The 115,343-nt window shown below is 64.5% G+C and carries 99 protein-coding genes, 3 tRNA genes and 2 pseudogenes; 65 read left to right on the top strand and 39 right to left on the bottom strand.

Annotated features, from left to right (window positions below; translation table 11 throughout):
• The first annotated feature begins 9 nt into the window (after positions 1–9).
• From trxB to ZAL01S_RS04115, 4 genes are all read left to right on the top strand, one after another.
• Positions 10–972, top strand: coding sequence for a thioredoxin-disulfide reductase (gene trxB / locus ZAL01S_RS04130; RefSeq protein ID WP_066080133.1), 963 nt, complete (start codon positions 10–12; stop codon positions 970–972).
• A 44-nt stretch (positions 973–1,016) separates the two neighbouring features.
• Positions 1,017–1,337 (top strand): thioredoxin, encoded by a 321-nt coding sequence (gene trxA, locus ZAL01S_RS04125; protein WP_066080130.1) that lies wholly within the window; start codon positions 1,017–1,019, stop codon positions 1,335–1,337.
• A 206-nt stretch (positions 1,338–1,543) separates the two neighbouring features.
• Positions 1,544–2,872, top strand: a complete 1,329-nt coding sequence (locus ZAL01S_RS04120; RefSeq protein WP_066080127.1) for an aminotransferase-like domain-containing protein — start codon at positions 1,544–1,546, stop codon at positions 2,870–2,872.
• Between the two features lie 36 nt (positions 2,873–2,908).
• Positions 2,909–4,000 carry a D-alanine--D-alanine ligase family protein gene (locus ZAL01S_RS04115; RefSeq protein WP_083523052.1) on the top strand — a complete coding sequence of 364 codons (1,092 nt, stop codon included), beginning with the start codon at positions 2,909–2,911 and terminating at the stop codon, positions 3,998–4,000.
• Positions 4,001–4,150: 150 nt separating this feature from the next.
• Here the strand turns inward: ZAL01S_RS04115 and ZAL01S_RS04110 are convergent, their stop codons facing one another.
• The 8 genes from ZAL01S_RS04110 to rpmH form a co-directional block, all read right to left on the bottom strand.
• Positions 4,151–5,095: a ParB/RepB/Spo0J family partition protein gene (locus ZAL01S_RS04110; RefSeq protein ID WP_244875332.1), complete on the bottom strand. Its 945-nt coding sequence runs from the start codon at positions 5,093–5,095 to the stop codon at positions 4,151–4,153.
• Positions 5,096–5,545: 450 nt separating this feature from the next.
• Positions 5,546–6,481, bottom strand: a complete 936-nt coding sequence (locus tag ZAL01S_RS04105) for a ParA family protein (RefSeq protein ID WP_066080245.1) — start codon at positions 6,479–6,481, stop codon at positions 5,546–5,548.
• 2,459 nt (positions 6,482–8,940) lie between these two features.
• Positions 8,941–9,567 (bottom strand): 16S rRNA (guanine(527)-N(7))-methyltransferase RsmG, encoded by a 627-nt coding sequence (rsmG, locus tag ZAL01S_RS04100; RefSeq protein WP_066080242.1) that lies wholly within the window; start codon positions 9,565–9,567, stop codon positions 8,941–8,943.
• Positions 9,568–10,170: 603 nt separating this feature from the next.
• The gene (locus ZAL01S_RS04095; protein WP_083523050.1) at positions 10,171–10,773 is read right to left on the bottom strand and encodes a Jag family protein; all 603 of its coding nucleotides are present in this window, start codon (positions 10,771–10,773) and stop codon (positions 10,171–10,173) included.
• Positions 10,774–10,905: 132 nt separating this feature from the next.
• A complete protein-coding gene (yidC, locus tag ZAL01S_RS04090) occupies positions 10,906–11,853 on the bottom strand; it encodes a membrane protein insertase YidC (protein WP_066080124.1) in 948 nt (315 codons plus the stop codon).
• Between the two features lie 19 nt (positions 11,854–11,872).
• A complete protein-coding gene (gene yidD / locus ZAL01S_RS09735; protein WP_083523049.1) occupies positions 11,873–12,187 on the bottom strand; it encodes a membrane protein insertion efficiency factor YidD in 315 nt (104 codons plus the stop codon).
• Positions 12,180–12,611: a ribonuclease P protein component gene (rnpA, locus tag ZAL01S_RS09730; RefSeq protein ID WP_083523048.1), complete on the bottom strand. Its 432-nt coding sequence runs from the start codon at positions 12,609–12,611 to the stop codon at positions 12,180–12,182. The genes yidD and rnpA overlap by 8 nt, the downstream gene beginning before the upstream one ends.
• Before the next feature lie 5 nt (positions 12,612–12,616).
• Positions 12,617–12,754 (bottom strand): 50S ribosomal protein L34, encoded by a 138-nt coding sequence (gene rpmH / locus ZAL01S_RS04080; protein WP_066080121.1) that lies wholly within the window; start codon positions 12,752–12,754, stop codon positions 12,617–12,619.
• 407 nt (positions 12,755–13,161) lie between these two features.
• Between rpmH and dnaA the strand changes: the two genes are divergently transcribed.
• From dnaA to ZAL01S_RS04020, 12 genes are all read left to right on the top strand, one after another.
• A complete protein-coding gene (gene dnaA, locus ZAL01S_RS04075; RefSeq protein WP_066080119.1) occupies positions 13,162–14,670 on the top strand; it encodes a chromosomal replication initiator protein DnaA in 1,509 nt (502 codons plus the stop codon).
• Between the two features lie 496 nt (positions 14,671–15,166).
• Positions 15,167–16,306 carry a DNA polymerase III subunit beta gene (dnaN, locus tag ZAL01S_RS04070; RefSeq protein ID WP_066080116.1) on the top strand — a complete coding sequence of 380 codons (1,140 nt, stop codon included), beginning with the start codon at positions 15,167–15,169 and terminating at the stop codon, positions 16,304–16,306.
• The gene (recF, locus tag ZAL01S_RS04065; protein WP_066080113.1) at positions 16,306–17,532 is read left to right on the top strand and encodes a DNA replication/repair protein RecF; all 1,227 of its coding nucleotides are present in this window, start codon (positions 16,306–16,308) and stop codon (positions 17,530–17,532) included. Before dnaN ends, recF begins: the two co-directional genes overlap by 1 nt.
• Positions 17,529–18,023 carry a DUF721 domain-containing protein gene (locus ZAL01S_RS04060; RefSeq protein ID WP_066080110.1) on the top strand — a complete coding sequence of 165 codons (495 nt, stop codon included), beginning with the start codon at positions 17,529–17,531 and terminating at the stop codon, positions 18,021–18,023. The genes recF and ZAL01S_RS04060 overlap by 4 nt, the downstream gene beginning before the upstream one ends.
• A 285-nt stretch (positions 18,024–18,308) precedes the next feature.
• Positions 18,309–20,465, top strand: coding sequence for a DNA topoisomerase (ATP-hydrolyzing) subunit B (gene gyrB, locus ZAL01S_RS04055; protein WP_083523047.1), 2,157 nt, complete (start codon positions 18,309–18,311; stop codon positions 20,463–20,465).
• A gap of 51 nt (positions 20,466–20,516) precedes the next feature.
• Positions 20,517–23,225 carry a DNA gyrase subunit A gene (gene gyrA, locus ZAL01S_RS04050; protein WP_083523046.1) on the top strand — a complete coding sequence of 903 codons (2,709 nt, stop codon included), beginning with the start codon at positions 20,517–20,519 and terminating at the stop codon, positions 23,223–23,225.
• Positions 23,226–23,236: 11 nt separating this feature from the next.
• Entirely contained in the window at positions 23,237–23,656 is a 420-nt protein-coding gene (locus ZAL01S_RS04045; RefSeq protein WP_066080106.1) for a DUF3566 domain-containing protein, read from the top strand.
• A gap of 337 nt (positions 23,657–23,993) precedes the next feature.
• Positions 23,994–24,067 (top strand) — tRNA-Ile (locus ZAL01S_RS04040).
• Between the two features lie 32 nt (positions 24,068–24,099).
• Positions 24,100–24,172, top strand: a tRNA-Ala gene (locus ZAL01S_RS04035).
• 95 nt (positions 24,173–24,267) lie between these two features.
• Positions 24,268–24,729, top strand: a complete 462-nt coding sequence (locus ZAL01S_RS04030; protein ID WP_066080101.1) for a hypothetical protein — start codon at positions 24,268–24,270, stop codon at positions 24,727–24,729.
• Complete coding sequence (locus tag ZAL01S_RS04025) at positions 24,726–24,977, top strand: LPXTG cell wall anchor domain-containing protein (RefSeq protein WP_066080098.1); 252 nt, start codon at positions 24,726–24,728, stop codon at positions 24,975–24,977. The genes ZAL01S_RS04030 and ZAL01S_RS04025 overlap by 4 nt, the downstream gene beginning before the upstream one ends.
• Positions 24,978–25,089: 112 nt before the next feature.
• The gene (locus tag ZAL01S_RS04020; protein ID WP_066080096.1) at positions 25,090–25,602 is read left to right on the top strand and encodes a hypothetical protein; all 513 of its coding nucleotides are present in this window, start codon (positions 25,090–25,092) and stop codon (positions 25,600–25,602) included.
• Positions 25,603–25,697: 95 nt separating this feature from the next.
• Here ZAL01S_RS04020 and ZAL01S_RS10475 read toward each other — a convergent pair whose 3' ends face one another.
• Positions 25,698–26,108, bottom strand: a complete 411-nt coding sequence (locus ZAL01S_RS10475) for a DUF937 domain-containing protein (protein WP_244875330.1) — start codon at positions 26,106–26,108, stop codon at positions 25,698–25,700.
• 476 nt (positions 26,109–26,584) lie between these two features.
• Here ZAL01S_RS10475 and ZAL01S_RS04010 point away from each other — a divergent pair, with 476 nt between their 5' ends.
• From ZAL01S_RS04010 to ZAL01S_RS04000, 3 genes are read left to right on the top strand one after another with little or no spacing between them, the layout of a single operon-like run.
• Positions 26,585–27,481 carry a MetQ/NlpA family ABC transporter substrate-binding protein gene (locus ZAL01S_RS04010; protein ID WP_066080091.1) on the top strand — a complete coding sequence of 299 codons (897 nt, stop codon included), beginning with the start codon at positions 26,585–26,587 and terminating at the stop codon, positions 27,479–27,481.
• A gap of 4 nt (positions 27,482–27,485) precedes the next feature.
• Positions 27,486–28,556, top strand: coding sequence for a methionine ABC transporter ATP-binding protein (locus tag ZAL01S_RS04005; RefSeq protein WP_066080088.1), 1,071 nt, complete (start codon positions 27,486–27,488; stop codon positions 28,554–28,556).
• Complete coding sequence (locus tag ZAL01S_RS04000; RefSeq protein WP_066080085.1) at positions 28,556–29,212, top strand: methionine ABC transporter permease; 657 nt, start codon at positions 28,556–28,558, stop codon at positions 29,210–29,212. Before ZAL01S_RS04005 ends, ZAL01S_RS04000 begins: the two co-directional genes overlap by 1 nt.
• Positions 29,213–29,496: 284 nt before the next feature.
• Here the strand turns inward: ZAL01S_RS04000 and ZAL01S_RS03995 are convergent, their stop codons facing one another.
• The 9 genes from ZAL01S_RS03995 to ZAL01S_RS03955 all read right to left on the bottom strand — a co-directional run bounded on the left by ZAL01S_RS03995 (position 29,497) and on the right by ZAL01S_RS03955 (position 37,391).
• Positions 29,497–30,024: a GNAT family N-acetyltransferase gene (locus ZAL01S_RS03995; RefSeq protein ID WP_083523057.1), complete on the bottom strand. Its 528-nt coding sequence runs from the start codon at positions 30,022–30,024 to the stop codon at positions 29,497–29,499.
• A gap of 107 nt (positions 30,025–30,131) precedes the next feature.
• Positions 30,132–30,470: a hypothetical protein gene (locus ZAL01S_RS10590; protein WP_244875326.1), complete on the bottom strand. Its 339-nt coding sequence runs from the start codon at positions 30,468–30,470 to the stop codon at positions 30,132–30,134.
• Positions 30,471–30,548: 78 nt separating this feature from the next.
• On the bottom strand, positions 30,549–30,872 hold the full coding sequence (locus ZAL01S_RS10585; protein ID WP_304956498.1) for an alpha/beta fold hydrolase: 324 nt from the start codon (positions 30,870–30,872) through the stop codon (positions 30,549–30,551).
• Positions 30,862–31,659, bottom strand: a complete 798-nt coding sequence (locus ZAL01S_RS09720; RefSeq protein WP_280464605.1) for a TetR/AcrR family transcriptional regulator — start codon at positions 31,657–31,659, stop codon at positions 30,862–30,864. The genes ZAL01S_RS10585 and ZAL01S_RS09720 overlap by 11 nt, the downstream gene beginning before the upstream one ends.
• A gap of 114 nt (positions 31,660–31,773) precedes the next feature.
• Positions 31,774–32,313: a NifU family protein gene (locus ZAL01S_RS03975; protein ID WP_066080078.1), complete on the bottom strand. Its 540-nt coding sequence runs from the start codon at positions 32,311–32,313 to the stop codon at positions 31,774–31,776.
• Positions 32,313–34,307 carry a ferrous iron transporter B gene (feoB, locus tag ZAL01S_RS03970; protein WP_244875324.1) on the bottom strand — a complete coding sequence of 665 codons (1,995 nt, stop codon included), beginning with the start codon at positions 34,305–34,307 and terminating at the stop codon, positions 32,313–32,315. Before feoB ends, ZAL01S_RS03975 begins: the two co-directional genes overlap by 1 nt.
• A 9-nt stretch (positions 34,308–34,316) precedes the next feature.
• Complete coding sequence (locus ZAL01S_RS03965) at positions 34,317–34,613, bottom strand: FeoA family protein (protein ID WP_066080076.1); 297 nt, start codon at positions 34,611–34,613, stop codon at positions 34,317–34,319.
• Between the two features lie 195 nt (positions 34,614–34,808).
• Positions 34,809–36,182 (bottom strand): APC family permease, encoded by a 1,374-nt coding sequence (locus ZAL01S_RS03960; RefSeq protein WP_244875323.1) that lies wholly within the window; start codon positions 36,180–36,182, stop codon positions 34,809–34,811.
• A gap of 117 nt (positions 36,183–36,299) precedes the next feature.
• The gene (locus ZAL01S_RS03955) at positions 36,300–37,391 is read right to left on the bottom strand and encodes a LacI family DNA-binding transcriptional regulator (RefSeq protein ID WP_066080074.1); all 1,092 of its coding nucleotides are present in this window, start codon (positions 37,389–37,391) and stop codon (positions 36,300–36,302) included.
• Positions 37,392–37,561: 170 nt separating this feature from the next.
• Here ZAL01S_RS03955 and ZAL01S_RS03950 point away from each other — a divergent pair, with 170 nt between their 5' ends.
• Complete coding sequence (locus tag ZAL01S_RS03950; RefSeq protein ID WP_066080071.1) at positions 37,562–39,196, top strand: amidohydrolase; 1,635 nt, start codon at positions 37,562–37,564, stop codon at positions 39,194–39,196.
• Positions 39,197–39,397: 201 nt separating this feature from the next.
• The gene (locus tag ZAL01S_RS03945) at positions 39,398–39,832 is read left to right on the top strand and encodes an NUDIX hydrolase (protein ID WP_066080068.1); all 435 of its coding nucleotides are present in this window, start codon (positions 39,398–39,400) and stop codon (positions 39,830–39,832) included.
• A gap of 163 nt (positions 39,833–39,995) precedes the next feature.
• Here ZAL01S_RS03945 and ZAL01S_RS03940 read toward each other — a convergent pair whose 3' ends face one another.
• Entirely contained in the window at positions 39,996–40,745 is a 750-nt protein-coding gene (locus tag ZAL01S_RS03940; protein WP_066080065.1) for a hypothetical protein, read from the bottom strand.
• A 214-nt stretch (positions 40,746–40,959) separates the two neighbouring features.
• Here ZAL01S_RS03940 and ZAL01S_RS03935 point away from each other — a divergent pair, with 214 nt between their 5' ends.
• Together ZAL01S_RS03935 and ZAL01S_RS03930 are read left to right on the top strand one after the other, a co-directional pair.
• The gene (locus ZAL01S_RS03935) at positions 40,960–41,499 is read left to right on the top strand and encodes a peptidylprolyl isomerase (RefSeq protein WP_066080062.1); all 540 of its coding nucleotides are present in this window, start codon (positions 40,960–40,962) and stop codon (positions 41,497–41,499) included.
• A 204-nt stretch (positions 41,500–41,703) separates the two neighbouring features.
• Complete coding sequence (locus ZAL01S_RS03930; protein ID WP_306301590.1) at positions 41,704–42,636, top strand: rhomboid family intramembrane serine protease; 933 nt, start codon at positions 41,704–41,706, stop codon at positions 42,634–42,636.
• A 350-nt stretch (positions 42,637–42,986) separates the two neighbouring features.
• On the opposite strand, the gene ZAL01S_RS10765 is transcribed toward ZAL01S_RS03930, so the two are convergent.
• Entirely contained in the window at positions 42,987–43,523 is a 537-nt protein-coding gene (locus ZAL01S_RS10765) for a cell division protein CrgA (protein ID WP_370664268.1), read from the bottom strand.
• Positions 43,524–43,551: 28 nt separating this feature from the next.
• On the opposite strand from ZAL01S_RS10765, the gene ZAL01S_RS03920 reads away from it, so the two are divergent.
• Both ZAL01S_RS03920 and ZAL01S_RS03915 read left to right on the top strand, forming a co-directional pair.
• Positions 43,552–44,436, top strand: coding sequence for a class E sortase (locus ZAL01S_RS03920; RefSeq protein WP_066080056.1), 885 nt, complete (start codon positions 43,552–43,554; stop codon positions 44,434–44,436).
• The gene (locus ZAL01S_RS03915; protein ID WP_066080052.1) at positions 44,436–44,624 is read left to right on the top strand and encodes a hypothetical protein; all 189 of its coding nucleotides are present in this window, start codon (positions 44,436–44,438) and stop codon (positions 44,622–44,624) included. The genes ZAL01S_RS03920 and ZAL01S_RS03915 overlap by 1 nt, the downstream gene beginning before the upstream one ends.
• 184 nt (positions 44,625–44,808) lie before the next feature.
• Here ZAL01S_RS03915 and pknB read toward each other — a convergent pair whose 3' ends face one another.
• The 8 genes from pknB to ZAL01S_RS03875 form a co-directional block, all read right to left on the bottom strand.
• The gene (pknB, locus tag ZAL01S_RS03910) at positions 44,809–46,584 is read right to left on the bottom strand and encodes a Stk1 family PASTA domain-containing Ser/Thr kinase (protein WP_110467118.1); all 1,776 of its coding nucleotides are present in this window, start codon (positions 46,582–46,584) and stop codon (positions 44,809–44,811) included.
• A 140-nt stretch (positions 46,585–46,724) separates the two neighbouring features.
• The gene (locus ZAL01S_RS03905) at positions 46,725–48,506 is read right to left on the bottom strand and encodes a serine/threonine-protein kinase (protein WP_066080050.1); all 1,782 of its coding nucleotides are present in this window, start codon (positions 48,504–48,506) and stop codon (positions 46,725–46,727) included.
• On the bottom strand, positions 48,503–49,960 hold the full coding sequence (locus ZAL01S_RS03900) for a peptidoglycan D,D-transpeptidase FtsI family protein (RefSeq protein ID WP_066080046.1): 1,458 nt from the start codon (positions 49,958–49,960) through the stop codon (positions 48,503–48,505). Before ZAL01S_RS03900 ends, ZAL01S_RS03905 begins: the two co-directional genes overlap by 4 nt.
• Complete coding sequence (locus ZAL01S_RS03895; RefSeq protein ID WP_083523056.1) at positions 49,957–51,264, bottom strand: FtsW/RodA/SpoVE family cell cycle protein; 1,308 nt, start codon at positions 51,262–51,264, stop codon at positions 49,957–49,959. The genes ZAL01S_RS03900 and ZAL01S_RS03895 overlap by 4 nt, the downstream gene beginning before the upstream one ends.
• A 77-nt stretch (positions 51,265–51,341) precedes the next feature.
• Entirely contained in the window at positions 51,342–52,598 is a 1,257-nt protein-coding gene (locus ZAL01S_RS03890) for a PP2C family protein-serine/threonine phosphatase (protein ID WP_066080040.1), read from the bottom strand.
• A complete protein-coding gene (locus tag ZAL01S_RS10680; protein WP_066080037.1) occupies positions 52,595–53,284 on the bottom strand; it encodes an FHA domain-containing protein FhaB/FipA in 690 nt (229 codons plus the stop codon). Before ZAL01S_RS10680 ends, ZAL01S_RS03890 begins: the two co-directional genes overlap by 4 nt.
• Entirely contained in the window at positions 53,281–53,994 is a 714-nt protein-coding gene (locus ZAL01S_RS03880; RefSeq protein ID WP_066080034.1) for an FhaA domain-containing protein, read from the bottom strand. The genes ZAL01S_RS10680 and ZAL01S_RS03880 overlap by 4 nt, the downstream gene beginning before the upstream one ends.
• 639 nt (positions 53,995–54,633) lie before the next feature.
• Positions 54,634–56,016, bottom strand: coding sequence for an NAD-dependent succinate-semialdehyde dehydrogenase (locus ZAL01S_RS03875; protein WP_066080031.1), 1,383 nt, complete (start codon positions 56,014–56,016; stop codon positions 54,634–54,636).
• 679 nt (positions 56,017–56,695) lie between these two features.
• Between ZAL01S_RS03875 and ZAL01S_RS03870 the strand changes: the two genes are divergently transcribed.
• Positions 56,696–56,777 (top strand) — tRNA-Leu (locus ZAL01S_RS03870).
• A 132-nt stretch (positions 56,778–56,909) separates the two neighbouring features.
• On the opposite strand, the gene ZAL01S_RS03865 is transcribed toward ZAL01S_RS03870, so the two are convergent.
• Positions 56,910–58,520: a DUF6119 family protein gene (locus tag ZAL01S_RS03865; protein ID WP_066080028.1), complete on the bottom strand. Its 1,611-nt coding sequence runs from the start codon at positions 58,518–58,520 to the stop codon at positions 56,910–56,912.
• 236 nt (positions 58,521–58,756) lie between these two features.
• Here ZAL01S_RS03865 and ZAL01S_RS03860 point away from each other — a divergent pair, with 236 nt between their 5' ends.
• The 3 genes from ZAL01S_RS03860 to ZAL01S_RS03850 are packed head-to-tail and all read left to right on the top strand — an operon-like array spanning position 58,757 to position 66,554.
• Entirely contained in the window at positions 58,757–61,657 is a 2,901-nt protein-coding gene (locus ZAL01S_RS03860) for an SNF2-related protein (protein WP_066080024.1), read from the top strand.
• Positions 61,658–61,692: 35 nt separating this feature from the next.
• Positions 61,693–63,570, top strand: a complete 1,878-nt coding sequence (locus ZAL01S_RS03855; RefSeq protein ID WP_244875321.1) for a site-specific DNA-methyltransferase — start codon at positions 61,693–61,695, stop codon at positions 63,568–63,570.
• Positions 63,567–66,554 (top strand): restriction endonuclease, encoded by a 2,988-nt coding sequence (locus ZAL01S_RS03850; protein ID WP_066080021.1) that lies wholly within the window; start codon positions 63,567–63,569, stop codon positions 66,552–66,554. Before ZAL01S_RS03855 ends, ZAL01S_RS03850 begins: the two co-directional genes overlap by 4 nt.
• A gap of 200 nt (positions 66,555–66,754) precedes the next feature.
• Here the strand turns inward: ZAL01S_RS03850 and ZAL01S_RS03845 are convergent, their stop codons facing one another.
• Both ZAL01S_RS03845 and ZAL01S_RS03840 read right to left on the bottom strand, forming a co-directional pair.
• The gene (locus ZAL01S_RS03845; RefSeq protein ID WP_217995463.1) at positions 66,755–67,696 is read right to left on the bottom strand and encodes a hypothetical protein; all 942 of its coding nucleotides are present in this window, start codon (positions 67,694–67,696) and stop codon (positions 66,755–66,757) included.
• A 196-nt stretch (positions 67,697–67,892) separates the two neighbouring features.
• Entirely contained in the window at positions 67,893–68,384 is a 492-nt protein-coding gene (locus tag ZAL01S_RS03840; RefSeq protein WP_066080015.1) for a hypothetical protein, read from the bottom strand.
• A 331-nt stretch (positions 68,385–68,715) separates the two neighbouring features.
• Here ZAL01S_RS03840 and ZAL01S_RS03835 point away from each other — a divergent pair, with 331 nt between their 5' ends.
• From ZAL01S_RS03835 to ZAL01S_RS03810, 6 genes are all read left to right on the top strand, one after another.
• Positions 68,716–69,786 (top strand): GIY-YIG nuclease family protein, encoded by a 1,071-nt coding sequence (locus ZAL01S_RS03835; RefSeq protein ID WP_159421575.1) that lies wholly within the window; start codon positions 68,716–68,718, stop codon positions 69,784–69,786.
• Between the two features lie 37 nt (positions 69,787–69,823).
• Complete coding sequence (locus ZAL01S_RS03830) at positions 69,824–70,531, top strand: alpha/beta fold hydrolase (protein ID WP_066080009.1); 708 nt, start codon at positions 69,824–69,826, stop codon at positions 70,529–70,531.
• A gap of 104 nt (positions 70,532–70,635) precedes the next feature.
• The gene (locus ZAL01S_RS03825; protein WP_159421574.1) at positions 70,636–71,250 is read left to right on the top strand and encodes a hypothetical protein; all 615 of its coding nucleotides are present in this window, start codon (positions 70,636–70,638) and stop codon (positions 71,248–71,250) included.
• Between the two features lie 167 nt (positions 71,251–71,417).
• Positions 71,418–71,957, top strand: coding sequence for a hypothetical protein (locus ZAL01S_RS03820; RefSeq protein WP_159421573.1), 540 nt, complete (start codon positions 71,418–71,420; stop codon positions 71,955–71,957).
• Positions 71,958–72,031: 74 nt separating this feature from the next.
• The gene (locus ZAL01S_RS03815) at positions 72,032–72,787 is read left to right on the top strand and encodes a hypothetical protein (RefSeq protein ID WP_066080000.1); all 756 of its coding nucleotides are present in this window, start codon (positions 72,032–72,034) and stop codon (positions 72,785–72,787) included.
• Between the two features lie 59 nt (positions 72,788–72,846).
• A complete protein-coding gene (locus ZAL01S_RS03810) occupies positions 72,847–73,458 on the top strand; it encodes a hypothetical protein (protein WP_066079998.1) in 612 nt (203 codons plus the stop codon).
• A 374-nt stretch (positions 73,459–73,832) separates the two neighbouring features.
• Here ZAL01S_RS03810 and ZAL01S_RS03805 read toward each other — a convergent pair whose 3' ends face one another.
• The gene (locus tag ZAL01S_RS03805) at positions 73,833–74,333 is read right to left on the bottom strand and encodes an ankyrin repeat domain-containing protein (protein WP_083523042.1); all 501 of its coding nucleotides are present in this window, start codon (positions 74,331–74,333) and stop codon (positions 73,833–73,835) included.
• Between the two features lie 181 nt (positions 74,334–74,514).
• Here ZAL01S_RS03805 and ZAL01S_RS03800 point away from each other — a divergent pair, with 181 nt between their 5' ends.
• Both ZAL01S_RS03800 and serA read left to right on the top strand, forming a co-directional pair.
• Positions 74,515–75,963: a M23 family metallopeptidase gene (locus ZAL01S_RS03800; protein WP_066079996.1), complete on the top strand. Its 1,449-nt coding sequence runs from the start codon at positions 74,515–74,517 to the stop codon at positions 75,961–75,963.
• A gap of 175 nt (positions 75,964–76,138) precedes the next feature.
• Positions 76,139–77,401: a phosphoglycerate dehydrogenase gene (gene serA / locus ZAL01S_RS03795; RefSeq protein WP_066079993.1), complete on the top strand. Its 1,263-nt coding sequence runs from the start codon at positions 76,139–76,141 to the stop codon at positions 77,399–77,401.
• A gap of 153 nt (positions 77,402–77,554) precedes the next feature.
• Here the strand turns inward: serA and ZAL01S_RS03790 are convergent, their stop codons facing one another.
• Positions 77,555–78,184, bottom strand: a complete 630-nt coding sequence (locus ZAL01S_RS03790; protein WP_066079990.1) for a hypothetical protein — start codon at positions 78,182–78,184, stop codon at positions 77,555–77,557.
• A gap of 193 nt (positions 78,185–78,377) precedes the next feature.
• On the opposite strand from ZAL01S_RS03790, the gene ZAL01S_RS03785 reads away from it, so the two are divergent.
• The 3 genes from ZAL01S_RS03785 to ZAL01S_RS03775 all read left to right on the top strand — a co-directional run bounded on the left by ZAL01S_RS03785 (position 78,378) and on the right by ZAL01S_RS03775 (position 81,274).
• Complete coding sequence (locus ZAL01S_RS03785; protein ID WP_159421572.1) at positions 78,378–79,115, top strand: hypothetical protein; 738 nt, start codon at positions 78,378–78,380, stop codon at positions 79,113–79,115.
• Positions 79,116–79,303: 188 nt separating this feature from the next.
• Entirely contained in the window at positions 79,304–80,182 is an 879-nt protein-coding gene (locus ZAL01S_RS03780; protein WP_083523041.1) for an HpcH/HpaI aldolase/citrate lyase family protein, read from the top strand.
• Positions 80,183–81,274, top strand: coding sequence for an FUSC family protein (locus ZAL01S_RS03775; RefSeq protein WP_159421571.1), 1,092 nt, complete (start codon positions 80,183–80,185; stop codon positions 81,272–81,274).
• A gap of 67 nt (positions 81,275–81,341) precedes the next feature.
• Here ZAL01S_RS03775 and ZAL01S_RS03770 read toward each other — a convergent pair whose 3' ends face one another.
• From ZAL01S_RS03770 to ZAL01S_RS03760, 3 genes are all read right to left on the bottom strand, one after another.
• The gene (locus tag ZAL01S_RS03770) at positions 81,342–82,121 is read right to left on the bottom strand and encodes an HAD hydrolase-like protein (protein ID WP_083523040.1); all 780 of its coding nucleotides are present in this window, start codon (positions 82,119–82,121) and stop codon (positions 81,342–81,344) included.
• 130 nt (positions 82,122–82,251) lie between these two features.
• A complete protein-coding gene (gene nucS, locus ZAL01S_RS03765) occupies positions 82,252–82,947 on the bottom strand; it encodes an endonuclease NucS (protein ID WP_066079982.1) in 696 nt (231 codons plus the stop codon).
• A gap of 52 nt (positions 82,948–82,999) precedes the next feature.
• Positions 83,000–84,346 carry an MATE family efflux transporter gene (locus tag ZAL01S_RS03760; RefSeq protein WP_066079979.1) on the bottom strand — a complete coding sequence of 449 codons (1,347 nt, stop codon included), beginning with the start codon at positions 84,344–84,346 and terminating at the stop codon, positions 83,000–83,002.
• A gap of 154 nt (positions 84,347–84,500) precedes the next feature.
• Between ZAL01S_RS03760 and ZAL01S_RS03755 the strand changes: the two genes are divergently transcribed.
• Positions 84,501–86,462 (top strand): M13 family metallopeptidase, encoded by a 1,962-nt coding sequence (locus tag ZAL01S_RS03755; RefSeq protein WP_066079976.1) that lies wholly within the window; start codon positions 84,501–84,503, stop codon positions 86,460–86,462.
• A 105-nt stretch (positions 86,463–86,567) separates the two neighbouring features.
• On the opposite strand, the gene ZAL01S_RS03750 is transcribed toward ZAL01S_RS03755, so the two are convergent.
• On the bottom strand, positions 86,568–87,872 hold the full coding sequence (locus ZAL01S_RS03750; protein WP_066079973.1) for a glutamyl-tRNA reductase: 1,305 nt from the start codon (positions 87,870–87,872) through the stop codon (positions 86,568–86,570).
• 114 nt (positions 87,873–87,986) lie between these two features.
• On the opposite strand from ZAL01S_RS03750, the gene hemE reads away from it, so the two are divergent.
• The 16 genes from hemE (at position 87,987) to ZAL01S_RS03670 (ending at position 107,678) form a co-directional block, all read left to right on the top strand.
• Positions 87,987–89,201, top strand: a complete 1,215-nt coding sequence (gene hemE / locus ZAL01S_RS03745) for a uroporphyrinogen decarboxylase (protein ID WP_083523039.1) — start codon at positions 87,987–87,989, stop codon at positions 89,199–89,201.
• Positions 89,198–90,592, top strand: a complete 1,395-nt coding sequence (locus ZAL01S_RS03740) for a protoporphyrinogen/coproporphyrinogen oxidase (protein ID WP_066079970.1) — start codon at positions 89,198–89,200, stop codon at positions 90,590–90,592. The genes hemE and ZAL01S_RS03740 overlap by 4 nt, the downstream gene beginning before the upstream one ends.
• Before the next feature lie 194 nt (positions 90,593–90,786).
• Positions 90,787–91,071, top strand: a complete 285-nt coding sequence (locus tag ZAL01S_RS03735) for a hypothetical protein (RefSeq protein WP_066079967.1) — start codon at positions 90,787–90,789, stop codon at positions 91,069–91,071.
• A 41-nt stretch (positions 91,072–91,112) separates the two neighbouring features.
• A complete protein-coding gene (locus ZAL01S_RS03730; protein ID WP_083523038.1) occupies positions 91,113–91,592 on the top strand; it encodes a phage holin family protein in 480 nt (159 codons plus the stop codon).
• Entirely contained in the window at positions 91,585–91,941 is a 357-nt protein-coding gene (locus ZAL01S_RS03725) for a DUF3618 domain-containing protein (protein ID WP_066079964.1), read from the top strand. Before ZAL01S_RS03730 ends, ZAL01S_RS03725 begins: the two co-directional genes overlap by 8 nt.
• Positions 91,942–92,126: 185 nt before the next feature.
• Positions 92,127–92,876, top strand: coding sequence for a hydrogen peroxide-dependent heme synthase (gene hemQ / locus ZAL01S_RS03720; RefSeq protein WP_066079961.1), 750 nt, complete (start codon positions 92,127–92,129; stop codon positions 92,874–92,876).
• On the top strand, positions 92,876–94,177 hold the full coding sequence (locus ZAL01S_RS03715; protein ID WP_066079958.1) for a ferrochelatase: 1,302 nt from the start codon (positions 92,876–92,878) through the stop codon (positions 94,175–94,177). Before hemQ ends, ZAL01S_RS03715 begins: the two co-directional genes overlap by 1 nt.
• Complete coding sequence (gene hemC, locus ZAL01S_RS03710) at positions 94,177–95,157, top strand: hydroxymethylbilane synthase (RefSeq protein WP_066079955.1); 981 nt, start codon at positions 94,177–94,179, stop codon at positions 95,155–95,157. The genes ZAL01S_RS03715 and hemC overlap by 1 nt, the downstream gene beginning before the upstream one ends.
• A 67-nt stretch (positions 95,158–95,224) precedes the next feature.
• Positions 95,225–96,298, top strand: a complete 1,074-nt coding sequence (locus ZAL01S_RS03705) for a uroporphyrinogen-III synthase (RefSeq protein WP_083523037.1) — start codon at positions 95,225–95,227, stop codon at positions 96,296–96,298.
• Entirely contained in the window at positions 96,295–97,362 is a 1,068-nt protein-coding gene (hemB, locus tag ZAL01S_RS03700; RefSeq protein ID WP_083523036.1) for a porphobilinogen synthase, read from the top strand. Before ZAL01S_RS03705 ends, hemB begins: the two co-directional genes overlap by 4 nt.
• Complete coding sequence (hemL, locus tag ZAL01S_RS03695; protein ID WP_066079952.1) at positions 97,359–98,732, top strand: glutamate-1-semialdehyde 2,1-aminomutase; 1,374 nt, start codon at positions 97,359–97,361, stop codon at positions 98,730–98,732. Before hemB ends, hemL begins: the two co-directional genes overlap by 4 nt.
• A gap of 144 nt (positions 98,733–98,876) precedes the next feature.
• Complete coding sequence (locus tag ZAL01S_RS03690; protein ID WP_066079949.1) at positions 98,877–99,443, top strand: acyl-CoA thioesterase; 567 nt, start codon at positions 98,877–98,879, stop codon at positions 99,441–99,443.
• A gap of 79 nt (positions 99,444–99,522) precedes the next feature.
• Complete coding sequence (locus tag ZAL01S_RS03685; RefSeq protein WP_244875320.1) at positions 99,523–100,578, top strand: DNA-3-methyladenine glycosylase family protein; 1,056 nt, start codon at positions 99,523–99,525, stop codon at positions 100,576–100,578.
• A gap of 63 nt (positions 100,579–100,641) precedes the next feature.
• Positions 100,642–101,601 (top strand): carbohydrate kinase family protein, encoded by a 960-nt coding sequence (locus ZAL01S_RS03680; protein WP_066079944.1) that lies wholly within the window; start codon positions 100,642–100,644, stop codon positions 101,599–101,601.
• A 67-nt stretch (positions 101,602–101,668) separates the two neighbouring features.
• The gene (locus ZAL01S_RS03675) at positions 101,669–106,147 is read left to right on the top strand and encodes an aldehyde dehydrogenase family protein (protein ID WP_066079941.1); all 4,479 of its coding nucleotides are present in this window, start codon (positions 101,669–101,671) and stop codon (positions 106,145–106,147) included.
• A gap of 151 nt (positions 106,148–106,298) precedes the next feature.
• Positions 106,299–107,678, top strand: coding sequence for an FAD-binding oxidoreductase (locus ZAL01S_RS03670; RefSeq protein ID WP_066079938.1), 1,380 nt, complete (start codon positions 106,299–106,301; stop codon positions 107,676–107,678).
• Between the two features lie 42 nt (positions 107,679–107,720).
• Here ZAL01S_RS03670 and ZAL01S_RS03665 read toward each other — a convergent pair whose 3' ends face one another.
• The gene (locus tag ZAL01S_RS03665) at positions 107,721–108,167 is read right to left on the bottom strand and encodes a hypothetical protein (RefSeq protein ID WP_066079936.1); all 447 of its coding nucleotides are present in this window, start codon (positions 108,165–108,167) and stop codon (positions 107,721–107,723) included.
• A gap of 230 nt (positions 108,168–108,397) precedes the next feature.
• Between ZAL01S_RS03665 and ZAL01S_RS03660 the strand changes: the two genes are divergently transcribed.
• The 5 genes from ZAL01S_RS03660 to ZAL01S_RS03640 all read left to right on the top strand — a co-directional run bounded on the left by ZAL01S_RS03660 (position 108,398) and on the right by ZAL01S_RS03640 (position 113,235).
• Positions 108,398–109,486, top strand: coding sequence for an ABC transporter ATP-binding protein (locus ZAL01S_RS03660; protein ID WP_066079933.1), 1,089 nt, complete (start codon positions 108,398–108,400; stop codon positions 109,484–109,486).
• A complete protein-coding gene (locus ZAL01S_RS03655) occupies positions 109,483–109,914 on the top strand; it encodes a hypothetical protein (RefSeq protein ID WP_066079930.1) in 432 nt (143 codons plus the stop codon). Before ZAL01S_RS03660 ends, ZAL01S_RS03655 begins: the two co-directional genes overlap by 4 nt.
• Before the next feature lie 58 nt (positions 109,915–109,972).
• Positions 109,973–110,875, top strand: coding sequence for an alpha/beta hydrolase (locus tag ZAL01S_RS03650; RefSeq protein WP_066079926.1), 903 nt, complete (start codon positions 109,973–109,975; stop codon positions 110,873–110,875).
• Positions 110,876–110,921: 46 nt separating this feature from the next.
• Positions 110,922–111,971: a lipoate--protein ligase family protein gene (locus ZAL01S_RS03645; RefSeq protein WP_066079923.1), complete on the top strand. Its 1,050-nt coding sequence runs from the start codon at positions 110,922–110,924 to the stop codon at positions 111,969–111,971.
• Positions 111,972–112,032: 61 nt separating this feature from the next.
• Entirely contained in the window at positions 112,033–113,235 is a 1,203-nt protein-coding gene (locus tag ZAL01S_RS03640) for a M15 family metallopeptidase (RefSeq protein WP_066079920.1), read from the top strand.
• Between the two features lie 19 nt (positions 113,236–113,254).
• Here ZAL01S_RS03640 and ZAL01S_RS03635 read toward each other — a convergent pair whose 3' ends face one another.
• Complete coding sequence (locus ZAL01S_RS03635; protein ID WP_083523034.1) at positions 113,255–113,551, bottom strand: GNAT family N-acetyltransferase; 297 nt, start codon at positions 113,549–113,551, stop codon at positions 113,255–113,257.
• 72 nt (positions 113,552–113,623) lie between these two features.
• Here ZAL01S_RS03635 and ZAL01S_RS03630 point away from each other — a divergent pair, with 72 nt between their 5' ends.
• The 3 genes and pseudogenes from ZAL01S_RS03630 to ZAL01S_RS03625 all read left to right on the top strand — a co-directional run.
• Positions 113,624–114,442 (top strand): M15 family metallopeptidase, encoded by an 819-nt coding sequence (locus ZAL01S_RS03630; protein ID WP_159421570.1) that lies wholly within the window; start codon positions 113,624–113,626, stop codon positions 114,440–114,442.
• A gap of 166 nt (positions 114,443–114,608) precedes the next feature.
• Positions 114,609–114,677, top strand: a pseudogene (locus ZAL01S_RS10760) (zinc ribbon domain-containing protein); the annotation flags it as partial.
• A 6-nt stretch (positions 114,678–114,683) separates the two neighbouring features.
• Positions 114,684–115,343 (top strand): annotated as a pseudogene (locus ZAL01S_RS03625) (hypothetical protein); the annotation flags it as partial.

The following is a 115,343-nucleotide window of genomic DNA, read 5'->3' as shown; positions in this document are numbered from 1 at the left end:
GGAGGAAGCATGCGCAACGTCGTCATCATCGGTTCGGGTCCGGCAGGGTTCACTGCCGCTGTGTACGCGGCTCGAGCCGGGCTGAAGCCCGTCGTGATCGCCTCGAGCGTCGCGATCGGTGGCGAGCTCATGAACACCACGGACGTCGAGAACTTCCCCGGTTTCCCGGAGGGCGTGCTCGGCCCCGACCTCATGCAGAAGATGCAGGAGCAGGCCGAGCGATTCGGTGCCGAGATCGTCTACGACGACGTCACCGAGGTGCAGCTCGACCGCGAAGTGAAGCTCGTGAAGACGGCCTACTCGGGCGATTTCGAGGCGCTCACCGTCATCGTTTCGACCGGTTCGCAGTACCGAAAGCTCGGCCTCGACTCCGAGGAGATGCTCTCCGGTCGAGGCGTCTCCTGGTGCGCCACCTGCGATGGCGCCTTCTTCAAGGACCAGCACATTGCCGTTGTCGGCGGTGGGGACTCGGCCATGGAGGAGGCAACCTTCCTCACGCGCTTCGCGTCAAAGGTCACCCTGATCCACCGTTCGCAGAACCTTCGCGCCTCCACGATCATGCGGGAGCGTGCCGAGTCGAACGAGAAGATCGACTTCCTTCTCGACACGGTCGTGGAGGAAGTTCTCGGCGAGCAAAACGTGACCGGTATCCGCGTGCGCAACACCGTCTCGGGTGACACCACGGAGCTCCCGGTGACGGGCCTGTTCGTTGCGATCGGCAACGATCCGCGCACGGAGCTCGTGAAGGATCAGCTCGCGCTCACTGCTGACGGCACGATCGCCGTTGATGGCCGCTCCTCGAAGACGTCACTGACGGGTGTCTTTGCGGCGGGTGATGTCATCGACCCGAGCTACCGCCAAGCGATCACGGCTGCAGGTTCTGGCTGTGTTGCAGCGCTTGACGCCGAGCACTACCTCGCGTCCCTCCCCGAGTCGCTGCGCTCGCGCGTGGACGATCTCCCTACCGCCTAGTTTTCCCTCACCCCACTGCTGTCGTTTTCGAAAGGACTGTTGCTATGTCGAATGCTGTTGCTGTTACCGCCGCCACCTTCCAGCAGGAGGTCCTCGAGGCCGAGGGTCCCGTGCTCGTCGAGTTCTGGGCTGCCTGGTGTGGCCCGTGCCGCATGGTCGCGCCGGTGCTCGATGAGCTTGCCGCTGCCCACCCGAACCTCAAGGTTGCGAAGGTGGATGTGGACGCCGAGCAGGACCTCGCGATGCAGTACCGCATCACCTCCATCCCCGCCCTCAAGCTCTTCCACAACGGCGAGGTCGTGAAGGAGATTGTCGGCGCGAAGCCCCGCCAGGCCCTCGAGCAGGACTTCGCCGCCTGGCTGTAGCCCGCTGCCCCATCCCAAAACCTCGGCTCGACTCCTCCCTTCCGCAAATGGGTCAAAAACTGCGCGTCCGGTCACTTCTTCATTGACCGGACGCGCACTTTTTGACCTATTTCTCCACTCCAGCTGGCCGAGGCAGCCAGCGAGACGGCCCATTCCAGCGACATTCGGGGTCGCGGGCGTATGCTGGCCCTTCGACGATGCAAAGGATGCTCGTGACGAACAACGCCGCTCGCGGCCCCGAGACTGGCCGCAATCTCGACCCCTGGTACAGCAGTTACGCCGACCGGACCAAAGGCCTGGCCGCGAGTGAGGTGCGCGCCCTCTTCGCCGTAGCCTCCCGCCCCGAAGTGGTCTCCCTCGCCGGTGGCTCGCCGTTCGTGAAGGCCCTACCCGAGGAGCTCATCGACTCGGCCTTCCGCTCGATGATGCGCGAGCACGGCCCCGAAGCGCTCCAGTACGGTGGCGGTCAGGGCATCCCACAGATCCGCGAGCAGATCCTCGACATCATGGCGCTCGAGGGCATCACGGATGCGAGCGCGGATGACATCGTCACCACGACCGGTTCGCAGCACGGCCTCGACATCGTCTCGAAGCTCTTCCTGAATCCGGGGGATGTCGTCCTCGCAGAGTCTCCGAGCTATGTTGGCGCGATCGGCACCTTCCGTGCGTACGAGGCCGACACGGTACACATCGAAATGGACGAGCATGGCCTCATCCCGAGCGCACTGGAAGAGACGCTCCACCGCCTTCGCTCCGAGTGCCGCGTCGTGAAGTTCCTCTACACGATCCCGAACTTCAACAACCCGGCCGGTTCGATGATGACCGCCGAGCGCCGCCGCGAGATTCTCGAGGTGTGCCGCCGAGAGCACCTGCTCATCGTCGAGGACAACCCGTACGGCCTTCTCTACTATGACGAGCAGCCGCCGCACGCGATCCGTTCTCTCGACTCCGAGAACGTCGTCTACCTCGGCTCGTTCTCGAAGATCCTCTCGCCGGGTGTGCGCGTGGGCTATGTGCTCGCTCCGCACGCGATCCGCGAGAAGATGATTCTCGCGGTTGAGAGCTCGATCCTCTCGCCCTCGACCTTCAACCAGTGGCTGGTGAATGAGTACCTCAAGCAGGCCGACTGGAAGGCGCAGATTGCCGCTTACCGCGATATTTACCGCGAGCGTCGGGATGCCCTGGATGCGGCTCTTCGCGAGCACTTCCCGCAGTTCGTGTGGGAGAAGCCGAACGGTGGCTTCTTCATCTGGCTGCAGCTTCCCGAGCAGCTGGATGCGAAGCAGATGCTGCCTCGTGCGGTGAAGGAGCTTGTCGCCTACACCCCCGGCACGGCGTTCTACGCGGATGGCCGCGGCCAGCACGCGATGCGTCTCGCCTTCTGCACCGAGACCCCGGAGCGACTCGCGACAGGTGTGCGCCGCCTTGCGACCGTCATCAACGGCGAGCTTGACCTGCTGGAGACCTTCGGTGGCCTGCCGATGCGCTCGCGACCCGAGTCCGGCGTCATCATGCCGCCGCCCGACATCAACTAGTCCGCCCGCGAACGAGATACCGACGAGGTTCGAACTATGACTGCTCCACTGTCCATCGTGATTCTCTCTGGCGGCATTTCTCACGAGCGTGATGTGTCGCTGCGTTCCGGTCGTCGCGTCGCGGATGCGCTCACGCGCGCGGGCGCTTCGGTTGTCGTGAAGGAGCCGAACGCTGAGCTGCTCCCCTACCTTGCTGAGGCGCAGCCGGATGTCGTGTGGCCGCTCCTGCACGGTGCGAGCGGCGAGAGCGGCGCCCTGTACTCGCTGCTGCGAGCGTCGGGCTTCGCGTATGTGGGTTCGCGTCCCACCGCTGCTCGTCTCGCCTGGAACAAGGCGACGGCGAAGGCACTTGCAAAGCGTGCTGGTCTGCGCACGCCGCCGTCGATTGTGCTCGAGTCATCGACGTTCCGTGAGCTTGGCGCATCGGCCGTCATTGACTCGATTGCCCGCGGCCTTGAGCTGCCAGCCGTCGTGAAGCCCGTTGAGGGTGGTTCGGCGCAGGGTGTTTCCTTCGTGAACTCGCTTGAGGAGTTCCCACAGGCGCTCGTGACGGCGTTCACGTACTGCGACACGGTGCTCATTGAGCGCAAGGTAGTTGGCACTGAGGTCATGGTCGGTGTGCTTGACCACGGTGACGGCCCGGTCGTCCTGCCTGCGGTTGAAGTTGTTCCGGAGTCGGGCGTCTACGACTACTCGGCCCGGTACAACGCAGGAGAGACGACCTACTTTACACCGGCGCGCATCGATGAATCACTGCGTTCTTACGTCTCCGAGACCGCGCTGGCTGCCTACAACGCGCTGCGTCTTGCTGACCTTGCCCGCGTGGACATGATCGTGGATGCGGATGGTGTCGCCTGGTTTATCGAGGCCGACCCGATCCCCGGCCTCACGGAGACGTCGATTGTGCCGCTCGCGATTGAGGCGGCTGGCCTCGACAAGGGTGAGACGTATGTGAAGCTGGCGCGCTTTGCCGCATCCCGTGGCCCGCGCACCACGCCCGAACTGCCGGATGCCGAGCTGGCGCCGACGGTGCTGCAGGCATCGCAGGAGGTGTCGTCGGTCTCGATTGCTGAGGGTGATGCTGCTGCGGCTCCTGAAGCTGCCGGTGAGGTCGCTAACGAGGGCTAAGTTCGCTGCTCAACGGCGCCTTGTGGATTGCGAAACGGGCGCAGCTGGCATTCCTGCTGACTGCGCCCGTCGTGCGTGCTGGGGCTGGTGGTGACCCGTCACAGTGGTGCTGCACCTGTGCGGTGTGTCCCCGGCGAGTCGGGTAGTCGGTTAGTCGGTTTCGACGCCGAGTTCGCCGAGGATGCGGTTGAGGTCGTTGATCGAGGCGAAGTCGACGACGATCTGGCCCTTCGTCTTGCGGAGCGAGACGCGCACGCGGGTGTTGAGCTTGTCGCCGAGGCGCTCGCCGACCTCGTCGAGGTAGCCCGTGAGGCCGCCCGTGGGCCTCTTCGCGGGTACCGTCGGGCGACGCGTCGTGTGCTTCTGCGCGGCAGCCTCTGCGGCGCGCACAGAGAGGTCCTCGTTGATGATTTTGTCGGCGAGCTGCGTCATCTGGGCGGGGTCGTTGACCGAGAGGATGGCGCGGGCGTGGCCGGCGGAGAGGACACCCGCTGCGACACGGCGCTGCACGTCGACAGGGAGGCGCAGGAGGCGGATCGTGTTGCTGATCTGCGGGCGCGAGCGTCCGATGCGCTTTGCGAGCTCTTCCTGCGTGATGCCAAAGTCGTCGAGGAGTTGCTGGTAGGCGCTGGCCTCTTCGAGCGGGTTGAGCTCGGCGCGGTGCAGGTTTTCGAGGAGTGCGTCGCGAAGCATGTCCTCGTCTGCCGTGCTGCGGACGATGGCGGGGATGGCTTCGAGGCCGGCTGCGCGGGAGGCGCGGAGGCGGCGCTCACCCATGATGAGCTCGTAGTCGGCGCGGTCGGCGCTCGGGTGGTCGCTTTGGATGGGGCGGACGACGACGGGCTGGAGGACGCCGAATTCCCGGACGGAGATGGTGAGCTCTTCGAGGGCTTCTTCGTCGAACTCAGTACGCGGCTGGCGGAGGTTCGGGGCGATACGGCGGGGGTCGACCTCGATGAGCTGTGCGCCGGGGACCGGAACGAGCTCGGTCTCGGACGTCTGGTTGGTGTCCTGCTCAGGGGCCTGTTCGGCGGCCTGCTCGGCACGTGCTGCAGCGCTCCGCGAAGTGCCGAGGAGGTCGGCAGTCGCGTCCATCTTTGCATTGGTGCGCGACGATGTACGTTCGAGTGCGGGGACGGATCGACGCGTGCGAGCGGATGCCCGCGGGCGCTCCGTGGGAGCCGCCTTCGGGGTCGTGTCGGCCGCTTCGTCTGCGGCTGTTGGGTTCGTGGTCGAGGCCTTGCGCGTCTTCTTGGCAGAGGCAGGATCGGTGGACCTGCTCGTGCGCTTCGTTGCCGTCTTTGGGGCTGCCTCGGGCTGTTCAACCGTGGCAGCAGGGGCTGCTTCGGCGGATGCTTCAGTGCGCTTGGTGGTGGCGCCAGTTCCCTGTGCTGATGGGGAAGTCGGAGTGACGTTCCCATCTGTGTGCGTCGATTCTGGCTGTCCCGGGAAGAACACGTCAATCGGGCGGTCACCGGCCGGCTTCGTGGGGATGAGGGCGCCAATGCCTCGTCCGAGGCCGGTGCGCTTCTTCGTCGCCATGATCTACTTTGCTCCTCGTTGTGCGATTTCCAGAGCGGCTTCGCGGTAGGCGACGGCGCCGCTCGAGTTGGGGTCGTAACTGATGACGGTCTGCCCGTAGGACGGTGCTTCACTGATGCGCACCGATCGAGGAATTGAGCGGTTGAGCGTCTCGTCGCCGAAGTGCGTACGAACTTCTTCGGCGACCTGCTGGGAAAGGTTGGTGCGACCGTCGAACATGGTGAGGAGGATGGTCGAGAGGCGCAGCTCGGGGTTGAGGTGCTCCGAGAGCAAGTTCACGTTGTTAATGAGCTGGCTGAGGCCCTCGAGTGCGTAGTACTCGCACTGAATCGGGATGAGGACTTCACGAGCGGCGACGAATGCGTTGATTGTCAGGAGACCGAGCGACGGCGGGCAGTCGACAAAGATGTAGTGGAACATCGTCTCTTCGCTGTTGGTGGCAGCGAGGAGACGGGCGATGGCCTGACGGAGTCGGTACTCGCGGTGTTCCAGCGTCACGAGTTCGATTTCCGCGCCGGCGAGGTCGAGGGTAGCGGGCACTCCCCAGAGGGTGGGGATGTCCGGGCACTGCTGCATGAGGTCCTGCAGCGGAGTGGCATCAATGAGGGCTTCATAGGAACCAGCGGTGTCGCCGCGGTGCTCGATGCCGAGGGCCGTGGATGCGTTGCCCTGCGGGTCGAGGTCGATCACAAGGACTCGGGCGCCCTGTTCAGCGAGAGCGGCTGCGAGGTTGACCGCCGTAGTGGTCTTCCCGACGCCACCCTTCTGGTTCGAGACGGTGAAGACGCGAGTGTACTTGGGAAGAGGGAACTCGCTGTTGACCAGGGATTTCTTGCGCTTGTGGAGGTCGCGGAGTTCGCGGGCAATCGGCGACTCGTCAAAGTTGTCATCCGTTACTGGTGCGGCGTTGGCTTCGGTGGTTTCACGTGAAACGGACATCTCGTTCGACGCGGAGGCTTCGTTGTTCTCGGGTTCGGTGGATGCCACCTGAGTGGTCACATCCACGGCTTCGACCGAGTTCGACGTCGTGTCCTTGGGCTTCTTCTTCCCCACGAATCCTCCTTGGTTGTCGTGTCCTCGATTCTGCCTCATCAGGCTGACTCACGCAGAGTGTTTCACGTGAAACTGTGGAGACTGAACGGACTTCGGGGCTGTGAATTGATCAGCCAGACGGGCACGAAGTCAGAGCCCTTGAGCCGCTTCACGTGAAACACGGTGCTCAAAGGTTCCACTGCAACGCATGGTTCAGCGCTGAAATGACTGGCTCACTGCCTCAACCCCACTCGGTGACGCTGTGACGTGTGTACACCCCACGTACTGCACCTCTTCACACTGGAATAGGGCTACGGCCCGACATCGGGTTCCCCCGGACCTGGGTTGTTGTCACCGCGTCCCGCACAGAGCACGTCCTACTCCATCTACACAGCGCACCGACTGTCCCTCCCTCAACGGGGACGCGCTCACGAGTTCTCGCCACCAGAGCGCTTTTCCTCACTTGATTCGGCTTTTGCGTGATGGAATTCTCCATAGTAGCCAGGTGATTTCATCCCTCGCAGATGGCACGACCGCGCAGTTTTCCACGGCTTCCGGAGCCAGCAGCCGCATCGGCCTTTGTGTTGTGCTTCGTGCTCACTTGAGCCTGGAAGTTTGCATCCCCGCAGAGGGGCGCATGTATGTCTCTGAACTTCAGACCGCTCGCGGTCTAGGTTTCACGTGAAACACCCCGTTCCGATGCGGCACAACCACCCCACGCGCAAACCGATTGACACAAACGCGTCCCAACCTGTTTTAGTTCAACCGCTATCAGGCATGTTTCACGTGAAACGCAAACGTCCTGCGCCCTCTGCAGCCACCGAACTCGCTGTTTCACGTGAAACAGCAATCCTCCTGGTCCGCGCAACCGACGATCGTCTCCGGGAGAATGCGGGGATATAGGCAACACGCACCATTTCATATCCCGGCTCCAACGCCGGCGCCGCCAATCACGGGAAGGCCAGTTTCATGCTAAACATCAGAACTCGTTCCCACCGCCGACGGAGTTGGCTACCACTCGTCACCCCCTTCGTGCCCATGCAATCATTCCTTCTCTCCGCGAACGGACTGAGTTGAGCCGTCAACTACCCGACAGGAAACTACATGACGCAAGGAGTGAACAGCCCGTCGACCAACTTGGGGAATTTTGTCCCGACCATCCCTCACCCAACACTCAGCGGACCGCCTGGCGCTTCATGGACCTGTTTCACGTGAAACGCGCCAGCGAACCAGTCCATCTGTCCAGCTTTCGCACATCGTCACTCCGTCAGTGCCCGCCACCGACTGAACTTCGCCGCTGCAGTTCGGCACATAAGGTGCTGATGCGCTCTATAGGGGGAATCGCGCGTCCGACTCTCACTGCATTCGCAACCAAGTCAGCAGCAGCGGACTCAAACAGAGAGGCCTTGGCTTTCACACTGCCGACGGCACCTGACTAAGGCAGGCACGACCGAGCGCGTAGTGGGGCCCGAGTAATGTGTTTCACGTGAAACGGGCATCCTCCGCGAACGAATGTGGAGAGCAATTGGCACCGACGGCCAACGGGTGACTCTCCGTTGACTGATCATGGTGCTGATCCAAACCAACCGCGTACATGCGATGGACCACAAGACGTTCAGATGTTGAGTGGATTCAGCCCACCGACACGAAGGCAAGACTGCCCGACTACTCAGCGGGCGACTAACCCTGGCAAGCCAGCTGAGGGACCGCTCTACAGGGTGGAAAGTCAGGCCCTCTGCAATTCAAGCGACAAATGTACGACATTTCACGTGAAACGTTTCCATGCCACCTAAAGCCACAGGAAGAGGGCGAGCGGCGTTCTGCGTGTGTGGCGCCAGAAATGAATACAACGCATGCACGCACCTTACGACGTCCCATTTCGGGGATCGAGGCGTGCTCACTGGCATGCAACAACAACACACCAAAGACATAGAATCATGCTGTGACCGGGTCTTTTCGCCAATTCATGGTGCCATGGAGAGTCACCGCGCTCCGGAAGCCATGCACCTGAAGGATTCGCTGTCGACTGCTCGGCCCGTGGTTCTCATCTGGTCACAAGTCGCCACTCGGCCCGGCACACCACGCTCATCAGACGTCCCACACACGTGGAGGCGACATGAGCCAGCAAGGGAAGTCACCCAGCCAGGAATGACAACAGGTGAGTGCATCGAGCCGCTCAAAGCATTGCTCGCCTAGAGATGACCGTGCTCAGGTGCTGACTCAAGGGCTCACCACTACTCAGGTCCGTTTCACGTGAGACGCCACACGCATCCAGATCCCACAACGATCCGAGCCGCTTGTCCCACCCTCAAACAGAAGAGCGGACCGGACATCACCGACCCGCTCCACGCACAACTCCGATCAAACTACTCCGCCGTGGCTCGAACGACCCGCGTGCTCTCCGTGTCGAGGTCCACACCGAGCTCCTCCACACGGACATCCACGAGACCATGCTTGCGAATCACCTTCCGCGCAGCCTCGATCTCGGCCTCAGCAGACTTCCCTTTGAGCAGCACGAGCTCACCACCGTGCACCAGCAGCGGCACTACGAGCGGAATCAGCTTTGACAAGGCCGACACTGCACGCGCCGTCACCTGGTCTACGGTCAGCACATCGTGAAGCTCCTCTGCACGAGCCCGCTCAACACGAACGTTCTCAAGTTCAAGACGATCCATACTCCGCTGCAGCCACTCAACGCGTCGCTCCATCGGCTCCACGAGCACAAACTCAACATCCGGTCGAGCAATCGCAAGCGGAATACCGGGCAGACCAGCCCCCGAACCGATGTCCGCTACTCGACCACGAAGCAGGGGCGCTGCCAACACCGAGTTGATGATGTGCCGCGTCCACAGACGCGGATACTCGAGCGGACCGAGCAGCCCGAGCGGCTCCCCGTGGCGAGCCAAGTCATCAGCGAACGACCGAGCCAACTCAATCCGGTCACCAAACAGCTGCGCGGCAACCTCCGGCTCCTGCTCCAAATCCTCCGGCAGGGGATAGCTCACTTCGTCTCCTCGATCGTCAACCAAACCGATGCCCGTCGCCCAGGACAAACAACCAGGGGAGAGGCCTCACACACCATCGTCGCACGCGCACTGCGCCGCTCCGGAGTCGACGCGAATTTGACTCTATCCGCACGCTCACGGACTCCCCGCAGGCACCCCACGAACCCACCACCGAACTTGTCCACACCGACTGTGGAAACCTTGGTGGATAGCGTGTGGACCGCATCCACACACTGTGGAAAATCAATGTGATCTCCACCGGTCATCCCACAGAAACACTGGTCACTCCTGCTCGAATTCGCATCGATGCGCAACAATCTGCACAGCTGTGTAGCTTGTGGATAACTTCTGTGGATGACACCTCAACCGGCATGTCTCACAACACGAACCCCACGCTCCACAAACCCCACCTGGGGGCACCAATCGCACGTTCAAACGGTGCGCACCCACCTTCGAAACAAGACCCAAGCCCACCGGCCCGGAAGAGACCGGAACCGAACGCAACGGCACACACAAACAACAACCCGCCCGAAGCACCAACGCTCCGAGCGGGCCAACAACCACGAGCACATCACTCGCGGCGAAACGTAGCTACGCGCGACGAAGAATCGGGTGCCGGTCGCGGCCTTCACCCTCCGACTCCGAGATAAGACCCTTCTCCGCAGCCAGATCGTGCACGATCTTGCGTTCGTAGGACGACATCGGCGGCAGTGCGGCCGTCGCGGCACCTGCCTCAAGCTTCTCGAAGGCCGAGTTCACGAGCACCGCAAGCTCTGCACGGCGAGCCTCACGCGAACCAGCAACATCCAGAATGACGCGCGAGAACTCACCCGTCTCCGCCTGCACGGCAAGACGCGTGAGCTGCTGGAGCGCCTCGACCGTCTCCGGGTCGCCAAGCTTCGAGAGGTTGCTGTCCTCTTCCTCGCTCGTAATCGCGATGAGCACACGGCCATTGCCCTCGTCGATGTCGAAGTCACCATCGATGTCGGCGATGTCGAGGAGTTCCTCGAGGTAGTCGCCGGCGATGTCAGCCTCGTCGCGGGCCTGGTCCGATCCCGACTCCGACTCCGAAGCCACCTCCGGTGTTGAGCCCGCCTCCACACGAGCCTTCGCCGAATCCTGCGTCACTTCATCCGCATCGGCGCGAACGTCACGCTGCTCGGGGTTGAGCTCGTCCTGGAGGTCAGTAGTCATGGGGGCTCCGGCTTTCTCGAGGTGTGGAACGTCCAGCCTAGCGGGAAGGCCCGCCAAGCTCACCCCAGAAACAAGCGTGGGGCAAGACCACCAGGCCTCGCCCCACGAACTCACCTACCAAGCGGCGGCGAACTACTTCTTCTTTCGCTTCTTCGCGCGCTGCTTGCCGATCGGCTGCTGACGCTGCGTCGAGGTCGAGCCTGCGGCGGCACCCTCAGCACCATCCTCGTTCTCCTCGACCCACTTGCCCTTCGCACGAAGACGAGCCTCGCGAGCCTTCGCAGCCTCCGAACCCGGCGTCGGCATGTTGCGCACGACGATCCACTGCTGGACGAGAGTCCAGAAGTTCGAGATGAGCCAGTAGCACATGAGGCCGATCGGGAACAGCACACCCGAGATCGCGAAGGTGAGCGGCAGGATGTAGAGCATCATCTGCTGCTGCTTGAACATCGGCGACTGCTTCGTCGCCTCCGAGATGTTCTTCGACATGATCTGCTTCTGCGTGAAGAACTGCGAAGCAACCATGAGCACGATCATGATGACCGCGAGGATCTGCACCATCGCGTTGCCGTTCGCGGTACCGAAGGTCGCGCGCAGCGGCACGGTGAAGATCGTTGCGTTCGAGAACAGGGCAGCAAGTTCCGTGTTCATGAGGCCCACACCAGGCTGCTGGTGCTGGGCCGTGTTGATCACGTTGTAGAGACCGAAGAGGATCGGCATCTGCACGAGTATCGGCCAGCAACCCGCCATCGGGCTCGAACCCGTGCGTGCGTACACCTCGGTCGTCTCGCGACGCATCGCCTCCATCGAGAACTGGTCGCGCTTGCCTTTGTACTTGTCCTGAATCTTCTTGATCTCGGGCGCCGCAAGGAGCATGTTGCGGGACGACTTGATCTGGCGCACCGTGAGGGGAATCATCAGCGAGCGCACGACGACGACCAGACCCACGAGCGAGAGGATCCACGTCCATCCGTTCGCCGGGTCAAGACCAATCGAGGTCCACAGCGTGTGGAATCCAACGAGGATGAGCTCGATGATCCAGCGGAACGGCCAAAGGATGAGGCCGAAAATATCTGGCATGAGTGTGGTGGCCTTTCGGTCAGCGCGTGGGTTGTGACTCGCGACCCGCTGAGGTCACGAATCCGTTCGAAGAGATTCGGTAGGGGAACGATTCTGCCGGTGCCGGCACATCGTCGATGCCACCGCGAGCCCAAGGATGACAGCGGGCAATGCGCCGAACGGTCATCCACGATCCTCGAATCGCACCGTGCCATTGCACGGCTCTCACACCATACGCCGAACACGTCGGGTGATACCGGCACACATCCCCGTAGAGCGGTGAGATGAGTGTTCGCCAGGTGAGAAAGAACGCGAGGATGCAGTTGCGGGGGAGCAGGCGCAGCGTCTCAGGCACGGTTCGGCTCCGCTGCGAAAGTCGGCGTCGAGGTCGACAACACGGCCGGCTGGTCGGAGGGACGGCGACGATTCTCGCGCTCAGCTCGCTTCACGGCCCGGGCAATCGCACTTCGAGTGCCAGCTTCGAGTGCGGCGAAGTCGAGAGCAACCGCTTCCGGATGCACGCGGATGATGACATCCACGCCGGTGGGGAATTTCTCCAGCATCCCGGCCGTAATCGCCTTCAAGCGTCGGCGCATCCGATTTCGGACGACAGCGACGCCCACCCGCTTCGTGATGATGAATCCAAAGCGTGTGGGCGTCGAGAAGTCTTCATGCAGCAGCGCCGAGATGGTCATGCCGTCGGCTCCTGCGCGTGCGCCACGTCGGACGGTGAGACGGTAGTCATCTCCGTCGGCGATGCGATGACGCCGAGACAGCACCGGAACTACGCGGTGAGCTTTGCGCGACCCTTGCGGCGACGCGAGGCGATGATCGAACGACCAGCGCGCGTGCGCATGCGGAGGCGGAAGCCGTGCACCTTGGCACGGCGGCGGTTATTGGGCTGGAAGGTACGCTTCGACATGGAAATCTCCGTGGTGGATGAATCGCACGGCGTTCCGTGCGGTGAAAGCATGTAGGCCCGGGCGCGGGCATAACTGCATCAGCGTACGCCCCGGCACTCGGCCACGTCAACCATACGTGGCGCAACGCGGGATTCTCTACCGCATGTCGAGGCATTCGCCGGACGACACGCCGCGGTCTCCAAAACACGTTGTGCACTTCAGGAATTTCTCCTCTATCCTGGCTCGACGCCGCTTGTTTATGCACAGTCGCGGCTTGGTTGTCCACAGCTTTTTGTGGATAACCTTGTCTCCGCACCCGCTCACTGTGTTGACAAGAGGCTTCTCGCGTTGCGCACATCCCCCAACATCGGTGTGCAACACGACCTCAGTCATGCCTTGAAACACCCCAGACGGAAGGAGCGGGAACGTGACCACGGACCCGGCAGTCAACGTCTGGAATCAAGTCCTTGACATCCTCAGCTCGGATGAGCGCATTCGCGCCACCGACAAGGGCTTCCTTGGCCTTGCCGTGCCGAAGGGTATCCTCGCCGGCACGATCTACCTCGAGGTCCTCAACGAACTCAACCGCACGATGCTCGAAGGCAAGATGCGGGTCCCGATTCTTGAAGCGCTCGCCGCAGTCGACAGCAGCGAACAGGTGACGAACTACGGCGTCGTAGTGAACCCGGATGCGCTCGATCACGCAGCGCCCCGCTCGGAGGCATCCCCCTCGCGCCCGGCGGAACCGGCTCGTGCTGAAGAACCGCGCGAACCGGCCTCCCATGAACGTCCCCGCCCAGCAGCAAGCAGCGAGTTTGAGCGTGGCAGCGACTACGAACGTCCCGAATCTGTGGCGAACGCCTTCGCCGAACTCCCGCACCGCCGGCCCGCAAACCCGGACTCGCGCCTGAACCCGAAGTACACCTTCGACAGCTTCGTCATCGGCAGCTCGAACCGCTTTGCCCACGCGGCCGCAGTCGCGGTCGCTGAGGCGCCGGCCCGCAGCTACAACCCGCTGTTCATCTACGGCGAATCAGGACTCGGCAAGACCCACCTCCTCCACGCGATCGGCCATTACGCCGAGGCGATGTACCCGGGCATCCATGTCCGCTACGTCTCGAGTGAAGAGTTCACGAACGACTTCATCAACGCGATCGCGAACAACCGCGGCCAGTCGTTCCACGCGCGCTACCGCGACATCGACATCCTGCTCATCGACGACATCCAGTTCCTGCAGCGTCGCGACGAGACCCAGGAAGCGTTCTTCCACATCTTCAACACGCTCCACGACCACAACAAGCAGGTTGTGATCACGAGCGACCTGCCCCCGAAGCGCCTCACGGGCTTCGAGGACCGGATGCGTTCCCGCTTCGAGTGGGGTCTCATCACCGACGTCCAGTCGCCCGACCTCGAGACCCGTATCGCGATTCTTCGGAAGAAGGCACAGGCCGAGAACCTCACGATTCCGGACGAGGCGCTCGAGTTCATTGCGAACCGTGTGACGAGTTCTATCCGTGAGCTTGAGGGAACCCTCATCCGCGTCATGGCGTTCGCGAACCTCAACCGGCAGCCGATCGACGTGAAGCTGTGCTCCAACGTCCTCAAGGATCTCGTCGGCGATGACGAGCCGAACATTGTCTCGCCGGTCGACATCATCAACCACACTGCGCAGTACTTCCGGCTCACGGTCGACGACTTGCATGGTTCGAGCCGCTCCCAGGCGATCGCAACGGCCCGCCAGATCGCGATGTACCTCTGCCGAGAGATGACGAGCCTGTCACTGCCGAAGATCGGTCAGCTCTTTGGTGGCCGTGACCACACTACGGTCATGTACGCGCACCGAAAAATCACGAAGCTCATGACTGAGCGTCGTGACGTGTACAACCAGGTCACAGAGCTCACGACGCGCATCCGACAGAACGGATTCCAGCGGTAGCTGCCCGCTGCTTCAGGCCCCGCACAACCGTGCGGGGCTTTTTCGCTTGGGAGCACATGTGCAGTAATGGCAGTATTTGGAGCTTCGAGACGCACCATGCCTTGAAGGCCCAAATACTGCCATTTGTGCACAGCGCGCCGCTTCCTGACCCGTGTGGAACAACTTGTGTAACCCCCGGCGGGTCTTCCACAGCCGATGTGGATAACTCCGTCCCGACTGTGCACAGCTTTTGTGACTCCACGAGACACCGCACGAGCCTCAACAATCGATCCACGCTCAAACCACATCTTTCACGGATGTAGTTCCCTCGAGAGGACAGCGAACTCGGCACTTGTCCACAGTTTCCACACGGGCTACGAGGAAGACGACAAATCCCAATCTCTTCTTTTTGAATCGATGACATGTGCACAACTTGTCGTTCGAGCGTTCCAAGCGCTCGCAAAACGAAAGACAGCTTGGACAAGTACGATGGGATGCCCCTACGAGAGGATCAGCCGTGAAGTTCGTCGTCAATCGTGACCTCTTCAGCGACGCCGTGTCGTTTGTCGTGAAGCTGCTGCCCCAGCGCCCGACCTCGCCGATCCTCGGTGGTGTCATGATTGAGGCCACCGACGGCCAGCTCTCGCTCTCGTCCTTTGACTACGAGACTTCGAGCCGCACGAACGTCAAGGCTGAGATTGACGAGATCGGCACCGTGCTCGTCCAGGGCCGCCTCCTCAACGAGATCGCGAACCGCCTCCCGATGGCTCCGGTTGAGGTGTCGCTCGATGACGCTGGCGTGCAGATCCGCTGTGGTTCGGCCTCGTTCCACCTGCCGACGATGCCGCTTGAGCAGTTCCCGAAGCTTCCAGAGGTGTCGGGTGTCTCCGGCAAGGTGTCGGGTCAGGCTTTTGCTGAGGCCGTCTCGCAGGTTGCGGTTGCCGCATCCCGCGAGGATGTCGCCCCGGTCATCACGGGTGTGAACCTCACCCTTGGCACGGACGAGCTCGGTCTTGTCGCCACCGACCGTTACCGTGTCGCGGTGCGTCAGCTCGAGTGGGAGAGCGAATTCTCGGAGCCGGTGAGCGCCCTCGTCACGGCGAAGACCCTCTCCGAGGTGGGTAAGGCGTTCGGTTCGGCCGAGCACGTCACGATCACCTACGTCACGATCGAAGAGCGTCACCTCGTCGCCTTCACCGCGAACAACCGCACCGTCACGAGCAACCTCATCGCCGGCAAGTTCCCGCCGGTGGAGCGTCTGTTCCCGAGCGAGACCCCGCGCTACGCAGTGCTGCAGGTGTCGGAGCTCGTGGATGCGGTTCGCCGCGTGCAGATCGTCATCGAGCGTGAGGCAGCTCTCCGCTTCACCTTCGCGCAGGATGGCACGACCCTCGAGGCGATCGGTTCGGAGCAGGCCCAGGCAAGCGAAGACATCGACTCGACCCTGCAGGGCGACGACATTGTCATTTCGCTGAAGCCCCAGTTCCTCCTCGACGGTGTTGGCGCGATCCACGCCGAGTTTGTGCGTATCGCGTTCACGAACACCGACAACCCCTCGAAGCCTGGCCCGGTGCTCCTCACCGCGCAGACCTCGCGTGATGCAGGCGAGAGCGCTTCCTTCCGCTATCTCCTGCAGCCGAACCTCCTCATGCGCTAGTGCGGATTTCCAAGCTCGAGCTCGTCGACTTCCGCAACTATGAGCGAGCGTCACTCGAGTTCGGCGAGGGCCCGCAGCTGCTCGTCGGCCGAAACGGTCAGGGCAAGACGAATCTTGTCGAGGCCGTCGGGTATCTCGCGACGCTGAGCTCACATCGGGTGTCCTCGGATGCCGCGCTTGTGCGCCACGGCGCCGAGTTTGCGATTGTTCGGGGCGAGCTTCGTCACGAACAGCGCTCCATGTCGATCGACGTGCGCGTGCAGAAATCGGGCTCGAACACGGCGAAGGTGAACGGGCGCACGGTCAAGGCGCGGGAGCTGCCGCGGTACTTCACGACGGTGCTCTTTGCGCCTGAAGACTTGTCGCTCGTGCGCGGCGACCCGTCCACGAGGCGCGATGTTCTCGACCAACTCATTGCGACCAGATCGCCTCGCCTCGCCACGGTCATGTCGGACTACGAGCGGGTCCTCAAGCAGCGGAACTCCCTCCTGAAGTCCGCTCGGGCGACGGGCACACGCGGCGCAGAACTCGCGACGCTCGAAGTGTGGGATGACCGACTCGTCGGCCTGGGATCACAGCTGGTTGCCGCTCGCATCCAGCTCGCCGCGGAACTCACGCCCTACGTGCAAGCCGCCTATGCACGCCTCGTCGGTGAAGATCACGGCGCAGGGCTCAGCATGCGCCTGAGTGTCCTTGCCCACGCCGGCAGCGTCATTACTGACGAACAAGATGAGGATTCGCACCTCGAAACCGGCGGCGACATCACTCTCGAGGAGATTGAGGAGCGCTTCGCCGCACGCCTCGAGGAGCTTCGTCCACGTGAACTCGACCGCGGGATCAGTCTCGTCGGGCCCCACCGCGACGACGCCGTGTTCTGGCTCAACGGCCTGCCCGCACGCGTGACCGCAAGCCACGGGGAATCGTGGTCCTTTGCCCTCGCCCTGAAGCTTGCGGCGGCAGAACTTGTGCGTCGGGAGTCTCGCGCGGGCGACCCGGTGCTTATCCTCGATGATGTGTTCGCTGAGCTCGATGCCCGGCGCCGCTCGCGTCTCGCCGAGGCGATCGGCGAGTTCGAGCAGGTGCTCATCACAGCGGCAGTGCTCGAGGACGTGCCGGATGCGCTGCGACATCATGCCATCCACATCCGTTCCGGCCACATCGTGCCGGTACCGGATGCCGAACCCGCGCGCGGTACCGAGGAGACCTCAGCAGGTGATGCCTCGTGAGTGAAGCAGCCGAGGTGTATGCGCACTTCCGCGAAGTGTTTGGCGGCAAAACGACCTCGCTCCGCGCGCGACTTCGACGCCTCAAGGCGGAAGAGACCGCGGGGGATGACGAGCGATCGGAGCCGTTTGGCCCGGGACGCGACCCGGTTGCGGTTGGGGATGCGCTCGACCGACTCCTCACGACCTTCTCCTGGTCGAAGCCGATTGCGGAGGCGGATCTTGTTACGCGGTGGCCGGAGATTGTGGGCGCGGAGGTCGCGCAGCATGCGGTGGCGCTGCACTTGGATAAGGGAGTGCTTGTCGTCCAGTGCGACTCGACGGCATGGGCGACGCAGCTGCGCACCCTCCGCACAAGCCTCGTGACGAAGTGCGTGCAGGCGTGCCCGGATGCGGGGATGACGTCCATCCAGTTCCTGAATCCCGGGGCGCCTTCGTGGAAGCACGGTCGGCGGTCCGTCCCGGGCCGAGGAGTCCGAGACACCTACGGCTAGGTCGCTCCCGCCGCTGGTCTCGATACACCGGGCGTTGCCCGGCATCGCCGGATCGAGTAGGGCGTAGCCCGTATCGAGATCTCGAGCACCTCAGTCCTAGCGCTGACGGGCGTAACGGAAGATTTACCCCCAAATACCCCTTGTTGGCCAAAATTCATCGCCTCCAGGGCCCGTCAGGCCCCGGAAAATTGGGCTTTCGCGGTAGCATGGAGGGTCCGTATTTTGGGGTGAGCTGACGGCTCTCCCTGCGTACGACGCTCGCAACCCCCAAAGGAGCCCGCCAACATGACCGATGCATCGACCGGCCAGCCCGAGCAGCCGAAGGATCACAAGGATCACCAGCTGAAGGGCACCACCAAGGTCGAGGCGAGCTACGGCGCCGGCCAGATTCAGGTACTCGAAGGCCTTGAAGCCGTGCGCAAGCGCCCCGGCATGTACATCGGTTCGACCGGTCCCGAGGGCCTCCACCACCTCGTCTACGAAATCGTCGACAACTCGGTCGACGAGTCGCTCGCGGGCTACTGCAACGACATTGAGGTGAAGATCCTCGCCGACGGTCGGGTGCGCGTCACCGACAACGGCCGCGGTATTCCGGTCGAAACCCACCCGGTCGAGGGCATCTCCACGCTCGAGGTCGTCCTCACGAAGCTCCACGCCGGCGGCAAGTTCGGCGGCGGCGGATACGCGGTCTCGGGTGGTTTGCACGGTGTCGGCTCCTCCGTCGTGAACGCCCTCTCCTTCACCTTCTCGGCTCGCGTGAAGCGCGACGGTTTCGAGTGGGCCATGGACTTCGAAAACGGCGTCCCCACCGGCCCCATCCGCAAGGGTGAGGCAACCGACGAGACCGGCACCGAGATCACCTTCGAAGCGAACTCCGACATCTTCGAGACCGTTGAGTACGACTACGAGGTGCTCCGCCAGCGCTTCCAGCAGATGGCATTCCTCAACCGAGGGCTCCGCATCACGCTTATTGACGAGCGCGACCAGTCGAAGCTCGAGAACGTCTCCGGCATCCGCTCGGTTACCGACATCACCGAATCCGAGACCGAACAGTCCACGGAAGAGGAAGCCACCGAGACGGCCGAGGCCCTCGCCGAAGGCGAGACCCAGCCCGAGGCAGCCAAGGAGTCGAAGGGCCCCCGCAAGGCCGTCTTCAAGTTCGACCGCGGCCTCGTCGACTACGTTCAGCACCTCGTCAGCCGCAAGAAGATCCAGCCGGTACACGACGAGATCATCGAGGTCCTCGCCGAAGACACCGAGCGTCGCATCTCGCTCGAGCTCGCCATGCAGTGGACCGAGGCGTACTCCGAATCCATCCACTCCTTCGCAAACACGATCAACACGAAGGAGGGCGGCACGCACCTCGAAGGCTTCCGCGCCGCACTCACGACGGTCATCAACCGCTACGCTCGCGAAAAGAATCTCCTCAAGGAGAAGGACGAAAACCTCTCCGGTGACGACGTCCGCGAAGGTCTTGCCGCGGTCGTCTCCGTAAAGCTCGGTGAACCGCAGTTCGAGGGCCAGACGAAGATGAAGCTCGGCAACACGGAGGCAAAGTCCTACGTGCAGCGCGAGCTCGGCCAGGCACTCCAGGACTGGTTCGACCGAAACCCGGCCACCGCGAAGGACATTGTTCGGAAGGCCACCCAGGCATCCGCCGCCCGCCTTGCCGCCCGCCGCGCCCGCGAACAGACCCGCCGTAAGGGCCTGCTCGAATCGAGCGGAATGCCCGGCAAGCTCAAGGACTGCTCCTCGAAGAACCCCGCCGAATCCGAAATCTTCATGGTGGAGGGTGACTCGGCAGGTGGCTCGGCCGTCCAGGGCCGCAACCCCGCAACCCAGGCGATCCTGCCCCTCCGCGGCAAGATCCTGAACGTCGAAAAGGCCCGCATCGACCGGGCCCTCCAGAACGCGGAAGTACAGGCGATGATCACCGCCTTCGGTGCTGGCCTCGGTGACGACTTCGACCCCGAGAAGGTCCGCTACCACAAGATTATCTTGATGGCGGATGCTGACGTCGACGGCCAGCACATCACGACGCTGCTGCTCACGCTCCTCTTCCGCTACATGAACCCGCTCATCCAGCTCGGCTACGTGTACCTCGCACAGCCGCCGCTCTACCGCATCAAGTGGTCAAACGCTGATCACGAGTACGCCTACTCCGACAAGGAGCGCGACGGCCTGCTCGAGAAGGGCCGCGCGGAAGGCAAGCGCATCCCGAAGGACAACGGCATCCAGCGCTACAAGGGTCTCGGTGAGATGAACTACCAGGAACTCTGGGAGACGACGATGAACCCGGAGACGCGTCAGCTCCTCCAGGTGACGGTCGCCGACGCAGAAGCCGCCGACGAGGTCTTCGCCACGCTCATGGGTGAGGACGTCGACTCGCGCCGCGCCTTCATCCAGCAGAACGCACACGACGTGCGCTTCCTCGACATCTAACCGGCCCTGTGCCCGAGACAGACTTCCGCGACGAACGACGCAAGGTGAAACATGACTGACGAGACTGAGCTCGAGACCCAGGAGCCCAAGAACGACCGCATTTCGCAGGTCGACCTGCAGCTGGAAATGCAGCGCTCCTACCTCGACTACGCGATGAGCGTCATCGTGGGTCGAGCCCTCCCTGAGGTGCGCGACGGCCTGAAGCCCGTCCACCGCCGCGTGATCTACGGCATGTTCGACGGCGGCTACCGCCCCGACAAGTCGTTCTCGAAGTGCTCGCGCGTCGTCGGTGACGTGATGGGTCAGTACCACCCGCACGGTGACTCGGCGATCTACGACGCCCTCGTTCGTCTCGTGCAGCCGTGGTCGCTGCGCTACCCGCTCGCGCTTGGTCAGGGCAACTTTGGTTCGGCCGGTAACGACGGCGCTGCAGCCCCCCGTTACACCGAGACGAAGATGTCGCCGCTCGCAATGGAGATGGTCCGTGACATCGACGAGAACACCGTCGACTTCATGGACAACTACGACGGTCAGACCCAGGAGCCGACCGTCCTTCCGGCACGGTTCCCGAACCTGCTCGTGAACGGTTCGGTGGGTATCGCGGTCGGTATGGCCACGAATATCCCGCCGCACAACCTGCGTGAGGTGGCTGAGGGCGCCCAGTGGCACCTCGCGAACCCGGATGCTTCGCGCGAAGAGCTGCTTGAGGCGCTCATCCAGCGCATCAAGGGCCCGGACTTCCCGACCGGTGCGCAGATCCTCGGCCGCAAGGGCATCGAGGACGCCTACCGCACGGGCCGCGGTTCGATCACGATGCGCGCCGTCGTCTCGATCGAAGAACTCCACGGCCGCACCTGCCTCGTCGTCACCGAGCTGCCGTACCAGGTGAACCCCGACAACCTCGCGATGAAGATCGCGGAGCTCGTGAAGGATGGCCGCATCCAGGGCATCGCCGACATCCGCGACGAATCCTCGGGTCGCACCGGTCAGCGCCTCGTGATTGTCCTCAAGAAGGACGCGATCGCGAAGGTCGTGCTCAACAACCTGTACAAGCACACGCAGCTGCAGGAGAACTTCGGCGCGAACATGCTCGCCATCGTCGATGGTGTGCCGCGCACGCTCCCGATCGACGGCTTCATCACCGCGTGGGTGCAGCACCAGGTTGAGGTCATTGTTCGTCGCACTGAGTTCCGCCTCAAGAAGGCCGAGGACGAGGTCCACATCCTGCGCGGCTACCTCAAGGCACTCGACATGCTCGACGAGGTCATCGCGCTCATCCGCAACTCGCCGACCGTCGACGACGCGCGCAAGGGCCTCATGGAGCTGCTCGATGTGGACGAGCTGCAGGCGAGCGCCATCCTCAACCTCCAGCTGCGTCGCCTCGCCGCGATGGAGCGCCAGAAGATTCAGGACGAGGCCGACCGCCTCGAGCGCCTCATCGCCGAATACAAGGAGATCCTCGCCTCGCCGACGCGTCAGCGCGAGATCATCTCGGAAGAGCTGCAGGAGATCGTCGACCGCTTCGGCGACGAGCGCCGCACGCACATCATCCCCGGTGGAGACGGCGAAATGTCGATCGAAGACCTCATCCCCGAAGAGGAAATGGTCGTCACCGTCACGCGTGGCGGCTACATCAAGCGCACCCGCTCGGACGCCTACCGTTCGCAGCACCGCGGCGGCAAGGGCGTGCGCGGTGCGCAGCTGAAGGCTGACGACATTGTGAGCCAGTTCTTCGTGACGACCACGCACCACTGGCTGCTGTTCTTCACGAACCTTGGCCGCGTGTACCGCGCGAAGGCGTACGAGCTCATCGAGGGCGGCCGGGATGCGAAGGGTCAGCACATTGCGAACCTCCTCGCCCTCCAGCCGGGCGAAGAAGTCGCGCAGATCCTCGACGTCGAAAACTACGAGCAGGCCGAGTACCTCGTGCTTGCCACCCGTTCGGGTCTCGTGAAGAAGACGCGCCTCTCGGAGTACGACACGAACCGCCAGGCCGGCATCATCGCCGTCAATCTGCGCGAGGGCGACGAACTTGTGGCCGCAATGCTTGTGGATGCGACGGACGACATCTTCCTCGTCTCGAAGCAGGGCATGTCGCTGCGCTTCAACGCAACCGATGAGGCACTGCGCCCGATGGGTCGCTCGACCTCGGGTGTGAAGGGCATGTCGTTCCGCGAAGGCGACGAGTTGCTCGCGGCGGCGGTCATGAACGATCCCGCGCAGAGCGTGTTCGTCATCACCGAGGGTGGTTACGCGAAGCGCACGCTCGTTGAGCAGTACCGTGTGCAGAAGCGAGGCGGCCTCGGCATCAAGGTCGCGCAGCTCACGGATGACCGCGGTGACCTCGCCGGTGCGCTGCTCGTGAACGAGGACGACGAGGCGCTCGTGATTCTCGCCTCCGGCAAGGTTATCCGCTCGGATGTCGCCGAAGTGCCGGCGAAGGGCCGCACCACGATGGGGGTCACCTTCGCGCGCATGGCGGCTGGGGACCACGTGATCTCGATCGCACGCAACTCGGACCGGGCGTTGGATGAGGATGACGCGGCTGACAACGAGGGTTCAGGCTCCGATGCTGTCTCGGGTTCGGAAGCTCAGCCGGATGCATCGGTGGATGCCGCCGCTGCGGCGGTCGTCGGCATCGCATCCTCCTCGGATGACGACGGTGTCACTCGCGCGGCAGACGAGTCGGGTGCGGATGGTGTGACAGACTCGGATGCATCGCCGGAGACTGTTTCATCCGACGACGACGATACGGAATAGGGGACCGCTGAATGACGAGCGTCGCAGACCGGCTTGCCCAGAAGACGAGCCGCAAGACCGCCAGTAAGCAGGTGCGTTTGCGCCTGGTCCACATCGACTACTGGTCGGTCGTAAAGCTCGCGCTGCTGCTCGCGGGATGCGCGCTCATCATCGGGCTCGTCGTGACCCTGCTGCTGTGGCTCCTGCTTGAGCAGACCGGTGTCATCAACTCGGTGAACCAGCTTCTCAACGACGTCACCGGCAACAAGGGTGGAGCGGATGCGGTGACGATCGACAAGTTCATCAACCTGCCGCAGCTGCTCATGTTTGCTGGCGGGGTGGGCCTGCTCAACTTCATCGTCTACCCGGCACTCGCGGCCGTGTGCGCGTTCCTCTACAACCTCACGGTGCGCGTCACCGGCGGCATCGTCTTCGGCTACACGAACGGCTAGGAGTCAGGGGCCGGAGGTCCGGGGCGGGTCATCGCGCATCCCCGCGTTGACGCATCCCGCCCTGTGCCGTCGCGTCCCGGACGGCGTCCTCCCGCATCCCTCCGCTGACGCATCCCGCCCCCCGGGCCGCTTACTCTTCTGCTTGAGATGCCAAACTGTCCGTCCGGTGCCAAACGTTGGCGACGCACGGACAGTTTGGGCGCAATTTTCCGGTGGTTGGGATGTGCTCGGGAGGCGCGTGAGCGTCGTGCAGGGATGCCTCGGGACCACGTGACACGCGGAGTTGGCGCTCAAGAGGATGTGCTGTAAGGTAGGGAAGTCGCTTGCGCGACGGTACGGGGCTATAGCTCAGGCGGTTAGAGCGCTTCACTGATAATGAAGAGGTCCCAGGTTCAAGTCCTGGTAGCCCCACGGTCACTGCTCCGGCAGTGATTTCCCATAACGGGGCCTTAGCTCAGTTGGTAGAGCGCCTGCTTTGCAAGCAGGATGTCAGGGGTTCGAATCCCCTAGGCTCCACAAGTTTGAGGGCCCCGAAAGGGGCCCTCTTTCGTTTGGTTGTCTGGTGTTCCTGCCTCAAGCACGGACTCGCTTTCGTGCGCGACGATGGTGACATGACGCGTCCACCCCAGCTGCACCGCATCGCGACGCCCGAAGCGATGGAGACTTGGCGCGCTTCCTCACTAACCATGCACGAACGCGCAGTGCTTCGCCGAGGCGAAGATGACTGGCTGAGCCCCGCCGACATCGTGAGCGTCCTCGTCGAATCGGGACTACAGAATCCCCACGTGATCACCGAGCAGGCGATGGACATCTTCGTGAGGCTCGTTGCCCGCGGCGATGTTCGGGCGGGTCGGATCGACAGCACCAGCTTTATCCCCACGGACGCGGAACCCGCGACCGTGATCGAGACGTGTGTGGCCGAGTGGCGAGCACTGGCCCCGAGACTTCCGGGACCAGGCGAGATCACCTGGCTCGACCTTGCTCAGGATCAGCCTCGGAGTAAACCCGCTCACGGTCCCTACGAGCTAGGCCGGAAGCAGCCGACGACGGACTGCGAGACACTAGAGGTATGACGAGTAACGAGAACGAGCCGAAGCCGAGCCTCCGCGAACGACTCCAGCCGATCGTGGCGTGGCTTGTCGTCATCTGCTTTCTCGTGACCGTCATCGCGTTCTGCATCACGACCTTCGGCCAGCTTTGGATTCAAGGATGGACTGGCGAGCAGACCGAAATGTGGTTCGTCGTCACCGGCATCGCGGGCATCGCGGGGCTCCTTAGCGTGCTCTGGCTTGCACTCCTCAAACGAGGCGAATCTCGCTAGAACACTGGCCAGCCCGCCACCATCCCGGAGCACGCGAATGCGCCCCACTGGGCGACTGCATCTCACGCGTTTGGCGGATGGTGCGGCACACAGCATCCGGCACACTCAAACCATGTCATTGGTCTTGGCGCTCATCGGACGGACGTTCCGGAACCTCGTCGCAGGGTTCGTTCTTGCTGCCATCGGCATCATCATGGTCCAGAACGCTCTCGCAGAAACCCACGCGATCAGGGAATACGGCCTCTTTGGCCTCCCCGAAACGAACGCCCAAATGTTCTGGTGGGGCATCACACTTGGGCCGGTCCTTGCACTCCTTGGATTCGGGATTCTGCTCGCAAAGCTGACGGGGCGAGGCGAAGGAGCCTTCTCGGCACTCGTCGCTGGCGGCACGCTCTTGATCTACAGCGCGCTCGTGCTCGGCGTGAATCTCTACGCGATGGGTCAGCTTGCCGGTGACACGAATGTCAACCCCGACTTCATTGGCAACCTCATCCTCGGAGGGGTCCTCGCTCTCATCGCCGTTCTCCTCCTCTTGGTGGGATTCGTTCTACGGAGAGAACTTGGGCCTTACGTACAGAAGATGTCACGCGACCAGAGCTGGCGCCACCGCGGCCCGAACTCATAGGTCTAGGCGCAACACGTCCGCCTTCGGTGCTGGGACGTGTTGCGCCCTGTGTCAGTTGTGCTGCTTCTGCGAGTTCGAGGGACCGCTCAACCGATTTAGCGGCGGCCGCCGCCGAGGAGATCCCCGAGGACACCACCAAGAATGTCGCCGATGCCGCCGCCCTGAGCTCCGCCGCCCTGCGGGTCACGCGGAGCAGCACCGCCGCCCATCTTCTTCTGCAGCTGCTGCATAAGGAACGACAGCACAATCGGCGCAAGAATCGGCAGGAGCATCTGCAGGAGCCCCGAGGAGCCGGCACCGTTCAAGCTCAAGCGTTCAATCACCTGGTCGCGGCGCGGACCAAACACGTGCGAGGCGATCCTGTCACCGTCCGCGGTGTCGATCTGGTTCGGGTCAACGCCGCCCTCCACGAGCGCCGGATCGTGCTGCTCGAGCGCTTCAAGGATCGAGCACTCGCCGGCGGGGTCTTGTGCATTGGCCTCGAGGCCCGAGAGGAGCGTCGGGATGTGTTGATCGCGCGCTGTATCTCCTCGGGTGACTCGCCAATTTGGGCGCGATCTGATTCGTCGGGATCTGCTAGATGAGGCTCTGAAGCTCGGACATAGTCCGCCTTTCGTGTCAGCCCGGTCGGGGCGCGTTCCACCCAGGACACCGCATCGGTCTGGACAAGGCTGGCGGGTGCATGACAGAAATGGTCAGAAATCGGGGGTCCGAGCAACATATGGGCGCGAAGGTCCGAACACTGACCAATTCTGGAGAGGTGCCGTTGCGGATGGATGGCGAAAACTTGGCAGATCGCGGTGGTTCGAGCCACATATGGCCTCGAGGGTCCAAAATCTGCCAAATTTCCGGAGGCAGGCACCCGCATGACGCGTTCTGTTACGTCATGCGACGACCTGAGATGCCGATGTCGGGGGTCCTTTCTACGCTGGAGCCATCGCCCGGAGTAGACCCGTAACTCCGGCCACCGAAAGGATTTCTCTTGTCACGTTTTGCAAAGGTTGTGGCCGCCGCCAGCGCACTCGCGCTCGCTTTCGGCCTCTCGGCGTGTAGCGCGGGCGGCAACGAAGGCACCCCCGGCGTTGACCGCCCGGTCCGCATCGGCGTCACGAACGCATCCGACCCCTACTGGGAGCACTACAAGGAGGCCACGAAGGCGCAGGGCATTGAGGTCGAGCTCGTCGACTTCGCCGAGTACTCGCAGCCGAACCCGGCACTCGCGGCAGGCGAGATCGACCTCAACGAGTTCCAGCACCTCATCTACCTCGCCCAGTACAACGTGAGCGCTGGCGACGACCTCACCCCGATCGGCGCAACCGCCATTTACCCGCTCGGCCTCTACTCGCAGACGTACAAGTCGACCGACGAGATCCCCTCCGGTTCCGAGATCGCCATCCCGAACGACGAATCGAACCAGGCACGTGCCCTCCTCGTCCTCCAGCAGGCAGGCCTGCTCAAGCTCAAGGACGGCGGCTCGCCCTTCTCGAGCCCGGACGACATCATCGCCGCCGAGTCGAAGGTCACCGTTCGCCCCATCGAGGCATCCCTCACCGGCACGACCCTCCCCGACGTTGCAGGCTCCGTCATCAACCAGAACTTCCTCGACGAAGCTGGCCTGAAGCCCACCGACGCGATCGCTCAGGACGACCCGAACGCCGACACGGCAAAGCCATACATTAATGTCTTTGTGTCGCGCGCTGAGGACAAGGACAACCCCACCTACCTCAAGCTCGTCGAGATCTTCCAGAACGACAAGGCCACCACCGACGGCCTCGTTGAACACGCGAACGGCGCGGCAGAGCCCCTCACCACTCCCACCGCGGAGCTGCTTGAGGTGCTGCAGAAGACCCAGGCCGACTACGAAAAGGCAGGCAAGTAGGCATATGCCTCTCATTGAGTTCCGGGATGTCGTCAAGGAGTACCCGGCTCCCAAACGCGGCGTGGAGCCCATCCGCGCCGTTGATGGGGTGACGCTGGAAATCGAAGCAGGTTCGGTCACCGGCATCATCGGATACTCCGGCGCGGGGAAGAGCACCCTCGTTCGCCTCATCAACGCCCTCGAGCCCGTCTCGAGCGGTGAGCTGATCGTCGACGGCACCGACATCACCAAGCTGTCCGAGCGGGGGCTGCGCAAGCTCCGTTCCGGCATCGGCATGGTGTTCCAGCAGTTCAACCTCTTCTCGTCGCGCACGGTCGCAGGCAATATCGCCTACCCGCTGCATCTTGCGAAGTGGCCGAAGGCTGAGCGTGAGGCGCGCGTCGCGGAACTCCTTGAGTGGGTTGGGCTTGCCGACAAGGCGAACGCCCACCCCGACCAGCTCTCGGGCGGCCAGAAGCAGCGCGTGGGTATTGCCCGTGCGCTCGCCACGAAGCCCGCGATCCTCCTCGCCGATGAGGCGACAAGCGCGCTCGACCCGCAGACCACGAGCGACGTGCTCGAGCTCCTCAAGCGCGCGAACGAAGAGCTTGGCATCACAATCATCGTCATTACGCACGAGATGGATGTCGTGAAGCGCATCGCCACCGATGTTGCGGTCATGGAGAAGGGCCGCATCGTCGAGTCGGGCAAGGTGTTCGACGTGTTCTCGAAGCCAGAGAATCCGGCCACGGCGCGCTTCGTGGAGACGATCGTTGAGGGCGTTCCGCAGGGCGACTCACTGGCGCTCTTGCGGGAGCGTCATCCGGGGCATCTTGCGACCGTCTCGTTCCGCGACGGGGATGTCGACCAGCGCGACCTGTTCCGCCGCTTCGGTGCGGCGCGCATTGACGTCGAGCTCGTGGCCGGCGGCGTGCAGGACATCCGCGGCCGCTCTTTTGGTCACCTCACCTTCGAACTGGAGGGTGAATCGGATGCCATCGAGCGCACGCTCCGCGAAATTGCGGAGGTTGCGACGGTGACCTACCTTGGTGCGGCTTCAGCCGGTGCCACGATTCGTGAAGGGGGAGCGGAGTAATGGATTACGACCAGCTCGGACCAAAGCTCGCTGAGGCTGCCTTCCAGACCCTCGGCCTCGTGTCGACGAGCCTCCTCTTCGGCGGTATCTTCGGCCTCCTTCTCGGCATCGCGCTCTACGTGACCCGACGCGACGGGCTCTACCAAAACACGATCGTGCACACGGTGTTGAACCTCATCGTGAACTTCTTCCGCCCGATCCCGTTCATCATCTTCCTCGCCGCTGTCCAGCCGCTCGCGCGCATCGTGGTCGGTAAGGGTATCGGCGACCCGGCCATGATCTTCGCGATCTCGCTCGCGGCAACCTTTGGTATTTCGCGCATCGTCGAGCAGAACTTGCTCACGGTCACTCCGGGTGTCATTGAGGCAGCTCGGGCTGCGGGTGCGGGACGCTTCCGCGCGCTCTGGTCGGTCATCCTTCCGGAGGCGCTCGGACCGCTCATCCTTGGCTACACCTTCATCTTCGTGGCCCTCGTCGACATGTCGGCGGTCGCGGGCTATGTCGGCGGTGGCGGCCTCGGTCAGTTCGCGATCCAGTGGGGTTACCGACAGTTCGATCCGATCGTCACCTGGTCTGCGGTGCTCGTCATCATCGTGCTCGTGCAGATCGTGCAGTTCCTCGGCAACTGGCTCGCCCGCCGCGTCATGCGCCGCTAGGGCCTCGCGCTCGCCGGTTCTGGCCGCTCGGGCTGCACGCCCGACCTGCCCCCACTCCCAGCAGCCTCCCCGCCGTGCCTCGTCGCGGCGGGGAGGCTGCTGTGTGGTGGCGTTGCGTGGCGTGGACCCCGAGCGGCCGCCCCACCGGTCAGCGGTCCTCGGTCCTCAGCTCTCGGCCCGCAGCCCCCGACTTTTCTGTGCCAAATGGTCGGTGCGGCCTCACATTTGTGGCAACACCGACCATTTGGCACAGATTTTGGGTGGGTATGCGGAGCGGGTGCTGATCAGGCGGCAGGAAGCCGGTAGACGATGTCATTTGGGAACATGAGTTCCTCGGTTTCGACTGGAAGCGGTGGATCTGTGATGCTGTTTTCGACAAAACCGAGCCGCTCGGCGAGGCGCCGAGAACTCGCGTTTGACGGTGCAACGACTGCAACGATCGGTAGCGATGGGTGTCGGCGACGTGTCCAGTCGATGGCCGCGGCTACCGCTTCACGTGCATAGCCGTGGCCGTGAAACTCTGGGATGAAGCGATAGTACGTATTCAATACAAGCTGTCCACCGAGTGCGGAGTGACGCAGACCGCAGCATCCGATCACTGTGCCCGTCAGTTGTTCAACGATGAAATAGCCGCAGCCATCTTCGTTCCACGAAGCATCCCAAGACAAGAAGAGTGACATTGCATCCTTGCACGATGACATTGCTAGCTCGGGTGCATGTGCATAGGTGCGTGGGTCGGAATGAATAAGAAAGAGGGCATCAACATCGTCGACTGTTGGACGCCGAAGGCGGAGTCGTTCAGTTTCAAGCATGCACGTCACAATATCTGTTGGATGCATCGGAATGAATGCTCTTCCATGTGACGGAAGTCCGAATGGGGCCTGACATCTTCAATCTCTTGGCCCTTTTACACGCGGAATCACTGACAGGGACTGTCGCTCTCGTTGTTTTGGCGCGCACGCCCGTCGAGTTCGCGAATGAACGCGACAATCTCGTCAGGATTCCCTTCCGCCACGAAATGTCCGCTGGACGTTGATTGGTACGTGAAGTTGGGTGCCCACGCTCGCCACAGCGTTGCGGCGTCGAACACGAGTTGTCCACCCCAATCTTGTGAGATGACGGCGACTGGCATGGTGAGCTGTTTTCCTGCTTTGCGGTCTGCTGTGTCCATGTCCAGGGCAATGCCGGCGGTCGCACGAAAGGCAGCGACGATCGAGTTGGTGGCCTGGATCGAGCTTTCGATGTAGTAAGCACGCACTTCGGGTGTGAACGTCTTCCCCCGTGGGGTCCCACGCGTCCAGGAACGAGCTGTAAAACTCTGGGGCGACTGCCGCGATCATCTTCTCAGGCAGACCGGCTGGCTGGGCCATGAGATACAAGTGCCAAGCAACCTTGGCGTGGACCCCTGCAAGACTGCCCAGGCGTCGAGGGTTGGCAAGACATCCAGAATTCCGAGGAAGGTGATCTCCTCGGGATGATCGAGGCCAGCTCGGACAGCCACGAGGGCTCCGCGATCATGCCCGACGACACCGAAGCGGTGAATGCCGAGGGAACGAGTGATGTGAACAATGTCATCGCCCATGGTGCGTTTCGAATAGGTAGCTGGGTCATCAGCAATGGGTTTGTCACGCTTCCCGTATCCGCGGAGGTCAAGTGCGATAACGGTGTGATGTGCAGCGAGAAGCTAAGCCACGGTACGCCACATGTAGTGCGTCTGCGGGAATCCGTGTAGCAGCACAAGGGCAGGTCCTTGACCCCCAACTGCAACGTTGAGGTTCACATTGTCTTTGCCTGGAATCGGTAGGTGAAGTTGTCGATGGTGAATGAGGTCGCGGGAGCTCCTCGCTAGCTGCGTCTGTCGTGGAGTCGGGATGGCCTGAGAAGAGGCCCGCGGGGAGGTTTGTGTGATGGTGTGAGGTGGTCAAGGCAGGGAGGACAACACCATCGACAAGTGCCTCAAGGTACTGGTGATCGAGAGCGAGTCCGTTCGCATGTCGAAGGAGAAGAGCGGCGCCGACCACTTCTTCGTATGCGAATGGATGAGCTTCTTCGCTGAGCTCATCTCGCTGGATCGCCGCGTCGATGACTTCGCGCGGAAGCCGCGCAGCGGTGGGACCCATGGTTTGCTCAATAGCATCACAGAGTTCGGGATCTTCAAGGCCTGCGCTGAGCAACATGAAGGCTGTGTTCGCGTTTGATTCGGTGAGGGTGTGCTTGAGCCTGTTCATGAGCGCCAAGAGGTCGTCGCGCAAGCTCATGCCCAGGCTGAACGGAGCAGATGAATGTTGGGCGGGCCCATCTTTGATGGAGGCCAACACCATTTCGCGCTTTGACGACCAGCGTCGGTACAACGAAGTCTTTGAGGTCTGACAACGTTTTGCGACGGCTTCGAAGGTCAGTTTCTCGTAGCCCTTCTCGCCCAAGAGTTCGAGGACGGCCGCGGTGATTCGACGATGGAGCTCTGGATCGCGGGGACGCCCGCGGGTCGGTGACTTGTTCCATTACGACACGTTGCGTGTCGTAATGGAGGGTGGGCCAATCATCAACGTCGCTCCTGACTCTTATGAGTCTGTGTCGACGACGCGCTCGAAGCCGGGGACGCGGCGGGCGAGGTCGCGCTCGAGGCGCTGGTGCAGGGTGATGGATGCTGCTGAGCAGCCGCGGCACGCGCCGTGCATCCGCACCGAGACGACGCCATCCCGGGCATCCACGAGCTGAATCGATCCGCCGTGGACGGCCGCGATCTGACCGATCGGACCCTCAAGAAGCTCCTCGGCGACCGAGCGCAACACACCGTCCGCATCAAGCACGACGGCACCCTCACCGGGAACCCAGCGTTCGGGATGCGAGAGCGCCGCAATGAGCGCCTGCCGGATGCGTTCGCCCTCGCGCCGCCACGAACACCCCTCGGCGAGGGTCACCAGCACCGAGCCGGGGACCGCCTCCAGTCGAGAGACAACGTCGTGAAGCTCAGCGAATCCGGGCGCTGAATCGATCAAGCCCGCAAAGGGCACTCGGTCAAGCGGCGCTACCCAGCGCAGGGTCTGCGGATCATCGGTCGGTTCAGGATGCAGCGGGATTGCTCCCGTGGGCACAGCCATCAGCGGCCGCCACCCGACATCCACGTCACGACCGTGTGCCCGAGGAACCCAGCCGTCCAGCCGAGCACGAGCATGTATGTGAAGGCGATGCCCGGCCACTTCCAGCCGCCGGACTCGCGTCGCATGACCGCGACCGTCGACATGCACTGCAGCGCGAAGGCGAAGAACAAGAGCATCGCCGTGACCGTGGCCGCAGTGAACACCGGTTCACCCGCGCGCGGACCATCCGTGTAGGTCCACGTCTGCAGCTGCTCGGCGACACTCGACTCGTCCTCGGGGTCGCCTGCTGAAGCGATTTGGCCGAGCGTTGACACCGCCACCTCGCGGGCCGCGAGCGAACCCACGATCGCGATGTTCACGCGCCAGTCGAACCCGAGGGGCGCGAACACCGGCTCCATCGCCTTACCGATCGCGGCAGCGGGGGAGTGCTCAATCGTGCACTGCGCGACGGCTGCCTCATCCGAGGCATCCACGTCCGCCTCAGCAAGTTGCGCACTCGACGGCACCGGCAGATTCGTGAGCGCCCAAATTGCGATCGTCGCGACGAGCACAATCGTTCCAGCCTTACGGACGAACGCCTTCGTCGGCTCCCACATCGCGATGCCAACCGAGCGCGGGGTGGGGAAGCGATACGGCGGCAGCTCCATGTAGAAGGGCAGCACGTGACCGGACCGGTCGGTGATTTTCTTGACCGCCCACGCCGCGACGAGCGCCGAGATGCCGCCGAGGAGGTACATGCCAAACATGACGAGGCCGCGGCCAGAGACCGGGCCGAACCAGGCATCCTCGGGGACGAGCATCCCCACAAGCAAGAGGTACACGGGCAGTCGCGCCGAGCAGGTCGCGAGCGGTACACCGAGCATCGTTGCGATGCGGTCGCGGCTCGAAGGGATCGTGCGGGTCGCCATGATGCCCGGGATGGCGCAGGCGAACGAAGAGAGCACAGCGACGAAGGCTCGCCCTTCCAGACCGGCGCCGCTCATGATGCGATCCATGAGGAACGCGGCACGGGCCATGTATCCGACTGAGTCGAGCACGGCGAGCAGCAGATACATGAGGAGAATCTGCGGCAAGAACACGAGCACGGCACCGACACCGCCGATGATGCCGTCCGCGACAAGGCCACCCCAAGTCGGGTCGGGGATGGCGTCTCGGGCAGCTCCCGAGAGGGTCGAAAAGCCAGTCTCGATGAGGTCTTGAACCGGTGCAGCCCAGGTGAAGAGCGCCTGGAAGAACACGAACATCGTCGCAAAGAACACGATCGTGCCCCAGAGCGGGTGCAGGAGCACGGAGTCGATCCGCTCCGTGTGGGGATCCGGCGCTGGCGAGGAATAGCCTGCCGCCTGCAAAATCGATTCAGTCCAGCCGCTGAGCTCACTCGCATCGCTCGGCGGGTCGAGCGGCGGCTCGCTCCAGCGCTCCCATTCGGTGATGAGGCGACGCAGTTCCGGCACACCGATGCCGCGGTTCGCGATGACCGTGATGACCGGGGTGCCGAGCGCGCGCGAGAGCGCTGCAGCGTCCAGGCTTCCGCCTCGTCGTCGCAGCTCGTCCGTCATCGTGAGCACGAGGGCGGTCGGTTCGTGGCGGCGCAGCACTTCGGCAAGTAGCACCAACGATCGGCGAAGTGTCGTCGCATCCGCCACAACGAGGAGCGCGTCCGGGCGGTCGACCCCCTCAATGCGGCCATCGAGCACATCGGTCACGACCTGCTCGTCGGGCGACATCGGCGTCAAGGAATAAGAGCCGGGGAGGTCTTCCACGAGGAAGCGCTTGCCGGCGACATTGAGTGTGCCGACGCTGCGCGTGACGGTCACGCCCGGGTAGTTGCCGGTCTTTGCGCGGAGGCCCGTCAGGTGATTGAAGAGCGAAGTCTTGCCGCAGTTCGGCGCACCAATGAGGGCGATCGTGCCGTCAGCGGATGCGGTTGCACGTGCCGTGCGTCCCTGGTTCGGGGCGTTGCTTGGGTGGCAGCTTGGATCGAGAATCGACACGGGCGGAGGCTAGGCGGTCGGCGCCTGGGACACCGTGATGAGGTTCGTCTGGGCGCGGCGCAGGCAAATCTGCGCATCGCACACGCGCACCACGACGGGGCTGCCGAGCGGGGCGCGGCGGACGAGCTCCACTTCGCGGCCTTCGACAAAGCCGAGCTGACGCATCCGCTCCTGCATCTGCGTATCCCCGAGGGCGGCCATGTTACAGATGACGCCGCGTTCGCCACAGCGAAGCTGCCCGAGCGGACGAGCGTCCGCGATCTGGGTGGTGGGAACTGCCGAGAGCGTCTCAGCGGTTGCGGTCATCAGGGCTTCTTTCGAAGGGGACGCGAGCGGGGCCCGCGATTACTTAGGTAAGCCTAACCATCTCTCGCCCCTCGCGAAAGTCCCGGATTGCTGAAACGTGTTAGCCCGCACGGTTCGCAGTATCCGAGGGGATGCGTGCGGACCGTGCGGGGCTGACGGGGGAGTGGGTGCCGACTTGGTGAGACGTCGCGTGCCTTAGTCGTCGAAGTGGACGGCCGGAGGCCGCTTCCTGAAGCCCTTCGTGATGATCGCCAGGTAGGTGAGGCCGATCGCCACCCACACACCACCGACGGTGAGCGAAACGCCACTCAGGCTCGTCCAGAGCCACAGCGTCAGGCAGAAGCCGATGACTGGGAGCACGAGGTGACGGATGAGGGAGAGTGGATCGCGACGACCCTCATCCAGGACGAAGTGCTTGATCGCGGCGAGGTTGACGAGCGAGAACGCGGCGAGGGCGCCGAAGCTAATGATCGAGGCGATGACATCCAGGTCGAGCACGAGCGCAAGGAGGCCAAACACGGCCGTCACGAGGAGCGCACCTACTGGCGTGCGGAACCGCGCGTTCACACCACCGACGATGCGGTTCGGGAGGATGTGGTCGCGGCCCATCGAGTAGAGCAGTCGCGCAACCGAAGCCTGCGAGGCGATCGCCGAGGAGAAGGCACCCGAGATGTAGGCCGAGAGGAAGAAGATCTCGAGGAACTTCCCGCCGACGCGCGTCATGACATCCATCGACGCCGTGTCGAGGTTCGTGAAGTTCTGCCAATCAGGGAAGACCATGTGGCCGAACCACGAGAGCACGGTGAAGGTGAGGCCGCCGATGACGGTCGTGAGCACGATCGCGCGCGGGACGGTGCGCTTCGGATCGTTAGCTTCTTCCGACAGCGTCGAGACAGCGTCGAAGCCGAGGAACGAGAGCGCCAAAATCGATGCACCAGAGAGGATGCCAGCCCACGACATATCGGCCGAGATGAACGGCTGAATCGGTTCAACACCCGGGGCAAAGTTCGCAATGCAGAGGGCAATGAACACCGCGATGAACACCGTCTGCAGCGCGATGAGCGCGAGGTTCGCGGTCTTCACGACGTGGACGCCAAGGATGTTGAGCGTCGTCACGATGATGATCATCGCGAGGGTGATGCCCCAGGCGGGAAGCGCCGGGAACTGCGCGTTGAGGTAGATGCCGATGAGCAGGTAGTTGATGACCGGCAGGAGCAGGTAGTCGGCGAGCAGCGACCATCCCGAGAGGAAGCCGACGTGCGGGCCGAAGGCCTTGCGCGTGAAGACGTAGGCGCTGCCCGAGATCGGCAGAGCCTTTGCGAGTGACGCGTAGGTGAGCGTCGTCGCAAGCATGGCCAGGGTCGTGATGAGGTACGCCATCGGGAGGTGGCCCTGGGTGGTGTCAGTCACGATGCCGTACGTGCTGAAGACGGTGAGCGGCACCATGTACGACAGACCGAAGATGACGAGTGCAGGAGTGCTCAGCGAACGCTTCAGCGTGACGGGCTGCTGCGTGGGAGCGGTGGGGTTTGCGGTGGCGAATCGGGTTTCCGTGATCGTGGTGCTCACGATGGCCTCCTCGGGATGGGCGCTCCACCTCGTCGTTGAAGGGACCGCGACGTCGTCGTTGACGTTGCCAGAGAAGTTAGCGGAATCGTTTTAGCAAATCAAGCAATCGGAATGAACTCACGGCGTGATCAAACGCTGGCCCGTGAGGTAGATCTCCATGTTCAGGCCTTCACCGCGCGTCGAGGAACGGACGTTGAGAGAGATCGGGTGATTGAGCGTGCGGGGCTTGGAGTTGGCGCTCGCGGTGCCTGCGCTGGAACCAGTCGCAGCCCCGCGAATCCGTTGCAGCAACTCCCTCGTGCAGCGTTCACCGAATACGTGCGGAGTGAGGTCAAGGGCCGTCACCGACGGGGTCGTGTGCTCGAGCAAAATCGAGTCAACAGCGGATGCGACGAGGAAGTCCTTGCCGATCGTGCGGCCGTGGGCGAGGGCGGTCGTGATGGCTGTGAAGACCGTGCCGTCCGTGAGCGTGATGACGCCGTCGATCTCGGGAACCTGCCGCAAGAGATCATCGGTGGCGATCTGAACCTCGTCCGGCTTGCTCGGAAAACTCGTGTCGACGATCTCGACCGGGATACCTCGCTGGCGGCACCACTCCTGGTAGCCGCTGCGCGTCTCACGCGTCCACGCGGTGGTCGCATGCGGCGCGATGAGTGCCGGGAACGTGCATCCGCGGGCCTCGAGGTGATTGAGCAACTGCTGGATACCAGCCCGGTGATCAGAGGCGATCACGACATCGGGAGCCGGCAGCAGCGCCGGTGTCGCTTCGCCCGCGACGACCGGGAGCGAGCTGCTGAGGATCGTGGCGAGGCTCGGGTCGTTGTCGGTCGCATCCACGACGATGACGCCGTCGACCTGGAGGAGTGCCTGCTCCACGTGCTTCGGATCAGTCGGCAAATGCACGACGAGCACGCCCTCTGCGCTCGCGGCATCCACGACGCCGCCGGTGATCTCCGAGTAGTAAACAAAGCTTGAAGCGTCGGGCGGAAGGTGCAGCGCAATCATGCCAAGACGTGCGCCTCGGAGGTTCCGCGCCACTGTGTTTGGCGTGTAATTGAGCTTGCGGGCGGCGTCGTGGACCTTCTTGATGGTCGCCTGGGACACCCGGCCGCTGCCGTTGAGCGCGAACGACGCTGCGGTCCGCGAGACGCCCGCGAGGGACGCGACATCAGTGAGGGTCGCCCGTGAGTTTCGTGGAGTGCCGTTCATGCCGTGAAAGGTAGCAACTTCGCCGGGATGTCGCGGGATTTCTCCACAGGTAGCTTGACCGGGCTGTGGAGAACCCGGTACCTTCCCTTGCTAACACGATTTAGTTCTCGCGATGTCGTGCCTGTGCCATCGCGGACTGGTCAACGATGACCGCAGTGCAAGGAGTCGCCGTGTCAGCAGCATCCCGTGTCCTTTACCTCGCCGAGCGCGTGTGGATCCCCACGACCACCGAAGGCCAGGAAGGTGAGCAGGCAGGCACCCTCATCGACGGCGGCGCCGGCGTGCTCGTCGTCGACGGCGTTGTTCGTGCCGTCGGCCGCGCGCGAGACCTCGCACCGGCTGAAGCGAGCGTGCACGTCATCGACTTCGGCGACGCGACTCTGACGCCGGGGCTCATCGACGCGCACTCGCATCCGATCTGGGGTCTCGAGATGATCCGCGGCTGCGATCTTGCCGGAGCGGACACGCTCGAGGAGGTCATCACTCGCCTGCGCACCGAGCAGGAAGGGCTGGCGGATGACGAATGGCTTTTCGGCTACGGCCTCGACCCGGCCGTGTTCGACGGACCCATCACGAACGACTTCCTCACCGAGGCGGCAGGCGCATCCCGCGCAGCGTGGGTGACGATGTTTGACGCGCACTCAGCGATCGTCTCGGATGAATCGCTCCGCATCGCGGGGGTCACCGCGGGGGTCACCTTCGCCGACGGCTCCGAGATCACCTCCCGACCAGACGGCCGCCCAAGCGGATACCTCCTCGAGTTCTCGGCGATCGACACGGTTCGCCCCTTTGCTCCCACGCCACCCATCGAGGAACAGGCAGAACGCCTCTCGGCCCTCTTCGACGAGATGGCCGCGACCGGCATCACCCAGGTGCACGCGCTGGACCTCCGCACCCCGAACGCCCTCGAGATGCTTGAAACGATTGAGCACGAGCGCGATCTTCCCGTGCGCCTGCGCATCTCGCCGTGGTGTGAACCGCGACAGTCCGACGACGAGGTGGACGCGACGATCGCGAAGATCGGCACGCACGGCCGCCGCTGGCGCGTGGAGGGCATGAAGTTCTTCATCGACGGTACGATCGACGGCGGCAGCGCCTGGCTTGAGCACCCCGACTCGCAGGGGGAGTGCCTCGGTTCCACCTGGTCGGACCCGGAGCTGTACGCACGTCGCATCCGTCAGTGCCACGAGGCCGGCATCGCAACTGCCACCCACGCCATCGGCGACCGCGGCGTGCGCTACGCAGCCGAAACCCTTGCCACGCTCGATGGCTCGATCACTCACCGCATCGAACACCTCGAGGTGGTTGCCGACGAGGTGATCGAGCTCATGGCCAAGCACGGCATCGTCGCAAGCATGCAGCCGACGCACTGCACGCTCTACACGGATCCCTACCGCCAGGACACCTGGTCGGAGCGCCTTGGCGATGAGCGTGTGAACCTCGGCTGGCGCATCGGCGATGTCCGCCGCGGCGGCGTCACCGTCGCGCTCGGTTCTGACTGGCCGATTGCGCCCTTCGACCCGCGCGGAACCATTGCGGACGCTGCCCTTCGCCGCCGCCACAACGAACCTGACTCGCTGCAGATCGGCCCCGAGCAGGCGATCTCGGTCTCGGCGGCGATCGAAAGTGCGAGCCACAACGGTGCCCGCTCGATCGACTGGAACGGCGGATCGCTCGAGGTGGGCAGCGCGGCGGACTTCACGGTGTTTGCGGGCGACCCCTTCGCCATTGATCCGCAGGCATTTGCCGACATTACCGTCATGGCGACGGTGGTCGAGGGACGCATCGCCTACCGCCGCGGCTAGGCGATGCTCACTCGCGGCTGCGCCCGGCTGAGTGGGCGTCGACGAGCAAACGACGCAGCGCTCCCACAGCGCTGTCACGATTCAGCACCCGAAACACCACGGTTCCCACGCATCCACCCGAACACGACCGCATTCGGGATGACGTTCACCCATCGCCCGGTACGATGAAGTGTTTGGTACACATCGCGGAACGGGGATCGAATGCGTGTTCGGCTTGCCGCATATGGCGTGATCACCCGAGGCGATGAGATTCTCCTCGCGCACTGGAACGAGCGCGGACGCTCCGGATGGACGCTCCCCGGCGGTGGCGTCGAACCTGGCGAGGCACCGATCGAGGCGGCCGTGCGTGAGATCTGGGAAGAGACCGGCTACCACGCATCCATCGACGAACTGCTCGGTATCGACTCCCGCATCATCCCCGCCCGCGACCGTCGTTCGCGCTCGCCCATGCAGGCACTTCGTATCGTGTACCGCGCCTCAGTGAAGAGCGGCGAATTGCGCTACGAAGTCGGCGGCTCAACCGATCAAGCAGCCTGGATCCGCATGGACGAGATCGCTGAACTGCGCACCGTATCCCTCGTGGACGTGGGGCTTCGGATGCTTGCCGAGCGCCCCGCCAACGGGCAGCTCCGCTAGCGGTCTCCGGCGTCGCGACGTCTCGCGACCCAGCATCTACGCAACCCTCGCGTCAACGCCGCGCCGACCCACGTCCCGCATCCCCATGCGCCGACGCACAATACAACGGCGGGGCACCCGGTATTCCGGATGCCCCGCCGTCAAGCGTGTGTGCGCTGAAGCCTTACTTGTCGGTGACAGGCTTCTGGACGTCGATGCCCTCGCCCTCAGCGTGCTCGATGGTCGAGTGGCTGGGGATGGCGTCCTCTGCGGAGCCGCCGAGGTGCTTCGGCTGTGCGTCCGAGACGGTATCACCCTCCGAGATGCGCGAGGCGTCGGCCGGCTTCACCGTAGTGATGGGCGCGTCGAGCTCTTCGTCGGCGATCCAGAGGTCGTCGTCTGCGCGGAAGGTCTGCCAGAGGGCGTAACCAATCGCGGCGAGAGCTGCAACACCGGCACCGATGGCAACCCAGCCACCTGCACCGATGCCGCCCTTACCGGTCTTGCGGTTGTACTCCTTGACGGCAGCCTTCGCGTGATGCTCAAGCGCCTTGCTCGTCTTCTTTGCGGTCTTCGCGGTGTCCTTGAGGCCGAGCTCCTTGTGCTCCTTGTTGAGGGCAGCAAGGCCACCGGCGATCGAACCGGCGAGCGTTGCCGCGGCCGGGAGGACCTTGCCGTTGAAGCGGATGCGGGCGTCGTCCGCGGCGTCACGAGCAACTGCGAGGCCGTGCTCAAAGCCGGGGCGCAGGTTTGCGTCGTAGGCACTCTTCACTGCCGGGATGAGCTCAGACTCACCGAGGACAACGGCCTGGTGCTTCGCCTTACCGAGCAGTTCAGCGGCGCGCTCGTTGACCGCCTGCTGCTCCGCCCAGAGCTTGGCGGCGTCCTTGCGCAGGCGCTTGATCTGGCGCTGGTTCTTGCGGGACAGGTTCATCTCTACCTCCGAGACGGTCAGTTCGTGCCTCAATCCTGACACGAGCAAGGTGGGCTGAAGCTGAGTCCAAGCCCAGCGATCGCCTGGGACACGAGGAATTCACCCGTTGGACAGAGCGGTACCACGCGCGCGTGCGCGTGCCTATCCCTTTCGGCGAGGGGATGCCTTCCGAAACGAACGGCATTCTCAGCTGGGGCTATGGGAGAATCTGGGCATGTCCATCGCAACTGCACTCGCGACGATTCACACGAACCACGGCGACATCAAGGTCGAGCTCTTCGGCAACCACGCGCCGCACACCGTGAAGAACTTCATCGGTCTCGCCTCGGGCTCCCAGGAATGGGCCGACCCGCGCACCGGCGAGAAGAAGAACACGCCCCTCTACGACGGCGTCATCTTCCACCGCATCATCCCCGACTTCATGATCCAGGGTGGCGACCCGACGGGCACCGGCATGGGCGGCCCCGGCTACACCTTCGACGACGAAATCCACCCGGAGCTCACCTTCCAGAAGCCCTACCTGCTCGCCATGGCCAACGCCGGCAAGCAGCTCGGCAGCGGTACGAACGGCTCGCAGTTCTTCATCACGACCCAGCCCACCACGTGGCTCCAGGGCAAGCACACCATCTTCGGTGAGGTTGCCGACGAGGCTTCGCGCGAGGTTGTGAACAAGATCGAGCGCGTCCGCACCGGCGCCAATGACAAGCCGGTCGAGGACGTCGTCATCGAGCACATCGACATCGACACGATCTAGTTACTCCCTTTTCAACGCAAGCTCAACAACACGGTGAACGACGGCCCCACGACATCCACTGGCAGCACATGGAACGCCAGCCGCGATGACTACTGCTACCGTCACGCCGACCGTCTGAGCTTCGTGCTCTGCCAGCGGTGCACGCGAACCGTGTGCCCGGAATGTCAAACGCCCGCCCCCGTGGGTGTCCTCTGCCCCGACTGCATGGCCGGTCGGGAGCCGGGGCAGTCCGCGGGTGGCGGGCGTTTGCGTTCCATGTTCGGCGGCAAGGACAGCAGTGACTCATCCTCGACTGGACTTGAGCCGGATGAGGACGGCGGGTTCAGCGAGTTTCTGCCGCCGGTGGGCCGCCCCACCTCATCCCGCTTCCTCGAAGCGAGCGGGCCCAAACCGAAAAAGCAGCGAACGTCTCGCCGGTCGAGACCGCGCAGCGGCTCCTGGTTTGAGCGCCTCGTCGGGCCAAAGCTTGCTGCTGAGCGCGCGTACACGTGGTCGATGCTGCTCATCGGTGCTGTCACGATTCCGCAGCTGTTGCTGTCCTTCGTCCTGCCCGGCGACCCGATTGGCGACGCGCTCCTGTTCCGCGTCGACCGGGTCATCGTGCCGTGGCTCGGATTCGAACTCTGGCGATTCCTCAGCTACGCCTTCGTGCACGGCGGACTCCTCCACTTCGCCTTCAACCTCCTGAGCCTGTGGATCTTTGGCCGGGCGGTTGAAGAGGTGCTCGGTGGATGGCGCTACTGGATCATCTTCATCGTGACCGCGATCGGCGGTGCCACAGCGGTCGCCTTCCTCGCCCCCATGCACGCCGTCATCGGCGCATCCGGTGCCGTGTTCGGCCTCATGGGCGCGTACCTCGTCATCATGCGCCGCGCCAAACTCAACCCGACCGCGCTCATCGTGCTCGTCGCGATCAACCTCGGGCTCGGCTTCTTCTTCGGCGGCTCCTCCTGGCAGGCGCACCTCGGTGGATTCCTCGTCGGCATCCTCGTCGGCTGGCTCATGCTCCGGGATGTGGATAACTCACGCGGCAAGCGCATCGGATCGGGTGTGTGGCTGTCGATGCTGCTCGCCATGGCGCTCATCGCCGCCGTCCAGTTCATCCCGCTCGCCTTCACCGGGATGACGGCCGTCTAACGGTCGAACTGCCGCGTGTTCATGCGGAACACGTCGGTTTCGTGTGCCCGCTTGTGGGTGCGTGGATGCTGACGCTTCGCATCCCTTCACCCAGCTCCCAAAGTTATCCACAGGCTTATTCACATTGGGGAGAACTACACGGTGGTAATTCAGTGGAGAACTGGGGAAGAATGCCTGAGTTGTCCACGGTTCTGAGTCGCGTCACCTGAAGGTTGAAGGTTGGGGTGGCGGCAGCGCAGCATCCTCTCGCCTTCCGTCGCAGCGCATCCGCGAATCGCATCCCACCGAAACGCGAAACGGCGTCCCGAAGGACGCCGCTTGCGTGGGATGCCCGGTTGAACCGGGCGAAGCTATTTCCAATTTGTGGTCATCACGAAGCCGACGAAGGCAATGCCGAAGCCGACGAGGATGTTCCAGGCACCGATCTCCTGAACCGGCAGGCGGCCGTTCGAGAGGTAGTACACGAGGATCCACAGGAAGCCGATGATGAGGAAGCCGAACATGACCGGCTTGAACCACGGCGCGTTCGTGTTCGGGTCGCGCGGCGGCTTCTGACGCTTCTGCGCCTTCGCAGCAGCAGCCATCGCGGACTCCGCCGAGGAGTGGTGCTTCTTCGAGCCGGCCGGAGTCTTCGCCTTCGCAGCGGACTTCTCGGCCTTCGACGTTGCCTTCGAACCCTTGAGCTTCTTCGAAGCCTTCTCGGTGCTCGTGGCACCAGCGGCGACGTCAGCTTCTGCCTCGACCTCGGTCTCTGCAGCCTCGTCGCTCAGCGCCTCGGTGTCCTCCGAGGCAGCATCCACCGTCGACTCGTCGTCAACGGTCGTCGGGTCGATGTCGTCAGTTCGCTCGAGCTCAGTGTCCTCGGCGTCGGTGTGCTCACGGGGCATAGGGGACAGTGTACCTACACTGGACTTCATGGCAGCATCTTCGGGCAGCGAGCGCGGCGACTTCGACGAGCTTTTGGGACTCTCGAACTCGGACGACGCACCCCTCACGCGTCGGGATGCCCGCGCCCGAGCCGCATCCGCTGGAAGCGGGGGATCGGGACGCAGCCAGGCCGCAGCAAAGAAGGCACCGGCCACGAAGCGCCGCCCACGCATCACCGTCGTCGGCGTGCTCGGTGAGCTCCTCATGACCTTCGGCGTCATCATGCTTTGCTTCGTGGGATGGAAGTACTGGCTCAACGACATCATCGTCGGCCGCCACCAGAACGAGGCCTCCAGCCAGCTCAGTCAGCAGCTCGCCGAAAACGCGGGCGGACAGCAGGTTGATGCGCAGGGTGTGCCCCTCGGTGACGCACCCGTGCTCGACGCGCAGCGCTTCGCGATCCTCTACGTCCCCGAGTTTGGCGCCGACTACATGCGTCCGATTGCGCAGGGCACCGACTACTCCGCCGTCCTCAGCGACAACATCGGCCACTACCCGGATTCGGCGATGCCCGGCGAACCCGGCAACTTCGCGATCGCGGGACACCGCCTCGCGTACGGTGCGCCGATGCAGCGCATCCACGAACTCAAGCTCGGCGACGAGATCATCGTTGAGACGAGTGCCGGCTGGTACACCTACAGCTACCGCTCGAGCGAGTACCTGCCGCCGGCGGCGATCGATGCGGTCGCGCCGGTGCCGCACCATCCCGAAGCCACGCCGGGCGAGAGCATCATCACGCTGCAGTCCTGCAACCCTTACTGGTCGACCGCGGAACGCATTATGGCGTACGGCACGCTCGAGAAGTTCACGCCTCGAGTCGACGGGCCGCCCGAGTCGATCAAACCGACCCTCGAACTGTACGGAGTGAAGTGATGTACGGCGCGATTTGGCGGGCCCTGCCCGGACCCTGGTTTGTGAAGCTGCTCTTTGCGCTCATCTTCATCGTGACCGCGATCATCGTGCTCGTCGCGTGGGTGTTCCCGTGGGCGGACCTCATGTTCCTGCCGCAGGATGTCACCGTCGGCGCGCTCGCCAAGACGGCGGTTCTGCCCCTGAGCTGAGGCCGGTGGTCTCGATACACCGGTTTCGCCGGCACTCGACCACCTCATTGGTGAGCTGATCGAGCACTGCCTCCGCGGACATACCGACGGTCGCGTCAAATACCGACGACGGTGCTCGGTATTTGACGCAACCGTCGGCAGATGAGGATGCGGGCCGACAGCGCCTCAGGAAGCGCGCAGGAGGCTACGGCGTCGCGGTGGGGGCTGCAGTGGCGGGGGCGGACGGCGCTGGGCTCGGCGTGGTTGTCTCGGCGGGCTTCGTGCAGTAGTTCAGCGTCACCTGTGAGCGCTGGGCAACCTCTCCCGGCGCCACCGACTGCGACGACACGGGCGACCCTTCAGCAGCCGGGCATGTGGCATCCTCGGTCGCAATCGCGATGAGGCCAAGCTGCTGCAGCTGCGCGGTCGCGTCATCCAGCGGGACACCCTTCAGGTCGGGCAGCGTCACCTTGCCGGTCGACACCACAAGGTTCACGCTCGAACCCGGTGCAATCTCCGACTCGCCCTCCGGGTCCGACGAGATGACCGTCCCCTCCGGAACCGTTGGTGAATCCTCGCTGCGCACGCTGCCGAGTTTGAGGCCGTTCGCCTCAATCGTCTCCTTGGCGCGCTGTTCCGTCATCCCAACCAGGGTTGGCATGACAACCGCCTTCGGGCCAGTCGACACGAGCACCGTGATGACCTGGTTCGTCGGCACATTGAGGCCAGCGCCAGGCTTCGTCTCGGTCACCGTGTTCGGCGGCGCCGTCTCAGAGGTCACCGATTCGCGCTGCGGCACGAGGCCAAGCCCGGTGAGGGTCGCTTCGGCTTCCTCCCAGGTCTGGCCCGTGACATCCGGCACCTGCACACCCGCTTCGATGAGCTCGTTGCGGCTGTTCGGCAGCGTGATGACCCAGATCGTGATCGCGGCAACCACGGCCACCAGCAGAAGGCCGATGCCCCACAACCACATGGCCGGCGGGCGGCGACGGGTCTGCGGTCCGCGGTCGTCTTCCTCAACCAGCGTGTTGAGGGCAGCTTCGGTGGCGCTCACCGAGCTCGGGGCGGCGCCGAAGAGTTCGGTCTTGTCGGCATCCCGCTCGAGCTCGTCGGCAAAGGCCGGGACGATGCCGCGGGCAGCATCCTCGAGCACGCGACGGAACTCGGATGCGCTCTGGAAACGATCGTCGCGGTTCTTCGCGAGGGCCTTCATCACCACGGCATCCATCGCCGGCGACACGTTCGGGTTGATCTCGCTCGGCTTCACCGGCACCTCGGTGACGTGCTGGTAGGCGACGGCAACCGCCGAGTCGCCCTGGAAGGGGACGCGGCCCGTGAGCATCTCGTAGAGGACGATGCCGGCCGAGTAGAGGTCGGAGCGACCATCCACCTGCTCACCGCGCGCCTGCTCGGGCGAGAAGTAGGAGGCGGTGCCGAGGATGGCGGTGGTCTGGGCGATCGTGCCAGCCGTGTCGGAGATGGCGCGGGCGATACCAAAGTCCATGACCTTGATCTCATCGTCCGGGGTCACCATGACGTTGCCGGGCTTGATGTCGCGGTGGACGACGCCCGCACGGTGCGAGTACTCGAGTGCTGTGAGCAGCCCCGACATGTACTTCTCGACCTTGTTGGCAGGCAGCGGACCCTCGGCAATGATGTCGCGCAGCTGCTGGCCGGGGACGTACTCCATGACGATGTACGGGACGATGAGTTCGTGTCCGTCGGGGCGGAGGAAGGTGTCTTCGCCGGCGTCAAACACACGCACGATCGTCGGATGCGTCATGCGCGCAGCAGCCTGTGCTTCGGCGCGGAAGCGCTGTCGGAAGCTCGGCTCCCCCGCGAGCTGCGTGTTCAGGAGCTTGACGGCGATCTGACGTCCGAGGCGAGTGTCCTGACCGAGGTAGACCTCAGCCATGCCTCCTCGGCCGATTCGACGTCCGATCTCGTAGCGATCAGCGAGCGTGCGGTCACCTGGCTGCACCTCGGCGCTCCTTCCAACAGATTCATTCGCCACGGGGGCGAGACATCAGCTCAGAATACCCGCCGCCCACATCCAATCGGCTATTCGAGTGCTCGAATCCGCCCCTCGAGGGAGGGATGTCATCGAATCGAAATACAGCGTTACGGCTTGCCGTTGTTGCCGGAGCCGGAGTTTGACGAGCTCGTCACCTCAACATTCGAGGTGGGCGAGTCAGGGCTGGCGGTGCCACCACACACTGCGCGGTAGGAGGCGCTCACCTGCGTGACGCCCTTGTCCAGCTTGAGTTCCACGTTCGTGCCGTGGACCTCCGTCTCGTTGGCCTTCGCACCGTTGACGGTGACCTCGTAGTAGTCGACCGTCATCCCGGCCGGGCACTGCGTGTACGGATCCCACGACATGGTCGCGCTCTTTGCGTCGTTGACTGCAATGTTCGGGCCGGTTGCGGGGGCGGGTGGATCCTGCGTCTGCGTGTAGACGGTGAGCTCCACCTGCGCGCCCGGCTCGAGGTTGCCGGTCGGATTCACCGAGGCAACCTGTCCGACCTGCTCCTTCTTCATCGCAGGCGAACCGTCGACACGGACTGCAGTGAGGCCGAGGTCCTGGAGCTTCGCGGCGGCGACGTCGTAGTTGAGCCCGACATAGTCGGCGGCCTTGACCGAGACGGTGGAGGGCTGGGCCGGGGTCGTGGCAGCAGCTTCTGGTGTGGGCGCGGCGGCACTGACGGTCGCACTCGGCGTCGCACTCGCATTCGGGTCGTCCTTGCTCGAGAGCACCGCGAAGGCGAGGAAGGCGAGCGCGATCGCAAAGAGGAGGATGGCACCGATGAGCAGCCAGCGCCACACGGGCGTCTTCTCGGGCTGCTGCGTCGCGAGAGCGTTGCGTCGGCTGTGCTCCTGCGTGTGTTCGCTGAGGAGCGAGCCGGAACCGTACTGCTGGGTCTCTTCCTGGAAGTAGCCGTCAGCACCCTGGCCAAGCACGGTCGTGGGTTCGCCGTCGTCACCCTGCGCGGCACGCATCATCCGCGTGCGCTCCATGGGAAGGGTCTGGTTTACCTTGCCGCTCGCACCGAGCACGGCGGGGACGATGTTCGCGGCGCGCTGCACGTTGCCGTCGCGGAGGGCGGCAGCGGCACGACCGAAGGCGTCGGCCGTCTCGGGGCGGTCGCCGGGCTTCTTCGACAGGGCCGAAAGGACGAGGTTGCGCACCGGCTCCGGGACCGTGACCGGGAGGGCCGGGGGATTGTCGTTGATGTGGGCCATCGCGATCGCGACCTGCGATTCGCCCGTGAAGGGACGACGTCCCGCCAGACACTCGTAGGCGACGATGCCGAGCGAGTAGATATCCGTCGCGGGCGTTGCCGCGTGACCCGAAGCCTGCTCGGGCGAAAGGTACTGGACGGTGCCCATCACCTGGCCGGTCGCGGTGAGCGGCACCTGGTCGGCAATGCGGGCAATGCCGAAGTCGGTGATCTTCACGCGCCGGTCGGGCGTGATGAGAAGGTTGCCGGGCTTGATGTCGCGGTGGACAAGGCCCGCCTTGTGGGCGGCATGGAGGGCGGATGCTGTCTGGGCGACGATGTCCATGACCTGATCTGCCGGGAGGACGCGCTCGCGTTCAAGGATCGTCGAGAGCGCCTCGCCCGGGACGAGCTCCATGACGAGGTAGGCGGAGCCGTTCTCTTCGCCGTAGTCGTAGACGTTTGCGATGCCCTCGTGGTTCACGAGTGCTGCGTGGCGGGCCTCGGCGCGGAAGCGCTCAAGGAAGCCTGGGTCGCCCATGTACTCGTCCTTGAGGATCTTTATGGCGACGGTACGACCGATCACGAGGTCGGTCGCCTGCCACACCTCGCCCATACCGCCAATCGCGATCCGGGACGACAGTTTGTACCGATCGCCAAACGACACACCGGGGGCTGGTCTCACTGCTCAAGCACCGCCTTCAACACTTGCTGGCCGATCGTAGCTGCCAGGACATCCTGGGAAGCAGAATCGACTCCGCCACCCTTTTCGACCATGACCGCAACGGCAACGTGCGTGTTGCCACTAGCTGCATAGCCTGTGAACCACAGCGTGTGGGGTTCATCTGGTCCGTTCTCCGCCGTACCCGTCTTACCACCGACATCGATGCCGTCAATTCTGGCACTGCCAGCGACACCGTTGCTGACCGAGTACAGGAGGAGCTCATTCATCGTCTTGGCGGTCTCTTCGCTCATGACGCGGCCGTACTCGGACACCTGCGGGCCCTGCAGCTGGTTGAGGTCAGCTGAGACCACCTGGTTCACGAGCTGCGGCTTCATGAGCACGCCGCCGTTTTCGATCGCCGCCGACACCATCGCCATCTGCAGCGGCGAGACACGCACGTCGAATTGGCCGAAGCCGGTGAGACCCACCTGCGCCTGGTCCATCGCCTCAGTCGGGTAGACGGACGGCGTCACATCGAGCGGAATCTCGAGCGGCTTATTGAAACCAAACTTTTCGGCCTGGGCACGAATTTTGTCGGCGCCGAGCTGGATGGCGAGGTCAGCGAAGGGGATGTTGCACGAATACTGCAGCGCGATCTTGAGGTTCGTCGTCTCACCGTCGCCACACTTCTGGCCGTGGACCGGGTTGTAGACGATCGAGCTGGTGCCGGGAAGCGTGTACTTCGGCGGGTTCGGGAGCGGCGTATCCGCCTTGATGAGCCCGTTTTCGAGGGCTGCCGTGGCGACAACCACCTTGAACGAGGAGCCCGGGTGCTGGAGGTTGCCCCCGATGGCGCGGTTGAAGAGTGGCTGCGAGTCGTCCTCGAGGAGCTCCGTGTACTTGTCGAGCACTTCCTGCGTGCTCGGGACGACGAGCTCGTTGGGGTCATAGCTCGGCTTCGACACCATCGCGATGACTTGGCCGGTGCGCGGGTCCATGGCGACGACCGAACCCTGCACATCGCCGAGGGCGTCGTAAGCCTTCTGCTGCACATCCGGGTCGATCGTGAGCTCGACGGCAGCACCCGCCGGCTTATTGCCGGTGAACAGGGCGGTGAGTCCCTCAAAGAATTGCGCGTCGGACTGACCGGAGAGCTCGGCGTTCATGGCCGACTCCATCCCGGTCGCGCCCTGCGTGTGCGTGAAGTAGCCGGTGAGATTCGCATACAGCTCACCGTGTTCGTACACGCGCTGGTACTTGTACTCGGTGTCCACCGGCGTCGAGTAGGCGATTGGCTCACCATTCACGAGGATCGGGCCGCGCTCGGTCTCGTACGACTGCAACAGCGTGCGCGTGTTGTGCGGGTCTTCGCGGAGCTCGTCGAACTGGACAACCTGCACCATCGTCGCCGCGACAAACAGCGAGAGGAACATCAACAGCACACCGAGTGAGGTGCGACGGATGGGTGTGTTCACGCCTCCACCTCCTTCGGTTGGGTACGGACGGTATCGCTCAGGCGCAAAAGGATCGCGACGATAATCCAGTTCGCGAGCAGGCTCGAACCACCTGCCGCCATGAACGGCATCGTGAGGCCCGTGAGCGGGATGACGCGCAGCACGCCGCCGGCGACGACGAACACCTGCAGCGCGATCGCGAAGCTGAGACCCGTCGCGAGGAGGCGACCGAAGTTGTCGATGCCCTGGTGGCCGATGCGGAAGCCGCGCGCAACCAGGATGAGGTAGAGCGAGAGGATCACGAACAGGCCCGAGAGGCCGAGCTCTTCACCGAGCGCGGCGAGGATGAAGTCACTCGAGGCGAGCGGCGTGATGTCGGGGCGGCCCTGGCCAAGACCCTGACCGAGGAGGCCACCGTTCGCGAAACCGAAGAGACCCTGCACGAGCTGGTAGCTGCCGCCGCTGGCCTCGTACATCTCCTGCGAGAACGGGTCGAGCCACGCGGCGACACGGAAGTGCACGTACTCGAGGGTGTTTGCGGCGATGAGGCCACCGGCAATGAAGAGGCCACCGCCGACGATCACCCACGAGATGCGGGAGGTGGCGACGTACATCATCACGAGGAAGAGGCCGAAGTACAGGAGCGAGGTGCCGAGGTCGCGCTGGAAGACGAGCACGCCCATGCACGCAGCCCAGACGAAGAGGATCGGGCCGAGGTCCTTCATGCGGGGGAAACGGATCCCGAGCACGCTCGGGCCAACCGTGCCGAGCTTTTCGCGGGCGGTCACGAGGTAGCCGGCGAAGAAGATGGCAAGGCAGATCTTCGCGATCTCGCCGGGCTGGAACGAGAAGCCAGCAACCGAGATCCACACCTTCGCGTTCGCCTCCACCGAGAGGAACGGAACGAGAGGAAGCAAGAGCAGTACGATCGCCGCGACCATGAAGGTGTAGGTGTAGCGCAGCAGGATGCGGTGGTTCTTGAGGAACAACAGCGTCACGATCGCCGCGAACACGCCGAGGCCGGTGAGGATGATCTGGCCGGTCGACTGGGTGAAGAACACGCCCGCGTTCTCGGGGTCGGCGAGGTCGAGGCGATAAATCAGCGCGATGCCGAGGCCGTTGAGCACGGTTGCGATCGGCAGGATGAACGGGTCAGCCTGCGGGGCGCGGAAGCGCAGCACAATGTGCACGCCGACGACGAGCGCCGCGACGATTGCGGTGAGTGTGAGGACGTTCGTCTCGAAGGTGCCGGTGACGCCGAGCTGCACGAGCAGGATCGCGGCGAAGACGATGCCGACCGCGAAGATGAGGAGGATGAGCTCCATGTTGCGCAGCCCCTGCGTCGAGCGGGGCTTCGCGCCGGGCACCGTGACACGCGGCGAGGACGAGTTGGCGGTTGCCGTCAATGTGCCTCCCGCAGTCGATTCACGAGCTGGTGCGCATCTTCGAGGGTACCGGTGTTGATGGTCTGCTCGACTTGCTGCTGCTGGTAGACGGAGAGGTCTTCCACAACAATGTCGGTCTCTTCGACGAGGTGGTGCAGCTCGACCGGTCCGACACTCTGCTGCACACCCTGGTAGATGGCGACGTGGCCGTTGGATTCGCCGACGAAGTACTGCTGCTGCGTCCACGAGTAGGCCAGGGCACCCGCACCGAACACGGCGATGCAGATCATGAGGATCGCGGCGAACCAGGAGAGGATGCGGATCTTCTTGCGGCGCTTCTCTTCGCGGATGAGCTGCTCGAGGAACGCGTCGCTCGGCGGCACATACTCTTCGTTTTCGGGACGCGTCGGGACGACCTTGCGCAGCGGGTCGAGCATGGACGACATGCTGCGGCCGCGGCGGCGCGAAGGCTGACGGCGTCCGAAGTGCACCTCGTTGGCGGCCGAACCGACGAGCTTTGTTGCGAGCGGCTCGAGCGGGTGGGTGCCGATCTCGAGGACGACGACCGTGACGTTGTCCGGGGCGCCGTTGTCGAGCGCAAGCTGCACGAGGTCGTCACAGATTTCGCGGGAGGATTCGCCGCCGTGCGCGAGGGCGGTGTGGATGTCGTCCTCGTTGACGTAGCTCGAGAGGCCGTCGGAGCACAGGAGCCAGCGGTCGCCTTCGATCGCGTCGTAGACGTAGGTGTCGGCATCCGGCTTCGTTTCCACATCACCGAGCACCTTCATAAGGACCGAGCGGCGCGGGTGAACTTCGGCTTCGGCGGGGGTGATGCGGCCAGCGTCGACGAGCTTCTGGACGAAGGTGTGGTCCTTCGTCTCCTGCGTCATCTGGCCGTTGTGGAGGCGGTAGATGCGGGAGTCGCCGATGTGGCCGATGACGAGCTTCTCGCCGCCGACGAGGGTGATGAGGCTCGCGGTCGTGCCCATGCCGCGGAGTTCGGAGTGCTCGGCGACGGTCTCGACGAGGGCCGTGTTCGCCTCGACGATGATCTCCTTGAGGCGCTGTTCGGCATCCTCGACCGTGTCGAAGGGGGCGTCATGCTCGGCGAAGTGCTTCGCGGCGATCGCGCTCGCGACGTCACCGCCCGCGTGACCACCCATGCCGTCAGCAACGAGGTACAGGTGCTCGCCAATGAAGCCGGAGTCCTGGTTGTTCGACCGGACTCGGCCCACGTGCGAGACAGCACCCGCGCGGCTGACGATGAGGGTCATTGGCGCAGCTCGAAGGTGGTCGTTCCGATGCGGACGGGAACGCCGGGGGCAAGGGGCGAGGAGTGGCTGAGGCGGTGACCGTTCACGTAGGTGCCGTTGGTGGAGGAGAGGTCTTCCAGCAGCCAGCTGGCGCCGTTCGGGACGAGGCGGGCGTGGTGCGTCGAGGAGTAGTCGTCCTGGATGACGAGGTCAGAATCCGGGTGGCGGCCGATCGTGACGGGAATCGCGCCGAGGGCGACTTCAGTGCCCTTGCGTGGGCCGGAGGTGATGATGAGGCGGGTGGCGCGGGATGCGGCGCGGAGCTCGTCGGTCGTCGGGCCGCTGGTGCTGCTCGAGCTGCTTGGGGCGGTGACGTGTTCGGTGGGGGCGTCGTCCGCGTGCTTGACCGGGGTCGGGGCAGGCATGGCGGGGCGAGCGGGGGTGCTGTGGGCGGCACCGGCGCTCGCGGCTGCGCCTGCTCCTGCTCCTGCGGCTCCCGCTGCGACGCCCATCGTGACCGGGGCGCCCGCGTCGTTCACGGCTGCGCCGAAGGTCTGCTGACGCGACTGCTCGAGCGTGCGCTGATATTCGTCGGAACGCTTGCCGAAGAGGTCCGAGCGCAGCGAGTAGATGATCGAGAAGACGAACACCCACAGGAAGGCGAGAAAGCCCAGGCGTAGTACGAAGAGTGTGAGTTCACCGGTCATCGCTGGCCTCCGATCCGGGGGATGTATCCGGTTTCGTCGCTCGGGTCGGATTGCGGGATGACCCGGAAGATGAGCTCGTGGCGGCCGATACGGATGATCGAGTCCGGCTCGAGGGCCGCCTGCGCGACGGTGCGGCCGTTGAGCTTGGTGCCGTTCGTGGAGCCGAGGTCACGCACGCCTGCGCGGCGGCCATCCCACACCACTTCTGCGTGGCGGCGGGAGGCACCGGTGTCGTTGATCGTGATGTCGGCGTCGGAGCCGCGGCCGATGACGGTGGAGCCGATGCCGAGGCGGATGCGGCGGCCTTCGACGTCGAGGACCGGCGTCCAGGCGACCTGGCCCTGCACGGAGCGGGAGGTGACTTCGATCTGGCCCTCGGTGAGGGTCTCGTCCTCGAGAAGCTTGATGGAGAGGCCGCCGGCGAACTGGTAGCCGTTGCGGGCGGCGTGCTCTTCGACGACGCGCATGAGCTCGTCGATGAGGGACTGGCCCTGGCCGCTCATGCGGGTGTAGTCGGCGGGGGCGAGCTTCACGTGGAAGCGGTTCGGCACGAGAATGCGGTCGCGTGAGACGACGGACGCCGTCGTGTCGAGTTCGCGTTTGAGCGCGGCTGAGATCTCGACAGGCTGCAGGCCTGAGCGGAACGTCTTCGCGAAGGCGCCGTTGAAGAAGCGCTCGAGCGTGCGTTCGAAGCTGTCGAGGATGCCCACAAGACTCCTGTGGTTGGTGTGCAGTTCAGGGCGCGGGCGGGATGTGGCCGCTGTGTTGGCCGGACTCGCTCGCGGCGGGTTTCGCGCATGGGACGCGGCGCCCGCGGAAAGGCGTCGCTTGCATCGTAGTCGGCACTTGCTTTGATCGCGGTGTACCAGGGGAATCTTCGGGAAAGTTCCCTCGCTGGGTGGAGCGATCCGCCGCCCGGATGGAGGTGCTCCGGGGCGGTTGAGGTGCTCGAGTGCCTGGGTTGAGGTGCTCGAGTGTCGCGAAGCGGTGTATCGAGAGCACCGGCGGCGGTCATGCGGCGGGCCACCTCCGGAAATCTGGCATCTGAGGGCTGCTCGCGGCCATATGTCGGCTGAAGGTACCCAAAATGCCAAATTTCCGGAGCTCGGCCGGGGAGTGGTTCCAGAGTTGGTCAGTTTTCGGGGGTTCGTGACGCATATAGCCGTATCCCCCCGATTTCTGACCAATTGCGGAATCGCTCGGCGGTCCGGCCCCGACGCTGAGGTGCTCGAGCGCCGCGCAGCGGTGCATCGAGAGCGCAGGCGGCGGGAAGAGCACCGGCGCACGAAAAAACGGCGGTGGCTCCGGACCGAAGTCCGAGGCCACCGCCGTGTCAGCGCGGGCAGCGCTTAGTTCGCGGCCTTGTCCTTGAAGCGGATGAGCTTCTTGTTGACGAAGTCCTGGATGCCGACGGGGCCGAGCTCGCGGCCGTAGCCCGAGTTCTTCACGCCACCGAAGGGGAGCTCAGCGGACTCGCCGCCGACCTCGTTGATGTAGACCATGCCGGTGTCGAGCTTGGCTGCGACCTCGAGGGCGAGGTTCTCGTCCTCGCACACCATGATCGAGCCGAGGCCGTAGGGCGAGTCGTTGGCGATGCGGATGGCGTCTTCGACGTCCTTCGCGCGGTAGACGGTGCCGACCGGGCCGAAGAGCTCTTCGCGGTAGGCGGCCATGTCCGGCGTGATGTCGGTGAGGACGGCGGTCGGGAAGTGTGCACCGTCGCGTTCGCCCTGCTTGGTGATCTTGGCGCCGTCGGCGACAGCCGACTCGACCTGCTTCTCGAGGCCTTCAGCAGCCTTGAGCGAGGAGAGCGGGCCGAAGTCGCCGCCCGCCTGCGACGGGTCCTTGGCCTCGTTCTGGGCCATCATCTTGGCGGTGAACTTCTCGACGAACTCGTCGTAGTACTTGTCGAGGACGATGCAGCGCTTCGAGGCGTTGCAGGCCTGGCCCGAGTTCTCCATGCGGCCAGCGACAGCCATCTCGGCTGCGGCATCGACGTCGCTCGTGTCGAGGACGAGGAACGGGTCCGAACCACCGAGCTCGAGGACGCACTTCTTGAGTGCGCGGCCAGCCTGCTCGGCGACGATCGCGCCGGCGCGCTCCGAGCCGGTGAGCGAGATGCCGCGGACGCGCGGGTCAGCGATGAGGGTCGAGATCTGGTCGTGCGAGGCGAAAACGTTGATGTAGGCGTTCTCGGGGATGCCTGCCTCGTGGAAGATCTTCTCGATGGCGAGTGCCGACTCGGGGCACTGCTCAGCGTGCTTGAGGACGATCGGGTTACCGACGACGAGGTTCGGGCCAGCGAAGCGGGCGACCTGGTAGTACGGGTAGTTCCAGGGCATGATGCCGAGGAGCGGGCCGAGCGGGTCCTTGCGGATGACGGCGTAGCCACCGGTGGCGGCCTCGATGGGCTCGTCCTCGAGGAGCTTCGGGCCGTTCTCGGCGTAGTACTCGAAGATGGCGGCCGAGAACTCGACCTCGCCGATAGCCTGCTCGACGGGCTTGCCCATCTCGCGGGTGATGATGGCGGCGAGCTCTTCCTTGCGCTCGTTGAAGATCTCAGCGACGCGGCCGATGATGGCTGCGCGCTCTGCGGGGGTGGTCGAACGCGACCACTGCTCGTATGCCTCGAAGGTCTTGGCGGCCGCTGCCTCAATCTGGGCGTCGGTGGCCGTCTCGTAGGTCTTGATGACCTCGCCGTTGGCGGGGTTGGTGACTGCGTAGCCGGTCATGGCTGCTCCCTTGCGTCGTTGCGTTCCGGGTGGATTCGGGCGGGGTTCGTGCGCGATTGCGCTGCCCGTGTCCTACTGAACGACATTAGTTTGCCGTATTTCGATTGGTGCCCGCTGAGTGAACGAGCTGATCGAGTAGCCGCGCAGCGGCGTATCGAGATCACGCGGCGCAACTTGAGTCGACCGAGCCGCCAAACTGAGTTGACCGAGTAGGCCCGGAGGGCCGTATCGAGATCACACGCCGCGGCACTGCGCTTCCGCCGGTGCTCTCGATACACCGGCTCCGTCGGCACTCGAGCACCTCGGCTGGCGGACTTGAGCACCTCGGCTGGCGCGGTCGAGCCGCCGAGTGGTTCCAGAACCGGTGAGAAAACGGGGGCATACGGCCATGTGTGGCACGAAACCCCGAAAACTGACCAATTGCGGAAGCGCTGGCGTGGTCGACCTCCGGAAATCTGGCATCTCATGCACCTTCAACCGGCATATGGCCGCGAACGCTCCCCAGATGCCAAATTTCCGGAGGCATCCCTCCGCACAGCTCCGGCGGGTGCTCTCGATACACCGGCTCCGCCGGCACTCGAGCACCTCAGCTGGCACACCCGAGCACCTCTCGGTGGCGCATCGGCTCGGCACGGGGTAAACTTGACTAGTTCGCTGTACTCAGGTGCAGCGTGCACGCGCGCAAGTGGCGGAATTGGCAGACGCGCACGGTTCAGGTCCGTGTGCCTTCGGGCGTGGGGGTTCAAGTCCCCCCTTGCGCACACCCCTTGGGAGCGAGGCCCCGGTTCGAGTAGTCGAGCCGGGGCCTTGTGGCGTTTTCAGGACGGGATGCGGTCAAGCTAGTGAAGACTCCCGCTAGACGTTGATGAAGTAGACACGCTCTCCCGGGGTGATCACACGCTTGTGACCCGAACTTTGACCCCAAGGTAAGCAAGCAGATCGTACTGCTTTACGAGATTCACCTTGGTGAAGCTAAATAGTGACTGCACGGAAACTGGTTGTTCTTGCCCAATGGCCAAGATCACTTCGTCAAGCTGAGCATCCTGGACCACATCCTTTGATTCATCAGCTATTCGTTTTTTCCAAGCTGCACGTGCATGATCATCACGCGCCAAAGCGTCGGCCGAGACTAGCGCCTGTGCAAGTAGATGGCTGAGATCTGCTGAACTTCGACCCCGCTTAACATGAATGAGGATCCCGGGAGGGACGAAAATGTCGCAAGGCTCAATTCCTCCACGGGAGTGGAGTTCGGTCCTAATGAGCTTCCGGTCAAGGCAATAGCCGCCGCACGCTGAGGCAGCCCGGGCGTTGTACTCGGCTTCGTGTTCGCTACCCCATGGGGGGAGTTCCAAGGATGGCTTCTTTGAGAGAATTTCTGAGATTCGCGAATCGATTCTTGCTAGATACTGGTTATCCATCCGATACCAGTTGCCATCGTGTAGGCAGAATCGCTGATTGGACTCTTCGATTTCGAAGGCTAGCCACCTACGCAGGGGCACTGCGGATGAGATTAGGGTGCCCACTTCGGGTTCCGCTTCACTATGAAGTTCGATTCTTACTTTTTTAAGTTTGCTGGTCACGGACTCGGGAGGCGTGTCTTTGAACCATTCGATAACCTGGTTGATATCGGGTATCTGTTCAAATACGCGACGCTTGTGGTCGCCCAAGCCCGTAACCTTGACACTCGCCACAGTGCCGTGAATGTCGAGCCTCTCATGGGGCCAGGACATGCCAAGTTTCGTCGCCTCCCCTGAGGTAAGGGTATCCGCAAGTCGCTTCTCCAATTTGGGGACCAGGCTGTTCTTGGGTTTTATTGCCACAAGCTGTTCGAGTCCTTCAAGGCCTGCCAATATGGGTTGTCGACTCACTGCCTGGATGGTTGCCAAATCCTTGACGAGGGCCTTTGGTGATCGTGCGAGGGGTAGGTTGAGGGATTCTGCTGCGCGTAGCTGGATGACTTTATCGCCCACTGTGAGGCCACTAATCTTTGCCTTCGCTTCGATTCGGCTTACAACCTCCCCGTACCCGTCCACACCGAGATCCCGCAACGTGCTCCCGTTTGGTGTTGAACTTCTGTCTACTCGGGCTCTATGGTCAAGAACTGTCTTGGTTAGAGATTTTAGTTCAGTTGGTAGGGCGGATCGGGCAACGATGCCAGGCCCAAATGAAAAATCAATGTGTTCGGCGTCGAGCATGTGGTAACCCGTGCCCCAAGTGAGAGCCCATATTGTGGGAGTTTTATCCTGAATGAGCAGCACTGCGCCGGGAACGATGTTCGTGAGAGTCTCATCGTGACCAGTTAGTGCTGCGATGTCGGATGCCCACTTTGCCTGCGAGTTCGATCCACCGATCGCGAGGCGTGCTGGAAGACCGTTGACGGTCAGGTCATGGGTCGTGAAGGTCCGGCTGCTGTTCGCCTTGGGTGTGAGCAACGCGGATTCGAACGAGCTTTCTTCGATGAGCCTATAGAGCGTCATCCGCTTCGTCGGCGTCTGTTTTGCCATAGTTCTTGATACCACTCAGCGGTGTCTCGTTCCGAAGGCGGCTGCTTCTGCGGACCTCCTGCATGTGCCCCGGCTCGTGCGTTTCGCCTGGCGAGTTCACCAGAATGTCGGTGGTGGTCGATACGCTGATCGCGTGATGACGGGTGAGGTGTGGCCACCTTGTGGCTGCCGCTGTGGTTCCAAACTGAAGCAAGGCCAGACTGTTGGCCTTCGACTCGCGTGCGAGGGCAATTCTGATGACCGCTGAGCAACTCACTGCGTACCAGGCAAAGTACTTCGCGCACGAACTGCAGCGAAGCTACGCGAATGATCACGTTGGCAAGCTCGCCGGCCTCCTCTTCGACGCTCAGGTCGAGCCGAAGCCGCACCAGATTGACGCAGCACTGTTCGCTCTGCAAACCCCGTATCTGCGCGGTGTCATCTTGGCCGACGAGGTTGGCCTTGGCAAGACAATCGAGGCTGGCATCGTCATCACCCAGTACTGGGCGGAACGCAAGCGCAGCATCCTCATCGTTGCCCCTTCGAGTCTCCGCCAGCAGTGGAAACAAGAACTCTTCGAAAAGTTCTTGATCCCGGCAGAGATTCTTGACAAGAAGTCCGCCGCTGGACTTCTTAACAGGGGATCAGCAAGCTCCGTTTCCGTACTCATTTGCTCATACGAGTTCGCCCAGCGCAACGAACATATGCTGCTGCGCTCTTGGGACCTCGTCGTTGCAGATGAAGCGCACCGACTTCGCAACCACTGGACCGGCAAGGGCAAGGCGGCAAGCGCAATCGCCCGCATCGTGGAGACTTCCCGCAAGACCGTCCTACTCACTGCGACACCGCTGCAGAACAAGCTTGAAGAGCTGTGCGGTCTCGTGTCGGTCTTCGATCCGGACTACTTCTCCTCGCTCGAAGCATTCCGAGAGCGATACATCAAGGGACAGAACGAGTTCCTCGCCGACGATGACCTTGCTGAACGTGTGTCAGTCATCTCGAAGCGCACGCTGCGTCGTGATGCGCAGAAGTACGTTCGCTTCACCGAACGCATGCCGCTGACTGTCGAGTTCACCCCGTCTGAAGATGAGCTTCGTCTGTATGACCTGGTGAATGAATATCTGCAGCGTGACGATTTGTATACCTTTGCTGGGAGCCAGCGGCACCTGTCGGCGCTCATCATTCGCAAGCGTCTTGGCTCGTCCACGTATGCCGTGGCAGGCACCCTGGAGAACATCGCGAACCGACTTGCCGACGAGCTTGCGGCGGGTCATCGCCGAGACGGTCGTGGCGGGCTTCTCATGGGGGCGCTCTTTGACGACGAAATCACGAGCGAGCTCCTGGAAGAAGCGGAAAACGCAGACGCCGAGGCCGCTGTGCCGTCGAGTCCGCGTACCATTGTCGACCCGGCAACGCGGTCCGGAATGGAGGCTGAGATCGCAGAGCTTCGCAGCTTCGCTCAGCTTGCGCGCTCAATCAAAGAAAACCAGAAGGCCATCAAGCTCGGTGAAGCCCTTGATCGTGGTTTTGAACGACTCCGTGAACTCGGCGCGCCGGAAAAGGCGATCATCTTCACTGAATCGACGAAGACCCAGCAGTACATCGCGCAGGCCCTGACAGACATGGGCCGTGGCGAGGGCCTGGTTCTTTTCAACGGTTCCAATGATTCGCCTGCTCAGACCGAGATCTACCGAGCATGGCTCGAGAAGAACAAGGACAGCGACCTTGTCACCGGCATACCTGCAGTTGACCGTCGCAAGGCCCTTGTCGACTACTTCCGCACCGACGGCACGATCATGATTGCGACCGAAGCAGCCGCGGAGGGCATTAACCTGCAGTTCTGTTCGATGCTCGTGAACTATGACCTCCCGTGGAACCCGCAGCGTGTGGAACAGCGAATCGGGCGTGTTCACCGTTTCGGTCAGAAACACAACGTTGTTGTCGTGAACTTCGCGAACAAGGGCAACGTCGCCGAAGAACGAATCCTCGAACTCCTGACCAATAAGTTCCAGCTGTTCTCGACCGTGTTCGGCGCGAGCGACGAGGTGCTCGGGGCGATCGAGGACGGACTCGATTTCGAAAAGAACATCAGCAGCATCCTCACGAACTGCAAGACGGCGAGCGAACTCGACGAGGCCTTTACTCGGCTTGAAAATGAGTACTCGGCAGAGATCTCGAGGGAGATGGCGAGCGCCAAGGCGAAGGTGTTTGACAACCTCGACCCGCACGTACAAGACCGCTTGAAGTCATATGACGCGCAATCGGGTGCGGTGCTCAACAAATTCGAGCGGCTGCTGCTTGCCGTGACAAAGCACGGTCTCCGCGACGACGCGACGTTTGAGGGTGACGGACGCCGGTTCACGCTGCATCGGTCACCCGTTGAGGAGGCTCCGACGGGCCGATACTTCTTCAAGTCAAGGCCGCAAGACAACGCGCACCAATACCGATACTCGAGCCCGCTGGCTCAGCACGTGCTGGATGAGGCGCGTGATGGCGCAACGCCAGCCGCCGAGCTTGTGTTTTCGGTCGGAGCATCTTCACGGGCCAGCACTGCCGTGAAGAAGCTCGTCGGCAAGCACGGTGTGTTGACTGTCAATCTGTTGACATTCACGATGAAGGCCCGTGAGGACGACATTTCTGAGTCGTACATGTTGAGCGGTGCCCTCACCGATGATGGTCAGTGGCTGGATGATGAGTACGTGGCTGACCTGCTCGATTTGCAGTGTGTTGAACAGCGCGAGATCTCACCGATCGACGACAAGGTCTTCTCGCAGCAGCTTGCCGAGCGAACCAGCGACTTGCAGCGTGAGGTGCAGGGTCGGAATAGCCGCTACTACGACCAGCAAGAGGAACTGTTGTATCGGCAACAGGAAGACCGCAAGGCTGAGCATGAGGGCAAGATTCGCGAATTCAAGGCGAAGGAAAAAGACGCCCGGAAGCGCGCCAAGAATGCCGACGATCCAATGGAGCAATTGCGCTGCAAGAAGGAGGCTCGCAAGTGGGAACAGCGGGCTGAGGATGCAGACGAAGACTTCAAGCAGATTCGCAAGCAGCTGCGCCGTGAAGCAGACGACTACCTCGAGCTCATTGAGCAGTCGCTTCGCGGCCAGAAGACAACAGAATACCTCTTCACGATCCGATGGCGAGTGATCGCATGACCGTGGATAACAACGTATACAACGGGGAGCGCACCATGAACGAGGAGACCGACATGGAGTACGAAATTCACGAGACGCCGTCATCGACGCCAAATTTTCGGACGGAGCTCGCGGCGCAACTCGCGAAGCTGATGCCCGAGGCGATTGCTGACGGCAAGGTGGACGTCGAGAAGATTAAGGAGCTTCTCGAAGACGACGCTGCCGACTCCACCGAACGGTTTGGGCTCTTCTGGCCAGGCAAGAAGCGCGCACTCCGTGCTGCACAGGAACCCACGACGGCGACCTTGAAGCCAGACTTCGAGAACTCGAAGGACTGGGACACGACGAAAAATGTGTTCATCGAGGGAGACAACCTCGAAGTGCTCAAGATTCTTCAGAAGCACTACCACAACAAGATCAAGATGATCTACATCGATCCACCTTACAACACGGGTAAGGACTTCGTTTACCCAGACAACTTCAAGGAGGGTCTTGACACCTATCTTCAGTGGACTAAGCAAGTCAATGAGGAAGGTAAGAAGCTCAGCACTAATGCGGAAACCGATGGTCGGTATCACTCAAACTGGCTGAATATGATGTATCCGCGTTTGAAGTTGGCGCGGAATCTGCTGGCGGACAATGGCAGCCTGGTGATCTCGATTGATGATCATGAAATTTCGCATCTTAAGAAGATGTGTGATGAAATCTTTGGTCCCGATAGTGTTGAAGTAATGGTGTGGAACAAAGAGGCTCATGGGTCCTCGGGAACCTTGAAGGCGGTGAAGACGTTCCGCCGTGTCCATGAGTACATCGTGGTTTGCCACAGGACTACCGACTGTGTCTCTTGGTTTAGGGTTCGTGAAGCGCTTGAGGGCAGGGAGCACGAACTCCAGACTGCTAATCTTGCTGTAAATCAAAGTAATGAGCGGTGTGACCATGAAAATTACTTCACAATTGAAAATCCTAGTGGTATGAAGTTTACGAGGCAGTGGAAGTGGGGGAGGGAGGAAATAAATCGCCTAATTGAGGAGGGGTTGATTTATTGGGGTTCGGACGGCAAGAAGCAACCTCGCCTTATTATTCCGACTGATGAGCGACGGACAACTTATCTGCGATCAATTCTTGATTACGGGGGAACGACCGCTGGTCGACGTGACTTTGAAGAGCTTTTTGGTCGTGACGTTGAATTTTCATACCCGAAGCCTGTTCTTCTACTGAAGAAACTTGTGCTTGCGATGACTGCCAAAGATGACGTAATTCTGGATTTCTTTGCTGGTTCCGCTACCACGGCGCATGCGGTCATGGCTGCCAATCGCGATGATCTGGGTGCGCGTCGATTCATGCAAGTGCAGATTCCAGAACCCACTGCTGAGGGATCCGTCGGGCGTAGTTCGGGATACATGACGATTGCAGACATTGCTCGGAAGCGTATCGTGTTGGCTGCCCGGCGCTTTGAGGGTGATGATGCGGGTCCAGAGGCTGGTTCCTCGTGCTATTCCTTTGATGACGGATTCCGTTCGTATAAGTTGGCTGACACTTGCTTCGCCAAGTGGCGCATGTCGAGCGATATCGAGGAGGGGTCCCTGGAGGAAGTTCTCATAGGCCTTCGGGATAGTGCGATGAATGAGGCCACGCCAGCGGACTTGATGACAGAGATCTTGCTCAAGCAGGGATACTCGTTGTCTGACCAGCTTGCATCCACTGAGGTAGCGGGGCTGGATGTTTGGCTCGTGCTCCACGCGGACAGGGAAGTTGCTGTGCTGGCTTATCTAAATGAGTATGTTAAGCCATCCTTCGAGCAACTGCGTGCGCTTGTTGATCAAGCACCGCCACGGATAATCGTGCTCGAGGACGCGTTCCACGGCGATGATGAACTTAAGACCAACCTGTTCCAGCTCTGCAGGAGCAAGGGCATCGAACTTTGGACGGCATGATGAGCGGCTCCGGATTCCAATTTAATCCCAGCCAACAATATCAACTGGAGGCAATTGGGTCTGTCGTTGATCTCTTTGAAGGTCAGCCGAAAGATGTAGAAAGACTCCTGACGATGCTACGAGGAAAAGTAGTACTGCCGGCGATGAGCGAGGCTGTGCTCGATATTGATCTCAGTCAGGAGGTCGGCGCTGTCGGAAACAGTCTGGTGCTCGACCGTAACCTAATTCTCACCAACCTGCAGCGGGTGCAGGATAGGAACGGTCTTGAAGTTTCGTCGCAGCTCGCAGGTGACAGCCTCGATTTCGACATCGAGATGGAGACGGGCACTGGCAAGACCTATGTCTACCTCCGTACGATCTTTGAGCTGGCAGCCCGCTATAACTTCACGAAGTTCGTCGTTCTTGTGCCGAGCGTTGCGATCCGTGAGGGTGTCAGTACGAGCATTCGTCTGATGCGTAGTCATTTCGAGAATATGTACAGATCGCAGGGCGTTACCTTCGATGCCTCGGTATACAGTGGCAAGAGTGCTGAAGGTGTGCAGGCATTCGCGACTTCGACGAACGTGCAAATCCTTGTCATGACTATCGACTCGATTCGAGGGAACGACACCCGCGTTATCCGTCAGTCTCTCGACAAGTTGACCGGTCTTCGGCCGATTGACTATCTGGCAGCCACACGTCCCGTGGTCATTATGGATGAGCCGCAGAATATGGAAACGAAGCTCGCCCAGTCGGCGATCGGTGACATGAATCCGATCTGCACCCTTCGCTACAGTGCGACACACAAGAAGCAACGCAACGTTGTGTATCGGCTCGACCCGGTTGACGCGCACAAGCTCGGACTCGTGAAGCAAATTGTCGTCGCCGACGTGCGACAAGAAGGCTCGGACGCATCACCCCACATCAAGCTTGTTGAAGTTAAAAACACGCCAAAGTGGGTGGCGAAACTTGAGCTGTCTGTTCGAAAAGCTGACGGCACCTTGCAGCGCAAGACGGTAAACGTACGACAGCACCAGGAGTTGTCTGACCCCCGGCTCACGGATAACAGTGCATACGAAGGCTGGCGTATCAACGAGATGCGGCTCGACCCTCCGGCAATTGAGCTGACGCGCCACGGCGAGCTCCAGCTTGGTGAAACCATTGGTGAGCAGACCGACGCGATCTACCGAGAGATGATCCGCGAAACGATCCGAGAACACCTCCGCAAAGAACTCGTCCTTCGAGGTACCGGCATCAAGGTGCTCAGTCTCTTCTTCATCGACAAGGTCGACAACTTCCTCGGGGACGGGTCAAACAACACTGACGCGAGTGGTCAATTCGTGCAATGGTTTGACGAACTCTTCTGTGAAGAACGTGCACGAGTCACGGGAGTGGAAAACATCTTGCCATACGAGCCATCAGAGCTTCGGCGAGGCTACTTCTCGGTCTTGAAGGGTACGAAGGGTGCGGCCGACAAGTTCAAAGACACGTCGGGGACAACGAAGGCAGACGACGACGCCTACGAGCTGATCATGCGAGACAAGTCGCGTCTTCTTGACACGTCCGAGCCAACCCGATTTATCTTCAGTCACTCGGCACTCCGCGAAGGTTGGGACAACCCTAATGTGTTCCAAATCTGCACACTGCGAGAAATGGGCGTTGAGACCGAACGTCGACAGACGCTGGGTCGAGGCTTGCGTCTGCCCGTGAGGCAAACACCAAACGGATACGAACGCGTCAGTGACCGAAGCATCGCAACACTGACCGTCATCGCTAACGAGTCTTACACCAAGTTTGCTGGCGAACTGCAGCGCGAATACAAGAAGTCTGGTGTCGAGGTCGGTGTAGTTCGCAGAAGTGAGTTCTCACGATTGCCAATGGTCGACTCGAACGGTCAGGCTACCGACGAGACACTCGGCTTCAGCAAGTCACTCGAACTCTGGGAGCACCTCCGTAAACAAGGCATCATCGAACAGGACGGCACCGTCACAAACAAGTTTCGGCCGAACGAGATGGGCTTCACCCTCAACCTGCCGGTTGACTTCGTTGCGCTTGAGGTGCCGATCATTGAACGCATCGCCGAGGCGAGCCTCGAGAAGCACATCCGCCCAATCAGCAAGCGTCAGTCACGCAAGTTGAACAAGCAGCTTTACTCGACTCCCGAGTTCGAGGAATTCTGGGAGACGATTGCGAGCAAGACGACCTACCGTGTTCGGGTCGACCGAGACGAGCTGATTGCGAACTCGGTGAAGGCGATTCGTGAAGCACCCGCCATCGAGCCTCTGCAGATCAAGATCACACGGACAGGCGTGACCATGGGGCGCGGGGGTGCGAAGGGGCGTGAACTGGGGGAGCGTTCGGCTGAGCTGCGAGGCACCTACGCACTTCCAGACATCATCACGGAATTGCAGGAAGCGACATCGCTGACGAGGAAGACGATTGTCGACATCTTGCTCAAATGCGACAAGCTCCACCAGTTCATCGGTAACCCGAACGACTTCATCGCCATGGTGAAGCGAATCTTGAAGACAGAACTGGCAAAGATTGTTGTCGACGGGATCCAGTACGAAAAGATCAAGGGCTACGTCTACGAGCTGCGAGAACTGCAGCAGGACGGTGCGGCGGAGAAGGACCGCTTCCTTGACCAGATGTACAAGGTCGAGAACGAGCAGAAGACCGACTTTGACTACGTCGTCTATGACTCGACCGTCGAACGAGAGTTTGCCGAGCTGCTAGACAGCCGCGAGGACATCAAGCTGTTCATGAAGCTGCCGCCGAAGTTCAAGATTGACACGCCCGTTGGTCCGTACAACCCCGACTGGGCGATCATCAAGCAAGAAGACGGCGAAGACAAGATCTACATGATCCGCGAAACGAAGTCGACGCTTGATGACTCGAAGCTGCGGCCGTCAGAGCTCGCCAAGCTCAAGGCCGCGAAGAAGCACTTCGAGGCGATTGGTGTCGGTGACTACCGGCGGGCTGTGCCTGGGCGATGGGGGCTGTAGACGAGAAATCGCAGTCGTCTCGCTAGGACATTGGTACGTCGTGTGATCGAATTCGGAAGCCCCGAAGGGTAGCTAGCCCGGGTGGAGAGCGAGCGCATAGTTTGCAGCCTGTACGAGCGGGAACGACGCCCGCAACTCTCGGAGTAAGTCAAGGGGAGGGGGATGGGGCCTCCTAGCCCCATCCCCCTCCCCTTCGTGCGCTACTCGGTCTTGCTCTTCAGTACTTCGGTTGAGATGGGCGTGAACTTTGCATCCACGAATGACTTGAACCGCCGAGTGAGGTTGACCCCGTCGTCGCCTGCGTGGACAGCCGTTCGAGTGATGAATGCGCGTGAACAATTTACCGTGGGGCGTCGTCGGAGGGTGTCCTTTGTCGGCCTAAGGATCTTGTCGGTCCCCAGCGCAATCGTCGTCTCTCGTTCCTGCAAATAGCCCAAAATGGTTACGTCGAAGTACCTCTGAGCGTTCATGAGGATTGTGGGGCGGGCCCAATTTCGGGGTACCAAGAGCAGAGGTGCCCCGAACGCCACGGGCAGATCGATCCCGCGTTCTACCCATGCCCTTCCTTGGTTGTCCCAAACTTGTACGGTGACTCGCTCGACTTGTTGATTTCCCGCTGAGAACTCGGGGAATTGCTTGAGCATCTCTCCTGTAAACAGGGCAAGTGCCTCGTAGACAATCCTCGTTGTAAGATCGGAGGTGATGTCGTTGCCCACTCCGGAGACAAACAGTGGGATGTCCTCGAGCTGAGTGCAGATGGCAATTCGTCGGAACGCATCGCTATTATCAACAAGGGCTTGCCAGATCCAATGGCCAACCTCGTCAGAGCCGCCATGTCCGTTAAACCCAGCTCTGGCTAGCCCGAGACGGGTCTCCCTTGGCTCCCTGAATGCTTGGAGGAGTCGAAGTCCTTCGGCTTGGCTTTGCTGGTCTCCAAACAACACATGGTTAGAAACCGTGTTGAAAAAGCTCGTCATGTCGGCTTGAGCAAGGTGGGCATACGGCCGGTTCGATCGATCAAGCCGAATGGCTCGTGGGTCGACGAATAGGGCGCTGTCTCGTTGCACATTGACATCGACGAAGGGCAGCGAAGGGTCGTCGGTGATTCCGTAGTACTCGGTTACATGCATTGCGCGCTCCATTTCTGATGCCTATAGGGCATCCATAGGGTTGCGCGCCAGTCACTGCCGCCTAGCCATGGGGCCAGAAGACGTGAGATAGACTTGGTGCGTCCGTCCAAAGACACGACTGAGCCTCTCCCGGACCCCCCTGGGAGGGGCCTTTTCGTGGCTGGCGCTGTTCGCAAGAGACCCCGGCAATTGGGGATGTCTCCGGCGTCTACTGGGCATCGTTGGCATGCCCATGAGGGTGTTCGTTCTTGACCTGAATCTGCTTCTCGAGCTGATCTGGGGTGGCTGTGGGGAATTGCCTGGCACGATTGCGGTTTGAGATCACCGCCGTACCCTCGATCTTCCGGTCGATGACGAGCATGCCATCGCGAAGTTCAGGAGTCCACCGGCGTGCTTCCGAAGTGTCCATTCCGATGAAGCGCGTGAACATCGAACCGGCAATCAAAATGGGCCCCGATGACTTCTTGGACTTGTTGGCAGGTGATTGGCGCCGAGCGGGGTAGCCATTCAAGTCGCTGGAGTCGGTGGCGCGAAGTGCGATCAATCGCTCGTCTGCGTCGTAGAGAAACGTAATGAACTCTGGCTCGCCGAGGAGCTTGTATGCGGCATCGTTGAGGCTGAACAGTCCGCGTTTCTGAATGGTAACTGCCGGTACTGAGGGAGTGGGTGCGCTCCCCTTTTCGAACACCTTGAATGCCACGTCAATTCCAATCCGAGTCGATCTAGCTGTCGTTGGCAGTCTAGTGGGGGGAGTGCTAATTGCGCTCGCTATGAGTGTCTTGTGTCTGGAAAGTTTCTGTGAGGTGATGGAAAATGTCGAGAAGTGCTCAGGTTGGGCTGAGCTGCGCCACTGCAGTAATCGAAGCGAAGTGACGCACAGTAGACGCGGCCCATCGCGCGGGGCCGCGAAGCTCATGGCATCCTTCTACCAGTTCTTTGGGCTGAGTGCGGTGGAGTCGGGGCTGAGCGTCTGAGGCTCGAGAGTCCTGGGAAGTTTTCGGACTGTCGGTGGTGTCGATGATGATGTGGACATGACCGATTCAGTCTTTCGAACCGTCACCTACGAGCGCTTCGAAGTGCCCGATCGCTCAGTGCTGGCCCCGATCATGCGCGACCGGGGCCCGGGCATCTATTGCCTCGAGTTTGCGAACGGTGAGCGGTACGTCGGCCAAACGGTGAATTTCACGCAGCGCCTCGGAACCCACATCCACGGAAGCAAGCACCACGAGGCGTGGACGGATATTGTCGCGGTCAACATTGTTGAGTGCCCGCGACAGTCGCTCGACGAGATGGAGCGCTATCTCATCAGACGAGAGCGGGAAACCGGACACAAGCTCCGAAACAAGACTTTCAACTTCGGGTTCGTTGGGCCGAGCAACCTTGACCAGGTCATCCCGGTCATCGAGCAACAGCACTGGGCGACCGGGCACGGGAGCTTCGACGTCAACTCGATCGTCGAGGCATCGCGGCGACGTCCCGGACCGCCGAAACTGTTGCAACACGCAAAAACGCAGCAGCGACTTGAAACTGGTTGCACCTTGGGCGACGCCGTGATTGCAGACCTCGCAAGCGCCGCAGCCAACTGCATCCCGAATCTCGTTGAACTCGAGGGCGAGTACTGGACAATGAGTGATCTCCCGGGCACATCAGGTGGCCGATTTGCGACGCTTAACGTTGGCCGAGTCGAGTTCTTGTTTCATCCTCGGCGGCCCATTGTGTGGGAGTGGGAAGACGGCACAGTTACCGACATCGAGTGGCCAGCAGTGCTCAACTTGCCGCCGGGATTCGGCGCCGAAATCCTTGGCCTCGAACCCGACGGATATGAGCCTGGCGATGAGTTTGGGCTGGATAGTAACTCGATTTCGGCCGTTCTTGCTTTGCAATCGGGCAAGTATCGGTTGACTGCGGTTGACCAGCTCATCGTGCCGACAGGATCGGTTGGCCAGGTCATGTGGGAGCTTGAATTACTTGACCGGCTTCGGCTTTTCGTGCTCGACATCATGAGAATGGGTGACGCATCTGTGTGGCGTCGCTGGCATTCCAAGCAGCTTGCAAACCGGGTCTATCGGTCAATCGCCAAGGCGGTTTCAGGCGATGAGTAGCGCCTTGCTCACAAGGCAGACGACTACCGTCACACGCATGACAACCCGCATGGTTCTCGTCCCCGGTTTCTGGCTTGGCGCTTGGGCGTGGAATGAGGTGATCCCCGCACTGAACGGTGACATCGACGCGGTCGCCGTCGACCTCCCCGGTCAGGACGGCAAGCGCGGCGAAGCACCCGCCCAGGTGAGCCTCGCCGACCAGGTTGCCGCGATCGAGCGTGCACTCGAGGCAGAGCCGGCCGACCGCCGCATCCTCGTCGTCCACTCGGGGTCCGCGAGCCCCGGCACGATGCTCCTCGACAAGCGTCCCGAGCTCGTCGACCACATCGTGTTCGTCGACACCGCCCCGCCTGTCGACGGCCTCGCCTTCAACGCCGACGCCACGAGCGACGCAACCCTCGACGAGATGCTCGCGAACGAGCAAGAGCAGTACGCATTCCGTGACCTCACCGACGAGCAGCTCGAACGCTTCAAGCAGCGGGCCACCGTGCAGCCGAAGAGCCTCGTCACCGAAGCTGTGACCCTCACGAACGACGCCCGCCACAACGTGCCCGTCACCGTGATCTGCTCCTGCTACACCGCCGAACAGTTCCAGGACTTCGCCGACCAGGGCATCCCCTACCTCGCCGCCCTCAACGACTACGAGTCAGTGCACTACATAGACCTGCCCACCGGCCACTGGCCCATGTGGTCCAAGCCCGCCGAACTCGCAGCCCTCCTCAACGAGGTCGCAGTCGACGAATAGGCGGTTCCACGTGGCCTGTGGATAACTTCTCTCGAATGTCGGTGGTGGCGGATACCGTGCGACGCAGTGAGCGCAGGGGGCGCTCCACGATCTAGGGGGATCACATGTCACGACGAACGACCGCACGCGTGCTCGGGGTAGGGGCCAGCTTGGTTGGGCTCCTCAGCCTCACCGGCTGCCTCGCACCGATTGCCTTCGTTGAAGGACTCGCTGATGGAACTGCCGACGGGCTGGCCTCGTACTCGCCGACACCACGGCCAACAGCGGCGCCAACGCCTTCGGGCGCCTTCAAGTCGGACGAAGAAGCACTGAATGCGGTGATTGAAGCAGCCACGCGCGGGGCTGAGAAGTCGGCTGAACTCATCAACAATCCGGATTTCAGCACTGACGAGATGGCCGAAGTTGCCAGCGGCAGTTATCTGGAAGTAGCCACCGCCACGATTGAGCAATATCGCTCGCAGAATGTCCGCTATGACGGCGCAGTGTCATTCGAAGGCGTCGAGCTGTTGAAGAGCGAGCAGGATTCGAGCGGCGTTCGGCTCAAGGCGTACCTCTGCGTTGACCGGAGTTTGACTGCCGCCGTTTATCCGGACGGTGAGCGTGTCGAGCCCGATCCGTCCGTGCACCGAAAGCTCATGGAAGCCGTCGTGCAGGGCGAAACGGTCGACTCGCTCAAGGTTGAATCCATGAGCGGATTCGGCCCAGAGTTCCCTTGCTAGTACGTATCGGCCGGGATGTATGAACCCCTGAAATTGGGCCTGTGGATAACTTTCGAGACATGTCGACCGAATGCGATATCTTGCAGTCCGTGAGCGCAGGGGGCGCTCCATGATCTAGGGGGATCTCGATGGGACGACCGATGTTGGCGCGCCTGCTCGCAGGAGCGATGGCCACCGCTGCGATCGTTACCGTGAGCGGCTGTTCGGGGGAGCAGCCAGCGCCAACATCGGCGCCTGTCGACACGACCACCTCGATGCCGACGCCTGCCGCGACCTTCGCCTCGGACGAGGAAGCGCTGGCAGCGGGGGTTGCGGCGGTGGAGCGTCTAAACGAAAAGTCAGCCGAGATTGTTCAAGATCCAAGCGTTCCAGTCAGCGACTTGGAGCAAGTTGCTTCCGATGTTTACCTGCAGACGATGACCGATTCGGTTACCAAGCTGCGTGAGGAGAAGATTCAACTCAAGGGAAGCCTGTCGGTTGAACCAGAAGAGTTGGTCTACCGCAAAGTGGATGAGGCAGGTGTAGAGGTTCAGTTCTACTTCTGCCTTGACAGTTCCAACTTTCAGAAAATCGATTCGCAGGGCAAACCAACTGATGCTTCTGGTGGAGATAAGCGCGACTACATGATCGGGACTGTCCGCGGCGAGGACAACGAGTCGCTCAAAGTGAGTGAGGTGCAACTGTGGTCGCGCGACAAGGACTGCTAGTCCTTTCTCTGCTCACTGCTGCTGTGCTGGCGCCTCTGCCATCTGCTGCAGCATCTGGCCTTTCATGCTCGGTTTTGAACCCGGGATCATGCACCGACATCTCCGTCGGTAACGGCGGCTCAGGCGTCGACGTCGGCGTGACGACCGAGCAGGTCGTCGGGGGCTCCGACGCACCAGCATCGGGATCCGGAGACGCTGGTGACTCCGGCTGGTCCGGTGACGCGCCGGGCACCGTCGAGCTTCCCGCCGTCTGGCGCTACGACCCGATTACCGGGAAACCGATCTACGCGAGGATGCGTGCGCCGCGCGGCACCACACCCGCGGCACCCGCGCCGGCAACCCTCCCCACCGTCATCCAAAGCTCCGACGTCGCCAACGTCGCCCCGAAGCCGGGCAGCCTCACCACCGAGCCGAACGGCTGGGCGATCATGAACACCCCCATGAACGCCTACGTCACCGCCACGAACCACACGGCGACGAGCACCATCAACTCCATCCCGGTCACCGTCACCTTCACACCCGAAAGCTACGAATGGACCTGGGGCGACGGCACCGTCACCACCACCGAAGTCCCCGGCGACTCGTGGGCAAACCTCGGCCAACCCAACTGGAGCGAAACCGCCACCAGCCACAGCTACAGCGAACGCGGCACCATCACCCTCTCCGTCCGCATCAAATACAGCGCAACCGTCTCCGCCAACGGCAAAACCATCCCCGTCACCGGACTCGTCACCGGCCCCGCAACCTCATCAGCCATCCTCGTCGTCCGATCCGACGCAGCCCTCGTCGCCAACAACTGCATCGACGCCCCACACGACCCCGGCTGCTAACCCGACACGGCCCAGCACAGGACTACAGTGGAGGCCTCCCCAAACCCGAGAGGACCACGGTGACCGAACCCGCTGCCGAGCAGGAACCACTCGACCCACAACTCGACGAACTCCACACCCTCCTGCAGCGCATCGGCGTACCTGTCGGCAACTGGCCACTCATCGACCGCATCGTCCACAAACTCGATCTCAGCGGATTCCGCACTCTCGGCGGCTGCGTCCGCGCCAGCCGACCCACCAAGGGCATGGACGTCCGCTTCTTCCGCGGCAACACCACCGGCCTCACCGAGACCGAAGCCCACAGCTTCACCGACCCCGGCGACACCCCCGGCGCCATCTCACCCCGCGCCTGGACCAACCCCGAACGCCCCGTCATCTGGTGCGTCGACCACCCCGTCCAGCCCGCCCCCACCGCCGAAGAACTCGCACGCCGCGCCGCCGCCGAAGAACGCGCCGCCGCCGAAGCCGAAAAAGCCGAACGCCAGCGCGAAGCACGCCGCGCCCGCGCTGAAGCCCGCGCAGCCTCCAAGCCCGCCAAGACACCCAAGGCCACCAAGCCCCGCGAAGCAAAGCCGCGCAACCCCGCCACCCTCGCGCCCGGCGACGAACCGCTCACCATCTGCACCGACTGCTTCACCGCAAAATCCGCGACAGGAGAGTGCCTCTGCTAGACCGCTGAGGTGCCCGCAGTCTGTCCGGTTTTCGCTCTATAGCTGTTATCTCGCTCACCGGGAGGGATACGAGCTATATAGCGAAAAACAGACACGGTTTCCGGTGGCGTGATCTCGATACGCCGCTGCGCGGCTACTCGATCAGCTCGAAGGGGGAGGCGCTCGAGATCTCGATACGGCCTGCGGCCTACTCGATCCCGCGGTGCGGCCGAAGGCCGTGTATCGAGAGCACCGGTGGACAAGACCCTCTCACATGCGTTTGCCACCGAAACGGACATTTGCCACCGGAAAAACGCTGGCAAATGTCCGAATCGGTGGCAGAAGCGCGACACGGTTTTCGGGGCGGGTGATCTCGATCAGCTCAGGCTGCGGGGCTAGGCGAGCAGCGCGGCGAGCTCGGGGGAGCCGCCGAACATCTGCACGGTCGCGCGGGCGCTCGGCGTCCCAGCATCCGCATCCGCACCCGCCTCAAGCAAGAGCTGCGTCGACTCCACATCCTGCTTGAACACCGCGCAGCTCAACGCCCGCTGCCCGCGATCGTTCGCGATCTCCGGATCCGCGCCGCGCCCCAAGAGCATCCGAACCGTCTCCGGATGCGACGAATACGCAGCCAGGTTCAGCATCGTGTCGCCCTTCGCGTTCTGCATGTTCACCGGCGCACCCGCGTCAATGTAGGCGGCAAGACGCTCCGTCTCACCCTCGCGCGCCATCGCAAACAACGAATTCGCGAGCGCAATCGCCTCCTCCGACGGCGCAGCCTTCGCAAACTGACAGGCCTTCTCCTCTAGGGTCGAACCCCCGTCCGGCCCCGCCGAAGCGGCACTCGCGGCAGGCTCGGTCATAGGCTCGAATGCTGCAGCGTCAAAGCTCGTCATGCCCCACATCCTGCCAAGCAGCCCCCTGGAAAACCTTCGCGAACGATCACCTCGTGTTCACCCCGCGTTGACGTCAAGGAGGCACAATCGCATAGCTGCGGTCGCGATGGGGGAACCGTGACGACCGCCCGATGTCGTCCGCGCTGCAGCGATCTGCATACCGGAACCAGGGGGATCCCGAGTGACGACTTCGTCCGCAATCAAGCGCGGCACCCTTCAGCGAGCCCGCATGTTCACCGCAGCGCTCGGCCTCGCGCTCATCGCCGTCGTGACGCCATGCGTCGTGCCCAGCGCCACCGCGGCCGACTTCTCGGGCGGCAACAGCACCCCCACCCCGACCCCCACCGGCGAGCCGAACACCGAACCGAGCGCCACGACACCGCCGTCGAACGAGCCCGCAAAACCCAACAACCCGGCCCCCGGCAAGCCCGAAGAATCCAAGCCTGCCGAGCCGAAGCCCGAAGAAAAGCCCAAGGACAAGACCCCCACCTGGGATGAAGTCAACAAGGCCGCCGAATCCGGCAACACGGCCGCTGCGCAAGAGCTCATCGCCTCGATCGAGTCGCAGATCGCAGGCCTCGAATCCTCCGTCGCCTCCGCCATCGCTGCCACCGAAACCGCCGGCGCCGAATACGAGAAGGCCCGCACGGCCGCCGAAGAGCGCCGCGGCGAAGTCGCAGCCCTCGACGAGCAGATCAAGGATGCTGAGGAACAGGCCGAGGCATCCGCAGCCTCGCTCGGCACCATGGCCGTCCACCTGCGTAACCACACTGCAGGCTTCGAGCCCGAAGTCATCACCTTCTTCAACTCCGACCCGGGCGAAGACTTCCTCTACCAGCTCACCACCGTGAACCGCTTCTCCGACAACGAGTCGGCAATGCTCGCGCAGGCCGAAGCAGACCAGGTGACGCTCGCGGCGCTCCGCAAGGACGCCGAAGTGAAGCTCGTCGAAGCCGAAGAGCTCGAGAAGGAAGCCGAAACCCAGCGCGACGCCGCCGTCGCCGCCCAGGTGCAGGCACAGGCGCAGCAGGCCGCCGCGGTCGAAGCGAAGAAGCAGCTCGAGGCCATGCTCGGTGTCCTCGGCGGCGAAGCTCCCTCGCAGGACGACCTCAACAACGTCCTCGCCGCGCAGCAGGCCGCCTACGAGCAAGGGATGGCAGCGCTCGCGGATGCCGGCATCGACGTCGGCTCGCTCACCGTATCCAGTTCCGGCGCCTACGCCCCGCTCTTCGACGCAACCATGACCGACGGCTACGGGATGCGCGTGCACCCGGTGCTGAAGACCATCGGCATGCACTGGGGCAGTGACTACGTCGTCTCGAACGGCGGCACCTGCGGTGCACCGCTCTACGCCATCAAGGGTGGAACGGTCGAATACGCGGGCCCGATGGGTGGCCTCGGCAATGTCGTCCAGATCAAGCTCGAAGACGGCACGAAGATCCTCTACGGGCACATCCTCGATGGCGGCCTCGGTGTTGCGACCGGGCAGACCGTGACCGCCGGGCAGCCGGTGGCGCTCGCCGGCAGCACGGGGTACTCGACCGGATGCCACCTCCACCTCGAAGTGGAGCAGAACGGGCAGCACGTCGACCCGCACGCTTGGCTGATCGGGCTCGGGGTCGCGAGCTAGGGGCGCTGCGGGGGCGGTGGTGCGCCGGTGGTCTCGACACGCGGGCCTTTGGCCCGCACTCGATCACCTCAGGTTGCGCACTCGACCACCTCAACCACTCCAGCCGCGGCGGGCGCTCAAGCAGGCTGTGCGCGAGACTAAGCCGCTGCGCAGCCGCGGCGAGTAGCCTGTCGGCATGAAGGCGCTCCTCCTCGAGAACATTCACCACGACGCAGTCCAGGCCCTCGAATCGCGCGGGATCGAGGTGGAGACGCGCACGGGAGCCCTCGACGAGGCCGAACTCATCGAAGCCCTTGAAGGCGTCGACCTCCTCGGCATCCGCTCGAAGACGAAGGTCACCCGCAAGGTTCTTGAAGCCCACAAGAGCCTCATGGCCGTCGGTGCATTCTGCATCGGCACCAACCAGATCGACCTCGAAGCCGCGAACGACACCGCCACGGCCGTCTTCAACGCCCCCTACTCGAACACGCGCTCGGTCGTCGAACTCGCCGTCGGCTGCATCATCTCGATGGCTCGCCGCCTCTCCGACCGCAACCAGAAGATGCACGAAGGTATCTGGGACAAGTCCGCCGAAGGATCCCACGAGGTCCGCGGCCGTACCCTCGGCATCGTCGGCTACGGCAACATCGGCTCGCAGCTGTCGGTCCTCGCCGAACAGCTCGGCATGCAGGTCTACTACTACGACATCGAAGACAAGCTCGCCCTCGGCAACGCCCAGCGCTGCCGCTCGCTCGACGAGCTCCTCGACACCGTCGAAACCGTCACCATCCACGTCGACGGCCGCGCCTCGAACCGCAACTTCTTCGGCGCCGAACAGTTCGCCAAGATGCGCCCCCGCTCGATGTTCCTCAACCTCGCGCGCGGCCACCTCGTCGACATCGACGCCCTCCACGACGCCCTCGCCTCCGGCCACCTCGCCGGTGCCGCCGTTGACGTTTTCCCGGAAGAGCCCAAGCGCCGCGGCGACGCCTTCCAGACCCCGCTGCAGGGCCTCTCGAACGTCATCCTCACCCCGCACATCGGCGGCTCTACCATGGAAGCCCAGGTTGACATCGGCCGCTTCGTCGCCAGCAAGTTCCTCGACTACACGGGCACCGGCTCGACCACTCTCTCGGTGAACCTCCCCACCGTGCAGCTTGAGAAGGACATCCGCGGGACACGCCTGCTCCACCTTCACAAGAACGTCCCCGGCGTGCTCGCCCGCGTGAACGGTGTGCTCGGTGACCACGGCGTGAACATCGACCGCCAGCAGCTCGCCACCCGCGGCGAGGTCGGCTACGCGGTGACAGATGCGAGCGACCTCACGCAGGAGGTCATCGACGCCATCCTCGCCATGCCCGAAACGATGCGCCTCGCCACGATTAAGGGCGACGCATCCGGCCACAACGAGCACAATCTCGACGCGGTCGACACCGGCGAAGGCCACGCGCAGGACTAGACACTGCATGAACTGAGCGCTGGGGCGGCATGGGCTGCCTCAGCGCTCAGTGCGTTGTTGGGCCAGGATGCGGCGGTCGAGTGCTCGGCACGCCGGGCGCGGCTGACAGCATCCCGCGGTGATGGGAGGTGTGCGGATGCGAAGCCTCTCGCGCTAGATCGCGCGCAGCTGCGCGGCGAGCGCCTGCGCCACACTAAGCGAGGAGTGCTGCAGCGCCTCCGGAGCCTCCGACGGCGACTCGTCGATGACCGTGAGCAGTTGGTTGCCCTCGGCGTAGTGGGTGATACCGACAGCCTTAATCTCAAGCTCGGCCGAAGCAGACGCAAAGATGCCAGCACCGTCCGGCTGCAGCTTGTAGGGGCGAGCCTCTTGCGGGTTCTCGCTCACGGTGAGCTCCGTGAACGACGACTCAACCGGGTACTCGCCCGGCGCGAACGTGCTGATGTAGACCGTGCGCACGCGGTCGCCCGAGGTCACCCAGGTGCAGGCGTTCTTCGAGGCCATCTGCTGGTAGCCGTACTGCTCGGGGCGAAGGACGTCGTCGTAGGAGAGGATGTCGACGACGTCCGTCATCCGAGGCGAATCACCGACCATGGTTGCGAGCTGAACGCACTGCGTCGGGTCGTCAATGCTCGTGAGCGACCACTCGATGCCCTCGTCGACAAGGAGCTCGTATTCGGCAGTCTCGGTGCCGGGGGCCGTCTTCGACACACAGCCTGTGAGGCCAATCATGAGGGCGAGCGCGCTCGCGAGCGTCAGGGTTCTTCGATTCGCGATGCGCATGCTCTCTCCTTCACGGCGTCACCTCCCATTCTGCCAACTCCCGGCGTCTCGCGGCGCCCGCGAGGTCAGGATTCCGACTGCGGTCTGACATCCGCATCCCCGCTGTCATCTCGAGGGTGAACAGGGATCGATGGGGATGGAGGATCGGCTCGCGCGCATGTGTCGCTTACCGGTGTCAGGTACCGTGCTGGGCATGTCGACTGACCGCTTCCAGCAGCCCGCATCCCGCCCGCACGGACAGGACTCGCTCGCCGAGCGATTCCAGGCCCAGCACACGAATGAGTCCCAGCCTGAGGCAGAGCAGGTGCAGCCTGGTGCAGCGAACGCGCCGCGCACCCACGATGCGGTGTCGCAGAGCGCATCTGCTGAGCAGGGGAGCGGATGGGGGAACCCGGATGCGCCGCAGCCCGCATCCCAGGCGGCACCGTCGCAGTATGCGCCGCAGCAGCCGCAGGCTCAGGCCCCGAACTTCGGCCAGCAGCCCGCCGCCCCGGCACCCGGCCAGGCTCCCGCCGCCCCGGCATTCGGTCAGCAGACGCAGCCTGGCTTCCCGCAGCAGTCCTATGCTCAGGGCGGCGTCCCGCAGCAGGGCCAGCAGAACTACCAGCCCGGCCAGAACGCTCAGCCCGGCGCGGTCGCCACGCGCTTGGGCCTCATCTCCCTGGTGCTCACTGTGGTCACCAGCCTCTTCGGCATGGTGGGCCACTTCGCGCTCTCCCTCGCCGACGTCGGGCCCCTAAGGTACAGCGTCCTCATCGCTGTCGAGGGCATGGCTATGCTCACCGCACTCGGACTTGCGATCGCCGGCCTGATGAACCTCCAGAAGAGCAATACGACTCAGGGTGCGCTCTGGGTCGGCCTTGGCCTCGGAGCCGCTGGCATCCAGCTCCTCTCAATCGTGTTCGGCGCACTGATGTCGCTCGTGTCCTAGCAGCGCTGCACATCCGCGCCGGGCATGCGTCCCCCCCCAACGACGGGACGGATGCCCGAACTGCATCCCCGGCAAGCTCCTCCCAGAAGCGCAAACACAGGCTTCGATAGACTGCAGACTCGCGCAAGGCGGCGCGGCCGCCCTGCAACCACGGCCACCCTGCCCCTCCATCGCCGCCCGCGCGACCGATGGAAGGAACTGCCCTGACTGCTCCGAACAGCCCCCACCCGAAGTCTGCCCCGGGCCACAAGGTTCCCGCCGAGCACGCCCGCTCGTGGCTGCTCGTCCCCGCATCCAAGCCTGAACTCTTCGACCGTGCTCGCGACTCCCGCGCCGACGTCGTCATCCTCGACGCCGAAGACGCGGTCGACCCTCGCAAGAAAGACGAAGCGCGCGCCGACGTCATCGCGTGGCTCCAGCAGGGCAACCGCGGCTGGGTGCGCATCAACGACGTGACGAGCGACTTCTGGGAGGACGACATCGAGCAGCTGCGCGGCATCGACACCCTCGAGGGCGTCGTGCTTGCAAAGGCCGAAGCACCCGAGCAGGTCACCGAAACCTTCCACCGCCTCGGCGGCACGACTTGCGTTGTCCCGCTCATCGAGTCCGCCCTCGGCCTCGAAGACGCGACGAACATTGGCCGCGCCGTCGGCGCCTTCCGCCTCGCCTTCGGCTCCGGCGACTTCCGCCGCGACACCGGCATGTGGGCAAGCCGCGAAGCGATGGCCTACGCGCGCTCGCGCCTCACCGTCGCCTCCATCGCAGCCGGCCTCCCGGGTCCCATCGACGGCCCGACCACCGACGACTCGCTCCGCGTCCTCCGCGAACAGGCCGAATGGACGCTCGAACACGGCATGACCGGCAAGCTCTGCCTCCGCCGCGAACAGGCCGCCGTCGTGAACGAAGTCATCTGCCCGCAGAACTCCGATATCCTCTGGGCACGCGACTTCATCGAGGACTTCGAAGCCGACGGCGGCGTCGTGCGCGACGGCTCCGACATGCCGCGCCTTGGCCGCGCCAAGAAGATCCTCGGCCTCGCGAAAGCCTTCGGTATCGAGGTGGCCTAGTTGGCGGCAGGGCAAGCTGCGCGCGGAAGTGCCGATCGAGCCCTTGACGCCATGATGATCCCGAAGCTCGACCGCTCGCGCCTCGACTGGGAATCCGGCGTCCGCGCGCTGGTGTCGACCGTCGCCCCGCTCATCGTGCTCGCCTCGATGGGGCGGCTCGACCTCGGCATTTACGCATCCTTCTCGGCCTTCACCGGGCTGTACGGGCGCGGCGAACCATACGGACGTCGTTGGCTCACGCTCCTCGTCGCCGCGCTGAGCCTGTTCAGCTGCGTGGTTGCGGGCGCGTGGGTGCAGAGCATCGGGGAACCGTACTGGATCGTCACGCTCGGGCTGCTCGCGGTGATCGCGGCGGGCGTCCTGCTCACCTCGATCCTGCAGTGGATTCCGCGAGGCGCGATTTTCTTCGTGTTCGCGTTCCTCGGATGCTCGATGAAGCCGCTCGGGGAGGCGACGCTCGCCGAAGTGGTGCTCGTGTCGTCGCTCTCGGTTGGCTTTGCGTGGGTCGTCGGGATGAGCGGATTCCTGCTGCGGCTCATCCCCTCGGTCCGGGATCGGCTTCGGCCCTTGAACCGCACGCCTGCGCGGCGGATTGGGGCTGCGTGGAGCCGCGCGAACGTTGCGCTCATCGTCATCTCGACGCTCGCCGCACTCGCCTCGATGGGGGTTGCCAGCGTGACCGGCGTTGCCGCGCACCAGTACTGGTCGGCGGTGACCGTCGTCGCGATCTTCTCGGGGCCAGCGGCGCTCGTGAGCTTCGACCGGATCGGACACCGCATCGTTGGGACGCTCGTCGGCGTGGGGGTGGCTGCGGCGCTCCTCGGTGGGCAGTCGAACCAGGTGTATCTCATCTGCGTCATCGCGGCGTGCAGTTTTGTCACCGAGCTCGTCGTGGCGCAGCACTACGGGCTCGCGCTCGCGTTCATTACGCCGCTCGCGCTTGGCGCGACGAACCTCGGACTCACGCAGGAGTGGGAGGCGCTCTTCGTCGACCGAGCGCGCGAGACGATCCTCGGCGGGCTCGTGTGCTTCGTGATTGTTGTGCTCGCGCGGAAGTACTTCGAGCGCCGCGGCTACGAACTGCCGGCGTAGCGTCGAGCCTCCGCCGGTGGTCTCGATACACCGGGCTGCGCCCGGCACTCGACCACCTCGGTCGAGGCTAGAGGCCGAGGATGTGGCGCAGCTCCGTGGACGAGGTCGCGACGTACGAAGCGCCACGCTCTTCGCCGAGCTCCCCGTATCCCCAGGTCACGTAGCAACTCGGGACCCCGTGCACGGCCGAACCCTGCACGTCATAGAAACGGTCACCGATCATGAGCACATTGCTGAGATCGTGGCCCGCCTCACTCAGGCGACGCAGCGCCTCCGCCACAACATCAGCCTTCGCGCTGCGCGACTCGTCCTCCGTCGCGCCGGTGATGAACTCGAGCTCCACATCCAGCCCGAACCTCTCCAGGATGCGGCGGGCCGAGGGCTCCGGCTTGCTCGTCGCGGTCGACTGCGGAATCCCCGCCGCGTGCACCGCGCGGATGAGCTCCGCCATCCCCGGGAAGAGGATCGTCTGCCCCTCGCCCTCCTCGCGGTAGTAGTCGCGGTACATCTCCATCGCATGCTCGAGCTCGACCGCATCGTCGAGGCCGTTCCGGCGGAACGAGTCGAGGATCGGCGGGCCCACGTAGCTGAGCAGCTCGTCGTGGCTCGGCACAGGCAGGCCGAAGGTGTCGAGCATCTTCGCGATCGCGGTGGTGATGCCGGGCGCCGAGTCGGCGATCGTGCCGTCGAGGTCCCAGAGCACTGCGGTGAAGGGGCCGATGCCGCTGCCGTGGGCGTACTCGAGCGGTGTTGCCTCAAGCTTCGCGGCGGGCTGCTGGCGGGGTGCGATGTCGGCGGCAGCAGCGGTGGTCGTGGCGGGGCCAAGGGCCTGGTCCGAGGTGCTCATTTCGCGCATGGTAGTGGCCGGAAGTGACGGGGAAGATGTCAAGAATGCACTCCTGGTGAGCTATCCCCTCGTATGCGAGGGGATAGTACGCTCACGGTGCAATGTTGGCGGGCTCACTAAGCGAGTCGAGCTAGAACAGGCGCGTGTGTCCCACATCCACGCCGCGCATCTCGTCGTAGTCGAGCACGACGCAGCGAATGCCGCGGTCCTCCGCGAGCGTGCGGGCCTGCGGCTTGATCTCCTGCGCCGCGAAGATGCCTTTCACCGGGGCGAGCAGCGGGTCGCGGTTCATGAGGTCGAGGTAGCGGGTGAGCTGCTCGACACCGTCGATCTCGCCACGGCGCTTCACCTCGATCGCAATCGAGCCACCGTCGGGGTCCTTCGCGAGCAAGTCCACCGGGCCGATCGCCGTCATGTACTCGCGGCGAACCAGGCGGTGGCCTTCGCCGAGCACCTCGATCTGCTCCGCGAGCAGCTTCTGCAGGTGCGCTTCGACACCGTCCTTCGTGAGGCCCGGGTCGACACCGAGCTCGTGCTCCGAGTCGTGGATGATCTCGAAGATGCGGACGATGAGCTGGTCCTGCGTCTTCTTCTGCGTCACACGCCAGAGCTCCACGACACCAGCCGAGCGCTGCTCCTCGTCGGGCTCTTCGGTGCGGAAGGAGCAGGGCGGGCTCATCCAGTTGAGCGGCTTGTAGCTGCCGCCGTCCGAGTGCACGAGGAGCGAGCCGTCGGCCTTGAGCATGAGGAGGCGCGTCGCTTCGGGCAGGTGGGCGGTGAGGCGGCCGGCGTAGTCGACGCTGCAGCGGGCAATCACAAGACGCATGACGACGAGGGTAGCGGGGGAGGAGGTGCGGGGAGGCGCGGCGGGCCGGGAGTTACTGCATCCACACGTCCGAGCGGGCACGAAGCCCGAGCACGACACCGCGTGCGCCGAGGAACACGACGGTAAAGCCGAGCCAGATCCAGGTGACCGCGGCGACGCCGGCGAGGTGCGCGGAGGCGACGGCAGCGAGTGCGGCGAGCGTCACGAGGGCCGGGATAGTGCCCCAGAACGCGAGGTAGCGAACGTCGCCCGCGCCGATGAGGACGCCATCGAGGGCAAAGACGAAACCCGCGATCGGGGCAGAGATGGCGAGCACGACGAAGCCGAGGGGGAGGAGCTCGAGCACGCGCGCATCGCTCGTGAAGATCCCGCCCGCAAAGTTCGCGAGGGCGAGTCCGACGACGCCGCAGAGGATGCCCGCGAGCACCGACCAGCGCACCACGCGCTTCGTCGTGAGGCGCACCGTCGCGAAGGCGCCCGCACCGAGGTCGTGGCCGATCATCGACTGCGCCGCGATTGCGAGGGCATCGAGCGCAAAGGCGAGCAACGAGAACGTCGTGAGGAGCACCTGCAGGGCCGCGAGCTCCGCGACGCCCGCGAGCCCGCCGACGAGCACGACGGCCACGAGTACCGCGCGCAGCGACACCGAGCGCAGCAGCATGAGCGAGGAGTCGACAAGCGCGCGACGGACGCCACCAACACCGGGCGTGAGGCTCGCGCCCTCGCGCCGGGCGGCACGCACCGCGATCACGACGTAGACGAACGCCATCGCCCACTGGGCAATAGCGGTGCCGATCGCGGAACCGAGGACGCCGAGCCCGAAGCCGTAGATGAACACAGCGTTGAGTGCCGCGTTCGCGAGGAAGCCGAGGCCCGCGACCACGAGCGGCGTCTTCGTGTCTTGGAGGCCGCGGAAGAGGCCCGCCGCCGCGATGACGAGGAGCATCGCGGGGAGTCCGACCGCGCTGGCGGCGAGGTAGTCACGCGCGAGAGATGCAACCGCCGGGTCGCTTGTGAGCAGGAACGGCGCGGGGGAGGAAGTCACGGCGGTGAGGATGCCGAGGAGGACGCCGACGCCAAGCCCGAGCCACATCCCCTCCACACCCGCTCGAACCGCGCCACGGGCATCGCCAGCGCCGAGGCGCCGGGCGACGCGCGGGGTCGTCGTGTAGGCGAGGAAGACGCAGAGGCCGACGAGCGTCTGCAGGATCGTGGAGGCGACACCAAGCGCCGCGAGGGCTTCCGCGCCGAGGTGGCCGACCATCGCCGTGTCGGCGAGGAGGAAGAGAGGCTCTGCGACGAGGGCACCGAGCGCGGGGACGGCGAGGGCGAGGATGCGGCGGTCGATCGCGCGAGGGTCTGGGGCGTCGCTGCGCTCGCGGTCGGAGGTGTTCGGCATCCACTCCAGGATGCCAGGCCGCGAAGCTGCTTCCGCAATTGGTCAGAAATCGGGCCCACGTGCACATCTGTGGCACGAACCCCCGAACACTGACCAATTGCGGAATGCGTCGCCGCTCAAGCCCGGCCCAGCCAGCTGCAATTAGGGTCGAAGCATGGCTGAACGCACCTCTGGCATCAACACGAGCGACCTCAACGCGGAGATTCGCCCCCAGGACGACCTCTTCCGGCACGTCAACGGTGCCTGGATCGAGCGCACCGAGATTCCGGACGACCTGCCCGCCTTCGGCTCCTTCATCGAGCTGCGTGAAGCATCCCAGGTCGCCGTCCGCGCCATCCTCGAAGAAGCCCAGACCGCGCCCGAAGGCAGCGAGACGCGCAAGCTCGGCGACGCCTACGCCGCGTTCATGGACGAAGACCGCCTCAAGGAGCTCGGCCTCGACCCGATCGCGGGCGACCTCATGCGGGTGCTCGTCATCTCCTCCATCCCCGAATTCCTGCAGGTGCTCGGCACGCTCGAGCGGGTCGGCATCGGCGGCTTCCTCGGCGCCTACGTCTACCCCGACCTCGGCAACCCCGACCGCTACGCCCTCTACCTCACGCAGTCCGGCCTCGGCCTCCCCGACGAGAGCTACTACCGCGAAGAGCAGCACGCCGAACTGCGCGAGCAGTACGTGGCCCACATCGAGCGGATGCTGAAGCTCGCCGAAGTGCCGCACCCGGACGAGCGCGCCGCCCGTGTCATGACGCTCGAGACGGCGATCGCGAAGGGTCACTGGACAAACGTCGAAGCCCGCGAGGCCGACAAGACCTACAACCCGATGACGTGGGATGAGTTCGCCGCACGCTTCCCCGGCATCGACCTCACCATCTGGCGCGACCAGCTCGGTGCCCCCGAGGGAGCGTTCAATGAGCTCGTGCTGCGCGAGCCGAGCTACGCCGACCACCTCGCGAGCCTCCTCACCGAGGAGCATCTGGACCAGTGGCGCGACTGGCTCGTGTGGAACATCGTCGCCGGCAGCGCCGCGCTCCTCACTCCAGAGCTCAGCGCCGCGAACTTCGACTTCTACGGCAAGACCCTGCAGGGCACGCCCGAGCAGCGCGTGCGCTGGAAGCGCGGCGTCGGCCACGTCGAGGGGATGCTCGGTGAAGCGATCGGTAAGGAGTACGTGGCCCGCCACTTCCCGCCGAGCGCGAAGGCCCGCATGGAGGAGCTCGTCGAGAATCTCTACGGCGCCTACCGCAGCTCGATTTCCACGCTCGAGTGGATGACGGAGGACACCCGCAAGGCGGCGCTCGAGAAGCTCGAGAAGTTCGTCGCGAAGATCGGCCACCCGGACCGCTGGCGCGACTACTCGGCGCTCGAGATCAAGGCGACCGACCTCATCGGCAACGCCCGCCGCGCTGCCATCCACGAGGCTAACTTCGAGTTCGCGAAGCTCGGCGGCCCGATGCGCCGTGACGAGTGGATGATGACGCCGCAGACAGTGAACGCCTACTACTCGCCGGGCGAGAACGAGATCGTGTTTCCGGCCGCCATCCTGCAGCCGCCGTTCTTTGATGAGCAGGCGGATGACGCCGCAAACTACGGCGCGATCGGCGCGGTCATTGGACACGAGATTGGCCACGGCTTCGACGACCAGGGCTCGAAGTACGACGGCGACGGACGCCTGCGCGACTGGTGGACGGATGCCGACCGCGAGGCGTTCACCGAGCGCACGAAGAGCCTCATCGACCAGTACTCGGCGCTCACGCCGGAGGGCCTCGACGTGCAGGTGAACGGCGAGCTCACGATTGGCGAGAACATCGGCGACCTGGGTGGCCTCGGGATCGCCTGGAAGGCGTACGTGGCGAGCCTCGGTGGGGATGTTGCCTCGGCGCCGGTCATCGACGGGCTCACGGGTGTTGAGCGATTCTTCCTCGCGTGGGCGCAGGCGTGGCGTTCGGTGCAGCGGCTTGAGTTCAAGCGGATGCTCGTCGCGGTGGATCCGCATTCGCCGGCGGAGTTCCGTTGCAACCAGATCGTGAAGAACATGGATGCCTTTGCGGAGGCGTTCGGCGTGCAGCCGGGCGACGGTCTCTGGCTCGACCCTGCGGAGCGCGTGAGCATCTGGTAGCTCGCAGGCGGTTGGGATGTCCGGTTTTCGTTCTCTAGCGGCTATCCCCTCTCCTGGAGAGGATGACCGCTATATAGCGAAAACCGGACACCGGGGTGAGCAGCGCTACGCGTGCTCGACGGGGCAACCGCTCGCGCCGGGCAGCTGTGCGATGCGCGGTGTCGCGGGCTTGGCCACCTCGATGCCATACAGCGTCTGAAGTGCGGCCTCAAACTCATCACGGCGACCCTCGCGCGCCATCTGCTTGCCGCGCACCATCGGGTCGTGGAGCAGCGTGTTCCCGAGGCGACGAAGCGCCTGCGCGGCCACACCCGAATCCTCGCGGCTCGAGATTCGCTCAATCTCCTGGTTCACGAGCGCGTGGATGTGCTCGCGGAGCGCCGAGAGGGCGGGCGCAAGATCCGACTCTGCCTGCTGACCCGCAAACTCCGCGGCTGCCCGGGCGACAATGCAGCGCGCCTCGTTTGTCGAGTCGAGCTCCTCGATCGGGGCGTGGATGCGGAGGGTCTCCAGGTCGAGGAGCTCCACGCCATCGAGGGCCGCCACGTTTGGGTCGACATTGCGCGGCATGCCGAGGTCGATGATGAGCTGTTTCTTCACCGTGCCGGGTGCCGAGCGGGCGAGCTGCAGCTGGTCCTGGGTGAGGACGAGCTCGTCCGCGTTCGTGCAGGTGACGATGAGGTCGGCGTTCGTGAGCGTCGGCAGGTAGCTGTGCTCTTCGACGGGGACGACGCCCTCGCGCTCAGCGAAGCGTCCCGCGCGGCCCGACGGCGAGTACACGGACACCTTTGTGACGCCGCGGTCGCGCAGCGCTTTGAGCGTCGCGCCCGCGTAGGCGCCGGTGCCGACGAGGAGGACGCGCGTCGACTCCCAGCTCTCGAGCTGCGAGGTCGCGAGGTCGAAGGCGAGACGCACGAGCGAGCGTCCGAGCTGCCCGATGCCGGTGTTCGACTTCACGCCCTTCGAGGTGTTCGCGGCCTGCTGGAAGAGGCGCTCAAGGCGGGCGGTCGTCGTGCCCGAATCCTGTGCCTGCTCGAGGGCGCGGCTCACCTGGCCGGAGATTTCGCCCTCGCCGACGGCGACGGATTCGAGGCCGCTCGTGACCGAGAAGAGGTACTCCGGGACGTCCTCGTCGCTGAGGATGCGGAGGTTGTCGGTGAGTATCTGCACGGGCGTGTCGAGCACTTCGGCGAGGTTCGTGAGGATGCGGGCGCGCAGCATCCACTCGTCGCCGAGCGGGTTGAGGTCGAGGTAGAGCTCGTATCGATTGCACGTCGAAACGCACACGCCACCCCGGAGTTCCGGGATTCGTGTGCAGAGTTCGGCGACGGCAGGGGCGTCGCTCGCGCTGAGCCGCTCAAGCATCGCGAAGGACGCGCTGCGATGGCTCGCGCTGAGACAGAGCAACATGGGGATCGAGTTTACCCCCGGTTCATCAGACGCGCTCGCGGAGCGGTGGTCGAGCGTCTCGCCACCACCGCGACCAAATCATCTCGAGTGGATGACAATAGGGGAGTGACTCAGATGATTTCGCCCCACCCGGTCCCGCTCTCCGACGAGCATCCCCTCGTTGACGGACGCACCGAAGGCTCCTCGCTCGTCCGCGCCTCCCGCGGGGAACGCGCCGAGACGCTCCCCATCTGGTTCATGCGCCAAGCCGGCCGCTCGCTTCCCGAATACCGCAAGGTGCGCGAGGGCATCCCGATGCTCGACGCCTGCCTGCGCTCCGAGCTCGCCGCCGAAATCACGCTCCAGCCGGTGCGCCGCCACAAGGTCGACGGCGCTGTCTTCTTCAGCGACATCGTGGTTCCGCTCAAGCTCATCGGTGAGGCCGTCGACATCGTTCCCGGTAAGGGCCCGGTCTTCGAGCACCCCGCCGGCACCGCCGACGAAGCCCGCGCTTGTGCCGCCCGCATCCGCGCCCGCCTCGACGACCCCGAACTCTTCGCGCCGGTCGAAGAAGCCGTCCGCCTCACGGTTGCTGAGCTCGGCAACACGCCGCTCATCGGCTTCGCCGGCGCACCCTTCACGGTCGCCGCGTACATCGTCGAGGGCGGCCCCTCGAAGGATCACCTGCGCACGCGCACCGCGATGGTGAGCGACCCGGAGGCGTGGCTCGAGCTCGCGGATGCCGTCGGCGACCTCTCCGCAGCGTTCCTCGAGGCGCAGATCCGCGCTGGTGCAAGCGTCATCCAGCTCTTCGACTCGTGGGCAGGATCCCTGAGCCGTGAACGCTACGAGCAGTCGGTGGCCCCCTCGAGCTCCCGCGCACTGCAGCACGCGCGCTCCATTCGCACCCCCGGTGGTGAGCGCATCCGCGCCATCCACTTCGGTGTCGGCACGGCCGAGCTGCTTCCTTCGATGCTTGCCGCGGGCGCCGATGTGCAGGGCATCGACGACCGCCTCCCGCTCGACGAGGGCATCAAGCGCATCGGCGGTGCCACCCCAGTCCAGGGCAATATCGACCCGGCCGTGCTCGGTGCGCCGTGGGACGTCATTGAGGCGCACGTGCGGGAGGTCGTCCGCCGCGGCGCCGCAGCACCCGCGCACATTGTGAACCTCGGCCACGGCGTCCCGCCGCACGCCGACCCGGAGGTGCTCACCCGCATCGTCGAGCTCGTCCACTCGATCGAGCAGCCGACCATCGCGGCCCCCGCGACGCCTGCCGCTGCGAGCCCCGCAAGCCCGGTCGCTTCGCCCGCCGACGCCCCGGCCACCACGGTGGAGACCGAGCGATGATCCTTCCGAGCGACGACGCCATGCCCGACCTCATCGTCATCGGCGCCGGCATGGCGGGCCTTGTCGCCGCGAACCGTGCCGTCCGCGCCGACGCGAGCGTGCTCGTGCTCGAGGCAGGCCGCACGATCGGCGGGATGCTGCGCCCCGCAACCCTCGGCGGCGTCCGCATCGACATCGGCGCCGAAGCCTTTGCCACGCGCGGCGCGGCGCTCGACCCGCTGCTTGCTGAACTTGGACTCGACGCGGACGTCGTCGAACCGAACCAGCACGGCTCCTGGGGCTACTCGGACGGCACTGCGTACCCGCTCCCGAAGGGCGGCATGCTCGGCATCCCCGCCGACCCGCTCGACGACGACGCCCGCGCGATCCTCGGCGAGGAGGCTGCCCAGCGCGCTGCCGCCGACCTCGAACTCGGCCCCGAAGCCGGCATGAACGCCGAACACCTCGCCGACTTCGTCGCCGCGCGCATGGGGCAGATCGTTGTCGACCGCCTCGTGACACCCGTGTGCCGCGGCGTCTACTCGCTCGACGCGCGCGAGCTCGACCACCGCGTGCTCGTGCCCGGCCTCGAATGCCGACTGCAGGGGGAGGGATCCCTGCAGGGCGCGATTCGTGCGATGCGCCGCGGTGGCGCCCCCGGCGCGGCCGTGCGCGGTATCGCGGGCGGTATGCACCGCATCCCGGAGCGGCTCGCTGAAGCCATTCGCGCTCGCGGTGGCGAAATCCGCTTCGGTGACCCGGTGCGTCGCATCGTGCCGCAGGACGACACCTGGCGGGTGGAGCTCATGAGCGGCGGATCCTTCGAGGCCCGCAACGTCATCGCCACCGTCCCCGTGGACGGCGCCATCGCGCCCGGTACGGATGTCGAGGCCCTCACCGCAGGCCCTGTTGCTGAGACGGTGGCGCTGCGCCTCCGTGCCCCCGAACTCGACGTGGCACCGTGCGGCACCGGCATCCTCGTCGGCGAACCGGCGGGCGAGGTCGCCGCGAAGGCTGCCACGCACGCGAGCGCCAAGTGGCCGTGGATCGCCGAGGCGCTCGAAGAGGGCGAGCACATCGTCCGCTTCTCGTATCCGCCGCGCGAAGGCGAAGGGATGCCGCTCACGGCAGGCCTCGACAACGACGCCCTCCGCACGCGTGCCCTCACCGACCTCGCGCTCCTCTTTGGCATCGAGGTCCAGCCCGAATCCGTGTGCGCGATGACCCGACAGACCTGGCACATGCCCGCTCCTGGGGCGCGCCTCGGAAGGTCTCAGGAAGTTGCCGGACTTCGCGTCTGGGCTGAAGATCAGCCGGGACTCGCGCTCGCGGGCACCTGGATCGACGGCACGGGGCTCGCCAATGTCGTCCCCGGTGCAGAACGCGCTGCGCTGCGTCATCTCGGGCGATAGCGGGGTTCCGGAGGCGTCCGGATGATGGCTCCGCGTCGCGTCGCCAGATTCGATAACAATTCGGACACCACGCGCCGTTTCCTCCGCGAATCCGCTGCGAATGCCCGTCTTTTCAAGGATCAATCAGGATGCCGCTGGAAAAGTTGATGTCGGCCGCACACCGCGGCCACCACATGTTCAGGAGGACACATCCCATGAAGAAGCTCAGCTTTGTACTCGGTGCAGCGGTCGGCTACGTCCTCGGTACCCGTGCTGGTCGCGCTCGCTACGAGCAGATTGCAGCTCAGGCCAAGAAGCTCTGGCAGAGCGAACCCGTTCAGGCCCGCGTTGACGAGGCTGGCGAAGAGGTTCGCCGCCTTGCCCCGAAGCTCGGCACGCTCACGGTTGAGGGCGTCAAGCAGGTCCAGAGCCTCGTGAAGAAGAAGACCTCGAAGGGTGCTGAGGCTCCGAGCGGAACGGTTGGCAACCCGGCTGAGTAATTCAGCCCACCGTTCCCAACGTCGAGAAGAGGATTCCCCAGATGTCGCATCAGTCCGAGCAGCCGCAGCAGCCTTATCGCGGCTCGTTCCCCAACCCCGCCCCCGGCGCTGACTCCGTGTTCGACAACACGAAGAAGCAGCAGTCGATCGGGCAGCTCCTCGCGGACACCCCGCGCCTGTTCATCGCCCTCGCCAAGGACGAGGTCGAGAGTGCCAAGCGCGAACTTGTCGGCAAGGGCAAGAAGATGGGCGTCGGCGCTGCACTCCTTGCGGTCGCCGCGTTCTTCGCGCTCACCCTGTGGGCAGTGCTCGTGACCGCGGCAGTGCTCGCATTTAACCTCATCTTCGAACCGTGGGCATCGGCGCTCATCGTGGCCGGCATCTTCCTGCTGCTCACGATCATCCTTGCCCTCGTGGGAATCTCGTCGCTGAAGAAGGCTGGCAAGCCCGCCCCTGAGCGCACCGTTGCCAGCGTTCAGCAGGACCTCAACGCACTGAAGGGAACTGGTCAGTATGAGTAACACGGACCACGTCGAGCCGATCACCGAGCACGGCCACCGTTCGCCCGCACCCGCGGTGCCGGCGCCGAAGAAGCCCGAGCAGCCCGCGAAGCAGAAGGACACGCGCAGCGACGACGAGCTTCGTCGCGACATCCGTGCCCGCCGCGACGAGCTCGCCCGCACCCTGGATGCACTCGAGTACAAGCTCGACGTGCCAGCGCGCGGCCAGGAGTTCGTTCACCGCGGCAAGCAGAAGGCGCTTGGCATCTGGGACGAGAACCCGGTGCTCGTGGCCGGTGCAGCTGCCGGTGCCGTGCTCACGCTCGTGGGCGGCATCGTCGCTGCAGCGCTGCTGTCGCGTCGCAACTAGCGTTTCGGCTCCTCACCGAGGAGCGTTTCGCGGGGTCAGGCAATCGCCTGGCCCCGCGTTGTCCGTGCTGATGCTGTCCACATTGCACGCTCTGGGGGCATGGATGCTCCCCACGCATCCATTCCCCCAGAGCGTGCAAGTCAGCTACCGCCCCGAACCCGAAGGGGCGGCATAGACTGGCAGGTATGAACGCCGACTCGACCGCCAGCGCGGCCCCCCAGCCCCGTCCCGCCGAGCAGCAGCAGGCCAACGCCGACGCGCCGCTCACGCAGTACACGATGTTCTCGGTCTTCCGTCGCGACCCCGCGAACGAGCTCGAACTCGCGCGCCACGACATTACGCGCGCGATCGAGGAGCTCGACGCCGTTGTCGCCGGGTTCGACCCCGAGTCGATCACCCTCCGCGGCTTCTACGACGTCTCAGGCTTCCGCCACGACGGCGAGCTCATGGTGTGGCTGCACGGCCCGGAGCCGCAGGACCTCCAGTGGGGTCTTCGCCAGATCCGCCGTACGCAGCTGTTCCGCTACCTCATTCCGAGCTGGCAGTGCGTCGGTGTGCACCGCGCCGCCGAGTTCAACCCGCGCCACATGCCGGCCTACATGCTCGGCAAGGAGCCGCAGCAGTGGGTCACGGTCTACCCCTTCGTGCGCTCCTACGACTGGTACCTCCTCCCCGAGGACGAGCGCCGCGAGATGCTCGCCGATCACGGCCGCCGCGGTGCCGCCTTCCGTACGACCCTCGCGAACACGGTCGCAGCCTTCGGCATCTCGGACTACGAGTGGCTCCTCGCCCTTGAGGACAACGACCTCATGAACCTCGTCGACATGATGCGCGACCTGCGCCAGACCGAGGCTCGCCTCCACGTGCGCGAAGAGACCCCGTTCTACCCGGGTCGCCGCATCGAGACGGCCGAGATCCCCGAGGTCCTGCAGTAATGGCGATCGAGCAGCTTCCTTCGACGGGTTGGACGCCGGGCACGAAGCCGCCGGCTGCGACCTCGGCGCCGCTCGCGCCGGGCGCGGTCGTCTCAGCAGCCTCGGAGCCCGCGCAGTCGGGCCCAGAGACGGTGGAGACGCCGGTTGCCTACGACGGCATCCTGCTTGCATCATTCGGTGGTCCGGAGGGGCAGGATGACGTCATCCCGTTCCTGCGCAACGTCACGCGCGGCCGCGGCATCCCCGACGAGCGTCTCGAAGAGGTTGCTGTCCACTACCGCCACCACGGCGGCGTGAGCCCGATCAACGAGCAGAACCGCGAACTCAAGGCTGCACTTGAGGTAGAGCTCAAGCGTCGCGGCATCGACCTCCCGGTGTTCTGGGGCAACCGCAACTGGGTGCCCTACACGCCGGATGCCCTCCTCGAGGCGAAGGAAGCTGGCTGCACGAAGCTCATCGCGATCGCGACGAGCGCCTACTCGAGCTACTCGAGCTGCCGCCAGTACCGCGAGGACTTCGCGGATGCGCTCGAGGCGACGGACCTGCAGGGCGAGATGCAGATCGACAAGGTGCGTCAGTTCTTTGACCACCCGGGCTTCGTGACCCCGTTCATCGACGGGCTCCGGGATGACCTCCTGAGCCTGGCCGCAGAGCATCCGGAGCTTGACCTCGCGAACGAGGTTGAGGTGCTCTTCACGACCCACTCGGTGCCGACGAGCGACGCCGCAAAGTCGGGCCCGGCTGAGCGCGGCTTTGGTGAGGGCGGCGCCTACGCGGCCCAGCACCTCGCGGTTGCTGGCGTCGTGGTTGAGGCCGTGCTCGAGGAGCTCAAGGGCGAAGCGAGCATCGCACTCAAGGCCGAAGAGCACTCGCGCGTGCCGGAGTCGCTCTCCTGGCAGCTCGTCTACCAGTCGCGTTCGGGTCCGCCGAGCCAGCCGTGGCTTGAGCCGGACATCAACGACGTCATCGAAGAGCTCCCTGCGAAGGGCAAGAAGGCGGTCGTAGTTGTCCCGGTCGGCTTCGTCTCCGACCACATGGAGGTGCTCTGGGACCTCGACAACGAGGCGAAGGAGACCGCCGAGGAGCAGCAGCTCGCGTTCCGCCGCACCCCGACCCCGGGCGTGCACGCCGAGTACGTGAAGGGTCTCGTCGACCTCATCCTCGAGCGCCGCGACGGCACCCCGCGTGCCGAGCGTCTGGCCCTCACTGAGCTTGGCCCCTGGTACGACATTTGCCGTCCGGGATGCTGCGAGAACCAGCGACTCGGCTTCAAACCCGCAACGGCAGGGCTCGCCCCGTAATGACTGAGTTCTCCAACGAGACGCGCGCGGCGGCTGAGGAATCGGCCGCCGCGCCCGCATCCGGTCCCATCCGCATCGGCACGCGCGGTTCGCAGCTTGCGGTCACGCAGACCACGTGGGCTGCTGAGCAGATCGCGGCCGCAGCAGGACGTCCCTTCGAGATCGTTCGCGTCACGACGCACGGCGATGTGAGCCGAGCCTCGCTCTCGAGCCTCGGCGGCCAGGGCGTGTTCGCGACGGAGCTGCGCGAGGCGCTCCTTGCCGGTGAGTGCGAGCTTGTCGTCCACTCGCTCAAGGACCTCCCGACCGCGAAGGCACCCGGCATGGAGCTTGCCGCGTTCCCGGAACGTGAAGACCGCCGCGATGCGCTCTGCTCCGCGGGCGGCGCGAACGGCCTCGGGCTCATGGAGCTGCCGGCCGGCGCGAAGGTCGGCACGGGTTCGCCGCGCCGCGTGGCCGAGCTCAAGGCCATCCGTCCCGACCTCGACATTCACGATCTTCGCGGCAACGTCGACTCGCGTCTTGGCCGCGTCACCTCGGGCGAACTGGATGCCGTCATCCTCGCCTGCGCGGGCCTGGAGCGTCTTGGCCGCACGGATGCGATCACCGAGCGCCTCGACCTCGACCGCTTCCCAACCGCGCCCGGTCAGGGATGCCTCGGCATCGAGACCCGCGACGGTGAAACCGCGATTGCCGCGATGATCGACAACCGCAACTCGCGCCTCGAGGTGCTCTGCGAACGTCAGGTGCTGCGCACGCTCGACGCAGGCTGCTCGGCGCCGCTCGGCGTGAACTGCCACGTGAACGGCACCACGATCGAGTGCGTCGCGAGCGTGTTCTCGCTCGACGGTACCCGCCGGATTGACGCCCGCGGAAGCCGCGAACTGAGCGCTGATGAAGCTGCCTTCGCCGAGGCCGAAGCGCTCGGCGCGGAGCTTGCTCGCGAGCTGTTGTCGGAGGGCGCGGGTACCCTGCTGTAGCGGCGTGCTGTGCGTGCCGTCCACACACGATCACTGAAGTCGCGGCGACGCGAGGGAGGAGGCACCGATGACATTCGAGCGTCCGCTCAAGGGATGGAAGATCCTCGTGCCGCGCGGTGGTTCGTGGGGCGGCGATGTCGCGGATGCCGTGCGCGCTCGCGGTGCCTTCCCGATTGTCGCGCCGCTCATCAACTTTGCGAGCCCGCGCGACGAAGACGCCCCGAAGCTGCAGACCGCGCTCGAAGAGCTCGCGGCGGGTCGTTACGACTGGCTTGCTGTGACGAGCGCGACGGCTGTGGATGTCATGCACTCGATGGGTGCTGTGCTGCCCGAGTGCACGCTCGTCGCGGCCGTCGGCGAGACGACCGCCGCCGCGCTCACGGCGGCCGGCTACCGCGTCGATTTCGTGCCGAACCACGACAACTCCGCAAAGGGACTCCTCGTCGAGTGGCCCGAGGCGCAGCGCGGGAAGCCGCCGATCAAGGTGCTCTGGCTGCGCAGCGAGGTCGCGAAGCCGGTCTTGAGTGATGGCCTCGTGCGGCGCGGGCACTCGGTGGATTCGGTCATTGCTTACCGCACGGTTGGCGTGCCCGCGGCTGAGTCGATCCGCTACGACATCCGGAACTCCCGCATCCGCGCCATGCTCGTGACGAGCGGCTCGGTCGCCGAGCAGATCCTCAACCAGTTCGGCGAGATGCCGGGCGAGATTCGCCTGGCTGCGATTGGCCCGCGCACGGCCAAGGACGCGCGCGAGCTTGGCCTGCGGATCGATGTTGTTGCGCAGGAGCGCAGCGTGGCATCCCTCCTGGACGGCCTCGAGTGGCTTGCGCGCGGCGCCGAAATGCCGGTCACGAGCGCGATCGACCTCTCCGAGCTGCGGGCGCTGGAAACCGAGGCTGCCCTCGATGCTGAGATCGACGGGGCGAACCTGAATGCTCCCGCGGCGCAAGCGACGAGTGGTGCCTCCTCGGCTGCGTCCGAGAGTGACGAACCAGATGTTGACCCGGATGCCGACGCCGTCGACGGCAAGAAGTCGCATCGGATGCCGTGGTTCCGGCGTCGCGCGTTCCACGATCCCGCACACGAGATTCCCGTCGTGGATGAGCCACGACCTGTCCAGCGAAAGGACGACGAGAGATGACGAAGGCCGAGGGCATCCCCGAGACTCCAGGTGCGGTTGGCGGTGCGAGTTCGGGCACGGCGCTTGCCCGCGCTGGGGCCCCGATCGTTCGCCCGCGTCGCCTGCGCCAGTCGGCTGCGATGCGCCGCCAGATGCGCGAGCTGCGCGTCGACCCGGCCGAACTCATCCTGCCGATGTTTGTCCGCGAGGGCATCGACGAGCCGCGCGAAATCGGCTCCATGCCGGGCGTCTTCCAGCACACGGAGGACTCGCTCCGTGCGGCAGCTGAAGAAGCCGCATCGCTCGGCGTCGGCGGCATCATGCTGTTCGGTATCCCGGAAACGCGTGACGAATACGGTTCGGCCGCGACGAGCCCCGACGGCATCCTCAACCGCGCCACGCGTGCGCTCGCTGCCGACCTTGGGAACGACATCGTCATCCAGACCGACCTCTGCCTCGACGAATTCACCTCGCACGGCCACTGTGGCGTGCTCGCAGCCGACGGCTCGGTCGACAACGACGCCACCCTCGAGCGCTACGCCGAGATGGCGATTGCGCAGGCGGAGGCAGGCTCGGCGCTCCTTGGCATGTCGGGCATGATGGACGGCCAGGTTGCCGTCGCTCGCGCTGCACTCGACGAAGCAGGCTTCGAGGACGTCCTCATCCTCGCCTACTCGGCGAAGTACGCGACCGCGCTGTACGGCCCCTTCCGCGAGGCCGTCGACTCGCAGCTCAAGGGCGACCGCCGCACCTATCAGATGGACCCCGCCAACCGTCGCGAGGGCCTGCGCGAAGCGATGCTTGACGTCGAAGAGAGTGCCGACGTCGTCATGGTGAAGCCCGCGACGTACTACCTCGACGTGCTCTCGGATGTCGCCGAGGCCTTGCCGATCCCGGTGTGGGCGTACCACGTCTCGGGCGAGTACTCGATGATCGAGGCTGCCGCACGCAACGGCTGGATTTCCCGCGAAGCTGCCGCGCTCGAGGCGATCACCTCGATTCGCCGCGCCGGCGCAGACGCCGTCATGACCTACTACGCCGTCGAGGCCGCTCGGTGGCTGCGAGCTGAAGGAGGCCTTCGATGACCCTCAACGAACAGCACTCGAGCGAGTGGTTCACGCGCGCTCAGGCGGCGATCCCGGGCGGTGTGAACTCGCCCGTGCGCGCTTACGGTTCGGTGGGCGGCGTGCCCCCGTTCCTCGCCTCCGGTAAGGGCGCCTTCGTCACGGATATTGACGGCAACGAGTACCTCGACATGGTGTGCGGCTGGGGCCCGATGCTCCTCGGTCACGGCCACCCTGAGGTGATTGGGGCTGTGCAGGAGGCCGTCTCGCGCGGACTCTCCTTCGGTGCTTCCTCGACGGTTGAGGTTGAACTCGCAGAAGAAATCGCGCGCCGCGTGGAGCCGATCGAGCAGGTGCGCCTGGTCTCGACCGGCACCGAGGCGACGATGACCGCCATCCGTCTCGCCCGCGGTTACACGGGCCGCGACCTCGTCGTGAAGTTCGCTGGCTGCTACCACGGCCACTCGGACGGCCTCCTCGCCGCAGCAGGCTCGGGCCTCGCCACGCTCGCGCTGCCGGGCTCGGCGGGTGTGCCCGAGGCGATCACCTCGCAGACGATCGTCGTCCCCTACAACGACCTCGACGCCGTGCGCGCCGTCTTCGCCGAGCACCCGGGCAAGGTTGCCGCCGTCATCACCGAGGCAGCCCCCGCCAACATGGGCATCGTCGAGCCGGATGCTGGCTTCAACCGCTCGCTCGCCGAGATCGTCCACGAGCACGGCGCACTCCTCATTTGCGACGAGGTGCTCACCGGTTTCCGCACCGGTCCTGCTGGTTGGTGGGGCGAGGAGCAGTCGGGTCGCAGCCTCGGCGGCCCGGAGGTTTCGGGTGGCTGGACGGCCGACATCTACACCTTCGGCAAAGTCATCGGCGGCGGCATGCCCGTCGCGGCGCTCGGTTCGACGCGCGAGATCATGGCGAAGCTCGCACCGCAGGGCCCCGTCTACCAGGCGGGCACGCTCTCCGGAAACCCGATCGCGGTGACGGCTGGTCTTGCCACGATGCGTCTTGCGGATGCGGGCGTGTACGAGGCCGTGGATGCTGCCGCGAATTCGATTGCCGGGATGGTGTGCTCCGCGTTCGACGAGGTTGGGCTCGCGTATTCGATGCAGCGCGTCGGCAACCTCTTCTCCTTCGCGTTCGGTGACGGGGAGGCGCTTGGCTGGACCGGCACGAAGGGCGGCCCGCGCAACGAGGCCGAGGTGAAGAAGCAGGAGACCTGGCGCTACCCGGCGTTCTTCCACGCCATGCTCGAGGGTGGCGTTTCGCTGCCGCCGTCGGCGTTCGAGGCGTGGTTCTGCTCGGCAGAGCACGGCGACCGCGCGATGGAGCGGATGGAGGCGGCGCTTCCGGCTGCTGCTCGCGCTGCTGCCGCCGCGACGGCTGCGTAGGCGCTGCGCGTCCCATCAAATATCGACTGTTGCATCACATACCGAGCGTTGTCGTCGGTATGTGACGCGGCAGTCGGTATTTCGCGTTGAGGATGCCGCCAGCTTGGCATCCCGCGTCGAGCCGCATCCCGGTACCCTCGCTGTGTGAAGTACTTCCTTCGAATGCTCAAGGTGTGGCTGCGCTCGCGTCGAGAGGGCGCTCTCAGCGTGGGCGAGGTGTGCCGGACGCCGCTGCGCGTGAACCTCGGCGACCTCGACATCTACCGCCACGTCAACAACGGCACCTATCTCACGATTGCCGATCTTGGCCGCTTTGAGTGGATGCTGCGCACGGGCCTGTGGCGTCGCTTCGGCAAGCGCGGCTGGTACCCGGTAGTGGCCGCCCAGACGACGACCTACCGCAAGTCGCTCGAATGGAACCAGCACTTCATCCTGGAGACGCGCCTGCTCGGCCTCGACTTGCGTGACTTCTATCTCGAGCACCGCTTCGTTGCGAACAACGAGATCTATGCGCGCATTTACATTCGCGCCCGCATCATCAGCCGCAAGGGCCGCGTGAACATGGAGGACGTTGAGCGCGCCGTGCCGGAGCTGCAGGAGCTGCCGCACCGCGTGCCGGAGTGGATCGACGTGTGGCACGAGGCGACGCGCCTGCCGTCGACGCGACAGGATGCGCCGAGCGTGTGGGACGACGAGGGATTCACTCGATAATTCATCGCTGATCGGCGGAAACGCCGCTGGCCGGTGGTGGTGAACATCGAATGTCGGTGGTCTCGGTGAGACTGCCTGCATGACCACGTCCACGCTTCGCGCAACGCGCGCTCCAGCCCCGTCGAGGAGCGGTGATTGGCGTGCCCGCGAAGGGCGGATGCCTGCGCGCGGCGAGGTGCGCGCCGGGGAGGTGCCGTGGCGAGGTCGGCGAGTCGAGGCGGTCTACGAGCCGCGCGAGCCGGTCGATGTCGGGCTCACACTTGGGGTGCTGCCTCGCGGCACACACGACCCAACCATGTGGAGCAATCCCGCCACGGGGGATTGGTGGCGCGTGACGCGAACACCGGAGGGTCTTGCCACGCTCGTCATCCGGCCCACCCGTCACGGCGCGCGGCTCGTGGCCTTCGGCGATGGCGCCGAGCGTGCCATCGCCTCGGCGCCGGAGTTGCTTGGCCGTGGGGACGACTGGTCGGGGCTCGACCCTCGCACGCTGCCGCCACCGCTCGCCGAGGCGTGGCGTCGGCATCCGGGGCTTCATTTGACGCGCACAGGTGCTGTGTTTGAGTCGCTTGCGCCCGCGATTCTTGAGCAGAAGATCACGACGCTCGAGGCTCGGCGTGCGTGGCGGTATCTGCATCGGCGCTTTGCTGTGGCGGCGCCCGGGCCGGAGGGGCTCGTCCCGCGGCACCTGCGCGCGCCGCTGAGTCCCGAAGAGTGGCGGGCGATTCCAGTGTGGGAGTGGCATCGCGCGGGGGTTGATCTCTCGCGACGATCAACACTGCAACGTGCGGCGGGGGCGGCAGCTGGGCTCGAGCGGACGCTCGAGCTTGGTCGGGGGAGTGAGGAAGTCACGGCTCGGCTCCGTAGCATCCCGGGCGTCGGCGTGTGGACGGCGGCCGAGACGACCCAGCGCTCCCACGGCGACCCAGACGCGCCCAGCTTCGGTGACTACCACCTCGCCGGGCACATCACGTGGGCGCTGAGCGGCGAGATCGGCGACGACTTCGCGGCGGCAGCCTTGCTTGAGACGTGGCGCGGGCACCGCCAGCGTGTCGTGCGGCTCATCGGCCTTGCCAGGGGCGGCAAGCCTCGACGCGGTCCACGGATGACGGTGGAGGACCATCGTGATCGCTAGGTGGATGCGGCGGTGCGCGCCACGCGAAAACATCCCGTCACCGCTTCGTGTGAGAATCCAGGCATGGCCGCACTCACTGCACGACGAGACCACGCAGCAGGGCTCCGCGCACCCATCGCGGTCATTGGCGAAGCCGTCATCGAAGAGTTCAAGGCTCGGCACGCGAACGATCGCGTCCTGCGCACGGGCGGTCCTGCGTTCCGTATTGCCCGCGAGCTTGCGCTCCTTGGCCACGCGAGTGCCCTGGTCGGGTCGCTCGGGCAAGACCACGATGCAGAACTCCTCACCGAAGCGCTCGAGGACCTCGGCGTTCGTGCCTTCTGCACGCTTCGCGAAGGTGAGGCGACGGGACGCCTCCGCCTCACGCAGAAGAAGCACCGCGTCAAGCGCAAGGTCGAGCATCCCGTCACCCAGCGCATCGGGTTCGACCAGCAGCAGCTCGACACGATCGACCACGCGCCCCTCGTGGTCGTGGCCGGCTTCGCTTTCCACGACCGCAAGCAGCACCGCGGCCTGCTCGACTCGGTCCTGCAGCCGCAGAACCGCCTCATCCTCGACGCGAAACCGCCGATCGGTGCCGAGGACGACCTCGTGCTTGTGCGGGAGCGCATCGAGCGTCACGCCTCGAGTGCCCTCCTCGTGCACCTGTCCGCATCCGACTCCGAGCTTCTTTTCGATGCGCCCGTCGATGAGGTCACGAGCTACCTGCTCGATCTCGGCGCCCGGAATGTCCTCGCCACCGAGGGCTCCCTCGGCGGTCGCTGGGTCAACCGCGAAGGCCTCGACGTGCACGAACCCGCCGCCGAGCTTGCGGGTCCCGTCATCGACACCGTGGGTGCTGGTGACCTCGTCACCGCCCTCGCCGTCGCTCAGCTCATCGAGCACCGCGAAGACCATGGCCCGGATGCTGCCGTCGACGAAGCCTGGGCCCGCAGCTTCCTGCGCCGTGCCATGCATCTCGCCGGACATCGGATCCGCGGCATCCGCCAGCCCGCCAACCCCAGCCCGGCCGCCGAGTCCTGACGCGGCGGATCCCCCTGGGGCGCGTGGCGTTGAGCCTTGCTGCCGGAGGGATCGTTACGCTTCCACCATGGCCGACACCTCGCACTCTGGAGACACCCGCGACGAGTCTGCACGGCCACAGCCCGAACGCCGTCGCCGACTCGAGACGCGTGACCTGCAAGAGGTCACCGCGCGCCGCGTCGAGCGCGCAGAACTCGTGCGTTCGATCCGTGCCAAGCAGGCACGCGAAGCCCAGGGCCCAGCCGATGCTGATGCCGAGCAGTCCGGCCCGCAGCAGGGCGTGGCCGACGTCGCCGCGCTCGACCGCGACGCCCTCCAGGCCGCCGCCGAGGCCGAGGTCGCACCCGCTGCTGAGGCAGCCGGTATCCAGCCCGCCGAAGGTGAACCCGCCGATCCGGAGCAGTGGCAACTCGTTGACGACCGCACTCCACGCGCTCAGCGCGAAACGGATTCGGATGCCGACGCGGGTGACGACGTTGAGACACGCGACGCCGCAGACGTTGACTACGACGACGAGGCAGAACACCACGAGCACGACCACGAACTCGGCGACGCGCAGACATCCGCCACCGACGAGCCGAGCGACGAGACAGCATCCCCCGCCGAACCCGCCGACCACAGCGAACCCGCCGACCCACCGACCGCACAGCTCCCGATCATCGTCGACGAGCCGACCCGCACTTCGGTCGAGGACGTCCTCTCCGGGGCCATCGAGCGCCTCAACCGCTGGCGCGAAGCCGCCGACGAAGCACAGCGCGCCGGCGAAACGGCCGTCTTCGAAGCTCGCGGCGTGCGCCAGCGCGACGCCGTCGACCCGACCCCCGAACTCGATCGAGCCCTCCAGGCACCCGGCGGAGACACCTTCCTCGCGAACCTCCTCGACGACGTCATCCGCCCCCGCGACTCTCTCGCAAGCGGCAACGGCCTCGGCGACCTGCGCGAACACTTCCCGAAGACCCTGCGCCGCAGCACCCGCCGCGCCCTGCAGCTCGGCGCCTTCGCCGGACCCGGCATCCCCTGGATCGCAGTCCGCGCACTCGCCCGCACCACACGCGGCATCTTCGGCGACGAAATCCTCGTCAACAACGATGAGCGCGACGCACAGCTCGAGGCAACCCGCAGCGAAGGCGCCCGCATCCGTATCGCCCCGCAGCACGCCACCACCCTCGGCGAAGGTGCACTCCAGGCCCGCATGGACGAGCTCGCGGACCTCGCCAAGAACCCGAACATCGACGAACTCGACATCGACGTCGACTCACTCGAACCCTTCATCGACCTCTTCGACTTCGACGGCGTCGTCGAACGCGTCGTCGCCCGCATCACCCCGATCGCACGCCTCGCCCTCAACAGCGAACACCCGGCACTCATCATGCTGCGCGTGCGCCACTCCGAGCACCTCGACCTCGGCGTGAGCGTCATCCAGCGCCTCGCCGACGTCGCCGAACTGCGCGACGTGCCGCTCGGCATCGCCATCCCCGTCGCCTTCCCCGAATCCATCGGCCTCGTCCGCCGCCTCGCGGGCATCGCCCACATGCGCCGCGAAGACCTCGGCGGCCCCCTCGTCATTGCCGTCACCCGCGACGGCGAAATCGCCCGCGAACGCATCGAAGCCGCCAACCACGGCTGGCAGCTCGCCTCCTTCACGAACGGAGAAGACATCGACGCGTCCATGGTGCGCGCCCTCGAAGAACTCCTTGCACCCGAACACCTCGGCGCCGTCCGCGCCGAAGTCGACTCCCCGCTCTGGCGTGACCACGCAATGGCCCTCGCCCTCGCAGCAGGGCGCCACCTCGGGCAGCGGCCCCGCGTCGTCGTCCCCTGGGGCGAATGCGACACCGCCATCGAACGACTCGCTGACGATGCCGACATCATCGTCCGCGCACCACTCTCGCCCGACGAGAGCCTGCGCGAAGCCGTCCCGTACCTCATCCGTCGAGTCCGAGCCCGCCGCGACGCCATCGCGTCACTCGAGCGCACGCGCATCGTCCCGCGCCGCGCAGCCGACGGCGTCCACCCCGACGACGCCCGCCTGCTCGACGCTGCCGCCCGCCGCGGCTTCATCGCCGTCGACCCCTTCCGTCGCCAAGAACGTGTGGATGCGGACGACGCCGCCACCATCACCGCAGGCATCGAACTCGACCTGTTCCCCGAGAACATGTTCGATGACGACGACGGCAGCTACGAGACGATCCGCGCCACCGGCGGCCGCGAAACTACGCCCCGCGCCGAGCACACGAGCGCCGCAGCCGCCGCTGCAGCCGCCGCACCGAGCGCACCCGCCGACGCCCTCATCGAAGACTTCGAAGACGACGCACCCGCTGCCTCCGGCTCGCGCCTCGAGACCGAGCCCTACAACCCCGCCGAATCCGGCCCCCTCCCCGGCCTCACGCAAGTGGTCCTCGGCCTTCGCCGCGGCCGCATCCTCCGCAACACCTTCCGGCACGCACCCGCAACCGACCCGACCATCGCCCGCAACCGCGAATGGGCTCGCCGCATCCAGCGCCGCATCACCCGCAGCGAACTCGGGCTCGCGGATGCCGAACTCCACCGCGTGCGCGACGCCGAACGCATCGAAACGCTCCTCGTTGACGCCCAAGCCGCAGCACAGCCGTGGGGTGTCAAGGCCGGCTGGGAACGAGCCGCCGTGCTCGAAAAGATCGCGAAGGCGCTCGAAGCAAACCGCGCCCGTCTCATCGAAGTGATCATGTCCGAACAGGGCACCCCCTTCAACGAGGTCGACCACGAAGTCAGCCGCGTCATCGACTTCGCGAACCACTCCGCCCACCTCGCCCGACAGCTCGACCGCATGCAGGGCGCCGACTTCGACCCGATCGGCGTGAGTCTCGCCGTCCCAACCGGCGTCGCCAATCTCTCAGCCGGAGCCGTCAGCGTCCTCGGTGCCCTCGCTGCCGGATCCGCCGTCATCCTGCAGCCCGAACCGCGCTTCGCGCGCGGCTACGCCGTCTTCTCGCGCGTGCTCTGGGACGCAGACCTCGACGAGAAGCTCATGCAGCTTGCTGTCTGCGACGACGACCGTTTCACCGACGAAGCCCTCTCGCGCGAACTCGTCACCGACACCCGCATCGAACGCGTCCTCCTCACCGGCGACTGGGAAGCCGCCCGAGACATGCTCCGCTGGCGACCCGAACTCCCGCTCATCGGCGGCGGCAGCGGCAAGAACACGATGATCGTCACCCCGAGCGCCGACCTCGAACAGGCCGCCATCGACATTGTGCGCAGCGCCTTCGTCGGCACCGGCCAGACGCCCGGACACCTCAGCAACGTCATCCTCGTCGGCACCCTCGCCCGCTCCGAACGGATGCTGGAACTCATCGCCGACGCCGTCGCCTCCATTCGCGTCGGCTATCCGAGCGACCCGAGCGCCCACGTCGGCCCCCTCGCGGAACCCGCAAGCGGGAGCCTCCGCTACGCCCTCACCCAGCTCGGCGAAGGCGAATCGTGGCTCGTTGAACCGCGCCAGCTCGACGACACCGGGCGCCTGTGGACCCCGGGCGTCCGCCTCGGCGTCCAGCCTGCCTCCTACACGCACACGACCGACTTCGCTGGCCCCGTGCTCGGCATCATGAGCGCCCTCACGCTCGACGAAGCCATCCGCATCCAGAACTCCACCCCGTTCGGCCTCTCAGCGGGCCTCCACTCGCGCGACCGCGCCGAGATCGGTGAATGGATCCGCCGCGTCGAAGCCGGCAACCTCTACGTCAACCGCGACCTGCTGCTCAACCAACCGCAACGGATGCCGTTCGGTGGCTGCAAGCGCTCCAACATCGGCACCCGCTACAAGTCCGGCGGCCCGAACCAGGTCATCTCGCTCGGCTCGTGGACACCAAACCACGGCGAGCAGTCGCAGACCCTCCACCTGCGCGGCCTCGACCCGCGCGCCCGCGCCCTCATCGAAACCGCACAGCAGCACATGCCGTACGAGAGCTTCGACATCGTGCGCCGCAGCGCCCTCTCCGACCAGATCGCCTGGAACGAAGAGTTCGGTGAAGCCGCGGATGTCACGAACCTTGCCTTCGAACGCAACCTCATGCGCTACGTCCCCGTGCCGGTGAGCGTGCGCGTGCAAGAGGGCGGCAAGCTCGAAGACCTCGTCCGCATCATGGTCGCTGCGCAAATCGCCCGTGCGCGCAAGATCGACCTCTCGAGCGGCATCGACATCCCCGCCGCCATCGGTGATCTGCTCCTGAAGTGGGGCGTGAAGATCCGCCTCGAAACAAACGAAGAACACCTCACCCGAATCAAGACCGACGGTGCAGATGCGCTCCGGATCCGCCTTATCGGTGGCGGTCGCGCCGCTGTGTGCGCCGCGCTCGGTGCGGATGCTGACGCCTCCGTGTGGTCGAACCCGGTCACCGCAGCCGGACGCTTGGAGTTGCTGCCGTTCCTGCGCGAACAGTCCATCTCCCTCGCCGCCCACCGCTACGGTGAACCCGAGGACATGGTCGTTGAGCTCTTCGCCCACGAAAAGCTCGTCGACCCGAACGCCCCCGCCTCCGACCCCGGCAACCCCCTCCTCGGCGAGTAGTCCGGGGCGCATCCCGTGGATCCCCTCCGGACGAAATACCGACGGATGCGTCACATACCGACGACAACGCTCGGTATTTGACGCAAGCCTCGGTATTTCCCGCGGGATGGGGCGTGCGTCGGCCGTCAGGACGCGCGACTACCCTGGTGTTATGTCAGACAGCGTTGTCACCGAACTTCAGGCCGCCCTCGGCCCCCGCCTCGACTTCGACGAGGCCGCCCTCGAAGCCTGCCGCACCGACCGATCCGGCATGTACGCTACCGGCCGCCCCCTCGTCATTGTGCGCGCCGAATCGATCGCCGACGTCCAGGCCACGCTCCGCATCGCACACGCCCACGGCACCCCCGTCGTCACGCGCGGCGCCGGCTCAGGCCTCGCAGGCGCCGCCATCGCTGGCGACGGCGAAATCGTCCTCTCCACGGAGCGGATGCGACAGATCCACGAGATCTCCGTCGACAACCAGCTCTGCGTCGTCGAACCCGGCATCCTCAACGGCGAACTCAACGCCGAACTCGCGAAGCACGGTCTCTGGTGGGCACCCGACCCCGCATCCAAAGCCATCTCGAGCGTCGGCGGCAACATCGCCATGAACGCGGGCGGCCTGCTCTGCACCAAGTACGGGGTCACGCGCGAAGCCGTCCTCGCCCTCAAGGTCGTCCTCGCCGACGGCGAACTGCTCGAAGTCGGCCACCGCACTGTGAAGGGCGTCACCGGCTACGACCTCTGCGCGCTCATGATTGGCTCCGAAGGCACTCTCGGCGTCATCGTCGAAGCAACCCTGCAACTCCGCCCGCTCGTGACCGGCGTCGTCCCCACGATCGGCTGCTACTTCCCGAGCATCGCGGATGCCGCCGCTTGCTCCGCCGAGATCACCCGCCGCGGCCTTCAGCCCGCCATCATGGAACTCCTCGACCGGCACATGCTCCGCGCCATTACGAACTACAACGGCATCGACTTCGCGAGCCGCGGCGAGGCCTACCTCCTCATCCAAACCGATGGCCATGCCGCCCTCGACGAAGCCGAATCCATCGCTGCCCTGGCCCGCGAACGTGGCGCGGACGTGGAAGTCACGACTGACCCCGAAGCCGCCGCAAGCCTCGTCGACGTGCGCCGGAACGGCTTCCTCGCGGTCGAAGCAATGGGGCAAGCGATGCTCGTGGAGGATGTCGCGGTGCCGCGCGACCGGATGGTGGAGATGTTCGACGCCCTCGACGACATCGCCGAACGCTACGGGCTCTTCATCGCCACGCCGAGCCACGCGGGCGACGGCAACCTCCATCCGACGATCGTGTTTGAGGGGAGCCTGGATGACGTCCCCGAGCACGTCTGGCAGGCGGCCTCCGAGATGTTCACGAAGGCGCTCGAACTCGGCGGCACGCTCTCCGGAGAGCACGGTATCGGGCTCCTCAAGCGCCGCTGGCTCGGCGAGGAACTCGGCATGCGTCAGTACGAACTGCAGCAGCAGATCAAGCGCCTCTTCGACCCGAAGGACATCCTCAACCCCGGCAAGGTCTTCGCCCCCGAACAGTAGCGGCACCGCCGTGCTGCGCGCCCGCGTTGAACGCGCGGAACGCTACGGGCGCGGGCTGGCGGTCAGCTGCGGGCGGTCGTCGTTGTGGCCGCCGGTGGTGCCGTTGTCGTGCGTGGAGCCGCCACCGCTGTGTGAGCCCGAACCGCCCTGCGTGTGGTTCGGCTTCGGGCTGTTGCCGCCATCCTGCTGGCTCTGGTCGTGGTCGCCGTCCTGGTCGTTCTGGCCAGGCTCAGGCGATTCGCTCGACTCGGGTGCCTCGCTCGAGGTGCCGTTGAGCTCGTCGCAGGCCTGCTGCTCGCTCTCGGTCGCCTCGCCCTCGGCACCTTCAGTGGAACACGTGACCGGCGTGGCCGTCTCGCTCGGCGCAGGCTCGTTGCCGCCGTTGAGGCCCGCGAGCGCCGTGCACCCTGCGAGCAGCGGCAGCACTGCCACGGCCGCGGTGACCGCAACGAGTCGCTCGGTCATCTTCGTCGTCTTGAGATCGATCACGCTTCCACTCCCTGGATTGCTGGATGCCTCTATCTCAACAGCCCGAGCCGAGCAGAACATCAATCGAGCGCGTGACCTTGCCTCCGTTTCTCGTCGCGTATCCGCGTCCTCGTGCGCCAGGAGCGATCACGGGCCCCGGGCGAAATCGGATGTCGGTGGTGCGGCGTAGGCTCGAAGCATCCCTGCAACGGATCGTCCGGTACGTGCCTACCGGCGGGAGAAGGAGTCCCATGGCCAGCGTCACATTCGATCGTGCGAGTCTTGTCTATGCGGGTGCTGAGCGCCCCGCGGTCGACGAGTTCTCGCTCGAGATTGCCGACGGCGAGTTCCTCGTGCTCGTTGGCCCTTCGGGGTCGGGTAAGTCCACGGTGCTGCGTATGCTCGCGGGTCTCGAAGAGATCTCGAGTGGTGAGATCCGCCTCGATGGCAAGGACGTCACGGATGTCGACCCGAAAGACCGCGACATCGCCATGGTCTTCCAGAACTATGCACTCTACCCGCACATGACGGTCGCCGAGAACATGAGCTTCGCGCTCAAGCGCAAGAAGTTCCCGAAGGATGAGATCCGCCGCCGCGTGCACGAAGCCGCCGAAATACTCGACCTGACGCCGCTCCTCGACCGCAAGCCGAAGGAGCTCTCCGGTGGCCAGCGTCAGCGCGTTGCGATGGGCCGCGCCATCGTGCGCGAACCTGCCGTGTTCTGCATGGATGAGCCGCTGTCGAACCTCGACGCAAAGCTTCGCGTGCAGACCCGCACGCAGATCGCACGTCTGCAGCGCCGCCTGGGTGCGACGACGGTCTACGTCACCCACGACCAGGTTGAGGCGATGACGATGGGCGACCGCGTCGCGGTCTTGAAGGACGGCACGCTCCAGCAGGTTGCCCCGCCACGCGAACTCTACGAGCGTCCCGCGAATGTCTTCGTCGCGGGATTTATCGGCTCACCCGCCATGAACCTCCTCCAGCTTCCTGTGACCGAGGACGCCGTGGATTTCGGCGGCCAGCGCCTGACGGTGCCTGCAATGGATGCTGCCGAGGTCACGCTCGGCATCCGCCCGGAGCATCTCGAACTCGTCACCGAGGGCGGCATCGCCCTCCGCGTCGACATGGTCGAAGCGCTCGGCGCCGACGCCCACGTGTACGGCACCGCCGAGATCGCAGGCGAGGAGCGGCAGATTGTCGCGCGCGTGAGCGGCGCGCAGCGCGTTGCCACAGGCGACGTCCTGCACCTCGCGGCCCGTGCTGACAGCATCCACTGCTTTGACGTTGCGAGCGGACTCCGCCTCGACGCCGCCACGAACGAGGTGGCCTCACCGTGACGAATCCCTACGTGCTGCCCACCATCGCGCTCCTCGCGCTCGTTGTCGTTATGTTCACGAGCGTCGAGAGCTGGCTCTGGCGCTACCGCACGGGCAGCCTCCCGCCGGTTCGTGAGCGACTTGGACGTCATCCCATGACCCACGAGCAGCGCGCTCGCGGTCTGCGCACCTTCCGCGGCTGGCTCTGGGCGGGCTGCATCCTCATCATCTCGGGCGTCGCGCTCATGTGGTGGTTCGATTCGATTGGCCTCATAGCCGACGGCTACGGGCTCATCATGGCCGTCATTGCCTCGGGCCTGCTCGCCTGGACGATCGGTGGCGGCATCGGCGTGGTCCGCGCGAACGACCCGCCCGAGGGGCCGGGACGACGGATGCCTCCACCGACGGAACGCGAGGTCATCCCGCCGCACGGCAGCGAGTGGCACTAGTCGGGCACGCTCGGTAGGGCTGTTGTGCCGGTCACGTCGAGGACTACGCTGAGCAATCATGAACGCGACCGCAGCACGTGAGCGCCACGCTTCCGAGGCGCGCGGGTTCACCGACTTCGAGATCCTGCGCACTCGCGAGGGCGACGAAATGGTCGTCCACACGCGGCTCGTCGAGGCGCCGCGCGGCACCATCCTGCTCGCGCACGGCGTCGGCGAACACGCCCGACGTTATGGGCCGCTCGCAGCGCGGCTTGCCGGCGCCGGGTTCAGTGTCATCGCGCCGGATCACCTCGGTCACGGACTCACCGCCGAACGTGGACGCGGGCTCGGCAGGGTCGGCCCGGGGACGAATTTGCGGGCGCGGCGCGCACTGAGCGATGTGGCTCGCCTCGCGCGATCCCGTGCAGAGCAGAGCCCCCTCATCCTGCTTGGTCACTCGTGGGGCTCGCTCCTCGGCCAGCAGCTGCTCAACCACTCCGGGCATCTCTTTTCTGCCGCTGTCTTCACGGGTACGACCCTGCCCGTGCCGGGCCTCATCAATCCGGGCAAGCTCAATGCCGCCTACGCCGCATGCGACGACACCGGACTTGCCTGGCTGAGCCGCGACGAGGAACAGCGTGCCCTCTTCGCCGCCGACCCCTACTGCTTCGACACGGCGAAGCAGCCCGTGTGGTCGAGCCTGCAGGCAGTGCAGCTTCTCAGCTTCCCGCGGCACCGCCTCGACCCGAACAGCCCCGGCGACCTCCCGATCCTCATCCTTGCTGGCAGCAACGACCCGCTCGGCTTCGGCGCTCGCGGCCCGAAGATGCTCGCACGTGCCCTCCGGCGCTGGAGCGGATGCTCGGACGTGACGCTCCGCATCTACCCCGAGGCCCGCCACGAAGTCTTCTTTGAGCGCAACCGCGACGAAATCACCGAGGGCCTCATCGCGTGGCTCCACGACCACTTCCCGGCCCGCTAGGGCACCCTCAACCTCATCCCCACACCATCCATTCGAGGAGAACCCCATGCACGGCGAATACAAAGTCCCCGGCGGCAAGCTCGTCGTCGTTGACCTCGACGAACAGGACGGCCGCATTGCGAACCCGCGCCTGGCTGGCGACTTCTTCCTCGACCCGGATGATGCGCTCGAGGTCATGAATGACGCCCTCAAGGGCCTCCCGATTGACAGCTCCGCTGAAGACATCGCCCGTGTCATCTCGAACGCCATCCCGGAGGGGACGACGCTCCTTGGCGTCACGCCCGAAGCGATCGGCATCGTCGTCCGCCGTGCCATTACGCGGGCGATCGACTGGCGTGAGCTCGACTTCCGCATCCTCCGCCCGGGCGTGCTCGCCCCGCGCGTGCACGTCGCCCTCGACCAGGTGCTCGCCGAACAAGTTGGCGCGGGCCGCTCGAAGCCGTTGCTGCGCTTCTGGGATTGGGATTCCTCGGCGGTCGTGCTCGGCTCCTTCCAGTCGGTGAAGAACGAGGTCGACCTCGAGGCGGCGAAGCGCCGCAATGTGGATGTCGTGCGCCGCATCACCGGCGGTGGCGCCATGTTCATGGAGGCGGGCAACGTCGTCACCTACTCGCTCGTCGTTCCGCTTGACCTCGTGCAGGGGATGTCGTTCCAGGAGTCGTACGCCTTCCTTGACGCGTGGGTGCTCGACGGTCTCCACGAGCTCGGCATCGAAGCGGTCTACCAGCCGCTCAACGACATCGCGAGCCCGAACGGCAAGATCGGTGGTGCCGCGCAGAAGCGTCTCGGCTCGGGCGCGGTGCTGCACCACGCGACCCTCAGCTACGACATTGACGCGGATGCCATGGTCGACGTGCTCCGGATCGGCCGCGAAAAGCTCTCCGACAAGGGCACGACGAGTGCGAAGAAGCGCGTGAGCCCGCTCCGCACGCAGACCGGTATGGCCCGCCAGGACATCATCGACTCGCTCACGAAGACCTTCATGTCGCAGCACGGCGGCACCTTCGACGAGCTGCGTCCGGAAGAACTCGCGCGCGCTGAAGAGCTTGCCGAGTCGAAGTTCAACTCCAAGGAATGGACCTACCGGGTGCCGTAGCCGGAATGTCTCGGGATCATGGCATGCTCGGTACGCGCAGCGAACGGTGGAGGAATCTCAAATGAGCGACGGGCAGCACACGGGCCACGGCACGGAGGGTGCGAAGGCATCCCGCGGGATCGACCCGAGCTGGGCTGACCGCTATGTCGAGCCCGATATCTACGCCGATATCGACATTGAGGGCGCCGCCCCCGCGCGTCCCGCACGCGCCGCGAGCGCTGCACCAGCATCCTCGCGTCCCGCCAGTGGTGACACTGCAGCCCTCGACGAGACGCGCGTGCTCCCGGCCGAGGCAGCGCCGGAGTCGCTCGTTGACGAGGAGGCCGCTCCCGAGCCTTCTTCAGCGGATGTCGTCCCCGCCGCTGCGCCCGCGCCCAATACAGCCCGCAGCCAGCGGGCCGCCCGCAACACTCGTCGTCGTCGCCTCATCCTCGCTGGCGTGGTGCTCCTTGTCCTCGCGGCACTCCTCGCCCTCCTCATCCCGCAGTTCTTCCGCGCACCCGAGCCGAACGGCTGGACGAACCACACCCAGCAGCCGAGCGTGGCACCCGAGGGTGCAGCGCCCGGCGAGCAGCAGGATGCTGGCGCGAATAGCGATGCAGGTGCCGAAGCTCCGGTCGATGATGGCACCCAAGCGTCGGCACCCGGCCAGCCGCTCACGCTCGACCAGACCTCGCCCGACAGCCTCACGGTGCTCGTGAACAAGCTTCACCCGCTCGAGCCCTCCACGTACGAGCCGAGCGACCTCGTCGACCTCTCCACCCTCGGCGTCTCCGCCTCCAACGGTCACCCGATGCGCAGCGAAGCCGCAACCGCGCTCGCCGAGATGTTCGCGGCAGCCCGCGCGGCCGGCTACGAACTTGACATGACGAGCGGCTACCGCCCCTACGCCACCCAGGAAGAGCTCTACAACGGCTTCGTGCGCTCGCTCGGGCAGGAGGGCGCTGACCTCACCTCGGCACGCCCCGGCTACAGCGAACACCAGACGGGTCTCGTCGCTGACATCTCCGAGATCGGCGGCACCTGCGTCCTCGACACCTGCTTCGGCGACACCGGTGCAGGAGCCTGGCTTGCGGAGCACTCTTGGGAGTACGGCTTCATCCTCCGCTACCCGAACGGGCAGACCGAGGTGACCGGATACGAGTACGAGCCGTGGCACTTCCGCTACATCGGCCGCGAGGCAGCCACCTCGTACCGCAACAACGGGGCGACGAGCTTCGAGAGCTTCCTCGGCTCAACACCGGCGCCCGACTACGCGAGCTAGCGTGAGGCCTCGCGGCCCCTCACCACTCGGTGAGGTGGGCAAACTCGGGATGCCTCCCGAGCCATATCCGCACGTAGCTGCACGCCGCCACGACCCGTTTCGGTGATGCTTCGGCGAGCGCCGTTAGTCCCTCGCGGACAAGCTGTGAGGCGACGCCCTGTCCCTGGAAGCGTGGATCGACGATCGTGTGGTCGATGACGATCGCGCCCGCATCCTCGCGGTAGCTCATAAAGCCGATCTCTTCGCCGCCGTGAATCGCGACGACGCGAGAACGCGCTGGATTGTGGGCAATCGTGATGCCGGGCTGCGAGTCCATGCGGCGACGTTAGCGGCTCTTCCTGCGGCCTGGCGCAAGGCGGGAGGCCGCGCAATGTGGTTGGCTGAAGAGGTGACGAGTGAACGACGCGCAGCATCCGGACGCCCAGCCTCCAGCACGAGTGGGCGCCGTTCGTCGCCCGTGTCGTGGATCGTGACGAGCATCCTCGCCGTCGGTGCCCTCGCGGTGTCGTGGATGGGTGTCAACCAGATTCTCCACGGAGCGCCTGCGGCCCCTCAGACCGCGCCTGCGCAGAGCGCCGCACCGAGTGAAGCGCGTCCGACGCCGACGCTCGCCGCCGATGTGGATTCCCCGGATTCACTCTCGGTCGTGGTCGGCCCGAAGCGTCCGCTCGTGCAGCTCGAATACGCACCGGATGACCTTGTCGCGCTGGCGGATGTCGGGGTCGACGCCCCCGAGGGCGCGCAGCTGCGCCGTGACACGGCAGATGCGCTCCTGCAGCTCATCGCGACCGGCTGGCACACCTACGGCTACAGCATCTCGGCGGGGAAGGCGTACGTCGCCGCGAGCGACCAGGCTGCGCTCTACGAAGAGGCCGTTGCGGCCAAGGGTGAAGCTGAAGCGAAGGCGACGGTCGGCCAGCCCGGCCACTCCGAGTACCAGACAGGTCTGCTCGTGAACGTCACGCTCGACAACAACGAATGCTCGGAAGCCGCCTGCTTCTCGGAAACGTCGCAGGGCTCGTTCATCCTCGAGCATGCCCACGAGTACGGCTTCATCGTCCGCTACCCGGCGGGCGCCGAGGCTGAGACGGGCGTCTCGGCGCAGCCCTGGGTGCTTCGTTACGTCGGCAGTGAGATGGCCGCCCAAATCAAGCAGTCCGGCAAGGCGAGCCTCGAGAGCTACCTGGGCTTGCCGCCGAGCGCGTAGCCTGAGCCTCTGCGACCAGCGGGGGAGTACCTCCATCTGCATCATGAAATGTGTCCCTTCGAGGGCACGATTCGGTTGCGAGGCGGTGTGCCCGGGGCTGGCTTCAAGCCTCATCCTGTAGGCATGAACGAGCGCAGTTGTTGTGCGCGCAATCTGGAGGTTGTTCATGAGGTCGTGTCCCACATGCGGTGCTGAGGTCCGCGAGGCACAGAAGTTCTGTGCGGAGTGCGGTTATCGACTCGTGGCGCCCAAGACTCGACTCGGTGGCCTCTCGAATGCTGCGCAGGGACGCTTCGCGGAGGGCATCCGCCTCGGCGACCGCGTGAACGAGGCCGAGCTCAGCGACTCCGGCGCCGACAACGCCGCCGATGAGCAGGCTCCCGCGCCCGTCCCAGCACGCCGCGCTACCGAGGGCTACCGTTTCAACGCCTCCACGCCGCGCACGAACGATGAGCTCGCGGATGACGACGCGCTCGCGGTGGGTGACGCCGACGACTTCTTCTCGCGCTACCGCCGCAAGGGCACTGCCGCCGAGAGCTTCGACCTCAACGGCGACCCGCACAAGGACCTGCCGCAGGAAGTCCCGATGACGCGTCGTTCGCGCCGTCGCTTCAACCCCGACCTCACGACGATTTCGCCGATGGAGCAGGCGGCTGCCCAGAACGCGGCACCGGCTGAGGAAGTGGCGCCTGCCGCCGAGTCGGTGAACCAGACCGACGCTTCGGTCGATGCGCCGAACGAACAGCGCGAGCCCGCGACCAAGCAGCTCCCGGTGCAGGATGCGGCACCCGAGCAGGCCGAGGAACGCGAGAGCGCCCCGGCTGCTCCGACCTCCACCCCTGCGCCTGCCGCCGAACCCGCAGCCGAGCCCGCAGCCCGCCGCGCGACGACGCCGGATGCT

The organism is [Zimmermannella] alba NBRC 15616 (assembly GCF_001570905.1).
In the GTDB taxonomy this organism is placed as follows: Bacteria; Actinomycetota; Actinomycetes; order Actinomycetales; family Microbacteriaceae; genus Pseudoclavibacter; species Pseudoclavibacter albus.
The sequence above is the reverse complement of the archived record's forward strand: the minus strand, read 5'-3'. Positions and strand labels throughout refer to the sequence as shown.

Coding starts and splice junctions, on each gene's coding strand:
- trxB (WP_066080133.1), top strand. CDS start 10: ATGCGCAACGTCGTCATCATCGGTTCGGGTCCGGCAGGGTTCACTGCC.
- trxA (WP_066080130.1), top strand. CDS start 1,017: ATGTCGAATGCTGTTGCTGTTACCGCCGCCACCTTCCAGCAGGAGGTC.
- ZAL01S_RS04120 (WP_066080127.1), top strand. CDS start 1,544: ATGCTCGTGACGAACAACGCCGCTCGCGGCCCCGAGACTGGCCGCAAT.
- ZAL01S_RS04115 (WP_083523052.1), top strand. CDS start 2,909: ATGACTGCTCCACTGTCCATCGTGATTCTCTCTGGCGGCATTTCTCAC.
- ZAL01S_RS04110 (WP_244875332.1), bottom strand. CDS start 5,095: ATGGACGCGACTGCCGACCTCCTCGGCACTTCGCGGAGCGCTGCAGCA.
- ZAL01S_RS04105 (WP_066080245.1), bottom strand. CDS start 6,481: ATGTCCGTTTCACGTGAAACCACCGAAGCCAACGCCGCACCAGTAACG.
- ZAL01S_RS04095 (WP_083523050.1), bottom strand. CDS start 10,773: ATGACTACTGACCTCCAGGACGAGCTCAACCCCGAGCAGCGTGACGTT.
- yidC (WP_066080124.1), bottom strand. CDS start 11,853: ATGCCAGATATTTTCGGCCTCATCCTTTGGCCGTTCCGCTGGATCATC.
- rpmH (WP_066080121.1), bottom strand. CDS start 12,754: ATGTCGAAGCGTACCTTCCAGCCCAATAACCGCCGCCGTGCCAAGGTG.
- gyrB (WP_083523047.1), top strand. CDS start 18,309: ATGACCGATGCATCGACCGGCCAGCCCGAGCAGCCGAAGGATCACAAG.
- gyrA (WP_083523046.1), top strand. CDS start 20,517: ATGACTGACGAGACTGAGCTCGAGACCCAGGAGCCCAAGAACGACCGC.
- ZAL01S_RS04045 (WP_066080106.1), top strand. CDS start 23,237: ATGACGAGCGTCGCAGACCGGCTTGCCCAGAAGACGAGCCGCAAGACC.
- ZAL01S_RS04030 (WP_066080101.1), top strand. CDS start 24,268: ATGACGCGTCCACCCCAGCTGCACCGCATCGCGACGCCCGAAGCGATG.
- ZAL01S_RS04025 (WP_066080098.1), top strand. CDS start 24,726: ATGACGAGTAACGAGAACGAGCCGAAGCCGAGCCTCCGCGAACGACTC.
- ZAL01S_RS04020 (WP_066080096.1), top strand. CDS start 25,090: ATGTCATTGGTCTTGGCGCTCATCGGACGGACGTTCCGGAACCTCGTC.
- ZAL01S_RS04005 (WP_066080088.1), top strand. CDS start 27,486: ATGCCTCTCATTGAGTTCCGGGATGTCGTCAAGGAGTACCCGGCTCCC.
- ZAL01S_RS04000 (WP_066080085.1), top strand. CDS start 28,556: ATGGATTACGACCAGCTCGGACCAAAGCTCGCTGAGGCTGCCTTCCAG.
- ZAL01S_RS03995 (WP_083523057.1), bottom strand. CDS start 30,024: ATGCTTGAAACTGAACGACTCCGCCTTCGGCGTCCAACAGTCGACGAT.
- ZAL01S_RS03975 (WP_066080078.1), bottom strand. CDS start 32,313: ATGGCTGTGCCCACGGGAGCAATCCCGCTGCATCCTGAACCGACCGAT.
- ZAL01S_RS03965 (WP_066080076.1), bottom strand. CDS start 34,613: ATGACCGCAACCGCTGAGACGCTCTCGGCAGTTCCCACCACCCAGATC.
- ZAL01S_RS03955 (WP_066080074.1), bottom strand. CDS start 37,391: ATGAACGGCACTCCACGAAACTCACGGGCGACCCTCACTGATGTCGCG.
- ZAL01S_RS03945 (WP_066080068.1), top strand. CDS start 39,398: ATGCGTGTTCGGCTTGCCGCATATGGCGTGATCACCCGAGGCGATGAG.
- ZAL01S_RS03940 (WP_066080065.1), bottom strand. CDS start 40,745: ATGAACCTGTCCCGCAAGAACCAGCGCCAGATCAAGCGCCTGCGCAAG.
- ZAL01S_RS03935 (WP_066080062.1), top strand. CDS start 40,960: ATGTCCATCGCAACTGCACTCGCGACGATTCACACGAACCACGGCGAC.
- ZAL01S_RS03930 (WP_306301590.1), top strand. CDS start 41,704: ATGGCCGGTCGGGAGCCGGGGCAGTCCGCGGGTGGCGGGCGTTTGCGT.
- ZAL01S_RS10765 (WP_370664268.1), bottom strand. CDS start 43,523: ATGCCCCGTGAGCACACCGACGCCGAGGACACTGAGCTCGAGCGAACT.
- ZAL01S_RS03920 (WP_066080056.1), top strand. CDS start 43,552: ATGGCAGCATCTTCGGGCAGCGAGCGCGGCGACTTCGACGAGCTTTTG.
- ZAL01S_RS03915 (WP_066080052.1), top strand. CDS start 44,436: ATGTACGGCGCGATTTGGCGGGCCCTGCCCGGACCCTGGTTTGTGAAG.
- ZAL01S_RS03895 (WP_083523056.1), bottom strand. CDS start 51,264: ATGGAGCTCATCCTCCTCATCTTCGCGGTCGGCATCGTCTTCGCCGCG.
- ZAL01S_RS03890 (WP_066080040.1), bottom strand. CDS start 52,598: ATGACCCTCATCGTCAGCCGCGCGGGTGCTGTCTCGCACGTGGGCCGA.
- ZAL01S_RS10680 (WP_066080037.1), bottom strand. CDS start 53,284: ATGACCGGTGAACTCACACTCTTCGTACTACGCCTGGGCTTTCTCGCC.
- ZAL01S_RS03875 (WP_066080031.1), bottom strand. CDS start 56,016: ATGACCGGCTACGCAGTCACCAACCCCGCCAACGGCGAGGTCATCAAG.
- ZAL01S_RS03865 (WP_066080028.1), bottom strand. CDS start 58,520: ATGGCAAAACAGACGCCGACGAAGCGGATGACGCTCTATAGGCTCATC.
- ZAL01S_RS03860 (WP_066080024.1), top strand. CDS start 58,757: ATGACCGCTGAGCAACTCACTGCGTACCAGGCAAAGTACTTCGCGCAC.
- ZAL01S_RS03855 (WP_244875321.1), top strand. CDS start 61,693: ATGAACGAGGAGACCGACATGGAGTACGAAATTCACGAGACGCCGTCA.
- ZAL01S_RS03850 (WP_066080021.1), top strand. CDS start 63,567: ATGATGAGCGGCTCCGGATTCCAATTTAATCCCAGCCAACAATATCAA.
- ZAL01S_RS03845 (WP_217995463.1), bottom strand. CDS start 67,696: ATGGAGCGCGCAATGCATGTAACCGAGTACTACGGAATCACCGACGAC.
- ZAL01S_RS03835 (WP_159421575.1), top strand. CDS start 68,716: ATGACCGATTCAGTCTTTCGAACCGTCACCTACGAGCGCTTCGAAGTG.
- ZAL01S_RS03830 (WP_066080009.1), top strand. CDS start 69,824: ATGACAACCCGCATGGTTCTCGTCCCCGGTTTCTGGCTTGGCGCTTGG.
- ZAL01S_RS03825 (WP_159421574.1), top strand. CDS start 70,636: ATGTCACGACGAACGACCGCACGCGTGCTCGGGGTAGGGGCCAGCTTG.
- ZAL01S_RS03820 (WP_159421573.1), top strand. CDS start 71,418: ATGGCCACCGCTGCGATCGTTACCGTGAGCGGCTGTTCGGGGGAGCAG.
- ZAL01S_RS03805 (WP_083523042.1), bottom strand. CDS start 74,333: ATGACGAGCTTTGACGCTGCAGCATTCGAGCCTATGACCGAGCCTGCC.
- serA (WP_066079993.1), top strand. CDS start 76,139: ATGAAGGCGCTCCTCCTCGAGAACATTCACCACGACGCAGTCCAGGCC.
- ZAL01S_RS03790 (WP_066079990.1), bottom strand. CDS start 78,184: ATGCGCATCGCGAATCGAAGAACCCTGACGCTCGCGAGCGCGCTCGCC.
- ZAL01S_RS03785 (WP_159421572.1), top strand. CDS start 78,378: ATGTCGACTGACCGCTTCCAGCAGCCCGCATCCCGCCCGCACGGACAG.
- ZAL01S_RS03780 (WP_083523041.1), top strand. CDS start 79,304: ATGGAAGGAACTGCCCTGACTGCTCCGAACAGCCCCCACCCGAAGTCT.
- ZAL01S_RS03770 (WP_083523040.1), bottom strand. CDS start 82,121: ATGAGCACCTCGGACCAGGCCCTTGGCCCCGCCACGACCACCGCTGCT.
- nucS (WP_066079982.1), bottom strand. CDS start 82,947: ATGCGTCTTGTGATTGCCCGCTGCAGCGTCGACTACGCCGGCCGCCTC.
- ZAL01S_RS03760 (WP_066079979.1), bottom strand. CDS start 84,346: ATGCCGAACACCTCCGACCGCGAGCGCAGCGACGCCCCAGACCCTCGC.
- ZAL01S_RS03755 (WP_066079976.1), top strand. CDS start 84,501: ATGGCTGAACGCACCTCTGGCATCAACACGAGCGACCTCAACGCGGAG.
- ZAL01S_RS03750 (WP_066079973.1), bottom strand. CDS start 87,872: ATGTTGCTCTGTCTCAGCGCGAGCCATCGCAGCGCGTCCTTCGCGATG.
- hemE (WP_083523039.1), top strand. CDS start 87,987: ATGATTTCGCCCCACCCGGTCCCGCTCTCCGACGAGCATCCCCTCGTT.
- ZAL01S_RS03740 (WP_066079970.1), top strand. CDS start 89,198: ATGATCCTTCCGAGCGACGACGCCATGCCCGACCTCATCGTCATCGGC.
- ZAL01S_RS03735 (WP_066079967.1), top strand. CDS start 90,787: ATGAAGAAGCTCAGCTTTGTACTCGGTGCAGCGGTCGGCTACGTCCTC.
- ZAL01S_RS03730 (WP_083523038.1), top strand. CDS start 91,113: ATGTCGCATCAGTCCGAGCAGCCGCAGCAGCCTTATCGCGGCTCGTTC.
- ZAL01S_RS03725 (WP_066079964.1), top strand. CDS start 91,585: ATGAGTAACACGGACCACGTCGAGCCGATCACCGAGCACGGCCACCGT.
- hemQ (WP_066079961.1), top strand. CDS start 92,127: ATGAACGCCGACTCGACCGCCAGCGCGGCCCCCCAGCCCCGTCCCGCC.
- ZAL01S_RS03715 (WP_066079958.1), top strand. CDS start 92,876: ATGGCGATCGAGCAGCTTCCTTCGACGGGTTGGACGCCGGGCACGAAG.
- hemC (WP_066079955.1), top strand. CDS start 94,177: ATGACTGAGTTCTCCAACGAGACGCGCGCGGCGGCTGAGGAATCGGCC.
- ZAL01S_RS03705 (WP_083523037.1), top strand. CDS start 95,225: ATGACATTCGAGCGTCCGCTCAAGGGATGGAAGATCCTCGTGCCGCGC.
- hemB (WP_083523036.1), top strand. CDS start 96,295: ATGACGAAGGCCGAGGGCATCCCCGAGACTCCAGGTGCGGTTGGCGGT.
- hemL (WP_066079952.1), top strand. CDS start 97,359: ATGACCCTCAACGAACAGCACTCGAGCGAGTGGTTCACGCGCGCTCAG.
- ZAL01S_RS03685 (WP_244875320.1), top strand. CDS start 99,523: ATGACCACGTCCACGCTTCGCGCAACGCGCGCTCCAGCCCCGTCGAGG.
- ZAL01S_RS03680 (WP_066079944.1), top strand. CDS start 100,642: ATGGCCGCACTCACTGCACGACGAGACCACGCAGCAGGGCTCCGCGCA.
- ZAL01S_RS03675 (WP_066079941.1), top strand. CDS start 101,669: ATGGCCGACACCTCGCACTCTGGAGACACCCGCGACGAGTCTGCACGG.
- ZAL01S_RS03670 (WP_066079938.1), top strand. CDS start 106,299: ATGTCAGACAGCGTTGTCACCGAACTTCAGGCCGCCCTCGGCCCCCGC.
- ZAL01S_RS03660 (WP_066079933.1), top strand. CDS start 108,398: ATGGCCAGCGTCACATTCGATCGTGCGAGTCTTGTCTATGCGGGTGCT.
- ZAL01S_RS03650 (WP_066079926.1), top strand. CDS start 109,973: ATGAACGCGACCGCAGCACGTGAGCGCCACGCTTCCGAGGCGCGCGGG.
- ZAL01S_RS03645 (WP_066079923.1), top strand. CDS start 110,922: ATGCACGGCGAATACAAAGTCCCCGGCGGCAAGCTCGTCGTCGTTGAC.
- ZAL01S_RS03640 (WP_066079920.1), top strand. CDS start 112,033: ATGAGCGACGGGCAGCACACGGGCCACGGCACGGAGGGTGCGAAGGCA.
- ZAL01S_RS03635 (WP_083523034.1), bottom strand. CDS start 113,551: ATGGACTCGCAGCCCGGCATCACGATTGCCCACAATCCAGCGCGTTCT.